Annotated in this window: 99 protein-coding genes and 1 tRNA gene (2 of these 100 cut by a window edge); 68 read left to right on the top strand and 32 right to left on the bottom strand. The window is 42.3% G+C overall.

What is annotated here, in order from left to right; all coding sequences use genetic code 11:
* Both FLL46_RS16230 and pepA read right to left on the bottom strand, forming a co-directional pair.
* On the bottom strand, nucleotides 1-32 hold the start of the coding sequence (locus FLL46_RS16230; protein WP_142932386.1) for a DNA polymerase III subunit chi. 394 nt of this gene lie to the left of the window's left edge; 32 of the gene's 426 nt are visible here — the first part of the coding sequence; it begins with the start codon at nucleotides 30-32; its stop codon lies beyond the left edge, outside the window.
* 141 nt (nucleotides 33-173) lie between these two features.
* Nucleotides 174-1,667 carry a leucyl aminopeptidase gene (pepA, locus tag FLL46_RS16225; RefSeq protein WP_142932385.1) on the bottom strand — a complete coding sequence of 498 codons (1,494 nt, stop codon included), beginning with the start codon at nucleotides 1,665-1,667 and terminating at the stop codon, nucleotides 174-176.
* A 362-nt stretch (nucleotides 1,668-2,029) separates the two neighbouring features.
* Between pepA and lptF the strand changes: the two genes are divergently transcribed.
* The 15 genes from lptF to FLL46_RS16150 all read left to right on the top strand — a co-directional run bounded on the left by lptF (nucleotide 2,030) and on the right by FLL46_RS16150 (nucleotide 17,519).
* The gene (lptF, locus tag FLL46_RS16220; protein ID WP_142932384.1) at nucleotides 2,030-3,202 is read left to right on the top strand and encodes an LPS export ABC transporter permease LptF; all 1,173 of its coding nucleotides are present in this window, start codon (nucleotides 2,030-2,032) and stop codon (nucleotides 3,200-3,202) included.
* Between the two features lie 3 nt (nucleotides 3,203-3,205).
* Entirely contained in the window at nucleotides 3,206-4,273 is a 1,068-nt protein-coding gene (gene lptG, locus FLL46_RS16215; RefSeq protein WP_142932383.1) for an LPS export ABC transporter permease LptG, read from the top strand.
* A gap of 200 nt (nucleotides 4,274-4,473) precedes the next feature.
* Nucleotides 4,474-4,959 carry a hypothetical protein gene (locus FLL46_RS16210; RefSeq protein ID WP_142932382.1) on the top strand — a complete coding sequence of 162 codons (486 nt, stop codon included), beginning with the start codon at nucleotides 4,474-4,476 and terminating at the stop codon, nucleotides 4,957-4,959.
* A 598-nt stretch (nucleotides 4,960-5,557) separates the two neighbouring features.
* Nucleotides 5,558-6,310: an RNA methyltransferase gene (locus tag FLL46_RS16205; RefSeq protein WP_142932381.1), complete on the top strand. Its 753-nt coding sequence runs from the start codon at nucleotides 5,558-5,560 to the stop codon at nucleotides 6,308-6,310.
* Nucleotides 6,311-6,479: 169 nt separating this feature from the next.
* Nucleotides 6,480-7,652, top strand: coding sequence for an IscS subfamily cysteine desulfurase (locus FLL46_RS16200; RefSeq protein WP_142932380.1), 1,173 nt, complete (start codon nucleotides 6,480-6,482; stop codon nucleotides 7,650-7,652).
* 241 nt (nucleotides 7,653-7,893) lie between these two features.
* A complete protein-coding gene (locus tag FLL46_RS16195) occupies nucleotides 7,894-8,601 on the top strand; it encodes a spondin domain-containing protein (RefSeq protein ID WP_142932379.1) in 708 nt (235 codons plus the stop codon).
* A gap of 10 nt (nucleotides 8,602-8,611) precedes the next feature.
* Nucleotides 8,612-9,331: a spondin domain-containing protein gene (locus FLL46_RS16190; protein WP_142932378.1), complete on the top strand. Its 720-nt coding sequence runs from the start codon at nucleotides 8,612-8,614 to the stop codon at nucleotides 9,329-9,331.
* 165 nt (nucleotides 9,332-9,496) lie between these two features.
* Complete coding sequence (locus FLL46_RS16185) at nucleotides 9,497-10,243, top strand: response regulator transcription factor (RefSeq protein WP_210418727.1); 747 nt, start codon at nucleotides 9,497-9,499, stop codon at nucleotides 10,241-10,243.
* 238 nt (nucleotides 10,244-10,481) lie between these two features.
* Nucleotides 10,482-11,954 carry a sensor histidine kinase gene (locus tag FLL46_RS16180; protein WP_142932377.1) on the top strand — a complete coding sequence of 491 codons (1,473 nt, stop codon included), beginning with the start codon at nucleotides 10,482-10,484 and terminating at the stop codon, nucleotides 11,952-11,954.
* A gap of 147 nt (nucleotides 11,955-12,101) precedes the next feature.
* A tRNA-Lys gene (locus FLL46_RS16175) sits at nucleotides 12,102-12,177 on the top strand.
* A gap of 748 nt (nucleotides 12,178-12,925) precedes the next feature.
* Complete coding sequence (locus FLL46_RS16170) at nucleotides 12,926-14,089, top strand: hypothetical protein (RefSeq protein ID WP_142932376.1); 1,164 nt, start codon at nucleotides 12,926-12,928, stop codon at nucleotides 14,087-14,089.
* A 330-nt stretch (nucleotides 14,090-14,419) separates the two neighbouring features.
* A complete protein-coding gene (locus tag FLL46_RS16165) occupies nucleotides 14,420-14,749 on the top strand; it encodes a hypothetical protein (RefSeq protein WP_142932375.1) in 330 nt (109 codons plus the stop codon).
* 169 nt (nucleotides 14,750-14,918) lie between these two features.
* Nucleotides 14,919-15,404 carry a methylated-DNA--[protein]-cysteine S-methyltransferase gene (locus FLL46_RS16160; protein WP_142932374.1) on the top strand — a complete coding sequence of 162 codons (486 nt, stop codon included), beginning with the start codon at nucleotides 14,919-14,921 and terminating at the stop codon, nucleotides 15,402-15,404.
* Between the two features lie 7 nt (nucleotides 15,405-15,411).
* Nucleotides 15,412-16,329, top strand: coding sequence for a site-specific tyrosine recombinase XerD (gene xerD / locus FLL46_RS16155; RefSeq protein WP_246119332.1), 918 nt, complete (start codon nucleotides 15,412-15,414; stop codon nucleotides 16,327-16,329).
* A 281-nt stretch (nucleotides 16,330-16,610) separates the two neighbouring features.
* Nucleotides 16,611-17,519 (top strand): DsbC family protein, encoded by a 909-nt coding sequence (locus FLL46_RS16150; RefSeq protein ID WP_142932373.1) that lies wholly within the window; start codon nucleotides 16,611-16,613, stop codon nucleotides 17,517-17,519.
* A 13-nt stretch (nucleotides 17,520-17,532) separates the two neighbouring features.
* Here FLL46_RS16150 and FLL46_RS16145 read toward each other — a convergent pair whose 3' ends face one another.
* Complete coding sequence (locus FLL46_RS16145; protein WP_142932372.1) at nucleotides 17,533-17,901, bottom strand: Mth938-like domain-containing protein; 369 nt, start codon at nucleotides 17,899-17,901, stop codon at nucleotides 17,533-17,535.
* Between the two features lie 258 nt (nucleotides 17,902-18,159).
* On the opposite strand from FLL46_RS16145, the gene acs reads away from it, so the two are divergent.
* The 3 genes from acs to FLL46_RS16130 are packed head-to-tail and all read left to right on the top strand — an operon-like array spanning nucleotide 18,160 to nucleotide 21,558.
* Entirely contained in the window at nucleotides 18,160-20,106 is a 1,947-nt protein-coding gene (gene acs, locus FLL46_RS16140) for an acetate--CoA ligase (RefSeq protein ID WP_142932371.1), read from the top strand.
* 11 nt (nucleotides 20,107-20,117) lie between these two features.
* Nucleotides 20,118-20,804 carry a response regulator transcription factor gene (locus FLL46_RS16135; protein ID WP_246119331.1) on the top strand — a complete coding sequence of 229 codons (687 nt, stop codon included), beginning with the start codon at nucleotides 20,118-20,120 and terminating at the stop codon, nucleotides 20,802-20,804.
* On the top strand, nucleotides 20,770-21,558 hold the full coding sequence (locus tag FLL46_RS16130; protein ID WP_142932370.1) for a class I SAM-dependent methyltransferase: 789 nt from the start codon (nucleotides 20,770-20,772) through the stop codon (nucleotides 21,556-21,558). The genes FLL46_RS16135 and FLL46_RS16130 overlap by 35 nt, the downstream gene beginning before the upstream one ends.
* 54 nt (nucleotides 21,559-21,612) lie before the next feature.
* Here FLL46_RS16130 and FLL46_RS16125 read toward each other — a convergent pair whose 3' ends face one another.
* A complete protein-coding gene (locus FLL46_RS16125) occupies nucleotides 21,613-21,810 on the bottom strand; it encodes a hypothetical protein (protein ID WP_142932369.1) in 198 nt (65 codons plus the stop codon).
* A 71-nt stretch (nucleotides 21,811-21,881) separates the two neighbouring features.
* On the opposite strand from FLL46_RS16125, the gene FLL46_RS16120 reads away from it, so the two are divergent.
* The 3 genes from FLL46_RS16120 (at nucleotide 21,882) to FLL46_RS16110 (ending at nucleotide 26,005) form a co-directional block, all read left to right on the top strand.
* Nucleotides 21,882-23,135 carry an amidohydrolase family protein gene (locus tag FLL46_RS16120; protein ID WP_142932368.1) on the top strand — a complete coding sequence of 418 codons (1,254 nt, stop codon included), beginning with the start codon at nucleotides 21,882-21,884 and terminating at the stop codon, nucleotides 23,133-23,135.
* A gap of 33 nt (nucleotides 23,136-23,168) precedes the next feature.
* A complete protein-coding gene (locus FLL46_RS16115; protein ID WP_142932367.1) occupies nucleotides 23,169-24,092 on the top strand; it encodes a hypothetical protein in 924 nt (307 codons plus the stop codon).
* A gap of 71 nt (nucleotides 24,093-24,163) precedes the next feature.
* Nucleotides 24,164-26,005, top strand: coding sequence for a DHH family phosphoesterase (locus FLL46_RS16110; protein ID WP_168204196.1), 1,842 nt, complete (start codon nucleotides 24,164-24,166; stop codon nucleotides 26,003-26,005).
* A 164-nt stretch (nucleotides 26,006-26,169) separates the two neighbouring features.
* Here FLL46_RS16110 and yacG read toward each other — a convergent pair whose 3' ends face one another.
* Nucleotides 26,170-26,352: a DNA gyrase inhibitor YacG gene (yacG, locus tag FLL46_RS16105; protein WP_142932365.1), complete on the bottom strand. Its 183-nt coding sequence runs from the start codon at nucleotides 26,350-26,352 to the stop codon at nucleotides 26,170-26,172.
* A 220-nt stretch (nucleotides 26,353-26,572) separates the two neighbouring features.
* Here yacG and FLL46_RS16100 point away from each other — a divergent pair, with 220 nt between their 5' ends.
* Complete coding sequence (locus tag FLL46_RS16100) at nucleotides 26,573-26,851, top strand: peptidylprolyl isomerase (RefSeq protein WP_142932364.1); 279 nt, start codon at nucleotides 26,573-26,575, stop codon at nucleotides 26,849-26,851.
* A 98-nt stretch (nucleotides 26,852-26,949) separates the two neighbouring features.
* Here the strand turns inward: FLL46_RS16100 and FLL46_RS16095 are convergent, their stop codons facing one another.
* The 3 genes from FLL46_RS16095 to FLL46_RS16090 form a co-directional block, all read right to left on the bottom strand.
* The gene (locus FLL46_RS16095) at nucleotides 26,950-28,506 is read right to left on the bottom strand and encodes a phosphoenolpyruvate carboxykinase (RefSeq protein WP_142932363.1); all 1,557 of its coding nucleotides are present in this window, start codon (nucleotides 28,504-28,506) and stop codon (nucleotides 26,950-26,952) included.
* Nucleotides 28,507-28,786: 280 nt separating this feature from the next.
* Nucleotides 28,787-28,951 carry a hypothetical protein gene (locus FLL46_RS27020; RefSeq protein ID WP_168204195.1) on the bottom strand — a complete coding sequence of 55 codons (165 nt, stop codon included), beginning with the start codon at nucleotides 28,949-28,951 and terminating at the stop codon, nucleotides 28,787-28,789.
* Between the two features lie 44 nt (nucleotides 28,952-28,995).
* Nucleotides 28,996-29,967 (bottom strand): polyprenyl synthetase family protein, encoded by a 972-nt coding sequence (locus tag FLL46_RS16090; protein WP_142932362.1) that lies wholly within the window; start codon nucleotides 29,965-29,967, stop codon nucleotides 28,996-28,998.
* A 351-nt stretch (nucleotides 29,968-30,318) separates the two neighbouring features.
* Between FLL46_RS16090 and rplU the strand changes: the two genes are divergently transcribed.
* The 3 genes from rplU (at nucleotide 30,319) to cgtA (ending at nucleotide 32,156) form a co-directional block, all read left to right on the top strand.
* Complete coding sequence (rplU, locus tag FLL46_RS16085) at nucleotides 30,319-30,630, top strand: 50S ribosomal protein L21 (protein WP_142932361.1); 312 nt, start codon at nucleotides 30,319-30,321, stop codon at nucleotides 30,628-30,630.
* Nucleotides 30,631-30,661: 31 nt separating this feature from the next.
* On the top strand, nucleotides 30,662-30,919 hold the full coding sequence (rpmA, locus tag FLL46_RS16080; RefSeq protein ID WP_142932360.1) for a 50S ribosomal protein L27: 258 nt from the start codon (nucleotides 30,662-30,664) through the stop codon (nucleotides 30,917-30,919).
* Nucleotides 30,920-31,061: 142 nt separating this feature from the next.
* On the top strand, nucleotides 31,062-32,156 hold the full coding sequence (gene cgtA / locus FLL46_RS16075; RefSeq protein ID WP_142932359.1) for an Obg family GTPase CgtA: 1,095 nt from the start codon (nucleotides 31,062-31,064) through the stop codon (nucleotides 32,154-32,156).
* 131 nt (nucleotides 32,157-32,287) lie between these two features.
* Here the strand turns inward: cgtA and rpsT are convergent, their stop codons facing one another.
* The 3 genes from rpsT to FLL46_RS16060 form a co-directional block, all read right to left on the bottom strand.
* Nucleotides 32,288-32,551, bottom strand: coding sequence for a 30S ribosomal protein S20 (gene rpsT / locus FLL46_RS16070; RefSeq protein ID WP_142932358.1), 264 nt, complete (start codon nucleotides 32,549-32,551; stop codon nucleotides 32,288-32,290).
* Between the two features lie 248 nt (nucleotides 32,552-32,799).
* Nucleotides 32,800-33,315 (bottom strand): HAD domain-containing protein, encoded by a 516-nt coding sequence (locus FLL46_RS16065; protein WP_142932357.1) that lies wholly within the window; start codon nucleotides 33,313-33,315, stop codon nucleotides 32,800-32,802.
* A 150-nt stretch (nucleotides 33,316-33,465) separates the two neighbouring features.
* Complete coding sequence (locus FLL46_RS16060; protein ID WP_168204194.1) at nucleotides 33,466-33,987, bottom strand: aminoacyl-tRNA deacylase; 522 nt, start codon at nucleotides 33,985-33,987, stop codon at nucleotides 33,466-33,468.
* Between the two features lie 396 nt (nucleotides 33,988-34,383).
* Here FLL46_RS16060 and FLL46_RS16055 point away from each other — a divergent pair, with 396 nt between their 5' ends.
* The 10 genes from FLL46_RS16055 to ccmI all read left to right on the top strand — a co-directional run bounded on the left by FLL46_RS16055 (nucleotide 34,384) and on the right by ccmI (nucleotide 42,521).
* The gene (locus tag FLL46_RS16055; protein ID WP_142932355.1) at nucleotides 34,384-34,938 is read left to right on the top strand and encodes a DJ-1 family glyoxalase III; all 555 of its coding nucleotides are present in this window, start codon (nucleotides 34,384-34,386) and stop codon (nucleotides 34,936-34,938) included.
* A 218-nt stretch (nucleotides 34,939-35,156) separates the two neighbouring features.
* On the top strand, nucleotides 35,157-35,837 hold the full coding sequence (ccmA, locus tag FLL46_RS16050; protein WP_142932354.1) for a cytochrome c biogenesis heme-transporting ATPase CcmA: 681 nt from the start codon (nucleotides 35,157-35,159) through the stop codon (nucleotides 35,835-35,837).
* Nucleotides 35,831-36,490, top strand: coding sequence for a heme exporter protein CcmB (gene ccmB / locus FLL46_RS16045; RefSeq protein WP_210418726.1), 660 nt, complete (start codon nucleotides 35,831-35,833; stop codon nucleotides 36,488-36,490). Before ccmA ends, ccmB begins: the two co-directional genes overlap by 7 nt.
* Nucleotides 36,491-36,521: 31 nt before the next feature.
* Nucleotides 36,522-37,259 carry a heme ABC transporter permease gene (locus tag FLL46_RS16040; protein WP_142932353.1) on the top strand — a complete coding sequence of 246 codons (738 nt, stop codon included), beginning with the start codon at nucleotides 36,522-36,524 and terminating at the stop codon, nucleotides 37,257-37,259.
* Nucleotides 37,256-37,468 carry a heme exporter protein CcmD gene (gene ccmD / locus FLL46_RS16035; RefSeq protein ID WP_142932352.1) on the top strand — a complete coding sequence of 71 codons (213 nt, stop codon included), beginning with the start codon at nucleotides 37,256-37,258 and terminating at the stop codon, nucleotides 37,466-37,468. The genes FLL46_RS16040 and ccmD overlap by 4 nt, the downstream gene beginning before the upstream one ends.
* A gap of 35 nt (nucleotides 37,469-37,503) precedes the next feature.
* The gene (gene ccmE, locus FLL46_RS16030) at nucleotides 37,504-37,956 is read left to right on the top strand and encodes a cytochrome c maturation protein CcmE (RefSeq protein ID WP_142932351.1); all 453 of its coding nucleotides are present in this window, start codon (nucleotides 37,504-37,506) and stop codon (nucleotides 37,954-37,956) included.
* Nucleotides 37,957-38,084: 128 nt separating this feature from the next.
* Entirely contained in the window at nucleotides 38,085-40,079 is a 1,995-nt protein-coding gene (locus FLL46_RS16025) for a heme lyase CcmF/NrfE family subunit (protein ID WP_142932350.1), read from the top strand.
* A complete protein-coding gene (locus tag FLL46_RS16020) occupies nucleotides 40,079-40,642 on the top strand; it encodes a DsbE family thiol:disulfide interchange protein (protein ID WP_142932349.1) in 564 nt (187 codons plus the stop codon). Before FLL46_RS16025 ends, FLL46_RS16020 begins: the two co-directional genes overlap by 1 nt.
* Nucleotides 40,639-41,214: a cytochrome c-type biogenesis protein gene (locus FLL46_RS16015; RefSeq protein ID WP_142932348.1), complete on the top strand. Its 576-nt coding sequence runs from the start codon at nucleotides 40,639-40,641 to the stop codon at nucleotides 41,212-41,214. Before FLL46_RS16020 ends, FLL46_RS16015 begins: the two co-directional genes overlap by 4 nt.
* Nucleotides 41,211-42,521: a c-type cytochrome biogenesis protein CcmI gene (ccmI, locus tag FLL46_RS16010; protein ID WP_142932347.1), complete on the top strand. Its 1,311-nt coding sequence runs from the start codon at nucleotides 41,211-41,213 to the stop codon at nucleotides 42,519-42,521. The genes FLL46_RS16015 and ccmI overlap by 4 nt, the downstream gene beginning before the upstream one ends.
* A gap of 103 nt (nucleotides 42,522-42,624) precedes the next feature.
* Here ccmI and FLL46_RS16005 read toward each other — a convergent pair whose 3' ends face one another.
* Nucleotides 42,625-45,420 carry a TonB-dependent receptor domain-containing protein gene (locus FLL46_RS16005; protein WP_142932346.1) on the bottom strand — a complete coding sequence of 932 codons (2,796 nt, stop codon included), beginning with the start codon at nucleotides 45,418-45,420 and terminating at the stop codon, nucleotides 42,625-42,627.
* A gap of 425 nt (nucleotides 45,421-45,845) precedes the next feature.
* Between FLL46_RS16005 and FLL46_RS16000 the strand changes: the two genes are divergently transcribed.
* The 4 genes from FLL46_RS16000 to FLL46_RS15985 all read left to right on the top strand — a co-directional run bounded on the left by FLL46_RS16000 (nucleotide 45,846) and on the right by FLL46_RS15985 (nucleotide 49,333).
* Nucleotides 45,846-47,099 (top strand): DUF418 domain-containing protein, encoded by a 1,254-nt coding sequence (locus tag FLL46_RS16000; RefSeq protein ID WP_142932345.1) that lies wholly within the window; start codon nucleotides 45,846-45,848, stop codon nucleotides 47,097-47,099.
* A gap of 100 nt (nucleotides 47,100-47,199) precedes the next feature.
* Nucleotides 47,200-48,249: a Kelch repeat-containing protein gene (locus tag FLL46_RS15995; RefSeq protein ID WP_142932344.1), complete on the top strand. Its 1,050-nt coding sequence runs from the start codon at nucleotides 47,200-47,202 to the stop codon at nucleotides 48,247-48,249.
* A gap of 209 nt (nucleotides 48,250-48,458) precedes the next feature.
* Nucleotides 48,459-48,902, top strand: a complete 444-nt coding sequence (locus tag FLL46_RS15990; protein WP_142932343.1) for a hypothetical protein — start codon at nucleotides 48,459-48,461, stop codon at nucleotides 48,900-48,902.
* A 32-nt stretch (nucleotides 48,903-48,934) separates the two neighbouring features.
* Nucleotides 48,935-49,333 carry a VOC family protein gene (locus FLL46_RS15985; RefSeq protein ID WP_142932342.1) on the top strand — a complete coding sequence of 133 codons (399 nt, stop codon included), beginning with the start codon at nucleotides 48,935-48,937 and terminating at the stop codon, nucleotides 49,331-49,333.
* 25 nt (nucleotides 49,334-49,358) lie between these two features.
* Here the strand turns inward: FLL46_RS15985 and FLL46_RS15980 are convergent, their stop codons facing one another.
* The 4 genes from FLL46_RS15980 to FLL46_RS15965 form a co-directional block, all read right to left on the bottom strand.
* On the bottom strand, nucleotides 49,359-50,708 hold the full coding sequence (locus FLL46_RS15980) for a hypothetical protein (protein WP_142932341.1): 1,350 nt from the start codon (nucleotides 50,706-50,708) through the stop codon (nucleotides 49,359-49,361).
* Nucleotides 50,701-53,037 carry a bifunctional diguanylate cyclase/phosphodiesterase gene (locus tag FLL46_RS15975; protein ID WP_142932340.1) on the bottom strand — a complete coding sequence of 779 codons (2,337 nt, stop codon included), beginning with the start codon at nucleotides 53,035-53,037 and terminating at the stop codon, nucleotides 50,701-50,703. The genes FLL46_RS15980 and FLL46_RS15975 overlap by 8 nt, the downstream gene beginning before the upstream one ends.
* A gap of 54 nt (nucleotides 53,038-53,091) precedes the next feature.
* Nucleotides 53,092-53,757, bottom strand: a complete 666-nt coding sequence (locus tag FLL46_RS15970; protein ID WP_142932339.1) for a cupredoxin domain-containing protein — start codon at nucleotides 53,755-53,757, stop codon at nucleotides 53,092-53,094.
* 172 nt (nucleotides 53,758-53,929) lie between these two features.
* Entirely contained in the window at nucleotides 53,930-55,471 is a 1,542-nt protein-coding gene (locus FLL46_RS15965; RefSeq protein ID WP_142932338.1) for a DUF3300 domain-containing protein, read from the bottom strand.
* 290 nt (nucleotides 55,472-55,761) lie between these two features.
* On the opposite strand from FLL46_RS15965, the gene FLL46_RS15960 reads away from it, so the two are divergent.
* A complete protein-coding gene (locus tag FLL46_RS15960) occupies nucleotides 55,762-56,223 on the top strand; it encodes an EVE domain-containing protein (RefSeq protein WP_142932337.1) in 462 nt (153 codons plus the stop codon).
* A gap of 98 nt (nucleotides 56,224-56,321) precedes the next feature.
* On the opposite strand, the gene FLL46_RS15955 is transcribed toward FLL46_RS15960, so the two are convergent.
* Both FLL46_RS15955 and FLL46_RS15950 read right to left on the bottom strand, forming a co-directional pair.
* A complete protein-coding gene (locus tag FLL46_RS15955) occupies nucleotides 56,322-58,604 on the bottom strand; it encodes an EAL domain-containing protein (protein WP_142932336.1) in 2,283 nt (760 codons plus the stop codon).
* Between the two features lie 298 nt (nucleotides 58,605-58,902).
* Complete coding sequence (locus tag FLL46_RS15950; protein WP_142932335.1) at nucleotides 58,903-59,838, bottom strand: LysR substrate-binding domain-containing protein; 936 nt, start codon at nucleotides 59,836-59,838, stop codon at nucleotides 58,903-58,905.
* Nucleotides 59,839-59,970: 132 nt separating this feature from the next.
* Here FLL46_RS15950 and FLL46_RS15945 point away from each other — a divergent pair, with 132 nt between their 5' ends.
* A complete protein-coding gene (locus FLL46_RS15945; protein ID WP_142932334.1) occupies nucleotides 59,971-60,312 on the top strand; it encodes a DUF3718 domain-containing protein in 342 nt (113 codons plus the stop codon).
* A gap of 211 nt (nucleotides 60,313-60,523) precedes the next feature.
* On the top strand, nucleotides 60,524-61,456 hold the full coding sequence (locus tag FLL46_RS15940) for a TIGR01777 family oxidoreductase (RefSeq protein WP_142932333.1): 933 nt from the start codon (nucleotides 60,524-60,526) through the stop codon (nucleotides 61,454-61,456).
* A gap of 64 nt (nucleotides 61,457-61,520) precedes the next feature.
* Here the strand turns inward: FLL46_RS15940 and FLL46_RS15935 are convergent, their stop codons facing one another.
* The 4 genes from FLL46_RS15935 to FLL46_RS15920 form a co-directional block, all read right to left on the bottom strand.
* The gene (locus tag FLL46_RS15935; RefSeq protein WP_142932332.1) at nucleotides 61,521-62,300 is read right to left on the bottom strand and encodes an HvfC/BufC N-terminal domain-containing protein; all 780 of its coding nucleotides are present in this window, start codon (nucleotides 62,298-62,300) and stop codon (nucleotides 61,521-61,523) included.
* Nucleotides 62,288-63,187: an MNIO family bufferin maturase gene (gene bufB, locus FLL46_RS15930; RefSeq protein WP_142932331.1), complete on the bottom strand. Its 900-nt coding sequence runs from the start codon at nucleotides 63,185-63,187 to the stop codon at nucleotides 62,288-62,290. The genes FLL46_RS15935 and bufB overlap by 13 nt, the downstream gene beginning before the upstream one ends.
* Nucleotides 63,188-63,319: 132 nt before the next feature.
* Complete coding sequence (gene bufA2, locus FLL46_RS15925; RefSeq protein WP_142932330.1) at nucleotides 63,320-63,787, bottom strand: BufA2 family periplasmic bufferin-type metallophore; 468 nt, start codon at nucleotides 63,785-63,787, stop codon at nucleotides 63,320-63,322.
* A gap of 604 nt (nucleotides 63,788-64,391) precedes the next feature.
* Nucleotides 64,392-65,279 (bottom strand): bifunctional methionine sulfoxide reductase B/A protein, encoded by an 888-nt coding sequence (locus tag FLL46_RS15920; RefSeq protein ID WP_142932329.1) that lies wholly within the window; start codon nucleotides 65,277-65,279, stop codon nucleotides 64,392-64,394.
* Between the two features lie 327 nt (nucleotides 65,280-65,606).
* Here FLL46_RS15920 and murJ point away from each other — a divergent pair, with 327 nt between their 5' ends.
* The 12 genes from murJ (at nucleotide 65,607) to FLL46_RS15860 (ending at nucleotide 80,414) form a co-directional block, all read left to right on the top strand.
* Nucleotides 65,607-67,148 (top strand): murein biosynthesis integral membrane protein MurJ, encoded by a 1,542-nt coding sequence (murJ, locus tag FLL46_RS15915; protein WP_142932328.1) that lies wholly within the window; start codon nucleotides 65,607-65,609, stop codon nucleotides 67,146-67,148.
* Nucleotides 67,149-67,281: 133 nt separating this feature from the next.
* Nucleotides 67,282-68,229: a bifunctional riboflavin kinase/FAD synthetase gene (gene ribF / locus FLL46_RS15910; RefSeq protein WP_142932327.1), complete on the top strand. Its 948-nt coding sequence runs from the start codon at nucleotides 67,282-67,284 to the stop codon at nucleotides 68,227-68,229.
* A gap of 37 nt (nucleotides 68,230-68,266) precedes the next feature.
* Complete coding sequence (gene ileS, locus FLL46_RS15905; RefSeq protein WP_142932326.1) at nucleotides 68,267-71,137, top strand: isoleucine--tRNA ligase; 2,871 nt, start codon at nucleotides 68,267-68,269, stop codon at nucleotides 71,135-71,137.
* Nucleotides 71,130-71,663: a signal peptidase II gene (gene lspA / locus FLL46_RS15900; RefSeq protein ID WP_142932325.1), complete on the top strand. Its 534-nt coding sequence runs from the start codon at nucleotides 71,130-71,132 to the stop codon at nucleotides 71,661-71,663. The genes ileS and lspA overlap by 8 nt, the downstream gene beginning before the upstream one ends.
* Nucleotides 71,647-72,102 (top strand): FKBP-type peptidyl-prolyl cis-trans isomerase, encoded by a 456-nt coding sequence (gene fkpB, locus FLL46_RS15895; RefSeq protein WP_142932324.1) that lies wholly within the window; start codon nucleotides 71,647-71,649, stop codon nucleotides 72,100-72,102. Before lspA ends, fkpB begins: the two co-directional genes overlap by 17 nt.
* 95 nt (nucleotides 72,103-72,197) lie before the next feature.
* Entirely contained in the window at nucleotides 72,198-73,127 is a 930-nt protein-coding gene (gene ispH / locus FLL46_RS15890) for a 4-hydroxy-3-methylbut-2-enyl diphosphate reductase (RefSeq protein ID WP_142932669.1), read from the top strand.
* Nucleotides 73,128-73,385: 258 nt separating this feature from the next.
* On the top strand, nucleotides 73,386-73,829 hold the full coding sequence (locus FLL46_RS15885; RefSeq protein WP_142932323.1) for a GspH/FimT family pseudopilin: 444 nt from the start codon (nucleotides 73,386-73,388) through the stop codon (nucleotides 73,827-73,829).
* Complete coding sequence (gene pilV / locus FLL46_RS15880) at nucleotides 73,823-74,401, top strand: type IV pilus modification protein PilV (RefSeq protein ID WP_142932322.1); 579 nt, start codon at nucleotides 73,823-73,825, stop codon at nucleotides 74,399-74,401. The genes FLL46_RS15885 and pilV overlap by 7 nt, the downstream gene beginning before the upstream one ends.
* A complete protein-coding gene (locus FLL46_RS15875; RefSeq protein WP_142932321.1) occupies nucleotides 74,398-75,204 on the top strand; it encodes a PilW family protein in 807 nt (268 codons plus the stop codon). Before pilV ends, FLL46_RS15875 begins: the two co-directional genes overlap by 4 nt.
* A gap of 63 nt (nucleotides 75,205-75,267) precedes the next feature.
* A complete protein-coding gene (locus tag FLL46_RS15870; protein ID WP_142932320.1) occupies nucleotides 75,268-75,807 on the top strand; it encodes a pilus assembly PilX family protein in 540 nt (179 codons plus the stop codon).
* Nucleotides 75,808-75,883: 76 nt separating this feature from the next.
* A complete protein-coding gene (locus tag FLL46_RS15865; RefSeq protein ID WP_142932319.1) occupies nucleotides 75,884-79,990 on the top strand; it encodes a PilC/PilY family type IV pilus protein in 4,107 nt (1,368 codons plus the stop codon).
* A gap of 10 nt (nucleotides 79,991-80,000) precedes the next feature.
* On the top strand, nucleotides 80,001-80,414 hold the full coding sequence (locus tag FLL46_RS15860) for a type IV pilin protein (protein ID WP_142932318.1): 414 nt from the start codon (nucleotides 80,001-80,003) through the stop codon (nucleotides 80,412-80,414).
* A 121-nt stretch (nucleotides 80,415-80,535) separates the two neighbouring features.
* On the opposite strand, the gene FLL46_RS15855 is transcribed toward FLL46_RS15860, so the two are convergent.
* Nucleotides 80,536-81,105 (bottom strand): hypothetical protein, encoded by a 570-nt coding sequence (locus tag FLL46_RS15855; RefSeq protein ID WP_142932317.1) that lies wholly within the window; start codon nucleotides 81,103-81,105, stop codon nucleotides 80,536-80,538.
* A gap of 218 nt (nucleotides 81,106-81,323) precedes the next feature.
* Here FLL46_RS15855 and queA point away from each other — a divergent pair, with 218 nt between their 5' ends.
* From queA to FLL46_RS15825, 6 genes are all read left to right on the top strand, one after another.
* Complete coding sequence (queA, locus tag FLL46_RS15850) at nucleotides 81,324-82,433, top strand: tRNA preQ1(34) S-adenosylmethionine ribosyltransferase-isomerase QueA (RefSeq protein WP_142932316.1); 1,110 nt, start codon at nucleotides 81,324-81,326, stop codon at nucleotides 82,431-82,433.
* A gap of 162 nt (nucleotides 82,434-82,595) precedes the next feature.
* Complete coding sequence (tgt, locus tag FLL46_RS15845) at nucleotides 82,596-83,714, top strand: tRNA guanosine(34) transglycosylase Tgt (RefSeq protein ID WP_142932315.1); 1,119 nt, start codon at nucleotides 82,596-82,598, stop codon at nucleotides 83,712-83,714.
* Between the two features lie 109 nt (nucleotides 83,715-83,823).
* A complete protein-coding gene (gene yajC / locus FLL46_RS15840; RefSeq protein ID WP_142932314.1) occupies nucleotides 83,824-84,150 on the top strand; it encodes a preprotein translocase subunit YajC in 327 nt (108 codons plus the stop codon).
* Nucleotides 84,151-84,234: 84 nt separating this feature from the next.
* Nucleotides 84,235-86,124 (top strand): protein translocase subunit SecD, encoded by a 1,890-nt coding sequence (secD, locus tag FLL46_RS15835; RefSeq protein ID WP_342779804.1) that lies wholly within the window; start codon nucleotides 84,235-84,237, stop codon nucleotides 86,122-86,124.
* 15 nt (nucleotides 86,125-86,139) lie between these two features.
* Nucleotides 86,140-87,081, top strand: a complete 942-nt coding sequence (gene secF / locus FLL46_RS15830) for a protein translocase subunit SecF (RefSeq protein WP_142932313.1) — start codon at nucleotides 86,140-86,142, stop codon at nucleotides 87,079-87,081.
* 120 nt (nucleotides 87,082-87,201) lie between these two features.
* The gene (locus tag FLL46_RS15825; protein ID WP_142932312.1) at nucleotides 87,202-89,082 is read left to right on the top strand and encodes a DEAD/DEAH box helicase; all 1,881 of its coding nucleotides are present in this window, start codon (nucleotides 87,202-87,204) and stop codon (nucleotides 89,080-89,082) included.
* 147 nt (nucleotides 89,083-89,229) lie between these two features.
* Here FLL46_RS15825 and FLL46_RS15820 read toward each other — a convergent pair whose 3' ends face one another.
* Entirely contained in the window at nucleotides 89,230-91,317 is a 2,088-nt protein-coding gene (locus FLL46_RS15820; protein ID WP_142932311.1) for a M13 family metallopeptidase, read from the bottom strand.
* Between the two features lie 517 nt (nucleotides 91,318-91,834).
* Here FLL46_RS15820 and FLL46_RS15815 point away from each other — a divergent pair.
* Nucleotides 91,835-92,272 carry a preQ(1) synthase gene (locus tag FLL46_RS15815; RefSeq protein ID WP_142932310.1) on the top strand — a complete coding sequence of 146 codons (438 nt, stop codon included), beginning with the start codon at nucleotides 91,835-91,837 and terminating at the stop codon, nucleotides 92,270-92,272.
* 141 nt (nucleotides 92,273-92,413) lie between these two features.
* Here FLL46_RS15815 and FLL46_RS15810 read toward each other — a convergent pair whose 3' ends face one another.
* From FLL46_RS15810 to FLL46_RS15800, 3 genes are all read right to left on the bottom strand, one after another.
* Nucleotides 92,414-95,242 (bottom strand): TonB-dependent receptor plug domain-containing protein, encoded by a 2,829-nt coding sequence (locus FLL46_RS15810; protein ID WP_142932309.1) that lies wholly within the window; start codon nucleotides 95,240-95,242, stop codon nucleotides 92,414-92,416.
* Nucleotides 95,243-96,257: 1,015 nt separating this feature from the next.
* A complete protein-coding gene (locus tag FLL46_RS15805) occupies nucleotides 96,258-98,045 on the bottom strand; it encodes a DUF885 domain-containing protein (RefSeq protein WP_142932308.1) in 1,788 nt (595 codons plus the stop codon).
* A gap of 244 nt (nucleotides 98,046-98,289) precedes the next feature.
* Nucleotides 98,290-98,760, bottom strand: a complete 471-nt coding sequence (locus tag FLL46_RS15800; RefSeq protein WP_142932307.1) for a Maf family protein — start codon at nucleotides 98,758-98,760, stop codon at nucleotides 98,290-98,292.
* 335 nt (nucleotides 98,761-99,095) lie between these two features.
* Here FLL46_RS15800 and gltB point away from each other — a divergent pair, with 335 nt between their 5' ends.
* The 3 genes from gltB (at nucleotide 99,096) to FLL46_RS15785 (ending at nucleotide 105,935) form a co-directional block, all read left to right on the top strand.
* Nucleotides 99,096-103,544 (top strand): glutamate synthase large subunit, encoded by a 4,449-nt coding sequence (gene gltB, locus FLL46_RS15795; RefSeq protein WP_142932306.1) that lies wholly within the window; start codon nucleotides 99,096-99,098, stop codon nucleotides 103,542-103,544.
* Nucleotides 103,541-104,989, top strand: coding sequence for an FAD-dependent oxidoreductase (locus FLL46_RS15790; RefSeq protein WP_142932305.1), 1,449 nt, complete (start codon nucleotides 103,541-103,543; stop codon nucleotides 104,987-104,989). The genes gltB and FLL46_RS15790 overlap by 4 nt, the downstream gene beginning before the upstream one ends.
* A gap of 193 nt (nucleotides 104,990-105,182) precedes the next feature.
* Nucleotides 105,183-105,935, top strand: coding sequence for a hypothetical protein (locus tag FLL46_RS15785; protein ID WP_142932304.1), 753 nt, complete (start codon nucleotides 105,183-105,185; stop codon nucleotides 105,933-105,935).
* Nucleotides 105,936-106,051: 116 nt separating this feature from the next.
* On the opposite strand, the gene FLL46_RS15780 is transcribed toward FLL46_RS15785, so the two are convergent.
* Both FLL46_RS15780 and FLL46_RS15775 read right to left on the bottom strand, forming a co-directional pair.
* Nucleotides 106,052-106,723, bottom strand: a complete 672-nt coding sequence (locus FLL46_RS15780) for a L,D-transpeptidase family protein (protein WP_210418725.1) — start codon at nucleotides 106,721-106,723, stop codon at nucleotides 106,052-106,054.
* Between the two features lie 49 nt (nucleotides 106,724-106,772).
* Nucleotides 106,773-107,447: a MaoC family dehydratase gene (locus FLL46_RS15775; RefSeq protein ID WP_246119329.1), complete on the bottom strand. Its 675-nt coding sequence runs from the start codon at nucleotides 107,445-107,447 to the stop codon at nucleotides 106,773-106,775.
* 288 nt (nucleotides 107,448-107,735) lie between these two features.
* Here FLL46_RS15775 and FLL46_RS15770 point away from each other — a divergent pair, with 288 nt between their 5' ends.
* The 4 genes from FLL46_RS15770 (at nucleotide 107,736) to FLL46_RS15755 (ending at nucleotide 112,392) form a co-directional block, all read left to right on the top strand.
* A complete protein-coding gene (locus FLL46_RS15770; RefSeq protein WP_142932303.1) occupies nucleotides 107,736-108,428 on the top strand; it encodes a zinc metallopeptidase in 693 nt (230 codons plus the stop codon).
* Between the two features lie 227 nt (nucleotides 108,429-108,655).
* Nucleotides 108,656-111,004, top strand: a complete 2,349-nt coding sequence (locus FLL46_RS15765) for an aminotransferase class V-fold PLP-dependent enzyme (protein ID WP_142932302.1) — start codon at nucleotides 108,656-108,658, stop codon at nucleotides 111,002-111,004.
* A gap of 267 nt (nucleotides 111,005-111,271) precedes the next feature.
* Entirely contained in the window at nucleotides 111,272-111,802 is a 531-nt protein-coding gene (locus FLL46_RS15760) for a hypothetical protein (RefSeq protein ID WP_142932301.1), read from the top strand.
* Nucleotides 111,803-111,864: 62 nt separating this feature from the next.
* Complete coding sequence (locus FLL46_RS15755) at nucleotides 111,865-112,392, top strand: GNAT family N-acetyltransferase (protein ID WP_142932300.1); 528 nt, start codon at nucleotides 111,865-111,867, stop codon at nucleotides 112,390-112,392.
* 69 nt (nucleotides 112,393-112,461) lie between these two features.
* On the opposite strand, the gene FLL46_RS15750 is transcribed toward FLL46_RS15755, so the two are convergent.
* The 3 genes from FLL46_RS15750 to argC form a co-directional block, all read right to left on the bottom strand.
* Nucleotides 112,462-112,812 carry a hypothetical protein gene (locus tag FLL46_RS15750; protein WP_142932299.1) on the bottom strand — a complete coding sequence of 117 codons (351 nt, stop codon included), beginning with the start codon at nucleotides 112,810-112,812 and terminating at the stop codon, nucleotides 112,462-112,464.
* A 581-nt stretch (nucleotides 112,813-113,393) separates the two neighbouring features.
* Entirely contained in the window at nucleotides 113,394-114,698 is a 1,305-nt protein-coding gene (gene argH / locus FLL46_RS15745) for an argininosuccinate lyase (RefSeq protein ID WP_142932298.1), read from the bottom strand.
* 68 nt (nucleotides 114,699-114,766) lie between these two features.
* A protein-coding gene (gene argC / locus FLL46_RS15740; protein WP_142932297.1) for an N-acetyl-gamma-glutamyl-phosphate reductase crosses the window boundary here: on the bottom strand, nucleotides 114,767-115,343 show its 3' portion. Its footprint extends 497 nt past the window's final position; only the last 577 of its 1,074 coding nucleotides appear in the window; its start codon lies off the right edge, out of view — the gene reads right to left on this strand; its stop codon occupies nucleotides 114,767-114,769.

The raw sequence follows: 115,343 nt of genomic DNA, 5'->3' as shown, positions 1-115,343 counted from the left end.
GAATTAACCGAATAAAATTCGACCTGAGTCATGATTCGCCTATATGGTTTTTAACAGAGTCTCGTTATTAATGGATAATCTCGTTCTTAGCAGGATGTTTCGTTTTTAATACAAAGCCTGCCGACAATCGCTTCGATGATATGAGAGTTTCTCATTAAGTACCCATTTTATTGCTAATCTTCACATCGATCCATGATGTATTGGGTTAATAGTGGAACTGGTCGTCCTGTTGCACCTTTAGCTTTGCCGGATTTCCAGGCTGTGCCGGCAATGTCGAGATGCGCCCAATTATATTTTTTGGTATATCTTGCGAGAAAACACCCTGCGGTAATTGTGCCTGCTGCTCGTCCACCCACATTGGCCATGTCCGCAAAATTGCACTCTAATTGTTCCTGATACTCGTCCCACAGCGGTAATCGCCATACGCGATCGCCACAGTGTTCGCCTGCGTTTAACAGGTCGTGAGCTAACGGGTTATGGTTACTCATCAGCCCAGAGGCATGGCTTCCCAGAGCAATAACACATGCGCCGGTTAGTGTTGCTACATCGATAACGACATCGGGATCAAACCTTTCGGCGTAGGTCAGGGTATCGCATAAAACTAAGCGGCCTTCGGCGTCGGTATTCAAAATTTCGATGGTTTGGCCGGAAAGAGAGGTGACAATATCACCAGGTCGATAAGCTTTTCCTCCCGGCATATTTTCTGCTGCCGCAATAAGGACAATAAGATTGACCGGTAAATTAAGTTCAGTTACCGCCACAAAGGTGCCGAACACACCCGCGGCTCCGCCCATATCGTATTTCATTTCATCCATACGCTCGCCGGGCTTGATTGAAATACCGCCACTGTCAAAAGTGATGCCTTTACCAACCAACACAATTGGCTTTTGTTCTGGATCTGCGCCTTTGTAGTTTAATACGATTAATTTGGCGGGTGTATCAGAGCCCTTGGCAACTGCCACAAAAGCGCCCATACCCATATCGTCTAATTCAGCTTCGTCTAATATCTGGCAATCGACCTTATCATTATCTACAGCTAGTATTTTAGCTTGTTCAGCGAGGTAGGTTGGATTGGCCACATTGGGCGGCATGTTACCGAGATCGCGAGCTTTATGAGAGCCTTTGGCAACCGCTAAACCTTCTTCGATTGCTTTTTCACCCACAGTCAGCTCTTTTCTAGTTGTTACGTTAAACGTTAACCTGCGTAAGGGGCGTCTTGCTGAATCTGTCTTGCTTTTGAATTCTTCAAATGTATACAAAGTATCTTGAGCCGCTTCGATGGCTTGTTTGACTTTCCAGCGCGTGTCGCGGCCTTTGACATTTAACTCGCTGAGAAAACACACTGCTTCCATAGAGCCTGTGTCATTTAGGGTGGTAATCGCTTTGGAAATAACTTTGCGATATTGTTTGTCGCCAAAATCTCGCTCTTTACCGCAACCAATTAACAAAACACGGTCGGAGAGGGTATTTGGAACATTATGTAGTAGCAGTATTTGCCCAAGTTTTCCTTCCATATCACCGCGGCGTAGCAGGTTGCTTAGATATCCTTCACTAACACTATCCAGTTGCTCGCCCATCGCTGACAACTTTCGAGATTCAAATACACCAATGACTACGCAAGCACTGCGCTGTTTTTCTGGATTACCGCTTTTTACATTAAATTCCATTAAAATAACCTTGTTTTAAATAGTTTTAATTGCGCTTTTGTTGCTTGTTATTGAGATGTTTGATTTTATTATTATGTTCTTTCAATTGAATTATCTGGGTTTACTCAACAGTTATACTACCTGGTTGGGATGAAAAGGTTATTTGGCTTATTACTTCATAACCTGTTACAAAACCTTCAGATATTGTTGTGTGTTTGTTCGGTAAACTAATCGCTGCTTACCAACGACCGGAGCCTATGTTATATTGTGCGCCAACCGAAAGCTTCCAGACCAGATTCTGCTGGAAAAGCTTATAAAATGGAAGTTTAACTTAATAATAGCTAATAATTAAGTAAAAGTAGCACTTTTCTGAGTAAAGAGTCTTGATCCTCAAGCGATATATTAATCGAGAAATACTGCGCACCAGCGTAGCCATTTTGACCATTTTAATTCTGATTTTTATCAGTTCGCGTTTTATTAAGTATATTCAATTGGCGGTTGATGGAACGATTTCGTCTGGCGCGGTATTTTCCCTGGTCGGTCTTCAGGTTCCGGCTATCACAGGCTTCCTTTTACCTTTGTCGTTTTTTATTGCTGTGCTCATGGTCTTGGGGCGGCTGTATTCTGAAAGCGAAATGGCTGTCATCAAGAGTGTCGGCGTCGGCGATTCGGATTTGGCGAAAAATATACTGCCAGTTGCGATATTTCTGGCGGTTACCGCAAGTATTTTATCCTTCTGGCTAAATCCCTGGGCAAACTACGAAGCCAAAAAGTTGCGGGCCGAAGAGCGAGCAGAAGCCCGGTTTGGCGCGTTTTCTCCTGGTCGGTTTCAGGAAAATAGCGCGAAAAATGGTGTGTTGTTTGTTGAGTCGAAAACCGATGATGGAGAAATTCGCGATCTTTTCGTGGTGTCTGGGATCGGTCCTGAATCTACGCAATTAGAAATAAAGGTGGCTGCCTCAGGAAGGTTGTGGAAAGGGAGCGATATTGAGAATAATCCCGCTGACACCGGCAGCGACGAGTTAGACATTAAGGAAAAAAACTTCATTGTTTTACAAGACGGCGTTAATTATTCGCTCGATCTGCTAAAGAACCGCTGGAGTTTAACGGAATACGAATCCTATTTTATGCAGACTGAGAAAGAAGCGGTCGGTGAAATTGAGCTCCCCACCAAGTCACTTTCAACCATCGAGTTGTTTAAGCTGTCCGGTCCTGATGAGTGGGCAGAAATCCATTGGCGTTTATCGGCGCCGATTTCAATTCTTATTCTTTGTTACATGGCAGTGCCATTGGCGAGAACTCAGCCCCGTAAAGGTAAGTTTTCCCGATTGTTCCCGGCAATCATGGTGTATATGGTTTATGCGTTGTTGTTAATGAATAGTCGAAAATTAATTGAAACCGGCAAAATTCCCGAATTGCTCGGTTTTTGGTGGATTCACGGACTGGCACTATTGTTTACTGTGTGGAGCTTTAGAAATATTCGTCGTAATAAAAAGCACAACAAAAAATCTAACAATAAGGCGAATGAAATGCTTAACAATCAGGGTAAGGAATAGGTCATGTTTAACTTGATTGATCGTTATATCGGCCGCCAGATTATCCTTGCCAGTACGATGATTTTACTGCTTCTGGCGTGCTTGCAAAGTTTATTTAGTTTTATTGATGAGCTTGGTCGCACCGGGCGGGGCAGTTACGAGGTGAGTGATGCCTTGTTGTTTGTTGGGTTAATGTTGCCATCGAGAGTGCTGGAACTTTTCCCTATGAGCGTTTTAATCGGTTCGCTTTTTGGTCTTGGCAATATGGCTGCAAATAGCGAGCTGACTGTTATGCGGGCGGCGGGCGTAACTACCTGGCGGATAGCTGGTGCGGCGGTTAAAGCATCTTTGATCCTGATGGTTTTGGCTATCATTATCGGAGAGTGGGTGTCACCCATATCAACTAAAGCAGCTCAACAACTCAAAACTGCTGCGATCAGTGGTGGAGAATTGAGTTTTTCTAAAACCGGGTTGTGGGCAAGACGGGACAATGAAATTATTCAGATGGGGAATTTATTGAGTGATGGTCAGTTAAAAGACGTGACCATTTACCAGCTTTCAGATAACAACCGTTTAAAGGGAATCGTCAAAGCTGACAGTGCGAAAAAGCAGGGTGAGCATTGGGAGTTGTACCAAATCACCGAACTGAAGTTTTTAGCAGATCAAATTCAAACGCATCAGGAAGAGAAAAGGATTTGGCTAAACCCGCTTCAACACGAGCAGCTGGAGACGCTGACTTTAGAGCCTGATACGCTTAACATCCCGGGTTTACTGCGATACCTCGACTATCTTTCGGAAAATGGTCTCGAAACGAAAACCTATGAGTTGGCATTGTGGCGTAAATTAGTCCAACCTCTGGCAATTTGCGTGATGATGTTCCTGGCGGCGTCATTTGTATTTGGCCCGATGCGAAATGTATCAATGGGGGCGCGGATTGTGTCAGGAGTGATGCTAGGATTCGGTTTTCATATTGCGAACCAATCTTTCGGACCAATTAGTCTGGTGTTTAACTTATGGCCGGCTTTAGGGGCTACTATTCCAGTATTAATGTTTGCGTTACTTGGCTATTGGCTGATGAAGCAAAATAGTTGAGATAGGTTGGTATGCTTCTAATCTCAATTTTTATCACTGAACGTCCTTGATAACGGAATTCAACGGTTGATCGGTAGAGTAGGTGTTCTAGCTGGAAAATCTGCTATACTCGAAAATATTACAATAAAAAACAACACGTTAATCTAAAACAGTAACAATACTAAGGTGTTGAAGTATCATCGGGTACTAACGGAAGAATTATGTTAAAACTAGAAGATTTTTTTGGATTTATGATTGATGATGAGCGCTCTGATATCCAACCGCTATTGGAAACTTTAGGGATTGAGAAAGAAATTGAGTCTACTAAAGTCGTCAAAACCTTGATTAAAAATAACGGTCGTCAGGCTCCGATTATTAATGTGGCAAGAAGACAGCAGGTACTCAAGTATATCCGGCCCTTACTCAACGAAGATATGATTGATTATGAGCCTAACTATTACACTAAAGAAATTAATACTTCCAGCAATCATGATCGACGTTATGGTGCTGAAGATCGCTTGTTAGAGTTTGCCCTGGTGATTGCGTCAACCAAAAGTAAAAAAGTTATGGCGGATGAACCTAAGATTCTTACGGTTAAACAGTTGAGAGAAGCGGCCTTTCTTGAATCTCGATTTGATCGCTGCTGGGAGATTTTGTCTCAGGAAACCCACCACATAGTTTCAGCTTTCCGCAAATCCAAAAAATAACAGTTCGTAGATTAGAACCGTTTTTATCACTGTCAAAATACAATGAAAGATCAACAGACCTTAAATTAAAGGCAAAAAAAACCCGGTCAGATTGGCAGATCAGGCCGGGTATAGGCTCCATGACTGGAGAATCACTAGGGATAAAACTAAAACTGGAAACTTTCATTTCCGTCTCTAAGTACTAAGACGGCAGAATCACGAAAAAGTTTGCAACGAGCTCATAACAATTAGTTCTAAACTCCAATTTGCAAAGAATATCGTTAGGAAAAGTATAGACCATCGAATAATAGAATTATGAAGAGTTGAGGTAGTCCGTTGGGATCCTGCGGTGTCTTGAATTTGGCGGTTCTGGTAATTGAGCGAGAAATAATTAATAAAGAAACAGAATATTGTTGTGTAAATTTAGCACAAAATATTCTATAAAACGTTTTCGTAACGGTTGAATTTTTTTGTTCGAGTGGGTATTTCAAAAAAGTTCCAACAAATAATAACTAACCTCAGGATTGCGGTTGCTATTTTTACTGGGGCTATCGTCATGGGGCATCCACAAGTGATAAAATTGCCGCTTTCGTCAACAGGCAAAAGGTTAATTGCTTAAATGCTAGATAAAATAAACATTGTGTTGTCCAATACGACCCACCCTGGAAATATTGGTGCGGCAGCAAGAGCAATGAAAGTGATGGGACTGTCCAGGTTAACTCTGATCAACCCGTCCCAGTTCCCTAGCGCAGAGGCTAGCCGCAGAGCGTCGAGAGCAACAGATATTCTGGCTGACGCGAAAGTTTGTTCCTCCATTGAAGAAGCGATTACCGATAGCCGTTTGATTGTCGGCACCAGCGCGCGAACGCGCAGTCTTCCCAGTAAATTGGTGACACCGCGACAGCTCGTTGAAAAAATACTTAATCACCGAGACAATGTGCCGGTGGCAATTTTGTTCGGCACTGAAAATTCAGGGTTGACTAACGACGAGTTACATTTGTGCCATTACCATGTTTGTATTCCAACCAATCCCGATTACTCGTCGCTTAATTTGGCGTCTGCTGTGCAGTTAATCGCTTATGAAATGCGACTGGGATTAGCCGATGTAGAAATGCTACCGTCGCAGAACATTGGTGATAATGAAATGATGATTTCCCGTGAACAAATGGTCGGTCTTTTATCCCACTTTGATCAGGTGATGCAACAAACGGGCTATGTCATTCCTGAATATAAAAAGCAACTCGATCAGCGAATGAACCGCCTGCTCAGCAAGGCTGAAGTGACTCAAAGTGAGCTTAATATTTTACGGGGTTTTTTAAGTTCGGTAGGGAAATATTGTGAACGAGTTGCTGCCGGACATAGTAAAGAATAAGTTGTCGTTGAGAGTAAAAATTAAGGTTAATCGAAAGTCGACTAGTTCGACATTTGATACCGTGATTATCAAGTAGCCGTTCACCTGCAGTCGAAGACGCGCTACAATTCAGGTTTAGAAATTGACGGTTGTTTTCTCGTTTTAAAAAGTTCAGGCAAATTATTATTTCATGCGAAAAGTTATCTATTTAGATTATGCGGCAACGACCCCTGTCGATCCCAGGGTTGCTGACAAAATGATGGCATGTCTCACGCCAGATGGTTTTTTTGGTAATCCAGCTTCGCGTTCGCACCGCTATGGCTGGCAGGCAGAGGAACTGGTTGATGTTGCGCGTAATCAGGTGGCTGAACTAATTGGTGCCGATCCAAGGGAGATTATCTGGACATCTGGCGCAACTGAAGCCGACAACCTTGCCATTAAAGGGATTGCGGCGTGGCAGAAAAAGGGTCACATTATTACCAGTGCCATCGAACATAAGGCGGTATTAGATACTTGCGAATATTTGCAAACCCAAGGATTTGAAGTCACCTATTTACCGCCGGATAAAAATGGCGTTATTCAACCTGATGCCGTGGCGGAAGCCATCAGAGAAGACACAATTCTCGTTTCGATTATGCACGTTAACAATGAGCTGGGTACCATTCAGGATATTCAGAGAATTGGTGAAATAGCCCACGCGAAAAATATTCCATTCCATGTTGATGCTGCGCAAAGTGCCGGTAAAATTCCAATTGATTTAACTGAGTTGCCAGTTGATTACATGTCTTTTTGCGCCCATAAAATTTACGGACCTAAAGGCATTGGTGCGCTGTTTGCGCGAAGAAATCAACAACCGCACATTGAGGCGCAAATTCATGGTGGGGGGCACGAAAGAGGTTTAAGGTCTGGTACTTTACCGACCCATCAGATTGCTGGAATGGGCCTTGCTTTTGAATTGGCACGCGAAGAACTTGCAGCTGAAGCAGCAAAAATAAAAAAGCTAAAATTAAAATTTTGGGAAGCGATTGAGCCACTGGGAGATATTGGTATTAATGGCGATATTCAACAAACCGTTGCTGGAATTTTGAATATCCGTTTCGATTACGTTGACAGTGAAACACTGTTAATGGCGTTTAAAGATATTGCAGTATCTTCTGGTTCTGCTTGTACTTCTGCCAGCGTAGAGCCTTCATTTGTACTTAAGGCGTTGGGGTTAAACGATGAACAAGCACATTCCTCATTGCGTTTTTCTTTCGGCCGATTTACTACAGAAGAAGAGATTGAAAAGGCTGCTCAAGTTGTCCGTCATGGTGTTGAGCGTCTTCGCTCTATGTCCCCAGAATGGCTAGAAAAGAAAAGCTAGAAGAAGAAAGACTAGACCAAAAAACCAGGCCAAAAAAACTATACGAAAAAACAGAAATAAACGATCACCTTAATAGAAAATAATAAGATTCGATTGAGGTGATTTTTCTCACAAAACCGGTCTTATTCGAGTTAAAAAACACCCGTTAAATTTAATGTGATAGATTCGTGATATTTTTGTGACGGTATTGGGAATCTTGATTTGTACTCTGTGTTTAGATTTTTTAACAGAGGACAAGTTCATGAAAATACCGAAAATAATTTTGGCAGCCTCTCTGGCTGTCGCTCCTGTTTTAACCAACGCACAGCAACTCGATATTACCATTACTAACCTGACACAAGGGATTTATTTTACGCCTTTCATCGTTGCAGGACATGATGCTAATACGAGAATCTTTCAGGTTGGACAAGCCGCTTCTACCGAATTACAAGCCTTAGCCGAAGGTGGAGACATCAGCGGTGTATCTGCAATGTTAACGGGCGCCGGTGCAGTTGTTTCGGAGAACCCGGCAGGTGGATTATTAGCGCCGGCGGGTAGCACTTCGTTAACCATCGATACTGGAACACAGGAATATTTATCATTAAGTTCTATGCTCTTGCCAACGAACGACGCTTTCGCGGGAATTGACAGTTGGAAGATTCCATCTACGCCCGGTGTTTACTGGATTAATGTGAACGCATACGACGCTGGTACTGAAGCTAACGATGAAATTGTTAACGGCGGCGGCATGCCAGGCGTTCCTGGAATTCCCGCAGCACCAGGAATGGATGCCGGCACTAACGCAACTGGCGTTACCACCACCGAAACAAATCAGACCGTCCACATTCACCGCGGAAACCTTGGCGATGATGATTTAACTGGTGGCAAAAGTGATGTTGATAATCGCGTTCATCGCTGGTTAAACCCGGTAATTAGAGTCAGAGTTGAAGTTCTTGACCAAACGCTCTAGGAGGCAACCAATGACTAAATTGATAATGCGTTGTTTGCTAGTGGCTGCTGTCGGGATTATTTCCGCTTGCTCTAGCGATAACAACAATAACCAAAATACAGGCACTGGTGGGGTTGTGACGCCACCGCCGATTCAGACGAAACTGTTTAATGTTGAATTTACCAATTTAACCAACGCACAACCTTTGTCACCTGTTGCATTGGTTTTACATACTGAAGGGCAATTATGGCAACTTAACCAGGCCTCTTCTGATGCTCTCGAGTTATTGGCTGAAGCAGGCGATAATTCGGCTATACTTGCAGAAGATTTTGTTCAGGATAGTGTTTCTGGCGAAGGTGTAGTGATGCCTGGCGTAACCAGAGCTTTAGCGATTGAAGCGCCGACTTCTGGAGATGCGTACCTGTCGCTGGCGACAATGCTGGTAAATACCAATGACGCTTTTACCGGTTTTACCAGAATGGATGTCAGTAATATGGCAACCAATGAGTCTGTGACATTGTCAATTGCAGCTTATGACTCTGGTACCGAAGCGAATAGTGAAGCGGCGGGAAGTATTCCTGGACCTGCCGATGGTGGAGAAGGCTATAACTCGGTTAGAGACGATGTGGATTTTGTTGCACGTCATCCCGGTGTGGTGACTGCCGATGACGGTTTAACCACCTCGGTGTTAAACGAATCACACCGTTTTGATAACCCGGTAATTAGAGTCACAGTGTTACGAATAAGGTAGGCAGTGTAACAATATCGATACTTGATAATCACCATAAGATAAATGATGTTTTATCAATTGAATTGAGAAACTAAAACCTGGGTCGGAGTTTTCCGGCCTGAGGGCTTTTATAATAACGAAGCTACAAATACCAAACCGCGAATTCGAAACGATTAATGTGAAGCTATGAATTTGAAACAAAGAGTTCTCATTGTTGAAGATGACCCAGATATTGCTGAGTTACTTAAGGTTAACCTGCAAGATATGTCATTGAGCTGCGAAATTTGCACGCGCGGGGATAAAGCCATTCCAATTATATTAGCCAATCAGTTCGCACTCATTATCTTAGACTTAATGTTGCCGGGCATGTCCGGCGTTGAAATTTGTCAGGAGATCCGTAAATCAAAGCCCGAGCAAGCCATTTTAATGTTAACGGCTAAAAGTTCGGAACTCGATCAAATTCTTGGGCTTGAAGTTGGCGCTGACGATTATATGACAAAGCCTTTTAGCATTCCTGCATTGCAAGCCAGAGTTAAGGTCCAACTTAGGCGCTGCCAATTGTATCAAGAGTCGCTAGAGCAAGTGTCACGCCATGCTCAGCCGCAAAAGATAGTCATTGGAGACTTAAGTGTCGATCCTACCGAGCGCAGAGTAAACTTAAGGCATGTTAATATCGACCTGACAGCATTGGAGTTTGATCTACTCAAATTTTTCGCGACACGACCTGAGCAGGTATTTTCGAGAACTCAGCTATTGGACCAGGTATGGGGTTATGATCACGCTGGTTATGAACATACAGTAAACTCCAATATCAATCGACTTAGAAATAAACTTCAGGCGGTTGCTGGCTCTAAACAGATTATTCAAACGGTGTGGGGAGTCGGTTACCGCTTAAGCGCGACCAACTGCACGCTTTCACAAGAAGTCGAATGACAGATAATTAACAGCTTTATTCAATATTAAAAGTTGTTTTCCAGATAAAGAATTTTATTCGAAAGTGTTATCCTATTAAAAATAGTCGGTAAAATTCACACTATGACGATCTATCGAGATAGTTGGTCAATTGATAGTAATGCCCGACGATCAGTGCGATTTTAAATTGTCAATATTTTAAGAAAGCTGAGAATTGTCGATAATAGTAGCAGTAATGAATGATGAGAAGTGAAAGACAATGAAAGTATCTTTATATCAGAAGCTCGCGATTTCCCTGGTACTGGGGTTTGTGTTGATTGCCGGTACTTTTGTTGTGATTATGCAACGGCTAGAAGCGATTTCTCGTGATCAGGCCGAACAAGAATTGCACCAGGAACTGGCGGCTCATCTGGTTCATGATAATCCGTTGCTGGCTAACGGTGAGCATGATCAAAAAGCCTTGGAGAATTTATTTCACTCGATGATGATCCTGGGGCCGAATTTTGAATTCTATGTGCTGGATCTCGATGGAAATATTTTGACCTATTCGGCAAAGCCCGGCGAAGTAATCAGAGACAAAGTTGAACTAGAACCCATTCAGATGTGGTTGGACGGTAGAATGAGTATGCCGGTTTATGCCGCGGATCCTCGAAGCGATCAAGCCAAAATTTTTTCAGCCGCACCCATTGTTAAGGATGGAAAAACACGCGGCTATCTTTACGTCATTGTCGGCGGCCAGATTTACGATAGTATTTTTAGTGGGATAAAAAACAACGAGCAAATTCAGTTGGTCGGGATTATGGCCATTGCTTCGGTGTTATTTTTAATTACCATTATTTTATTTAGTTTCCAGTTTTTTGTCAGCCCATTAAAACGCTTAACTTGCCAGGTTAAGACGCTAAAGTCCGATGGGTTTAATAAAAAAATTACGCCGATTTACAATGAGAACAGCGGGCTAGAAGTTGCTGAATTATCGTCGGCGTTTAATGAACTTATTTCACAGGTTAATAATCAGTTTGAGTTGTTGTCGAAAGTGGATACCGAGAGAAGGGAGCTATTGGCCCACTTGTCCCATGATTTAAGAACGCCGCTTGCTTCATTGCAAGGCTTTCTGGAAACCATCCAGTTAAAGTATCCGAACAGTTCAGAATCTGAAATTCAGTCTTACGTGAAAAGATGTTTAAAAAGCGCTCGCTCATTGAAAGGGTTTGTCGATCAAATATTTGAATTGGCTCACCTGGAATCTGGCCATGTGACTGTTAATTTCGAAACTTTTCCGGTGGCGGATCTTTTGTATGATCTGGTGGATAAATTTTCAATTGCAGCGCAGCAGAAGGGCATAGAACTGGCGGTAGAGTTGGACAGCGAAAATGTGCAGGTTATTACTGATATCGCCAAACTGGAAAGGGTGTTGAGTAACCTGATTGAAAATGCCATCAGGCACACACCAAAAAATGGCCAAATCTACTTGAGTGCCGTGCAGGATAATTCCAGTCAACAGGCGGTCATTGCGGTAAGAGACAACGGTACCGGAATTAAGCAAGATGAACTACCCTATTTATTTGACGCCCGCTATCGCGGAAAACACGCGATTGACGACGGTAGCCGACATATAGGGTTAGGTTTGACCATTACCAAGAAGTTAATCAATATTCTGGGAAGTGAAATTAAGGCAGATAATAATCCCGACGGTGGTGCGAAATTTAAATTTAATTTGCCGCTGCCTGTTTAATGAGCACTAAAAATGAGGTTAAAATTCGCATTTTTGCGAGGGTTTGTCTAAGATTTAGCCTGTTTTGAGAAAAAAATGCATTTTACGAAATTTTCTTAAAAAAATGCTTGTAATTTTTCTGAAAACCCGCATAATGCGCTCCGCATCGGGTCGTTAGCTCAGCCGGTAGAGCAGTTGACTTTTAATCAATTGGTCGGGCGTTCGAATCGCCCACGACCCACCATATATCAAAGCCTCCAGAAATGGGGGCTTTTTTGTTTGTCTAAGAAAATAAATTTGTCTAAAGTTTTTCACTTTCTTTTGCTTTTATAGTTAGCGGCACAATTGTCTTTTCTCGAAACGAATAAACCTGCTCTGGATGCTCTCTGAAGCGATTATCATTTGAAGAATGAGCCAAGTCGTATGACTGGCTATTTGGGTTTGATGAGTCTGTTCACTAAGTCTTACTTCACCATCTTTAATGGAACATGGCATTTTCCCTGCCAAATTGAATAAATCATGATGTATTCTTTTCGGAATATACGTAGCTTTACCTTGCAGGTGTCACCGATGGATGGTTACCTGCTCTCTCTTTGTAGCGGGTCTGGTCAACTGCTTCGACTGAGCCTGGAAACAAGACTGGTATTCGTTACCGCGATGATTTGCCCAGCCTCGCTTCGGCAAAATACCGTGTGTTACAAGTAGATATGAAGAATGCGACTACGAATTAACGATAGTTAAAGCCGGAATAATGGACAATGTCTCACACAAATTTACGTATTTTCCTATCTACCAAGACTGTTCATTTCCTATATTATCTCCTCTGTTCGAATGTATTTTCGGGGGCAGGTAGAGTTGCGGTTCTTTTTTACTCCATTATGTGAAAATTTTATATTGATTAGAGCTGAAGTCTACGATTAGGCTTTCTGCCTGAACGACACATCGAACAAAATAACTAATTAAGATTAAATAAAGTTACTAGGGAAGAATTAATGAAGTACTTATTGTCTATTTTACTACTTTCGGTTTCATCATCATTGTTTGCAGCCGATATTGTAGATGCTTGTATTAATTGCTCGGAAGCAGAAGCAAGACACACCGCGTTGAGAGGTATGGAAGAATTTTACTATTCTTCACCACAGCCAACTAACCCTCGTCGCGGAAAACCGGCCCCCAAAATATTTAAAACACTCCACATTTTTACCAATACCGGGTCAGAGTATGGTTATTCTTATGTCGCTCGTATCGTGAATGGCGGTGCGGTGTTAGTTAAAGCATATGATTCCGCGCCTACTAAGGGAAAAAACATATTCAAAGCAATGCACGAGTATCGTGTTGCGTACCATAAAATGATCGCGGATGCACAGTCGGCGATGGATTATCGATTTATGCAGGCTGTTGGCAAGTCGCACACTAAAATAACGCCTTTGGATGCAATGAAAGGTGACGATGAAGCTGGTGGTTGTTCCGAGAGCGACCCAAACTCTTCTCCATTTGATTATTTTACTGGAAATACGCGATTAGACACTAATGCAGCAATGCGCCTGGAACTTAAAAACTATAGCCCAGATGTTGAAATCAAATTGCAAAGTATAAATCTTTCACTTGGCGGCTCGATTGGTAAAGATGGTGTTTCGGTGAATGGTAGTGTCGGCGGTACTCTGTCAATTCGAGACGGGGCAGGGCACTTACGTCTCAGGTATACAAATAGGGGTCAACTGGTTTTCGATATTAGAAGAAACACAGATAACACTTTTTATCCGACTCTCAATCTGAATGCGAGTACTCTTGGAAATGGCCTTAATCGTAATGATAACCATGATTACGGTCAGGGACCAGGAATGGACCAGTTTGTGAGCCGAGATTCTGGAGGAAACTTTAAGCTTCGAAATGGCTCTTATACATTTGAAAACAACTGTATTGAAAAAGATTGGGAAGAACTAGCTAAGGATTTAGGTTATGAATTGGTTGATCAAACAGGTCTGTCCGGTGGGCCGTTTAGTGCGCATTGTACACCAAACGGTGGGACAACTTCTACTACTTATCGCTGGGATGAGTTTGTTCAAACTTCTCGAATTGTTGGTGATAAAATGATTATTACTGGTAGATGGATTGAGCGTTCTGCGACTGTGTCTAGAGGAAATCCCTGCTCATAGAGCGACTTAGATGTCGTTATCGGCCTCTAATCTTTCTTGATTATTTCAAATTACCAATCGGCTTCAATGTCTTCGGTGAATCAGCAAGCATCGAAAGTCGACATGAAAAAAGCCATCACTAATCAGAAATGGTTTTTTTTTGTTTGTGGGTAACGATGAGTTTGTCTAAGGTGTGTCGCTTGCCAATTACAGGCATTTTATTATTTCTCTTCAAGTTTGCCTTGTTCACATCGAAATAATCAGGAATATCGTGTTGGTAGCCCTATTCTTATCGATTTATAATCGACGACTAATATTCGTATTTCAAAACAATTATTGATGGAACTATTAATGAAAAAATTAATCTACATCTTAATGATGCTTCCCATGACAGCTATCGCAGCTTCAGAACCTTCTCCGATGAGTAAGATTAAAAGGGTAATTACATACGCGGATTATGGTGGTGGTGACGTCCAGGTCGTGTTAGAAACTAATGGAACTACTTGTAAAGATGGTTATTTCTTCAATAAAGCAGACCCAAATTTTGATGGGATGCTTTCGATGTTACTTTCTGCTTATCATGCCAAGACTCGTATAATATTAGACGGGCACACGGATCAGAAGTGGGCTGGCTCCTCAGGTTATTATTGCAAACTTTATAGTATTCGATACGGTTTCTAGTAAAAGTGCTCCGCATAGGGCCGGAGCACCAACGATAAATCTTCTAATTCCAAATTTGACAGTTAAGAGCTGATGGTTTTTTTTCATCTGGCTCTTGAATAATGTCAGTTCTAGTATTCACTAAAAACAACTGGTACGATTATTCGGCCCGTTACTTAGAAACGAATCAATGAACGAATCTCCAGTAATTAATACGCCAGTTGGAAAATTACAGCTTTTTATTGAGTCTGATCGACTGGTTAAAATCCAACTTGATAGCCAGGCAAAACTCTGTCAGCCTCAGACTAAAGCCGGTCGATTAGCTCATTCGCAATTGGATGCTTATTTTCAGTCGGCAAAGAATCAGTTTGACTTGCCTGTTCAAGGTCAGGGCACTGAGTTTCAAAAGCGTGTTTGGGCTGCGTTGAGGAATATTCCCATGGGCGAAGTTAAAACCTACGGAGAACTAGCGGCTCAACTGGACACTAGCGCGAGAGCTGTAGGCAATGCATGCCGCAGAAACCCTATTCCAATTGTTGTGCCTTGCCATCGAATTGTTTCTCAAGCTGGCCTGGGTGGTTTCGCTGGCGAAACTGGTGGACGCCTTACTGCGATTAAGCGTTCTCTCTTAGCTCACGAAGGCATTACAATTAAGCAAAACAAGAATCAGGATTAAACGACGCTTGAGCCAATCTCCGAACGATATTTCTGTACAAGATCAAGAACAAATTGCCTCGTTCGCTGATTCTCTTTGGATGCATGACGGGCTGAGCCAACATACACTGGACAGTTACAGAACTGATCTGACTCTATTTGCCCGGTGGTTAAAAGAACAAAACCTGAATTTGTTGGAAGTTAATGGGGAAGCGCTGCAAGACTATTTTTCCTTTCGTTATGATAAGAAATACTCTTCCCGGTCAACCGCTAGACTACTATCTTGTTTGAGGCGATTTTATGGTTATTTACTTGAACAAAATCTGATGACGACAGATCCCACTGCGAAAATTGCAGCCCCTAAATTAGGCAAACCATTACCTCACACATTATCAGAAAGCGACGTTGAAAAGTTGTTGGCTGCACCGGATCAAGAGGATGAGCTGGGCATTCGAGACTTGGCAATGCTCGAATTAATGTACGCAAGTGGGCTAAGGGTTTCAGAATTAATCAATCTGGAGTTTTCGCAGCTATCGTTAGTTCAGGGCGTTTTGAGAGTTGTTGGTAAAGGCAGCAAGGAAAGACTGGTTCCATTTGGCGAAGCCGCAATGGCCGCGATTGAAAATTACTTAAAGAAATCAAGAAGCCTGTTATTGGGCAGCAAAGTTTGTGACTCACTTTTTCTTTCTAAACGGGGTCAAAAAATGACTCGTCAGACATTCTGGTACAGAATTAAGCATCATGCACAACAGGCCGGTATTACTAAGCATTTATCACCTCATACTCTCAGACACGCTTTTGCGACCCATTTATTAGCTCACGGTGCCGATCTACGAACGCTTCAGCTGTTATTGGGGCATAGCGATTTGTCCACTACGCAAATCTATACCCATATTGCCAAAGAGCGCCTTAAAACTATTCACGGACAACATCACCCTCGCGGTTAAATCTCAGGGATTAATTATCTTAATTTGAGTTATTGTTTTTTCTTTAAAATTAAGGGCTTATCTGGCTATTAAAACCGCTTGTCGTGGCAGTCACAAAATTGCTATAGTGTTTTCCGAAAATTTGCCGATAATAGGGGCGGATAACCGTTTTTTGTGAGGTTAATACGATATAACGGTTAAATATTGCGTTAATCTATCTAACTAAACTTAGCAATGTTAGTGTGGTCATAACTACTAATGGACGGGTCATACGGCCTGTTGTTTTTGCGGAAGAATACTTTATGTCAATTAAACAAAAGCTCACCGTTTCAGGTGTTGTTATATTTTCAGCCTTAATCTTAGGCTATGGTGTTTCGTCAAGAGAAGCGCTGGATACCCAAGTATCACAGGAACCTGGCTCGATTAAGTCAGCGCAAACTGAGAGTCGCCCGGCCTCTTTAACTGCGACACCCACTTCCGCAGATGGCAAAATTTTAGAGGAGATAAAAATCTCCCTCGAAAAGAAATTACCAGGGATTGAAATTATTGCCGTTGAACCAAGCCCGTTAGAAGGATTTTACCAAGCTTTCTATGGCGATGAATTACTTTATGTAACTGCTGACGGAAGATTCCTTTTTACCGGTAATTTGTTAGAGCTGGCCAAAGAGCGTCCCATCAATCATAGTCAAGTTGCGATTATGGCCATGGATAAAAAGAGAGCACCTGCTCGGGCTGAAGCAATCGCTCAGGTTAGTGAATCTGACATGGTTGTGTTCAAGGCTGAAGAAGAAAAGTACGTGGTTACTGTATTCACCGATGTTGATTGTGCTTATTGCCGAAAGCTTCACCGTGAGATTCCACAGTTAAATTCCGGTGGGGTAACCGTCAGATATATGGCCTATCCACGGGCAGGTATTGGCTCTGACGCGTATCGTAAACTTGTATCTGTCTGGTGTGCTGATGATAAAACGGCTGCTATGGATGATGCTAAGTTAAAAAGAAAGTTTGGGCAAAAGTCATGTAAAAACCCGATTGCTGATCAATTTAAAATGACTCGTTCATTAAGCTTATCCGGCACGCCTGCTATTATCTTATCAACTGGAGAAATTGTTGGTGGATATTTGCCGGCAGCGCAGTTAATCAACGTTTTGTCTGAGAAATTAGCCGATTCGCCTGATAGTTCAAAAAATACTGGACAGTCAGGACGTTAAAGCTAGTAAGACCTTAGGGAATCAAAAGCGCGACAACATTACGCCTTTCATAATTTAAAACTTGAAAGGTGTGACACGCTTGTCGCGTCGCCATCACTTCAATTGCAACACCGCGCTTATTCATTTTTTCTATTTCTTTTGCTGGCACTAATTGGTGTTTTTCGCCGCAACCCACTAATAAAATTTCAGTACCGTCAGGTAAAAGAGAGGCGATATCTTCGAAATCAAGGTCAGTAAATGAGTTTGCTTTATCATACTCAGTGACTGAGTTTGTTGTGATAAGAACCGGCTGAGAATAGATATTGCCGGAGATATTAATTTCGCCGGGTTGATAACTCTTGATTGTCGTGGCACTGCCATCAGATTCTTTTTGCAGCAACATAAGCGCTTATCATCTTTATTTCTCAATGTTTTAGATTATATCCTCTGCCAATTTAAAGCGCATCTTAATCTTCCTGACCGGTAATTAACCTTATTCAAACTTCGGGTTAAATATCTCAAGTTAAGGTTAATTATGGCGCCAAAAACCAAACAAAAAATTCTATTAGACTAAAGTCTAACGCAAATAGCGTGGCCAACGGCAACGCTATTTCATAGAATCGATGGAATAACCAAAATTGAATTAACATGGGACCAAACAATGTCACAAACCTATCCTGTCAACGCCGAGTTTAGCGAGAAGGCTTATCTCAATGAATCTCAATATTTTGAAATGTATCAACGCTCAATTAACGATAATGAGGCCTTTTGGGCAGAGCAGGGTAAAAGAGTTGATTGGATTAAACCCTTCACACAAGTAAAGGATGTTTCTTATGCTCGTGACGATCTCCATATTAAATGGTATTACGACGGCACACTCAATGTTGCGGCAAATTGTATCGATCGTCATTTGGCGGACAAGGCTGACCAGACCGCGATTATCTGGGAAGGGGATGATCCATCGATTTCAAAAAACATCACCTACCAAGAACTTTATGATGAAGTTTGCCGCTTTTCCAATGTACTTAAAAAACTAGGCGTTGAAAAAGGTGACAGAGTGACCCTTTATATGCCGATGATCCCTGAAGCCGCTTATGCGATGCTGGCATGCGCGCGCATTGGCGCGGTTCACTCAGTGGTTTTTGGCGGGTTTAGTGCGGATGCGTTGGCGGGGCGGATTACTGATTGTGAAAGTAAATTGGTGATCACTGCTGACTACAGTTTACGTGGTGGCAAGAAAATTCCGTTAAAACAAAATGTCGATGCAGCATCTGAGAAAGAAGGCGTTAAAGACTACCTTGAATCGGTACTTGTGATCCGCAATAGTGGCGACGAAGTTGATTGGAATTCAACTCAGGATTACTGGTATCACGAGTTGGCTAAAGATGTTTCTGCTGACTGCCCGGCAGAAGAAATGAACGCCGAAGATCCCTTATTTATTCTTTACACCTCCGGTTCGACCGGTCAGCCGAAGGGCGTGCTTCATACCAGCGGCGGTTACCTGGTTTATGCTTCCTTAACTCACCAATACGTTTTCGATTACCATCCTGGCGACATTTATTGGTGCACCGCCGATGTCGGCTGGATCACCGGGCATAGTTATATTGTTTATGGACCATTAGCTAATGGTGCCACCACTTTGATGTTTGAAGGTGTTCCTAACTACCCTGATAGTAGCCGCTTTTGGCAGGTTTGTGATAAACACAAAGTGAATACCTGCTACACTGCGCCGACAGCTATCAGAGCGTTAATGCGAGAAGGAAATGAACTGGTTAAGTCGACCTCTCGCCAGTCACTCACATTGCTAGGAAGTGTTGGAGAGCCAATTAACCCGGAAGCCTGGCAATGGTATTATGATGTTGTCGGTGAGCAGCGCTGCCCAATTGTAGATACCTGGTGGCAAACTGAAACTGGCGGAATTCTAATTTCTCCGTTGCCGGGCGCGACGCCACTAAAACCAGGCTCTGCCTCTCGACCACTCTTTGGTATTCAACCAGCGCTGGTTGACGGTGAAGGTAACGAATTAGAAGGCGCTGTGGACGGTAACTTGATTATGAGAGATAGTTGGCCGGGTCAGATGAGAACTGTGTACGGAGATCATCAACGATTTATCGACACCTATTTTAGCACTTTTGAAGGCAGTTATTTTACCGGTGACGGCGCGCGGCGAGACGAGGATAATTATTATTGGATTACTGGCCGGGTTGATGATGTATTGAATATCTCTGGTCATCGAATGGGAACCGCCGAAATTGAAAGTGCATTAGTTGCCCACCACCTGGTCGCGGAGGCGGCTGTTGTTGGATATCCTCATGACATTAAGGGTCAAGGGATTTATACTTTCGTTACTTTGAACGCTGGCGTCGAGAGCTCTGAAGCACTCGAAAAAGAACTTGTACAATGGGTGAGAAAAGAAATAGGCCCAATTGCAACGCCGGATATTATCCAGTTTGCGCCGGGGTTACCGAAAACTCGCTCTGGTAAAATTATGCGACGAATTTTGCGTAAAATTGCCGAAAACGAATTTAGCAATCTGGGCGATATTTCTACATTGGCCGAACCAGCCGTTGTAGATGATTTGATAAACAACCGAAAAAGTCAGGAATAACTATTAGCCAATTGTCTGTTAACAACCGATCAATACAAAAAATTATTATCGCGGACGATCATCCGTTATTTCGTAGCGCTTTGGCACAGGCGCTGAAATCAACGATGCCTGACGCGCAATTTTTTGAAGTGGCGAATGTTGCTGAGCTAGAAATCGTTTTAAACGGTAACGCTGACGCCGATTTGTTGTTAATGGATTTGCACATGCCCGACGCTAACGGCTTTGTCGGGCTTTCTCACGTAGTTAAAAATTATCCCCAGTTACCTGTCGTGATGATTTCTGCCAACGAAGAATTAAATGTTGCTCGGCAGGCTCAGCACTATGGCGCATTGGGTTTTATTCCTAAGTCAGCGTCAATTCCCGAAATGGCGCGCGCGATTGAGTTAGTGCTAGACGGGGAAATTTATTTTCCTGCGAATATCGATACAAGTGAGTTAATTGTTGAACCTGAACAAGAAGAGCTTATTCAAAAAATTGCCGAATTTACTCCGAAACAATTAGAAGTTTTCAATTTACTCGCGGACGGTTTGCTGAATAAACAGATTGCTTATGAACAGAAAGTTACTGAGGCAACGGTGAAAGCCCACGTTACGGCAATTATGCGCAAACTAGGTGTTAATAACCGTACTCAGATTGTGCTAATGGCGAGTAAGGTCAAGGTTGATGAAAACTTTGGAGTGGACAGGCCCGGTGAATGAAAAGGTAACTTTCAAAAACTATTTTTCATCTGACTCTAAAGGTTACAGCGAGTTTAGACCGGGTTATCCCGATGATTTATTCGAATATCTATCGTCTATTTCAAATGAAAGAAATCGTGCCTGGGATTGTGCTACGGGCTCCGGGCAGTCGGCAACAAAGTTGATTGATTATTTTTCTAACGTCTTGGCAACTGACGCGAGCGAAACGCAAATAAACAATGCTGTTATTCGAAAAGGTATTCATTATGAAGTTGCGTTGGCAGAAAACTCTTCCAATGACAATCAGTCAGTTGATTTAATTACTGTTGCTCAGGCACTTCACTGGTTTGATCTTGACGCATTTATCACTGAAGTTGATCGTGTCCTTAAATATGATGGAGTATTAGCGGTTTGGACTTATAATTTATTATCAATTAATCAAGATATCGATGAATTAGTTAACGACTTGTATTCCGATATTCTTGATGAGTTTTGGCCGCCTGAACGAAAAATGGTTGAGTCTGGCTATAAAAATATCACCTTTCCCTTCGAAGAAGTTTCCCCACCGAGTTTTGCAATGCGAGAAAATTGGAATCTTACTCAATTAATCGGTTATTTAAATACCTGGTCTGCGGTCAAGGCCTATGAACGAGAAAAAAAATATAACCCTGTTAATTTGATTGTTAATGAGCTTTGTGAAGTTTGGGGCGCAGCAGAAAGTTCTCGTCAGATTACCTGGCCGTTAAGTGTCAAACTATGGCGTAAAAAAGCTTAGCTGGTGGGAGCTGAGCTAATTAATCAGAATTCGATTAAAGGCTCGATTCCAGGTCTAATATTCCCCTTGATTTTGGTAAGCCACTACTCGATGGCGCAGTACTAGTTTGCTAAGCCAGTAACGCCGAAAACAAAGTTTAACAATGCCTGCGATAAACACTGATTGAGATGAAAGCTGAGGGATTGATAAACTTGGTGACAATTCAGCTAATTTTTGTTTAGTATCTGAGCTGAGTATCCATGTAAAACTCATTTAGCACTTCTTTATAAAAAAGGATAAACATACCCTGAAATCTAAAATCGAAAATAAAAAGGACTCATTGGGTGAAGCGACGTAAATTTATTAAAAACTGTCTATTAACAGGCGGGGCGGTTTCCTTAGGCGGGGCATTAACCTGGCATCATTTTTTTGACGGCCCTGTTTTCAACGCTTGCAAAATTGAAACGCTGCCGGAGAATTTGCAACAACATGAACTCATGGGCCAAGCACTTAAAGGCCTGAATATGGGACAGTTGTGGGACTGTCATTTTCATCTGGTTGGAACCGGTGCAAACCTCGCCGTTGATGGTAAGAAAAGTAATATCTGGTTAAGCCCAAATATGACGAGTTGGAAAACGCCGAAGCAGCGGGTTCAATATGGTTTCTATCTTGATGCCGCTTGCATTGATGACGCTGAGTTGGCTGACCGCCAGTATATCCAAAACGTCGCTAAAGTGATAAAAACGGCACCGGAAGGTGTCAAGTTTATGCTGCTGGCTTTCGATTACTATCACGACGACAAAGGCAACGCCAGAAAAGCCCAATCAACTTTTTATGTGCCCAACGAATACGCCGCAAGAATGGGTTCGTTTAATGATGGATTTGAGTGGATAGGTTCGGTGCATCCGTATCGAGAAGATGCTTTGGAGCAGCTCGAATGGTGCGCGCAACACGGTGCTAAAGCGATTAAATGGTTACCTCCCGCGATGAACATCGATCCGTCGCTATCCCGCTGTGAGCGTTATTATTCTAAGCTCATTGAGTTAGGACTACCTCTGTTAACTCATGCAGGTGAAGAGCAAGCTGTCCATAGTGACGAGTTGCAAAGGTTATCGAACCCGCTATTGTTAAGACGGCCGTTAGAACAAGGCGTTAAAGTCATCGTTGCCCATTGTGCTTCACTAGGGCAGAGCGAAGATATTGAGTCTCAAGGACGTTCGCTAGTATCTAACTTTGATCTTTTTGCTCGTTTGATGGACTATCCGCAATATGAAAATAATTTGTTGGCAGATATTTCGGCAATTAATTTGTTCAATCGAGACGTTAATGAAATCAAGCAACTGATAACCAATCAACATTGGCATGAGAGATTGTTGTACGCATCAGACTATCCACTTCCTGGTGTGATGCCAATTATTTCTGCGACAAATTTAGCATCCCATCAATTGTTAGATGAATCTCAAGTGATGTTTTTAAATCAGGTCAGAGAGCACAATGTGTGGCTATTTGATTTTCTGTTGAAGCGATTGATGCAGGTTGGAGAAAATCGGTTTTTAGATAGTGTATTTAATACCAGGCGACATTTTATTAATGAATAATTTATCTGTAGCGCAAAGCTTTCGGCGATAGTGATGATGACATCCTTGAATTTATTTTTACCTGATTTCGCGACCTATCAAATCGAAGACCTTGGAATAATTGAGGAAGAACAACAGACTATTTCTATGCAGCCGCTTGCTCAGGATTGGCAAGCTTATTTTTGCCAGACAGTTGGGTATCAAAAAAACGATTTACCCTGGACTCAATTATTACTTGCACAATTTAATATTGAACGAGCAGTACAAACGGCTTGTTGCTGTGAACCCGTCATGGTGCAACTTACTCACCGGGGGGCTTATATGATAGGCCAAAGCCAATTGCAACTCAGTGCGAACGATGCCATTCGAATTGTCTCACGAATTAATGAGCAGCTTATGGAGGAGGGGGAAAGGCTCTATCTGGTCGGTAAAAATCACTGGTTATATACCACCGATAGAATGCTGGAACTGATATCTGAGCCAGTTAAAGATTTGATCGGTAAAGATTTGTTTAATTATGCTTATGGCGGCAAAGATGCCCAGTATTGGCAGCGCTTGAATAATGAAATTCAGATGTTGATTAAGCAAATGGTAGATTACAAGGAGCTGCCGGAAGCTTCTCCTGAGACCATGATGAATATTCACTTTCACGACCCGGTTAACCTTGCAGATATGCAGGAAATTCCCTTTATCAACAATAAGGATGTGACAGTTGTCACTGATAATGAGGTGATTGAATCTTTTTGCATGAATACTTTTCTAACTCACAAAACAACCGGGGAATTAGCAGACCTTGCCGCTGAAAATAATGTTATTATTGCGTTTGATAGTGAGCGAGAGAGCTATCCTGCGTTGCTCAAATATTGGCTTGATTCTCTTGCGGTTAAGTCGCTGGAGAGTGCGAGGATTATTTGTCAGGACAGTATTTTCAGCTTTAATAAAAGGAAAAACTGGTTGAGTCGGTTATTGCGGCTATAGCGTTAGTCATGCTAAAAAGAGTGCCTGTTAATCGATTCAAAAGTTAAACTTTCTGAATAATAAATGTGCCAATGATCATTCGAAAAATTCACCGCCGGGAAAAAAATGTTGTGCCGGTTGGTCTTGAAAAGTTTCCTTCAAAAATACAACAAATCTATGCATCACGAGGCGTTAATTCTCTTAGCGATCTGGAATACGGGCTCGGGCAGCTATTACCTCCATCCGGTTTAAAAAATATTCAGTTTGCCACGCAGGAAATTTTTAAAGCGATAGAGCGTCAGGATAAAATATTGATTGTCGGTGATTTCGACGCCGATGGCGCGACCAGTACCGCGATTATGTTGAGAAGTTTGCGCGCAATGGGCGCGAAAAAAGTCGACTTTCTGGTCCCCGACCGGTTTAAGTTTGGCTATGGTTTGTCGGTAAAGCTGGTTGAGTATGCCGCGACATTAGAGCCGGATCTGATAATTACTGTTGATAACGGCATTGCGAATATCGAAGGCGTCGAAAAAGCTAACTTGCTAAATATTCCAGTGATAATTACCGATCACCACTTGGCGGCGGAGAGACTTCCTGAGGCATTGGCCATTGTGAATCCAAATCAACCCGACTGTGAATTTTCAAGTAAGCACCTTGCCGGTGTTGGTGTTGCTTTCTATTTAATGCTGTCGCTAAGAGCGTACATGAGAACTAATGGATGGTTTGCCAAGCAGAATATCGATGAACCGAATTTAGCTGAGTTATTGGATATTGTTGCTTTGGGTACTGTGGCAGATGTCGTTGTGTTGGATAAAAATAATCGCATTTTGGTTGAACAAGGCCTGAAGAGAATTCGCAGTGGTTTAGCATGCCCAGGGATAAAAGCGATTTTAAAAGTCGCTAATCGGGATGAAACAAAATGTCAGGCATCGGATCTTGGGTTTGCCATCGGGCCCAGAATTAACGCCGCGGGCAGATTGGATGATATGAGTGTTGGAATAGATTGTTTGCTTGCTGAGAGTCATGAACAAGCGCTCTCTATTGCCAATCGACTCGATCATTTTAATCGTTCCAGAAAAAATATTGAGCAAGAAATGCTATCTCAGGCGAACCTCGATATTAATGAATTTCTTAAACAAAATATTGTTAAAGATGAAATTGAGAAAAGACCGACGGCAATGTGTCTGTTTGATCCACAATGGCATCAAGGAGTGATTGGTATTTTGGCTTCTCGTGTGAAGGACAAAATCAATCGGCCGGTTATTGTGTTTGCGAAGGACAGTCATTCTGAACTTGATGAATCTGAACTTGATAGTTCTGGGTCTAAAATACTAAAACCTGACATGCCAAAAACGGAAATACCAAAAACGGAAATACCAGAGCAACCAGTTATCAAAGGCTCTGCCAGATCAGTGAAGGGCGTTCATATTCGAGACGTATTGGCATTATTAGATAGCCAACACCCGAGTCTAATCGAGAAATTTGGTGGCCATGCAATGGCCGCGGGATTATCGATTAAAGAAGGCGATTTTCAACAGTTTGCGGCATTATTTCATGACGCCGTCGAACAACACCTTGCGGGCGAGCTAATAAAAGATGAAATTATTACTGACTCTGGGCTAGAGGGTGATGAACTTTGTTTGAGCTTTGCCCGAGAGTTACGCGTTGCAGGCCCTTGGGGACAAGGTTTTCCTGAACCGCTTTTTGATGATGAGTTTGTTGTTGTGAGCAGTCGCATTGTTGGGGAAGATCACTTAAAGCTTGTAGTAGCAAAAGGCAGTGTGGAAGTTGATGGTATTTTTTTCAGATGCCCACAAGAGTATCGAGCACAATCGGGTGACAAAGTACGTTTAGTTTATCGGCTTGATATTAATGAATTTCGAGGTAATCAGACGGTACAACTAATGATTGAACAATTGGAAATAATAAATTAGCACTTTCCAACTAGTGTTGAAGTATTTTAGAGATATTATGGTGTACAAAGTTTTTTTCTTTTTTTAAGTTTGTGTTTTTGTTTTCATGTTCAAGCGATCAGTATTGAAGAATTTGCTCGAAATTCAGATATTACCCAGTTAGAAATATCGCCCGATGGTTGAACTTATTTGTCTTCATCAGGGAACTGCATTACCGGCTCTCCTGCGATCGCATGATTTTCATTTGCCCACTCACCCAAATCGATTAGTTGGCACCGCTTTGAACAGAACGGGCGATAATCAGAGCAATCTTTCCATCTCTGGCTTTTTTTACAGGTTGGGCAGGCGATGATTAAATCTTTTGTCATAATCTTTAGTTCACGGTAGATTGAGAATTTAATCTGAGCTCGATGTGAGGGCTCAAATTAATGTCATTTTATGTTGGTTCAGCGCTATTTGGAGTTGATGTTAATTATCTGATATCAGTGTAGCGATAGCAAAATATTTAGAATTTTTTTCTTCATAAAATCACTATCGCCGTCTATACTTGCTGCCAAATAATTCGATAGTCTTTTACAGGAGCAACCAATGACAACCGCAACTGCACGACATATTTTAGTGTCAAGTGAAGATAAATGTAACGCTTTGAAAGCGCAAATTGCAGAAGGCGCAGATTTTGCTGAATTAGCCAAAGAACATTCAACTTGCCCATCAGGAAAAAGTGGTGGCGATTTAGGTTCTTTTGGACCGGGTATGATGGTGGCCGAGTTTGATCAAGTCTGTTTTAACGAAGCCGTCGGCGAAGTTCATGGACCAGTTAAAACACAGTTCGGATATCATTTAGTTGAAGTGACCAGCCGTAGTTAGGTCATTTAGAACTAATTAAAGTGCAAAAAAGGGAGCTTAGCTCCCTTTTTTAGTCTTTCACTACCAACAAAACTTCGTTGGCAGTTTTAGTCTTTGACTTAAGCTTGTGGTCCTGCTGACTTTATCGCGTCAGATACATCAAACTTTGCAAAGTTTTCCTGGAATAACTTTGCAACAGCCTTAGCTTCTGCGTCATAAGCATCTTTATCAGCCCAAGTTTGTTTTGGCTGAAGTAATTCACTGTCAACACCTTCAACAGCAACCGGCACGTCAAGGTTAAGTTCGTTGAGATGAATTGTCTCAGCGTTAGCTAAAGCGCCTGATTGAATAGCAGAAATGACTGCGCGAGTTGTCGGAATGCTAAAACGTTTGCCGCCGTTTGCGTATGAGCCGCCAGTCCAGCCAGTATTAACCAAATATACTTTTGCATTGTTAGCTTCGATACGCTTCATTAATAATTCTGCGTAAACGCCCGCTGGTCGTGGGAAGAAAGGCGCGCCGAAGCAAGTTGAGAAGGTTGATTCAATGGCTGCAGTTGAGCCAATTTCAGTCGAGCCAACTTTGGCGGTATAACCACTTAAGAAGTGATACGCAGCTGCTTCTTTGGTAAGAATTGAAACGGGTGGTAATACACCGGTTAAGTCGCAAGTTAAGAAAATAACTGCGTTTGGTTCTCCAGCGCGATTTTCATCAACTCTCAGTTCAATGTGCTCTCTAGGATAACCTGCACGCCCATTTTGGCTAAGTGAAACATCGCTGTAATCAGGCGTTCCTTCATTATTTAACACGACATTTTCAATAATGGTTCCACGTTGAATCGCATTCCAGATAACCGGCTCATTTTTTTCTGACAGGTCAATGGTCTTCGCGTAGCAACCGCCTTCAATATTGAATACGGTGCCAACGCCCCAGCCGTGCTCGTCGTCACCAATCAAGTAACGAGAAGGATCGGCAGAAAGAGTCGTTTTCCCAGTTCCAGATAAGCCGAAAAACAAAGCAACATCGCCTTTGCCGTCGGTATTAGCGGCACAGTGCATTGGTAGTACATCTTGTGCCGGCAACAGGAAGTTTTGTACAGAGAACATGGCTTTTTTCATTTCACCAGCGTAACGCATTCCAGCAAGTAGCACTTTTCTTTGATCGAAGTTGATGATAACAACGCCGTCACTGTTGGTTCCGTCTCTCTCTGGGTCGCACTTAAAATTGGCGCAATTGAGGATTTGCCATTCTTCTTTTGAAGCAGGGTTATAGCTTTCCGGACGAACAAAAAGATTTCGTCCAAACAGGTTTTGCCAAGCGGTTTCAGTGCGAACGCTGACAGCCAGGTAGTGCTCTGGATCTGAGCCAACATGAAGTTCAGAGGTGAAGTAGGCATCTTTTTCATTAAGATAGTTTTCAACGCGATCCCAAAGAGCGTTGAATTTGCTTTCGTCGAAAGGACGGTTTACGTTGCCCCAATCAATATCAGCTTCAGTTGAAGCTTCTTTTACGATAAAACGGTCTTTAGGTGAACGTCCTGTTCTAAGCCCAGTTTCAACGCTTAACGCGCCGTTTGATGCAAGAATACCTTCTTTGCGCTCAAGCGCCATATCGATAAGCTGGTCGCTAGTTAAATTTAGGTGTTGTGTCGCCATTTTCTCCACCATAGACTCCATATGGGTTAATACCTTTCTCTAAGGAAAGTTTTTTCTGGGTAAAAAGTGGGCGGCATTTTAGCAAATAAAAAGCACGTAAACTACTTAAATATTGCGTTTTAACGGGACTTTAGCTGGGCCTTAAATAATTCGTAAAAGGCCAGCAAAGCACGCTTTTTTTCAGCAAGGGGTTAACTTTGAAAAGCCTGGATATCTCAAAAATGAGCCGGTTGAGATGACATTATTATTGCTAATCAGGATGTTAGAGCAGAATTTACATAAAACGACAGAATAAAATCGGCTATTTTGATGTCTGATGTCGTTGCTCATTTTGCCCATGACCACGATACTTGCTGAAATGGGCGACTAACCAACCACGAAAACCGCTGGGTTTTAATATTGATTCAGCTTTTGTTAGTGGCGTTAACCACAGCCGTAAACCATGAATGCGACACCATTTGTCCATCAATAGCAAATATTCCGGGTAAAATTCGGGGGACGTTGGAGCGGCTAAGAAGTTCGTTTAACAGCAAGCTCTGCTAGATCATATAAAGCTGTCAGGTATTCGTTTTCCGGCATTTGCTCTAATTGGCTTTTAGCCATTGCAACTTCTTGATGCGCTTTTTCAAGCGTATATTCTATAGCACCTGTCTCTTTGATGAGTTTTTGAATTTCTGTCAGGTGTTCCAGGCCGCCATTTTCAATGCAGCTCTTTATCAGAGTTCGGCTAGCGTTGTCTGGGCAATTGTCTCTGGCGTAAATGAGCGGCAATGTGGGTTTTCCTTCTGCAAGGTCGTCGCCAACATTTTTGCCGAGTTTTTCGCTATCAGCAACATAATCGAGCGCATCGTCCTGAAGCTGAAAAGCAAGCCCAAGGTGCAAGCCAAAACGGTGCATAGCGCCAGCCAGATCTTTCCGATCGCTAATAACAGCGCCCAGCTGACAAGCCGCAGCAAACAAAATAGCGGTTTTATTATTAATCACTTTAAAATAGCTAGCTTCAGTAGCATCAGGGTCATTACAATTCATTAGTTGAAGAACTTCACCTTCAGCAATTTGGTTGGTGGTGTTCGATAAAATTTCCATAACTTGCATATTATCGAGACCTACCATCATCTGAAACGAGCGTGAGTAAAGAAAATCACCGACTAGCACGCTTGCTGCGTTTCCGAATAGGGCATTGGCGGTATCTCTTCCACGGCGACGGTCACTTTCGTCGACAACATCATCGTGTAGCAGTGTTGCTGTGTGAATAAACTCAATGATAGCAGCGCTTATTTGGTGTTGATTGCCCTTGTAACCCAGGCAATTGGCGACCATTAGAACCAATAAAGGGCGCAGTCGTTTGCCACCTGCTGATACAATATAGTGGCCTAGCTGGTTGACCAGAACAACGTCAGATTGCAATTGTTCGAGGATGACCTGATTGGTTGCCTGGAAGTCATCTTTTATAAGCGCTGTAATGGATTTGATATCAGCCATGCGAATTTAGCCGTAAAGTCATCAGATTTCGTTTAATTTTAACAAGATAGCAGGCTAAATAGCCTTACTTTGGATTATAATGTTTAAGGCACGAATGCTATGGCTTGCGCGCGGCAGGGTCAAGAAAAAACTCAGATTGTTTGCCAACTTGTTCAAATGAGGTTAAAAATCGAGAAATTTCTTGTATTTAAGCTTGCGACAAGTAGGGGAATGTCTTAAAATGCGCGCCCTTAATTACAGGAATCCCTGAATCCTTGATTTAGGACTGAAAAGAATTTTAAGTTAAAACTAATTTTACTAGAAACTCAGTATGCTCCTGTAAGCATACTATAGAGACGGAGAGATGTCGCTATGTACGCGGTGATTCAAAGTGGTGGTAAACAACACCGAGTATCAGAAGGCCAGGTAGTTCGCCTTGAGAAAATTGACGCTGAGAAAGGCGCTTCAGTTGATTTCGATAAAATCCTTATGGTTGGCGAAGGTGCAGAATTGGCACTTGGTGCGCCGTATCTCGAAGGTGCTAAGGTCTCTGGTGAAGTTGTTGAGCACGGTCGTGGTAAGAAAATCAAGATCGTTAAGTTTAGACGTCGTAAGCACCATCGTAAGCAGATGGGCCATCGTCAATGGTTTACTGAAGTTAAGATTACTGGCATCAGCAAGTAATTTAAGTTTCATCTAATTCTGGAGAGATAAAATGGCTCATAAGAAAGCTGGTGGTAGTACTCGTAACGGTCGCGATTCCGAGAGTAAACGCTTAGGTGTTAAGCGATTTGGTGGTGAAAATGTTTCAGCTGGTAGCATTATTGTTCGTCAGCGCGGTACTCACTTCCATGCAGGTAGCAACGTCGGTATTGGCCGTGACCATACTTTATTCGCTAAAGCTGATGGCGAAGTTAAGTTTGAAGTAAAAGGTTTACGTAACCGCCGTACGGTAAGCATTATTGCCAACTAATAGCTTCTGCTATTGAGTGTAAGCCTACTGAGGTTTACGGCAAAAATGGGTTACAATAAAAAAGCTCCGCAATGTTCGGGGCTTTTTTTATATTTGTGATAAACAGACTCTAAATTTTTAACGTCGGACGAAAAGGTTCACCATGAAATTTGTTGATGAAGTTACAATTAAGGTAAAAGCCGGTAACGGCGGAAGCGGCCTGTGTAGTTTTCGACGTGAAAAATATATCCCAAAAGGCGGGCCGGACGGTGGTGACGGCGGTGATGGCGGCAGTGTTTATTTAGTTGCGGATAGTGAACTAAATACGCTAGTCGATTATCGTTACGTTCGATTTTATAACGCGGAAAATGGTGCTAAAGGTGGTGCTAAGAACTGTACTGGCGCTAAAGGAGACGACAAAATTCTGCCGGTTCCTGTCGGCACCAGAGTCGTTAATATTGAGACTAATGAGCTGATTGGCGATCTGGATAAAGCGGGTGAAAAGCTGCTGGTGGCAAAGGGAGGCTTCCATGGCCTTGGCAATACTCGCTTCAAAAGCAGTGTCAATCGTACGCCACGGCAAACCAGCCAGGGATCGCCTGGAGATATGCGTGAACTGAGACTTGAGCTCAATGTTCTCGCTGATATTGGATTGCTCGGATTACCGAATGCCGGTAAGTCAACATTTATACGCAGTGTATCTGCCGCTAAACCGAAAGTTGCGGATTATCCTTTTACCACATTAGTACCCAATCTCGGCGTGGTCGCGCCGGAGCCTCACCGAAGTTTTGTTATTGCGGATATTCCCGGGGTTATTGAAGGAGCGGCAGATGGGGCGGGACTCGGAATCCGCTTTCTAAAGCATCTCTCTCGGACACGCTTGTTGTTGCATCTTGTTGATTTAAAACCATTTGATGAATCAGACCCGCTCGAAAATATCAAATCAATTCATCAAGAATTAGTTCGTTATTCTGAAGAATACCGAAGTAATCTTGCTGAAAAGGAAGTTTGGCTGATTTTTAATAAATGTGATTTGTTGGATGAAGAAGAGTTAGAAGCTGCAAAAAATGATATTTTAGCTGAGCTTGACTGGAAAGCGCCTCACTATGTAATTTCCGGGCTTGAAGGACAAGGTACCAAGCAGCTTTGCTTCGATATCTTGGAACATATTGAAAGTCAAAATGGTTTGACAGAAGCTGAGTTAGAGAATGATGTTGAAGCCGATTCGGCTACCGATACGAATGATACAGATGAGTAAGTATAATAAAGTGGTTTAGGTCAGTTTTGGATTCTAGTTTTAGCTGATTTTAGAAAGTATTTAGTTTCAGGCAATAAAAAACCCATCATATAGATGGGTTTTTTATTCGGCATGGTATTAATCTTCTTGGATTAACCCAGTGCTTTAATCTGCGCGTTGAAACGGCTCTTATGACGAGCAGCCTTATTTGCGTGAATCAAGCCTTTACCTGCTGCAACGTCAAGTACAGACACTGCTTTTTGGTAAGCCGCTTGAGCAGCTTCTTTGTCACCAGATGCAATTGCAGCAACAACTTTCTTCATATATGTGCGCATCATCGAACGACGGCTAGCATTATGCTGGCGACGACCTTCAGCCTGACGTGCACGCTTCTTTGCGGATTTAATATTAGCCAAGGCTTTGCTCCTGAAAAATAGGCATAAGATTTAAGGTGCGGCAATATACCTGTTTTTAATGGGGATATCAAGGCAAAATACCAGAAAATCCACCGCTTTGGTATTATTATTCCAGCCCTTGCTAATACTGGGCTGTGACCGGTCTGGTCGATAGATATTCGGATTAATCGATTTATGCGGTTAATTACTATGGCTTCTGATGAGTATTTAACTCACTTTGCCTGAGAATTGGAAGCCAGTTTTGGTATTTACCCGTTTAACAGATCCAATGCCTGTTGATAGTCGATGACACTAAATCCGATACCCGGATTGGTTTCCACCACCTTATGATAAGGTTGGTAGTGAAAGCTGCAATCATCAATACAAATAAACTTTCCGTCAAATGCGTGGGTGGAAATATAGCTATCAATTTCATTTCCTCTTTGATGTAGCAAGGATATGGAATTAATGACCGGTGTTGCGCCGATAATTCTAGCGGGTATTAACCGAGCTCCCCGTAATTGAAACAACTCTATGAGCCAGTCAATGCCGGGGTGAATTTGCCGCCAGCTACTAGAAATGACTATCTGTGCGTTGGTGTCATCAAGTAACTCATCTAATAACGCGATTGGAGTGAGATCAAGCTCTCCTAAAAGGTAAGGGGGAGATTCTTGCAAAGCATCAGGATCGTATCCGGGAATAGAATAATATGAACGGGATATTTTCCATCCCATACTGTTAAGTACACCGTCAATATCAAGAAAGACCAGTCGTTTTTGGGTCATAATTGCTAATGGTTTTATTGCCTGGTTAGCTTTAGTTCGGTTGTTAGCTTTTGCTTTAAAGCTAATTGGTCAAACACAACTGAGCTACAGTAACCAGGTTAGACTCAGGGCCAGCAGAGTCTTAATCCTGATTACAGTATGACAACATGGTTAAGCCCAGTGCCAGTCGTCTTTGCGGCGAGAGATAATAGGTTGTGCTAACCCGGCAACTTTGTATCCGACAGTAATGACACGAGCATTGGTCACTTTGATAAAATCCGTCGTTTCCATTTTGATGAGCACATTGTGAGTACCGCCATTAAAAGTGACGGTATCCCGCTGAACTAGTTCTTTAGCAATAAACACGTCCATTCCATATAAGTTACCAAAAGGCGGCATTGCGCCGATTTCGCATTCAGGAAATCGGTCTCTAAACTGATATTCAGGAACAATATTTAAACCTGGCGAGCGTAGCACTCTGGCCAGAGAGCGTTGTAGTAAAATACAGTTTGCCGGGATAACGACCAGTGCTAATTTATTCTGATCGCCAACGACGACAACTTTGCTCAATGTATTGCCTTTAATATGCGTTTTTTGAGCCGTTTCTTGCGCGGTAAAACTCGTAGCGTGTGGAACTAATTCGTAATTGATTGACTGCGAATCGAGATATTCTGTGGGACTAGGTACATGCATAATGGCCTCCCTGATGTATCGCTGGTTTACTTTAATTAGCATAGCTCAGATCGTCCCTTATGACGCGTGGGCGGCGGGTTAATCGATTGTTGAGAATAACACGGTTTGAACCCTGTATTTTTAATTACCATTCATCATAGTAACAGGATTCATAAATTAACCCGAGTTCGGAAATAAACTACCATTTAAATTAATCTTTAATAGAAAAGTCATCTAAAACTCTGTTGGGTTTGCTGACATGTTCTAGGTTTATTCGTGAAAGATTCCAGCTTCTTGATTCCAGTTTTTTTCAAAATTATTATTCGTAATCGGCCCCTGACGTGAAGCTCTTTTTACAGCATAATAGTGTTATCAACACACCCTGATAATCTGCCGATTAATAAAGAGGACAAAACAATGGCCAAGGTGCTTGTTCCGATTGCTGATGGTAGTGAAGAAATCGAGCTAGTAACAATCGTTGACGTATTACGACGTGCTGAAGTTGAAGTCAGTGTTGCATCGGTAATGCAAACCAGAACGATAACTGCTTCAAGGGGCGTTTGCATCGTGGCTGATTGTGCTATTGAAGATTGTGTTGGGCAAAATTGGGACTTAATTGCTATTCCCGGTGGCATTCCTGGTGCGGAGCATCTTTCTCAATCAGAATGCCTGACGGAAATATTACACGAGCAATTTGAAAAGCAGCGTTGGATTGCGGCGATTTGCGCGGCACCGGCGGTGGTTTTAGGGCGGCAGCAATTAATTCAATCAAAAAACGCAACTTGTCATCCCGCTTTTCAAGAGGAACTTGGCGGCCAAGTTAAGACTGTCAGCAAGCAGCGTGTCATGATAGATGGAAAACTTATTACCAGTCAGGCACCGGGAACGGCAATGGAGTTCGCTTTGACATTGGTCGAGTGCCTTTTCGGAAAATCTAAAAGAGACGAAATTGCGGCCCCAATGGTGACTTAACCACATTTCTCACATAAAAGTTTTTGATTCTGCCCAACTCTGACAGACGTGCGTTGACTCTTATCCGGCCTTTGATTAGGATCTCTGCCGCGAGAGTGTGGTTTTAATAACCACGACTAGCCTATGGGTTGAGAACGAACTGATTTTAATGTTCAGACATCTGACATCCTGTCCCTGAAATTTAATAAAAGTAGTGCTGCTGTTTCACTGAGAATTATATGAAAAATGAAAATGGGGATGAAAACAATAATCAACAAACAGACTCACAGCGGTTTGTGCCGAGAACAATTTTAACTGTTACCAATCTGGGTATCAGACGATCTGAACGCTGGCTGTTTAGAGACTTGAATTTTGAGTTGAAAAGCGGCGAAGTGATACAGGTTGTTGGTGAAAATGGGGCGGGAAAAACCAGCCTGCTTAGGAGCCTTTGCGGCTTATTGCCTTATGCCAGAGGTGAGGCCAAATGGGCCGAGATTGATGAGTCAGAGTGTTTGCCGCTATTTTTAGGGCATCTTCCTGCTGTTAAACCGGAGTTAACGGTTTTTGAAAATCTTAAATTTCATCCGATTGCCGGTGAGTTTGCAACAGAAAGTCAGATCGAAGCGGCGATCGAGGAAGTTCAATTAGGGTTTTATCTGGATACTCAAGCCAGGTATCTGTCAGCCGGGCAGGTTCGGCGGGTCGGACTTGCTAGATTGCTAATTGCGCAGACCCCATGCTGGATTCTCGACGAACCCTTCACATCACTGGATGTCGATGGTTGTCACTGGTTAGAGGGAAAAATTGATGACTTTGCCAAAAATGGCGGGTGTGTCCTGTTAACCAGCCACCAGTCGATTCATTTACCGACACCACCGAAATTACTTGAGTTGAGTAACGCGGAGCAATTTACATGTTGATGCAGCTTCTCAAACGAGAATTACTTAGACATTGGCGGTGCCGGCAAGACTTAATTAACCCTTTGATTTTCTTCGTTATTACTGTTTCATTATTTCCGCTGGCATTAGAACCACAAGGCCAGTTATTAGCACGTATCGGTAATGGTATTATTTGGGTCGCGGCCTTGTTAGCGGCGATGCTCTCCCTTGAAAGCATGTACCGCGACGATTATCTTGATGGCACCTTGGAGTTGCTGCTGCTGCAATCGGGCTCGCCTTATCAAGTGGTTTTTGCCAAAATTATTTCCCACTGGCTGACAAGCGGACTGCCATTGGTATTAATGTCTCCGCTGCTCGCTGTGATGATGCAAATGGAGTCTGAGAGCGCAATTGCGCTAATCTTGACATTGCTCATTGGTACGCCGGTTTTAAGTCTGATAGGATCGGTAGGGATGGGGCTAACGGTGGGGTTACGCCAGGGCGGCGTTTTATTGAGTTTATTAGTATTACCACTTTATATCCCTATATTAATTTTTGGTGCCGGTGCTGTTTCCAGGGCGTCGATGGGAATGGATTATTCAGGACAACTTGCTTTAATGGGCGCGTTTCTTGTCGGTAGTCTTTCTCTTGTTCCCTTTGCATCCGTTGCCGCAATTAAGGTATCAATACGATGATTGACGCCGAATTTTTAACTCGGGAGTGTTTATGACCTGGCAGTGGTTTCACCGTTTATCTTCACCGAAGTGGTTTTATCAAATAAGTGGTCGTTGGCTACCGTGGATAATGGGGATTTCGTTGTTGCTTTTTAGCGCTGGTTTGTACCAGGGATTGTTTAATTCGCCGATTGATTATCAGCAAGGGCACACCGTTAGAATTATGTATCTTCATGTGCCGACGGCATTCGCGTCAATGATGTTTTATGTCATTTTAGCCGTCGCTGCCGCAGTTGGTTATATCTGGCGAATTAAGTTGGCCCATATGGCCGCGGTGAGCGCTGCGCCGGTGGGAGCTGCGATGACATTTCTCGCGCTATCGACAGGGGCGTTATGGGGCAAACCCATCTGGAATACCTGGTGGGTTTGGGACGCCAGATTGACCTCCGAATTAATTTTATTATTTTTGTACTTAGGTTTTATCGCACTTCATCAAGCATTTGAAGACCGTGAGGTTGGCGATAGAGCCGCAGGCGTACTCGCAATGGTGGGAATAGTTAACATACCCATTATTCATTTTTCGGTAGAATGGTGGAATACGCTACATCAGGGGGCGACTATTTCCAAATTTGAAAAACCTTCAATGGATCCCGCAATGTTAGTCGCTTTGTTACTGATGATATTCGCGGTCTTGTTGTTTTGCACAGCGATAATGATGTATCGAATGCGAAATGAAGTACTCAGCCGCGAACATAACAAGAGTTGGGTAAAAGAGGTTGTTGGCCAATGACAATGCAAGAGTTTTTCCATATGGGCGGTCATGGGTTTTATATCTGGACCAGTTATGCCGTTGGTACCGTTGTTTTTATTGGCTTATTTTTAATGGTGAAGTTTCAACGGGATAAAATCATCAAACAACTGCGACGTCGCTACCGACAACAAAAATCGGTTAACGAACAAAATAGTAAAACCACAGCCAGTTCGAATAAAGCTGGTTGAAGACATCTAACCAAAAGAGGGTTTAAAGTAGAGCAATGAAACCGCTTAGAAAACGACGATTAACTTTTGTTATATCCATTGTTGTTGGTTTGGGGGTAGCTGTCGGGCTTACCCTGTATGCATTGAATCAAAATGTGAATTTGTTTTATTCACCACTAGAGATTGTTTCTGGTGAAGCACCAAAAGGTCCATTAATCAGGCTTGGGGGTTTAGTTGTAACCGGAAGTATTCAGCGAAATCCTGATAATCTAAAAGTTAAATTTCAACTCACTGACAATGCAGAAAATGTCTGGGTTAGTTACGAAGGGATTTTGCCTGATCTGTTTCGTGAAGGGCAGGGTATTGTCACCATGGGCGTGTTGCAACAAGACGGCACTTTTGTTGCTAGTGAAGTGCTAGCAAAGCATGATGAAAACTACATGTCGCCAGAAGTTGCCGAGGCAATAAAGAAAGCCGAAGCAGAAGCAAAGGCACGCGTCAAAAAATAATTCAGTCAGGTAACAAGACTTGGTTTAAGTGCAGGTCTTGTTTAAGTTTTTGTGGGCAAGGAAGAGTGGTTTAACAGAAAACAGGTTTAGTAAAGCCGAATCAAAATGAACGGTGTTTAAGAAACAATATGATCCCAGAAATTGGTAATTTAGCGCTCGCATTTGGACTGGCTCTGGCTTTGGTTCAATTTGTTATGCCTTTAGTCGGCATTGCGACAAATCGATGGCGTATGGTGCTGGTTGCAAAACCTGCGGCGATAGGTCAGTTTATTTTCGTTGCACTTTCTTTTGCGTGTTTAGCCTGGTCTTTTTATATCAATGACTTTTCAGTTGCTTATGTCGCCAGTCATTCTAATAGTTCGCTGCCGGTGGCTTATCGAATTGGGGCCACCTGGGGGGGGCATGAAGGTTCGTTACTCTTGTGGGCTTTTATTCTAAGCAGCTGGACATTTGCTGTGGCGATGTTGAGTAAAGCGCTACCGGCGCTAACCAGGGCGCGTGTTCTTGCCGTTCTTGGTTTTGTCTCGATTGGTTTTATCTGTTTCATTTTATTTACTTCTAATCCGTTTGATCGACTCATTCCTATTTATCCAATCGACGGCAGCGATCTGAACCCATTGTTGCAAGACCCCGGAATGGTTTTTCATCCCCCATTGTTATACATGGGATATGTCGGATTTTCCGTCGCGTTTGCATTCGCGTTGGCTGCATTATTAGAAGGTCGCATCGATACGCTTTGGGCAAGATGGGTTAGACCCTGGACTCAAGCTGCCTGGATGTTTTTAACTTTAGGAATTGCTGCTGGAAGTTGGTGGGCTTATTACGAGCTAGGCTGGGGAGGATGGTGGTTTTGGGACCCAGTTGAAAATGCCTCTTTTATGCCTTGGTTAATTGGCACAGCTTTATTGCACTCGTTAGCTGCGACCGAAAAGCGCGGCGTTTTTAAAGCCTGGACAACATTACTCGCCATTGCCGCATTTAGCTTTAGTTTGCTGGGTACATTCCTGGTGCGTTCAGGTGTTCTCACTTCGGTTCATGCGTTTGCGAATGATCCGGTCAGAGGAACCTACATTTTAATTTTTCTTGGCGTGGTGGTTGGGGCCTCGTTATTTTTATTTGCTGCCAGAGCGTCAAAAGTATCGGTAACCAGTTGGTACAATCTATTATCGCGAGAGTTACTTTTCTTGGTGAATAACTTAATTCTTGTGGTAGCGACAGTGATGATACTCATTGGAACATTGCAGCCCATTATTTCTGAAATGTTAAATCTTGGGAAGATCTCTGTTGGCCCACCTTATTTTAATCTTGTGTTTACCATATTGATGACGCCGTTAATTTTCCTGGTTGGTTTGGGGCCAATAGTCAACTGGCGTCAACACAGTTTTCAGGATCTTGTTGCGAGAACTCGATATGCTGCCATTGCATCTTTGGCCGCAGGACTTGTTTTTGTGATATCTGAATTTGAGCGACAGGCCACCGATCTGGTACAGATATTTGTCGGCGTTTTTCTTATTGCCTGGGTGATTATTCTTAACCTTGGTGATTGGTGGAAACGAGCCAGCAAAAAACGCTCTTCAACTTTAATGAATTTACATAAAATTTCGCCAAGCTTCATCGCGATGTACACAGCACATATTGGAATGGTTATAGTTGTGATTGGTGTTGTTATCTCATCGCATTTTTCGGTCGAAAAAAATATTCGATTGGGGATTGGACAAAATGAAGTGGTCGAAGGATACCAATTTACATTTGAGAAACTAACTGATGTCGTTGGTCCGAATTACGACGCATTACGCGGACATTTTACCGTGACCAAAAATGATGAAGTCGTGGCGCGATTAGAGCCCGAAAAAAGGCGTTATCATGCTTCCGGTCAATGGATGACTGAAGCGGGAATTGATGCAAGTTTAATGCGCGATCTTTATGTGGCGTTAGGTGAAAGACTGCCTGACAGTAATGATTGGGCTGTTCGAATTTATGTGAAACCTTATGTAAGTTGTCTATGGCTCGGCGGAATATTGATGGGCTTAGGTGGCTTAATTGCAATGACTGATAAACGCTATCGTGCCAGAGCAAAACAAACCAGCAAAAGCTCAGACTCTATTGCATTGGAGGCCGTCTGATGTTGGAATCCAATAAAAAGCTGATATACATTTTGCCTTTTGTTTTGTTCATTGCAATGACGGTGCTTCTTTATACCGGATTGGGAAAGGATCCGACAAAACTCGATTCTCAATTGATAGGGCAGCCTATTCCTGCATTTGAAAAAACACTTCTGTTGTCGCCGGATAAAACGATATCTGAAAAGGATGTTCAAGGTCCGGCGTTAGTGAATGTGTTTGCAAGCTGGTGCCCGGCTTGCTATCACGAGCACCCTTACTTGATGCAACTGACCCAGTCGAAAACGGTGAAAATTTACGGGCTGAATTACAAGGACAAAAGAGAGGCAGGTCTGAAATTTATCAATGATCTTGGCAACCCCTATGATTTAATTTTATTCGATGACAACGGTCGCTTAGGCGTTGATCTGGGGGTTTATGGCGCGCCGGAAACTTTCGTTATCAATAGCGATAATAAAATTGTTTATCGGCATGTCGGTATCGTTAATCTCGATGTTTGGCAAACCATTCTAAAACCAAAGATGTTTCCTGAAGCCAATGAACAACAGGAGCAAGGTGCAAAGTGAGCATACTTAATCGTTTTTTAGTTGTAGTCACCTTATTTCTCGCCAGTACTTTTGTCGCTGCCAGTATCCAGGTTTATCATTTTGAAGACCCTGAGAAAGAAAAACGATTTGCCCATTTAACGCAAGAGTTGCGTTGCCCAAAGTGTCAGAATAATAATCTGGCAGACTCAGATGCGTTAATGGCGGAAGCGATCAAAGATATCATATATGAAAAACTTAAAGCTGGCGAAAGTGATGAGGAAATTGTCAATTATTTAAAAGCGCGCTATGGTGATTTTATTACTTACCGGCCGCCAGTAAAGCCTTCGACCTGGATAATCTGGTTCGGTCCTTTTGTTTTTCTGGTAATCGGCGGCTTTGCAATTTTCAGATTTGTCGCTTCTCGCCAAACTAAAGATTCGCCGATTCAAACCATTGAAGTTCCAGAAGACAATAAAGCAATGTTGGAACAGTGGCGCAATGAAGTCGATGCGAGTGAAGTTGAGAATAATGAAACAGAAAGCAATAAAATAGACGTTGCTGATCAAGATAATGTTGATAACGATATTAGCGCCCGGAGTAATGCGAAATGATATTGTTTGCCATTTTATTTGCTGTAGTGGCCGCGCTGATTCTTTTACCCAGTCAACTATCAGCACAAAAAAAATCATTAAGCCAGGTTGAGGACTCGCTCGATATTCGTCTCCAGCAACTCAAGCACGAGTTTCAGTTTAGAACACGGGAATTGGCAAGACGTCTCAAAAGCGGTGATTTGGCGCAAGAAGAGTGGCAACAATTAACCGAAGAGCTTCAACTGGATACCACTAATTCTATCGAGTCAACCCAGCTGGCGAGTGCTTCAAAAAAATCGTCTAAATCAGTATTTGTTGGGGTGGTGATGTTGGCAATTGTTGTCGCCATTTCAGTTGCCAGTTATTATTTTTCCGGCACTTATGAGCGGGCGAAAAAACAACTTGAATTGATTTCGCAACTTGAAAATGATCCACAAACTATTGCGAACCTGACCAAGGTTATTGAAACTGAAAATAATCGCGAGAATCTGGAAAAATTATATCTGGCATTAAGAACTAAAGTTGACTTATCGCCTCAAGATATCAAAGCATGGCGAGCGCTCGCCATGTTTAACTCTCGTGTCGGTCGAACTGAAGAAGCTCACCAGGCCATTAAAAAAGCACTTGCAATTGACCCTGATAATATCGATGTTCAACTAGAGCTGGCGCAACTGTATTCTAGTACTGATAAGAATGAAGATCTCAATAAAGCCAATCAATTATTAAAGGTTATCGTGAGAAACAACCCACAACATGAAGGGGCTAAGTTATTACTTGGATTCAATTCATTCGCGCTGGGTTATTATCAAGCGGCCATCAATTCATGGCAGGCGATACTTGAGCGCCGAGATCCCGAATCTTCTTCCGCCAAAATGCTAAAGAAAAGTATTGATGCAGCTAAACAAAGATTGTTGTCATCTAATGTTGCTTCTGAAGCAAATGAGAAAGTAGCAAAAGATAATAATGAGTCGGAGTTAGCTGAAAATTTTCAGTTAAAAGTCAAAGTCATTGTACCTGATTCTATTCGACAAACTCTGGAGGGGAACGAGTCACTCTTTGTCTTTGCGAAAGCCGTTAACGGACCGCAATTTCCTCTCGCCGTTGTAAAAACTAATTTGCGTGATCTACCCGAACTAGTGACACTTTCCGATGCCAATGCGATGCGTCCTGAGTTTAAGTTGTCGAACTTTTCGCAAGTTCGAATTACTGCCAGAATTTCCAAAAGTGGCAATGCGATTGCCCAACCCGGCGACATCGAAGGGCAAAGTGATATTCTCAGGGCACCGTTCCCGAGCACGAGTATTGCGGTTGAGTTGGGCAAAAACTAAGAAGGTAGAATAGACTACATTGGGACAGTTTTGTCAGGGACAGGTGAGTACCGGATTGTACTCACCTCTCTAGCCTTCTAGTTATTATCTTTTCTTTCGTTGTTTAGTAAGAATATTTAAGCCCGACATAGAAAACTCGCCCTGCGGTTTTATAAGTTCTCGGATCCGTGTTCAGATTAAAGCCGCTCGCAACAAAAGGTGGATCTTCGTCGGTGACATTATCGATACCGAACGTCGCCTCCAGCGAGTCAAACAGATAGCTGAATCTTAGGTCGTGAACTAAATTTGAATCAACCTTACGATGGCCAACGGTTTGAGAAAACCAGACCGTCCAATTTTCCTCAACGGAGGAAATATAGCGAGCGGTGTAATTCAACTGCCAATTTTCTTTTGCGAAATTAACATCCACATTTGAACGAATCTCAGCGAAGTTGCCGTCGCCGTTTTCCCGGTGCCAGCCGGCGTGTTGTTGCACGGTGCCGTCGGCTAGCGTTTTATCATAGGTATCGTAAAAAGTTGTATCCCAGTTTAATCGCATCTTGGCAAAACCAACATCGGTTGTGTAACGTAAATTGAGATCAGTCCCGGAGGATTCCACGCTACCCACATTGGTTGTGCGGTCGTTGATACTACTGATTGTTCCATCTGCTCGTCTCGCGATAGCCGAGCATGCCTGGTTGCCTGACGCGCCGTTAGCACATTGGTTGAGAATTGTTTGTGCACCGACACTCGAAATTGCGTCCTGAACATCGATATTCCAATAGTCAACGGTCATTGAAAGACCGTCTAGAAAATCCGGTTCCCAAACCATTCCAAGGGTAAATATTTCGGCTTCTTCCGGAAGTACATCCGGTGATCCCCCGGTTAGCGTTGTTAACTGAGAGCCGGTTGCTTCATAGCCACTACTGGGTACACCATCAGCAATGCATGCTGCAGTCGGATTTGTCGTGCAAGGATCGGTGACTTCCGGGTAAGTCAAAGTCGTTCCCTGAAAGAGATTAGCGATTGAAGGCGCTCGAAAAGCTGTGGAAACCGTGCCGCGAATTAACAGTGATTCAACAGGATTCCATTTTAAACCTAATTTAAAGTTGGTTGTATCGCCGAAGGTACTGTAGTCTGAATATCGTGTGGCCAGGTCAACTTCAAATGAATCTGTTATCGGGAGCAGGACCTCGGCAAAAAGCTCATCAATTTCGTAACCACCTTCTGTCGTTTGTCGGGTGCTGCCGGTGGTAGCACCAAGCGCTACCAATGCATCTGGATAGTCTGCACCTGATTCCTCACGGTGTTCGAGGCCAAAAGAAGCACCGACGATTCCACCGGGTAACTCGAACAAATCGCCAAACATACTCGCGGAGATTATGGTCTGTTTATTGTTGCCGAGTTCTTGGGCGTTGAAGGTGACAAAGTCCAGCATTTCCCGGGTTACGCCGGAGTCAGAAAAGGGCGTACCGAATATATTGAGTGAAACACAATCTGTAATCGGATTATCTGGTGTGCCGCAGACAATATTACCATTGCCATCTTGAAATGAAGGGCCGACAGCAAGAGCAACTTTGTCTAGATTGAAGTAACCTTCACGGCGGGTGACTGCTTCATTAATTCCATGACTAAAAGAGACTTCGTAGCCCCATTCATTGTCAAATTCGCCATTGAGGCCGGCAAGAAATCGAGTGGTGTTGAGCGTAAAACTTGATAGACGACCACCAGTTTCGCTCATGCGTCGCCGCCAATCCCTGATTTCAAATGGGTTTCCATTCGCGTCTTGCGGACCGAATTGTTGGTTGTACCAATTATTTTGAGAATAGGTTGCACCGTCGTAGTTGAAGAAGATTAGTGGTGCGAGCGGGTCAGGGGCAAGGAGTACATCTGATTTTCTGTGCGAAAAACTGAACTCGGTAAATAGGTTTAACTTATCACTAAATTCATAGTTACCAGCCAAGAACATACCATAACGCTGATTTGGCGTTTGCGCATAGTTTTGCGGTGCGTAGTTGAAAGTGTCCCTGCTCCAGTCCCAGCAAACGTAGCCGACCTCATCAATAAATTGAGTAGGATCGCTTTGCCCTGGTCCATTCGCGGCACCATGCGTGAATGAGCCACATCCACCTGGATTATCCACATTTAAACGCAACCATGGGGGAGCAGACGAGCCTCCGCGCTGGATATCTGTGTGCTCGTCGGGATTCATATCCAGGTCGTATTGCGAGTATTCTCGATCACCTTCCCATATGGTTCCCTGATGTGAAAAGAATGCGTTGGCGACAATATTACCTTTTTCACCTGAGTGGCCGAAGGTAAAATCATAATCACGGGTTTCTCCGTCGCTTTCGCTGGTAATACCTGCTTTTACGTTGGCTTCGAAACCATCGAAGTCAGTTCGTGTGATTATGTTGACTACGCCGGCAATAGCATCAGATCCGTAGACTGCTGAGGCACCATCTTTGAGAACTTCAACGCGTTTTACAATTGCCACGGGAATGGTACTCAGATCGACGGAAGCATTCACACCCAGACCAGAGGCGACGATTCTGCGTCCATTGAGCAGCACTAGCGTCCGTGCGCTGCTTAAGCCTCGCAACGACATACGCACTGCTCCGTCACCGCCGTTATTAACTCGGGTGTTGGTTCCTGCGCCTGCGGCAGACGGGATTTCTTGAATAATGTCACCGATGTTTGCAATGCCTGAAAGCTTCAGATCTTCTTGCGAAATAACCTGGACAGGATTGGCTCCTTCAACATCCGCTCGTTTAATCCGTGATCCTGTCACAACAATATGCCGGTTTTCTTCATCGTCGGTTTCCATGCCATAAACTGGGCTCCCTGTCCCGACTAAGATACTGCCTAGTAAAGCCAGTTTAACCGCTCTGACGCTTCTTTTTTTTAGTTTTAAGTTCAAAACTTTAGTCCCCTTAGTATTTTTGTTAGTGAGTTTTGGATATCAACAGTTCTAGGTTTCTTGTTATCTCTTTGTTTATTAAGAGAAAAACTAGTTCTGCTGGAGTTGTTTCTAATTATCTATATTCTGAGTAGAGCTGTATTCTCAGTGTATTCTCAGATATAGGTGGGTAGTAATTTATCTCAAAAACATAAGAGGTGGCAATATCGTTTTGGAATTAGTCAACGGGTATTTGAGGGATTGTTATTCAGATTATGAGCAGGGTGATTAGCGCGTTCTAACGCTATGGAAAGGCAGGACATGCGATTATAACTCGGTAGGAAACCCAAGTTTTTCCTAAGACATATGAGTGGATATCAAGGTCGTTGCCGTATGATGGTGGATAACGTATCCTCGAAATAATTCTACAAAAAGAAAAAACATTTATGAGCAGTGAACAGCAAGGAAACGATGTGATTGATGGCTATGTCAGTTCTCCGACAATCACACCTGTCACCGAAGAAGAGCGATTCTTATCATTAGATTTTATCCGTGGAATTGCTGTATTTGGAATTTTACTGATGAATGTTCAGGTTTTCGGAAATGTTTTTGCGTCTTACGTTAATCCAACTGTTAATGATGATTTTTCCGGAATTAATCAGGTTGCCTGGTTTTTTACCCATATCTTTATTGAACAAAAGTTTTACACCATATTTTCGATGCTGTTTGGGGCTGGTATTGTGCTGATGGCTGAGAGAGCGACTTTGAGAGGTGTTTCCGCTGGCGCTTATCATTACCGCCGTAGCATTTTGCTTTTAATTTTTGGTTTATGCCATGGTTTTTTTATCTGGTATGGAGACATTCTGACAATCTACGGTTTTTTTGCATTGTTGGTGTTTGGCGGGTGGCAAAGTTCGCCAAGAAGATTAATCGTTGTGGGTATTGTATTGACCTTAATGGTGTCTTTGATGATGTTAGCTGGAAGCTCTGAAATCGATGAAGACTCAGTCAGAGAAATCGAACGAAATTTTTTTCCTTCATTAGAAATGATTGAAAAGGAAGTCGCCGCGTATCGTGGTAGTTGGATCGACAATCAAGTTGAGCGTGTTGAAGGTATGATAACAATGCTTTCATTCTTGGTGTTTGTGGGGATTAGAATTGCTGGTTGTATGCTGATAGGAATGGCTTTGTATAAACTTGGCATTATTAATGGAAAGCGCAGTACAGGCTTCTATCGGCGGCTTAGCGCTATTTGTCTGGTTCCTGGATTGATTGCTATCGCATATGGTGCCAATTTGATTTATCAGAACGAGTTTAAAGATGCGGTAAAAATTCAGATGCTTTATGGACAAATCAATTTTCTTGTTAGCCTTCCTGTTGCCCTGGGTTATATTGGATTATTCCATTTGTTTCATCGTTCAGACTGTTGCGCAATTCTGAAAAAGAAATTTGAAGCCGTTGGTCAAATGGCATTTACTAACTATATTTTACAGTCGGTGGTGTGTACGAGTATTTTTTACGGATTTGGTTTTGGATTGTTTTCAAGCCTTGAGCGGTTTGAAATGCTTGTGGTTGCGGTCGGTGTATTTCTGTTACAGCTATTCTGGTCTGACTGGTGGTTATCGAGATTTCGTTTTGGACCTATTGAGTGGCTTTGGCGTAGTCTGGTCTATTTTAAACTTCAAAGGCTCAGAGTTTGAATGGGAGTTAAACGAGAAAAAATTGTTGTTTATTCCTGACTGAATTGAAAGCAAACAATTGATCAAATAATTAATTTTAAATTTACATAAAAGAGTAAAAATGAAAAACACTTATCGTTTTTTAATGATGATTTTTATTAGCTCCCTTTGTGCTCAAGTGCAATCAAAAGAAGTTGGAGAACTTCCTTTTGCTATTTCTAACAATGCTGTATCGGCAGCTAAAGTAAAAGGGAATTGGCAATTGTTCTCGTTTAATGGATTGAGGCAGCAAAAAAATTGGCAAGCGGTTTCCAATGTCGGAATGGGATTTGAACTGTCATCAAAACAAAACTTTAAAATAGAGCCTATACCGTTTAAGCAAGGGCGGCTTGCGAGTATTGCTGTTACTGTTAAAAATAAAATTTATTTGTTTGGTGGTTATACCGTTGCCGAAAACCATGAAGAAAAGTCAATGTCAGATGTTTATCAATTTGACCCAAAGACGCAACAGTTTTCACTGCTGACGCACATGCCGATTCCGGTTGATGATACTGTTGCCCTGGTTTATCAAGATCGATATATTTACCTGGTTTCCGGTTGGCACGACGTCGGAAATATTGCAGATGTCCAAATTCTGGACACCAATACGAAAAAATGGTTTTTTGGTACGCCGTTTCCTGGTAATCCTGTGTTTGGGCATGCAGCAGGGATCATTGGAAACCAAATGATCGTCGCCGATGGCGTTAAAGTGGATGCAATTGTCGATGGCAGACGTCAGTATAAAATGTCACCGCAATCCTATTCAGGAACAATCGCTCCTGAAAACTTTACTAAAATTCATTGGCGTAAACTTCCGGCGCACCCTGGTAAAGCCAAGTATCGCATGGCTGCGAGCGGGTATCCCCAAAAAGAATTAATACTATTCACTGCTGGTAGTGATAATCCCTATAACTACAATGGAATTGGTTATAATGGAATTCCCAGCCAGCCAAGTCACGATGTATTTGCCTGGAGCGTCAAAAACAATCGATGGCAAACTTTACCACCGCTCAGCACTGCGACTATGGATCATCGCGGTCTGCTGGCTGTCGATGACAAGTTATTTATTGTTGGAGGAATGTTAGAGAATCAAAAAGTATCAAACAAAATTATCCAGTATGAAATTGACTGATATTTTTATCTCAATTTGAAATTGTTTTTGATGATCGATTAAGGCTAGATAAGGTTAAGCAATATATTTTATGTAGTATTTTTTGATTTGGATAAAAAAGTTGTTAAACTAATTATGGTGACACCCGAACTTTTAATAGGGTGTTGTTTTTGAATGAATAGTTTAGGAACTTAGACTCGCCAATTGATTATCAAGGAGGGAATCTCACGATGCCGGAACAAGCCGACTCTACAGGTGCATTGCTTAAGAGAATTAACGATAAGCGTTCTGAAATAGAGCAATACCTTTCACGAACCAGACCAAGAAATCGACGCCTGGTCAATACCGCCATTATCTGCAGTGCAGTTGCCGCAGCTTTAACTGCCGGCCCAGCCTTTGGTGGTAAAACTTTTACTGCATGGTTAACAGGAACATTAGGTTTAACTTCTCCTGTCTGGCAATTAATGTGTATTGGCGCTGCTGTGTGCTCTTTGGGCGCAACGATTACCACCAATATGTCAAAGTCAGATGAAACTGCGTCAAAAATTCTTCGTGCCCAAACCTGTGATGCGAAACTGGAAGGACTTGAAACTTTGATAGAAATGGAGCAAATTGATGCAGCTAAGGCGTCTTCGCTTTATACACAATACTTACCGGAAGTTTCATTTATCTAAAACGAAAAAAACAAAATCTTGGGAGGAATGCGATGTCTGACTCTGGTAATGAAGATCTGAATACTTTACATAACCGGTTGGTGTGGTTTGATTTAGGTGTTAAAGATTTGCAACGAGCTGCGGAATTTTATCGAGCGGTTCTTGCGAAAAATATCACGATCGAGCAGTTTGATAATTTTGAATTTGGAGTTTTTGAACACGATAAGGGAATTGGCGGATGCCTTGTCCCGACGCAAGAGAGCCCTTCAACTGGCAACTTGCTGATTTATTTTAATGTGGACGGACGAATTCAAGCTGCGATCAGTGAAGTGACCAATCATGGTGGAGAAGTCGTAGAAAACATTCACGCAATAGGTCCACATGGTTTCCGCGCGATTATTATCGACAGTGAAGGCAATAAAATCGCGCTCCACTCGAATAGTAATGAGTAGTTGGCCGGCTATTTAATAGGGGGAGTTAGAAATAATAACGGACGCCAACCTGCCATTGCCGCTCAATGAGTTCAACTGGGAGGTGGTGATAATGTCTGGCATATCTGTGGCTTTGTATCCAGTTATTTTCCAGATGTAGCACCCACTCTCGTTGTATGCGATAGGCGTAACTGAAGGTGGCGGCTTTTCCATATTCTTGATTGTTATCGCCGATAATATTATCGTTATCGGTAATTGAAAATTCTTCTAATCTTGTTGTGAATCTATGTGGCGCCATATTATAACTGAGCATCACAAACCCACTTTGATAATCGTTTTTTACCAAGTCCTGTCCTGCAGGTGATTGCATGAGTGTGTGTCCTTTCAGGAATTGGCCGATAAATTGAAGACGTTTGCTAATTTTCATTTTGATACCAATATGGTCGAAAGCTGTGCGCCAGCCCCATTGGCCATTTTTAACGACTTTGGGATCGGCCTGGTTATCGTATTTACCCAAGAACAAGTTTCCTTTGCCAGTCTTTTTGACTTCGCCGGTAACGTGATAACCAATTCTGTCATCTAACTCTAAAAAAGGTTCTGACTCGGCCGCTTGATTCCTGAGTAATGTATTTTCTCGCGCCGGAAAGTCGGGAATAATCAGTGACTCATTCCACAGCGATTGTCGACTTGTCATGACCCAGCCGTGCCAGGCTAACATGGCGCCTGCGGGATCGTTGTGGGTCATTAAGGCGATACCTAACTCAAAGTCATAGGCACTTTGATTGAGCTTACCCAGGCGAACCAGGCGATTTTCAAACCCCAGATACCTGAACTCTTCGCCAATCCAGCCGTTAAGTGTTGAGTAGCTTAAGCTATATGGTGATGACCAGGCTCTGCCAATATTTTCCATTGAAACTCGTGGATACAACATACCAACTCGATATTGATATCGAAGGCCGCTGCCGAAGGGGAGTCCTTTGTATTGCAAATAGGCTTCACTGATACCTATACCGTCGTTGGTTCGATCGGAATAACCATTAGCAACAGCGTGAAAAGAGTAGTTGTTTTCCCAATCGATTTTAAAATCGACACCTAGATGAGAGAGGGACAGTTGGTCGGTTTCATTAAAACGATATTTCCCGTGGCCGCCCTCCAGGTAGGAGTTAATTCCATCGTTAGACACCGCACGAAGATCTAGTATTCCATTTATTTTGTATTCCGTGGCATGGGAAAAACCATGAAATAATAGATAAGGTAAAATTGCGCTCGTTAATAATTTTATTAAAATCGTTTTTATCACTCTACACTTATGAATGATTGGCTGATCAGATTTCGTTTTTTTGTCGTCTGTTAATTTTGAAACGACTTTTAGAAAAACTGATTTCTTATCAATCATGACATTTTTCCTTAATTTTGAGTCCTTCAAAACTTGGTAACCAGCTTGTCAGCTTTTCAGCTGGTAGAGGTCGGCTGACATAGTAGCCTTGAGCATATTGACAATGGCGAGCTTGAAGCCAGGCGAGAGTTTCGAGGTCTTCCACGCCTTCGGCAACCACAGATAAATTCATGTTGTGGGCTAAACTAATCGTTGAGTCAACGATCGTCTGATCATCTTTATCCATCATTAAATTTTGCACGAACGATTTATCGATTTTAAGTTCATCAACAGGAAGTATTTTTAGTTGTTCTAGTGAAGAATAACCTGTGCCGTAATCGTCGATTGAAATTCTAAATCCGGATTTTTGAAGTCGCGCCAGCAACTTGATAGCTAATTTAGGATCAGATAAAACTGCATTTTCTGTAACTTCCAAAGCGATTGCCTCATCCGGTAGTTTTTTCGCGTTCTTTAATGCTAGTAAGAAGGTGATAAGTTCGTCGTTGCGCAAATCTTCGGCCGAAATATTAATAGCAATGGAAAGATTAATGTCGTCTTTTTGCCATTTGGTATATTGATTAGCTGCTTCTTCAATAACCCACTTGGTCAATGCATTCATTTGACCGGTTTGTTCTGCAATAGGAATAAATGTATCTGGTGGAATGAGTCCATTGACCGGGTGCAGCCACCTCACTAATGCTTCAACTGATGTGATTTTCGATGCTCTGAGGTCAAGTTTGGGCTGGTAATAGAGTACTAGCTGATTTTCGGTAAAGGCTGACTTGAGGCTGTTAACCAGGTGTAATCTCTCAATGGTATAAAAATCGAGTAGGCGATCATAAATTTGGTAGTGGTGATTAGATTTGCGCGCATTGTGCAACGCTGTATCAGTTTTCTGTAATAAGTTAATGGCAGTTTCATTGTCCGGGTTATTAAATGCCACGCCAATTTGGACTTGTAAGTGTAGTGCGATATCGTGATAAGTAAATGGCTTATCTAACACACCGAATATTCTTTTTATCTGGTCCTGTATGAAATCATCATTGTTATCCAGCCATACCAGCGCAAACTCATCACTGCCCAGGTGAAAAACATTTTCGTTGTTTAGTTTAGTTAAACGTCTCGAAACTTCTTTGATAACCTGGTCACCAACATTATGTCCTAGTGTGTCATTGACATCCCGTATTCTGCGAACATTCAATAACGCCAGAGCTAGTCTGGGTTCTTTTTCTTGTAACTGTATTTCGAGAAAATACATTAGACGGTTGCGGTTGGGTAAATCCGTTAAAGGATCATGAAAAACTCGATGAGAAATATCTTTTTCCCGAGCCAAAACCGCTTGTTGCATCATCTTAAATTCAGAAGCTAATTGAGCCAACTCTTTTATGTCGTCGATTTCCACAGACTGATCATAATTTCCCTTGGAGATAACTCGAGTTTGTTCAATGAGTTTGTTAACCGGCCTGGTTATCGTTTTAGCGATAAAGAAGGCACCGAGCATTGAAGCCAATATGCTAATGCTGGCGAACAGCATTAAGTTCATCGATTGGTTTTTAACCGTGCCGAGTATATCAGAACGAAAGTCATACATGACCGCGATGACTTGGTAACCATTGTCTTCAATGGTGTGTTTTGTAATAACCATTTCTTCATTGTTACTGTTGGATAGTAACGAGTTTATCAGGCTCTCAGTTTCAGTTTGCTGTTCCGAAGAGGCTACAAGATGCCAGTTGGCAGAGGTATTCTTCTTGGACACTATGGCTGCGTGTAAACCCGTTTGCATTGAGATTTCTTCAACCAGGGATTTATCAATCGCATACCCAAAACCAACCCAACCAACAATCACTTCTCCGCTCTTTAGAGGCGAAAAACTAATCTGATAAAGTGCTTCGTTAAGATGGTAAATGTAGGATTGTCCAGGGAGCTCAAGCCATTCAGGATGGCGAAATTCTTTTCCCTGATCCTCTCCGACAGAAGTTTTCTTTTTACCGTTTCTTTCTATGCTAAGCAACTGGCCGACCACTTGATATTGTTTGGAAACGGCGATAGCGATATCGGCGTCAATACGTTTTTTATGGTTATTAAGCGCGACCAGAAAACTTCGAGTATCTTCATTAAAGACTTGTTTCAAACCGTAGTCTTTGGCTGCTGTTTCAGAGAATGCTTCTAAATAGTAATTGCGACTTTCAAAAAGGTTTTTAAAAACTGTGTCGGCAGTAGTGATTTGGTTAGTTAACTTTAAAACTTCGACTCTTTTATTAGCCTGATAAGCGAATCCAAATGAAACGATCTGAACCAAAAGTAGAACGGTGACAAAGGTAGTAAAAATTTTATTAACTAAAGTTTTCACTGAGAGATCCTTGTTATTTTCAATCGATTAAGATTAAGGGCTGTTGAACAGGCCCTAGTAACCGTCAAGAAAGTCAAAGTCGTCAATTTGTTCCTGATCAGGAATTTCCAGCATTGGTTTATCAAGTTTAATCTTTTTCCTCTGGTTGAGTGGAAAAACTGCCCTGGCGCGCTGCAGATGATTGTCACTATTAAGCTGCGGGTGCCAGATGTTAATCCAGTATTCATTCGATTTCTCAATATTAAATTGCGCTATTCCGGTTGAATTAGTAAAAGTGTAGTAGGGTGTGTCAACGATCAAAAGGTGGCCGCTCATCCAGTCGTGAATGTTACATCCCATAGAAACCGCACCAGTTTTGTCGAATTTAACCAGTTCCGGCATTTGTTCAGCTTTGAGTTTGAACGCAAACTTTTTGCTATTGGAAAGTGAATAAATGTGGTGAGAGATATCATCTTTATTAATGAACTTAACGGTTTGGCCTTTTCTTATCACTTTAATGTATGGCTTAAACTTTTTATTGAGCTGAGCTATCTCAATAATAGATTTTTGAGCTGGGGAAATTTTAGAGTCGGAGCCTGCAGAGGTGATCGGTGTTAAAAAGATGACTAGTCCTTCAATTGGAGAGTCATTTCCGTCGACTATCTGGATCTCACTGGCGGAGATCGCAGTGCTAATTAGATAAAATGATAGGAAAAATACGATTAAATGACTCAGTTTCACCAATTTTAGTTTTTTATTAGAGAATAGTTATCACCAAGTATAGCTCTGATAAGTGAAAATGGTAGTTGCTAATTCGATTATCCTGTCGCCGAATTCAAACTAATTCCACGACAGGATAATCTAAAGATTGTTCACACATGGCGTTTTTATCCAGGCCGTTTATGCGCTCCGGTTAACGGCCTTGACGATTTGATGAACGATGTGAATTTGAGCGACGGGACGATTCTGATCGTCGAGGTTGCGCCGATGAACGGTTGTTAGAGGCTCGATAGTTAGACTTTGAAGCCGATTGAGAACGTGCCTGTGATTGACGTGCAACCGGTTGACTCCGATAAACATTGCGGCTTGGCTGTGAATGTTTAATTGCAGGTTGAGGTGAGCGCTGGGAACTCACCCTGTTCGCTCTTTTATCTCGGTTTGAATTTGAACGATTACTTCTTTGTACATTGCTGCGCTGGCTGTTACTTCTCTGAACGTTGCTCCTTTGCACATTGCTGCGCTGGCTGTTACTTCTCTGAACGTTGCTCCTTTGCACATTGCTGCGCTGTGAATGAGCTCTCTGCCGGTTATTGGAAAGTGTCTCGCGATTAGTGCGGTTCGCTCTGCTATCACTATTTCTTCTGTTAACTGTATCGTTTCGAGACGATTGAACTTGTCGGGTGCGGTTAGTATTAAGTTGTCGTCTGAGCTGTTCTTGTCGTGTCACTCTTGGGCGCGATGAGTTTGTCGCAGTTAGCCTATCACCACGGGATGTGCTCACTGAAGATTGGCGGTTCCTGGTGCCATTATTTCGGGTTGATACAATCGTTTGTTCGTTTCGACGAATGGCCCGGGTTTGGCTGACGCTTGGTCGGTTGCTGTGGTAGCGTTGTCGAACGTGCTCGGTTCGATAGGCAACACCGCGGCGATGGCTCGGATTATGAACCCAGCGTCTCGCGTTGTTGTGACGAATAATATGCCTTCTATGATAGTAACGACGCGAATGATAATGGTGATGATCTAGAACCACCACGTGGTGATTGTGCCAATGGAATGCGCTAAAAAAATAATTGAATGAGATGTGTACTCGTGGATGCCAACGGTATAAACCATGATGCGCATAATGATGATGGTTGTGCCAATGCCAATTCCAGTAGACTGGTGGGTAACGGTGCCAATACCATGAACCATACACAACCCTGGTATCGTAATAAGGAACGTAGACAACCTCTTTTTCGACCGGCTGGATGATAATTTTGTCATCTTCTCTGCTAATTTCCATTTTCTCCATTTTATCGAGATTACCAGCTTCATCTGCTTTCCATCTTAGTGCTTGTATTGCTTCCAGAACTTGTTTTTCATCTTGCAGAAAAGCGTCTCCGAGTTTTTGGGTCCATTCCAGATCGTCACTTAATTTTTCGAGAATTCTAGGGAAGGGAATAAGTGCCTTAACACTAGGATCCCAGTCTTTATTTTCAACTTTTTTGAGCGCATCTCCGGGGTCCATTCCTTTGTTTTTATTGGCCCAGCGATTAGCTTGAATGATTTCCAGAGGATAGGTCGACGCAATTAAAATATGCGTGAGTACGCTATCAGGATAGAGTGCTATTGGTGCTAGCATTTGTGCGAGCTCGCCTTCTTGAAACTCTATTTGCTGCGTATTTTCTTCGGCAAAAATGTGAGTTGAAGAAAAGCTAATTAACAGGCTAATAAAGAAAATAGTCAGTTTTTTCATAGATGCACCATGCGCTCACAGAAAGATTTGTTAGTCATAGTCCCTATTTAGCCTGATGTAAACTGAATTGAGTATGAACAACCACGATATTCCTGTTGTTTTAGCAGTTTTTTACCTAAATCCATGAAATTACCTTAAAATGTTTTTGACGTGTTAGCAGAGATTGCTGAGCGGAGAAGTCTCACTTGTTAATATCTGCTGATGCCCAGTTTAGAAACGACTTTGTCAACTGCTCTTTTGTTTTGTCGATACTTTGACTGAACAGGGGAAACAACAGAAAAGGAAAGTGTATGAACTATTGGCTATTTAAAACCGAACCGGGTGAATTTAGCATTGATGACTTGAGGGATGTTACAAAGCCTGAGCCTTGGGATGGTATTCGCAACTACCAGGCACGCAATATTTTGAGAGATCAGGTTAAGCTTGATGATCAAGTACTAATTTACCACAGTAGTTGCAAGAACATTGGGGTTGCAGGGACTGCAAAAGTTGTCAAAGAAGCTTATCCTGATCCCGCTCAATTTGATCCGGAAAATCACTATTTCGATCCGAAATCAGACCCTGATAATCCTCGCTGGGTTTGCGTCGATGTTGTTTTTGAAAGTAAGTTTGGGAACATTGTACCGCTTAAAGTGATTAAAGATACGCCGAAACTAGCGGACATGACTCTAGTTAAACGAGGTAGGTTGTCGGTTCAGCCCGTGACCAAAAGTGAGTTTCAACTAATTAAAAAAATGTCGAAAGCGGTTTAGATATCAGCTTCTTTTAAACGATTCCTGTTTTTAATTTGCCTCAGGCAGAATTGTAATTTTGGCAGAAGGGTTTTAACCGATAATTTGAGCGACTTTAATCAGGCGCTATGTTCACTCGCAACATTATATTTTGCCTGCGCTTGAGCCTGTTTTTCGAGTAATAATTCAAATTCATCGGCAGGAATTGGCTTGGCAAAGTGATAGCCTTGGCCATAGTCGCAATTAGCGTGTGCCAAAAGGCGTTGCTGTACGTTATTTTCTACGCCTTCAGCAATCACTTTTAGTCCGAGCTTGTGCGCCATAACGATAATAGCTTCACACAAAACCATATCATCTGATCCATCTGAAAGGTTTTTGACGAAAGACTTATCAATTTTAAGGTAGTCAATATCGAATTTCCTTAAATAAGATAGCGAGGAATAGCCTGTGCCAAAATCATCCAGAGAAACTTGAAAGCCATTGTCTCGCAGTTTAAGTAGGTGACTTGATATATCGTCATGGCCTTCCATCAACATACTTTCAGTAATTTCGATGCCTATCGCTTGTGCTGCCAGCCCCATATTTTTGGTAAGCAAATGCCAATCGATGGTGCTGTTACTCTGAAATTGTAGCGGTGAAGTATTGACGCTAACTTGAAAGTTTGGATGGTATCTTTTTCGCCAGATCTTGGCTTGTTTCACCGATTCGATAAACACCCACTTCCCAACTTTAATAATCATTCTGGTTTCTTCGAGAATGGGAATAAACTCGATTGGGGAAACATATCCTTTAGTGGGATGTTTCCATCTTATCAATGCTTCGGCTTTATCAATTGCACCTGATGTCAGGTCTACTATTGGCTGAAAAAAAAGTTCAAATTGCTGTTCTTCAATCGCAATTCTAAGTTCTTTTATTAACAACATTCTCACCATTGCTTCTTGCTGCATGCTAGGGGTAAAGTAATGAAAATTGTTGCGCCCGTTTGCCTTAGCCGCGTACATTGCCTGATCTGCATTCTTAAGAATTTCGACCATATCTTTTGAGTCTTTGGGACATAGCGTAATGCCGACACTCGCTGAAATAAATGCGTTTTCCTTAAGTCTAAACGGGGCCTTTAAACTATTAAGAATCTTTTGCGCAACCGTTTCAACACCGCCGTCTCGATTGATGTCATTCAAGATTACAACAAACTCATCGCCGCCTAGTCGCGCCAATGTATCTGACTGTCGTAAGCAACTTTTTATTCTTTCCGATGCTTCAATTAATAGTTGATCACCTTGATCGTGCCCAAGTGTGTCATTAACTTCCTTAAACTCGTCAAGATCGATTAACACCAGAGCGAATGGTTCTCCTTTCCGAGAAATGCGTGATATTTTTTGTGCCAATCGATCCTGGAATAATCTTCGATTTGGCAACCCGGTGAGGAAGTCAAAATTTGCCTGATTCCATATTTCTTTTTCTCTTTCTGCTAGCTGCACGTTATGTTTGCGCAAATGGAATTGTCTGTAAGCAAGAAAAATAAGAATGATGGACGCGGCAATAGCGAGTTGAATGATACGCTGGTAGTCTTCAACAATTTCGTAGCGTACGGTCAGCCAGGAACTATCGATGCGTTTTTTGTCTTCAGGATCAATTGCCGCGATTGCTTTGTTAAAAATATCTCGCAGTGGAGCCATTTCTTTTCTGACGCCAATGCCTAGTTGAATTGTCGATAGTTCGTCGAATTGACCATTGATTTTCAGATTAGTATATCCGCCGGTTTGTATTGCATAGCCGACAATATGTAACCCGCTTAAGTAACCAAATATCTTGCCTCGGTTTACCATATCGAGGCCGTCGTGTAGTGTTTCAAACTCTACTAACTTGATTTTTGGAAATCGATTTTTTAGCAGGTCAACGTACGCATAGCCTCGACGGACGCCGAGTTCTTGATCAACCAGATCAGACATTTTTGAAACGAAAAATTTTTCCTGAGTTGTGACCACTACAAAAGGAATATTGACGTAGGTTTCTGTAAAGGTCAGGTATGATTCTCTCTGCGGTGTTTTGGAAGCTAGCGAGATGATGTCGCATTTGCCTTGTTTTACAAAATCAAGCGACTCATTCCAGTTATTGGTGATGACCAGGCGAATCGGCGTATCAAGTATATTCTCGAAAATCTTCATATATTCTGCGTTAATGCCAGTATGACTACCTCGCACGATATCGTCGAGTGGCATTGAGTCTGGGCCGACACAGAGGTTGATTTCCTTGATTGAAGAGAGAAAGGCGCGTTCTTGTTCGGAAAAAGATACTGGCGAAGCTGCGTAAGTGCTAGTCAAAATATTGACGGCAATAAGAAAAATTGTCGTTATCAGGTTACGCATCAATCTGAACAAGGTTCGAATAGCTTCATCGTACATTAGGGTTATTTAATTTAGTGTAGTCTATGTTTAACCGATAGTCTTTGGCATTTCCGTAGAAGGAATAAATCATCTTAAACTTGGCTGCCTTTAGTGGCAAATTACTAGTTTTAAAGCATTTTTTGGTTTTATTTTTTAGCTTTTCCATTGATTCATAGCGTCGAGTTTAATGTTTTCGATAAGTGCTTTTTATCTCAAAATAAGATTCTTTTATTTGCGTTTATCAACATATGAGATTTAATAGTGGTGATTTAATCCCGAGCGAAGATAATTTTGGCTAAGCTACGTCTGCAGTTAGTCATTGTAAATTGTCAATTTTCGCGAGGTGAGGTGCAATTTGTTTTGCGGTGACACGCATTTCTTTTTTCAGCCAGGTTAGAAAAGATTTCACTTTTTTTAGCTTAAAATGATTTTCTGGCGCAACCGCGTAAAAGCTGTAGTCTTTAAATGCATAATCTTTGGCGTAAACCAGTTCTCCAGATTTAACCAATTCGACCACCAGGCTCATTCGTTGAAATGAAATTCCCTGACCGCTTCGTGCGGCTTCCATACCCAGACTACCGTCTTTGAATAACAGGGTTTTACTCAGTTGTTCATCTTTAAAGTCAAAAAACTTCATAAAGCTGAAGAGGGCGCTTTCTACACCTTCAAATGTCCCCCTAATCACAGGCAAACGCATAATATCTTCACGTGTAATATCAGGGCCATTAAGCAATTTTGGATGGCAAATCATTACAACGGGGTCATGCATCAAAAGTTCGCTTTTTAGTCCCGGGTAATGCCCCTGTCCAAAACGGATGGCTATGTCATAGTGACTATTTTCGAAGTTGTGTTGTTCAACCGAAGTATCCATATTAATAGAAAGTTCTGGGTGACGTTGATTGAAGCTGGAGAGGTGGCTTATTAACCAATGCGAAGCGAACGATGGCATTGTGGTTAACGTCAACCTGTTTGGATCAGGATCATCGAGGACCAGGTTGAGTCCTTGGTGAATGTTTGAAAACGCTGTTTGAATATAAGGAAAAAACAAATGCCCTTTGTCGGTGAGCTCAATTCGCTGATGCTTTCTTCTGAAGAGTTGAATTCCTAGTAATGACTCGAGGTTTCTTATCTGTTGGCTAACGGCTGCTTCACTCACATTGAGTTTTTCTGCGGCCAGCTTAAAACTTTCAAGCTTAGCTGCCCAAAAAAAATAGCGAAGCCCGTTTAGCGGAACTGGATATGTCTCATTCATACTTAAGCTTAAGAAAAACTTAAGTGTAAGTCAAATTTTATCGTTTGTCAGTTCTCGGGGCTAGGCATATATTAATGGCATGTCAGTCAATTTTGTTGACAAAATAGTTATCAGCCTAAAGAGGGAATAGCCATGAAGAATCAATTTAAAGTATTCAGTTTTGTCCTGTTATTATCGGCTCTTGCTGCGTTTTCTGGTAGTGCACGCACGGCAGAGTCAAACAATTATCGTTTCAACAAGTTAACCCAATCGTTATGTGATAGTGTTAAAAACGATCAATTGGCAAAATTTCGTTCGGAGTTGCTCACTGCAAGAGTTCACATAAGAAATATTTACTCGCAAGTTCAGTGTGATGGTTCTCCGTTGCTAGACATCGCGATGATTAACCAATCGAAAAAAATGGTATCGTATCTTAAAAATAAAGTGCTTCATATCGATGTAAGCAATCTGCAACAAGAGAAAGTTGCAGGTTAAGCTTCTAGCTGAATCAATATCAGAATGTTGTTAGTCAATTTGGCGGGAACTCCCGCCTTTTTTATTTTTAACAATGATGGTCGCTATTTCTCTCAAGCAATGTTATTACCTGCGCTTTTTTGTGTTATGTTATTTAATGAAATATGACGCTTTACCGCATTAAATTACTATCTCTATCGATGTAAGTTGGACACATTCAGGAAAGTGAGCAATGAGAAATTATCTCGTTACCGGTGGAACTGGACTTATCGGACAAGCGCTAATTAAACAGCTATTGGAAAGTCATAATCAGGTTTGGGTTTTAACTCGAAATCAAAACAAAGCCAAAAGTATTTGGAAAAATACCCGTTTTGAAGATCGACTGACCGCAATTACACATTACGATGAGGTCGCTGATGAGGTTGCAATTGATTATGTTATCAACCTGGCCGGCGAGCCTATCGCTGATAAACGCTGGTCGAACAGACAGAAACAAAAAATATGGCAGAGTAGGATAATACTGACCGAGAAACTTGTTGATTGGCTTACTCATCGTGAGCTGCGACCCAAAGGGCTAATTAGCGGGTCAGCTGTTGGCTGGTATGGTGATGGCGCTGACAAAATACTCACCGAACAAAGTGAAGCTAACGATGAATATACTCATCAATTATGTCAAGCCTGGGAACAGGCGGCTTTAAAAGCGACAGAGTCTGGTGTTCGGGTTTGTGTAATTCGAACCGGGCTAGTGGTGTCGGCCCAGGGAGGGTTTTTAAGCAAATTGAAATTGCCCTTTCAATTTGGGCTTGGTGCAAAAATTGGCAATGGTAAGCAGTACATGCCGTGGGTTCATATTGATGACATGGTCAAAGCAATATTGTTTTTACTTGCGGCCGATAAGGTCGAACAGCCAGAATTGAGCGGCGCTTTTAACTTAACCGCACCCAACCCGGTGACTAACGCAGAGTTTACTCAAACCCTGGCTGCTGAGTTAAATCGCCCCAACTTTTTAGTGGCGCCGGCCTTCTTGTTAAAACTAATTTTAGGGGAGATGTCTCGGCTTTTGTTGACTGGACAAAGGGCCGTTCCGCAAAGATTAACCAATGCAGGTTTTGAGTTTCGTTTTAAGACGTTGCAAGAAGCGTTGAGTGATGTTTTAAGCGAATAACTTAGCTTTGTGAAATTTAATCGGTAGCTTGGCGCAACTATATTCAACCGCAATTTTGTGGCACTTAAGCTTCTATTTTGGTGATTAATTTATCGTTAAACCACTGCCTTAAGTAGTCAACAACCTGGTAGGGGGCACGCTGTTCGTTGTACCACTCTAACAAAGGTTCACAAACCTCGCTAAAACAGCTACCACGTAAAAAGTTTTGCAATGTGCTCCATTCAGGAAATGAAAGCGAACGATACTCTGTCAGGTTTTCCTGGTTTCGCCATATTACCCAGTAACGTTCTCCCTGCTGAGTTGCAGGTTCTGGAGAACGCTCTGACTTGATGGCCTGCCAACTTTCAACAGAGTTCCATTCTGCATTTAATAATTGCATACTGGGATGAAAGCGAAGTTTAATAGCGGGCCAATGTTCGGGCGTGATTATTTGTAAACTCTCAATGGTCAAGCGCTCGCTTTTTGATGCATCAAAAGCAAACATCAACAGGCGTTCAAACAAGGCAATTTCTGCAAGAATAGGGTGTTCGGAAAATGGTGCCTGTTTTGATAAAAATTGCGGCAGGTCGTCACAATAATGCCTTAGTGAAACATGTCTGGATGGGTGTAGAACAATATACTTTTCTACCAACAGGTCGAAAAGTTCGTCGCCGAGATATTGACCGAGTACTGGGTGATCATTATCGATGACATCTCTTAACCGTTTTTTAAATGCAAAGCGATAAATGTTAAGTCGATCATTTTTATTAGCGCCGTTTTTATCGCAAATAAAATCGCTAATGTCAGATTCTTTATCAAATAAATAATCAATAAAGCTATGGTGAAGTTTTTTTAGCTCTGACATGAACTTGCTCTAGAAACTTTGTTAGAGCAACTCGATTGGAACTGCGCATTAGTTTGAGGTAAGAACTCGCTAGCAATACCGCGAGCATAATTTAATTCTGCTTCCAACTCTTCAAAAGGTGGGATTTGGTCATCTCTTTCAATCATTGTGCTAACAGCGCCGAGATGTTCGATTGCATAGCGATATAATGACCATACAGATTCAACAACGGGATGATCGTGAGTGTCGATGACATAGTCACCATAATCACTATGCCCCGCTAAATGAAATTGAAAAACTTTTTCTTTATCGACTGAATCAATATAGCGCAGAGGATCAAAGTTATGGTTGCGTGAACTAACATAAATATTGTTAATGTCGAGCAACATCAAACAGCCCGATCGAGCGACTATTTCATTAAAAAATTCCCATTCAGAAATAACAGAATGTTTGTAGGTCACGTAACTTGAAACATTTTCAAGAAGTATTGGCCTCCCTAAAAATTCTTGTGCCTGCTGAACTCTTTCAACTACATGATTAATTGCTTCTTCGGTATAAGGCAAGGGCATTAAATCGTGAGTGTTAATTCCGTGGGCAGAGGTCCAGCAAAGATGATCTGAAACCCATTCGGGTTGTACTTCCGCAATTAGGCTACGTAAAGATTTTAAATAGTTGATATCGAGTGGATCGCTACTACCGATGGATAACGAAACACCGTGCATTACCATTGGGTAATGTTCTCGAATCGCGTGCAAAAAGTACTTAGGCTTACCGCCTGCGACCATATAATTTTCGGAGATGATTTCAAACCAGTCTATATCAGGTTTTTGTTCTAATACATGATGGTAATGCTCGGTGCGTAAACCTAGCCCAAATCCTAAATAGGGTCTCCCGTTATTTATATCCATCCTATCACACTTACGTCGCCTGAAAATTAATAAAACTACTAGTAATAAAATACTAAAGAAATCGTAATTTATTATTTAAAAAGATAAAAACAAAAGGCGCGATTGCGCCTTCATATCTTAACGTTTTCGATACTATGCGCCTTCTTTTCCGCCAACATCACCACAAGATTTTGCAGGCATTGCAACGAATCCATGACCTTTACATTCTGCGTGTCCCGCACAAGCATTTTCAGCTGTTTTACAATCATTGTGACCTTTGCATTGATTAACGCCGTAGCAATGTACTAATTCGCTTTCAGCTATAGTGCCGCGATAACTATCTTTGATTTTTCCGCCAATATCGTCGCAGGCTTTACTAGGCATAGCGACAAAACCGTGGCCCTTACACTCGGCATGCCCGGCACATGCGTTTTCGGCTGTCTTACAATCATTATGGCCCTTACATTGGTTAACTGAATAACAATGTACGAGGTCGGTTGTACCTCCCTGAGCTGTGGCTGTTGAAGCGCTGTTGCCAGAATGAGTTGTTGTACATCCCATTAAAGTTGCTGCGGCAACTGCAATGGCCGCTCCAGTAATTTTTTGACTTACTTTTTTCATAACTATCTCCCGATAGAGTTTTTTCCAATATTCAGGCAATCATTTTATTTGCCCAGCTCTATTACACTTCTGAAGACACGTTTGCAGTTTTGTTTGTTACAAATAAATATTTAAGTCGCTGTAAAAAATTACTCGGCCATAGTCTTAAAATAGCCTAATAACTCAGGTTTAGCCATTTGTTGAGCAAGTCAATATCAACAATAAATCAATAATTAATCAGCAAGTATTCAATAAATAATCATCATTGTGCAATATATAAAATTCACCATTATGAGTCGGTTGATTTGTTTAACGTGTTTGTTTTATGGGGCTTTGCGAGCAGAGGGCATGTTGACAACGACAAAGTCAACTGGTGGCACACCTTTTGTTTTTCTCTTTTTATCTGATTTTTGTGTCAATTAACGACAATTAGACGATTATATGGACGTATTTTCAATTTTTGCGGAGGCTATTTCATCGTTAAATAGTGTTTGATTAAGTAAAAATGAACCCGTAAAAGCATTCTCAGCCACGGGTTACATTTTATCGATTGTTAATTCACCGAATTGCTAGATTATTGCTGAGCAGATAAAAACTACCCTTGATTTTAACTGCTCATTAAGGATTAAAATTTCGCTTCGTAGCGATGGCAATAAGGGGAGTGCCCATTTTTTTGATAATAGTCCTGATGATAATCTTCAGCTTTCCAGAAGGTATCGACGGGTAGCAATTGAGTGGCGACGTCGTAACCTTTTGTACGAAGAATATCGATTAATTTTTCGGAAATTTGTTTTTCATCATTATTGTTGTAAAAAATTGCGGACAGGTATTGTGAACCTTTATCAGGTCCCTGGCCGTCTGTTTGGGTTGGATCATGAATTTCGAAAAATAACTTGGCTAAGGTTTCAAAATCGACTTCATCCGAGTGATAGTTGATTTCAACAACTTCGAGGTGACCGGTAGTTTTACTGCAAACCTGTTCGTATGTTGGGTTGTCCGTTTGCCCTCCCATATATCCAGATACTGCGCTTACAACGCCTGCTTGTTGCTGCATTAAATGCTCGACTCCCCAAAAGCAGCCGCCGGCAAAATATGCAGAGTTCGTTGGTTTATCATTATTGGAATTTTTATTGTTGGCGTCTATTTCATCAGAGCTGACAAAGTTCATCGAAATTGAATTAACGCAATGCCTGATATTTTTCTCGGTTAAACCTTCACCACTAAACACATGCCCGAGGTGTCCGCCGCAATTGGCACAAAGAATTTCGGTACGGCGGCCATCTGCGTCAACTTCTCGCCTGATTGCGCCGCTGATTTCATCGTCGAAGCTTGGCCAGCCACAATGGGAAATAAATTTATCCTCAGACCGATAGAGTGGTGCATCGCACTGTTTACAGGTGTATATGCCACCTTCGGAAAACTCGTTATATTTCCCGGTAAATGGGCGTTCTGTACCTTTATCAATGATAACGCGTTTTTCTTCTGGCGATAGTGGGTTGAGTTTTTGGGTCATCACTAATTCCTCTCTAGTTGCCGAGTTGTCATATGGCTACCACATTCCGGGCCAGGTTTTATTTCTGCTTGCCGAACTTTGTGGTTGTTCATTTTGTCCTATAGAGTCACATAGAACAAGAGTGTTACTAGATATCTTCACATTGTTGATATGAGTAGCACAGAATACCGACGTAAAGAATTTAAACTAACCAAAAGAACTGAACTATCATTTGACTGGACTAATGCATCTCGTTAACCTATGCGCGCTTCAGTTCTAGTGTTTCAAATGAGTTTTTTCTTCGGGACTTTCTGAGTTCGGTTGCTTATCAATAAAAATGAGGATTCAATGACAAAGCAACTATTAAAATCAGGCATTATTGTCAGTTCTATGACTTTCTTATCTCGAATTTTGGGATTAGTGAGAGATATTGTCATGGCTAATCTTTTGGGGGCTACCTGGGTCACTGATGTTTTTCTGGTTGCACAGAAAATCCCTAATTTTTTACGTCGATTGTTTGCGGAAGGCGCTTTCTCACAAGCATTTGTTCCTGTTTTATCAGAATATCAAACGAATCGAGAACTTCAGGAAGTCAAAAAACTCATTGCGGAAACTGCTGGCACACTCGGTTTGGTATTGTCGGCCGTTGCGTTTATCGGCGTGATTGGTTCGCCGTTATTAGTGTCGTTGTTTGGGCCTGGGTTTGTTGGCAAGCCAGACGAATTTGCCTTGGCATCACTGTTATTAAAAATTACTTTTCCCTATATTTTGTTTATTTCGTTGACGGCGTTTTGCGGGTCAATTTTAAATAGTGTCGGCCGATTCGCGATTCCCGCCTTCACTCCGGTGCTGTTAAATATTTCGATGATTTCTGCGGCTATTATTGTTTCTCCTGCGTTACCCGATGCCACTGCCATGGCTTTGGCCTGGGGAATTTTCGCTGCAGGTGTTGCCCAGCTTTTGTTTCAATTGCCGTTTTTGTGGCGCGAAGGATTGTTGGTCAAACCTAAATGGGGCTGGCGATCGGATGGCGTTCAAAAGATTCTGACATTGATGGGACCTGCGCTTTTTGGCGTTTCCGTCGCTCAAATTAATCTATTGTTAGATACCGTTATCGCTTCGTTCCTTGAAAAGGAGGGGAGTATTACCTGGCTTTATTATTCTGATCGAATGCTGGAATTTCCGCTCGGTATTTTTGCTATAGCCATTTCAACGGTGATTTTGCCGTCGCTATCTCGACAACACGTTAGCAATAACGCCGAAGATTTTAATCAAACCATGAACTGGGGACTAAGACTGGTTTTCCTGATTGGTATTCCGGCGACAATCGGCTTATTTATGATGTCTGAACCCATTATTTTGTCGGTGTTTCAACACGGTGAATTTTCGCTGCAGTCGGCTCATAGCACTTCATTAAGCTTGAAAGCATATATTATCGGGTTACTTGGATTTATGTTGGTCAAGGTTTTAGCAACCGGCTTTTTTTCGCGGCAGGATACAAAGACTCCGGTGAAAACCGGCATTATCGCCATGGTGACGAACATGGTATTTAACTTGATCCTGTTTTATCCGTTAGAACATGTTGGGTTAGCACTAGCGACGGCGATTTCCGGGTTGGTTAATTCATCTTTACTATTTATTAATTTGAGACGTGCTGGAGTTTTTAAATCTGACGGCCGCTGGAAAGTATGGTTTATCAAACTCGCTTGCGCTAACCTGGTTTTAATCGGTTTTATTACTGCTTTTATGGGGGATATTGAATTGTGGCAGGGCTGGACGATGTTTGAGCGAGGATGGCATATGGCGGTGCTGGTTATCGGCGCTGTTGGTGTTTATGCGTTGTCACTTATTATCTTTGGCGTAAGAATGAAAGATCTTCGTCACGCATAAATTTTCCGGTGCACCAGGCAGGTGTCCGGGCTGCTCTGATAAACTGTATTTTAATTCTCGAATAGCCTCTATCAGCCATGGACTGTCTGGTATATAATCCAGCCCTTTTGCAGCACCAATATTTAGCACTCACATGAAATTAATCCGAGGGTTAATTAACCTTCAAAGTCAACCTTCTGCTTGCGTTGCCACCATTGGTAACTTCGATGGCGTCCACCTTGGACACCGGGCGATAGTTGAACGATTGATTAAAAAGGCGAAGCAACTCGGCTTGCCGTCATGTGTTTTAGTGTTTGAGCCTCACCCCAAAGAGTTTTTTATGGGCGATCAATGCCCGCCGAGGCTATCCTGTTTCAGGGAAAAGTATCAGCAGCTGAGTCAATTAGGGATAGATAAGCTGGTGGTTCTACAGTTTAACCAGGCGTTACGAGAAATGGATGCGGCAGATTTCGTCAACGACATATTAATCGAAAAGTTAAAAATTAAACATTTGGTTGTCGGTGATGACTTTCGCTTTGGACACCGGCGGCAAGGTAACTTTCAGTTATTGGAGCGAATGGCTTCGGGTCAATATACTCTTGAGCCAACTCACAGCATCCTGGTTGATGGAGAGCGAGTGAGCAGCACGTTAATCCGCCAAAAGCTCGCGAGCGGTGAATTGGAATTTGCAGAAAAAATGCTTGGTCGCCGTTATTCGATGAGCGGGAAGGTGGGTTATGGCCAGCAATTAGGCCGCACGCTTAATTTTCCGACTGCCAATGTCGCTATTAAGCGCCGTAGAATTCCATTAAGCGGGGTGTTTCTGGTAAAGTGCCGTTGGCTGCAAGAGGGGGTTGAACAGCAAGCCTGGGGAGCTGCTAATTGTGGTTCAAGACCTACAGTTGATGGCAATAATTACCGCTTGGAAGTCCATCTTTTGGGTGTCAGCCCAACGCTTTATGGGATAGAATTGTCGGTCGATTTTTTGGCTTCGATCCGAGCGGAACAAAAATTTGCTGGCATTGATGAATTAAAAGCGCAGATAGCGAAGGATATTAGTCAGGCAAAAGCGCTAATTCAGAAGGTCGATATCAGTCGCTAAATTAGTAATTAGAATTAACTTATTGGATTAAAATAGTATGACAGACTACAAACCAACTTTAAATTTGCCGGATACCGATTTTCCGATGCGCGGCAACCTGGCTCAAAAGGAGCCAAAGTTATTAGCCAAGTGGACTAAAGATGGTTTGTATCAAGCGATTAGAAAGGCCTGTGATGGCCGTCCGAAATTCACACTACATGATGGCCCTCCATACGCCAACGGTGACATCCACATTGGCCACGCGGTTAACAAAATACTCAAAGACTTTGTTATCAAAAGTAAGACGCTGAGTGGATTTGATGCGCCTTATATCCCCGGTTGGGATTGCCATGGGTTACCCATTGAACATCGAGTAGAGAAAAAAATAGGCAAGGCCGGTGTTAAAGTGCCTTTCGCTGAATTTCGCCAAAAATGCCGCGATTATGCCGCGAAACAAGTCGAAGGTCAGAAAAAAGACTTTATTCGATTAGGTGTTCTGGGCGATTGGGATAATCCTTATCGCACCATGAATTTTGACTTTGAAGCCGATATTATCCGCTCGTTAGCAAAAATTGTTAATAATGGCCATTTGCATAAAGGCTTCAAACCGGTTTACTGGAGTGTGGTTGGTGGTTCTGCATTAGCGGAAGCTGAAGTTGAATATCAGGACAAAGTATCATTTTCCATTGATGTGCGCTATTCGCCAATCGATGAAGCCGAATTTTTAAATCAGTTCACAGCGGTCGAGTCGGATAAAGGCGAAGGACCTGTTTCAGCTGTTATCTGGACAACAACCCCATGGACCTTACCGGCCAGTCAGGCAGTTTCCGCACATGCTGAGCTTGAGTATGCTTTAGTTGAATTCGATGCTACCAGTGAAACTGATCCTCGTCTGGGAGTCGGTAAAGAGCGCGTTGTGCTGGCGGCTACAATGGTTGACGATATTATGCAACGCTGGGGAATTGAAGATTTTCGAATTGTGGCCACTGCCACTGGCAAGCAGCTGGAAAACCAGAAGCTGCGTCACCCATTTGCAGATCGAGAAGTACCATTAATTTTAGGTGAACATGTGACTACCGAAGCGGGTACCGGTTTGGTTCACACTGCCCCTGATCACGGTGTTGAAGATTTTGTGGTAGGAAAAGAATATGGCATCGGTACTTTAAATCTGGTTGGTCCAAATGGTGTTTATTCAGAACAAACACCAAGTTTCGCTGGCGAGCATGTCTATAAGGTTGATGAGCCTGTTTGTGAGTTACTCGCAGATAAAGGGCGTTTAATTCGAAAAGACAAACTCAAGCACAGCTATCCCCATTGCTGGCGAACTAAAACTCCACTTATCTTTCGAGCGACGCCGCAATGGTTTATCTCTATGGAGAAAAATGGTCTGCGTGGTTTGGCAATGAATGCGATTAATGAGGTCAATTGGGTGCCGGATTGGGGACAGGCGCGAATCGAAGGAATGGTTGATGGTAGACCTGACTGGTGTATCTCGCGCCAAAGAACCTGGGGTGTTCCTTTGTGTTTGGTTGTTCACAAAGAAACAGAAGAATTGCACCCAAGAGCAACAGAACTGATGGAAGATGTCGCTAAACGCGTTGAGAAAGAAGGCATGCAAGCCTGGTTTGACTTGCCGCTTGAGGAACTGATCGGTGACGAAGCATCTCAATACCACAAAATAGAGGACACACTCGATGTGTGGTTTGATTCTGGCGTGACTCATGCTTGCGTTATGGGAAGACGCGATGAGCTAGAAGAGCCCGCGGATCTTTATCTTGAAGGGTCAGATCAACATCGAGGCTGGTTTCAGTCTTCGTTGCTGACAGGCTTAGCGATGAATGGTCATGCGCCCTACAAAACTGTACTAACTCATGGTTTTACCGTGGATGCGAAAGGCGTGAAAATGTCCAAGTCTTTGGGTAACGTAGTTGCACCAATGGACGTCATCAATAAATTGGGAGCCGATATATTGAGGTTGTGGGTTTCGTCAACTGATTATCGCTCTGAAATTACGGTGTCAGATGAGATCCTGAAACGAACGGCTGATAAATACCGTAGAATGCGTAACACAGCGCGTTTTTTCCTGGCTAATTTGAAAGGATTTAACCCTGAAACTGATATGGTTGAAGCGGAAGAAATGTTGCCGCTTGATCGTTGGGCGGTTGCACGAGCATTGCAGGTTCAAAATGAAATCAAAGATGCATTTGATGATTATAATTTTCTGATGGCAACAAATGCGATGCATCATTTCTGCTCGTTCGACATGGGAAGTTTTTACCTCGATATCATTAAAGATCGCCAATACACCGCTAAGAGTGGTTCCCTGGCACATAAATCTTGTCAAACGGCGCTTTATCATATCGTGCAAGCTGTTTGCCGATGGTTTATGCCGGTGCTTTCATTTACCGCACACGAAATCTGGCAACAAATCCCAGGAGTTAAAGAAGATTCTATTTTCTGGGAAACCTGGTACGAAGGTTTGTTCGAAAACGCAGAGGATGCAGCGATAACAGAAGACGACTGGAAGTTAATTGACCAGGTAAAAACAGAATGTAATAAAGCTATTGAGAGTATGCGTAAAACTAACGATATTGGTTCTTCGCTAGAAGCTGAAGTAACGCTTTACGTTTCAGATGAAATTGGCGCTGTCTTGAAAAAACTTGAGGATGAATTACGTTTTGTATTAATTACTTCTCAGGCCAAGGTTGTCAGTGAGAAAGATAGTTCTGCTAAAAATGAATTTCAAAGTCAAGGTATCGAAACAGAAATGGCTGGTTTGAGGCTAGAGATTATTGCTTCTGAACACACCAAATGTGTCCGTTGTTGGCACCGCAGAGAAGATGTCGGGCAGAATGAAGAGCACCCTGAGCTTTGCGGTCGTTGCGTAGTCAATGTTGATGGTGAAGGAGAGCAGAGATTTTATGCCTAACGCCGATTTAGTTAGTACTGAGAAGTTAAAGCCGCTGCAAACTGGGCTACAGTGGCTGTGGCTAACCATATTGTTTTTTATTGTTGATCAGGTCACTAAACACCTCGCGGTCGCTTATATCGAGCCTTATGAAACCATTGAAGTTATGCCGTTTTTTAACCTGGTTATTCGTTATAACCCGGGCGCTGCGTTTTCTTTTTTAGCAGATGCAGGTGGTTGGCAAGTGTTTTTCTTTAGTGCGGTTTCCATCCTCGTTAGTCTTGGGATTCTGTACTGGATGTACACCATACCTGCAGCCCAAAAATGGCTTTCTTGTGCACTGGCGTTAATTCTAGCTGGTGCGCTGGGTAATTTGTACGATAGGCTCACACTGGGGGAAGTGGTTGATTTTATTGATTGGTACTATCAGGATTATCACTGGCCGGCATTTAATATTGCAGATAGTGTTATTTTGCTAGGTGCTGCGATGATGTTGATAGATAGTTTTATCAATCCAGAAGAGAAGCAAGATGTTAGAAAGAAGTGAATTATGTGAGCAGGTAACTTCTGGTTGTCGTGTGTTGGCTGATGTGACAATTAAACTCAAAGACGGTAGCGTTGCTGACAGTACCAAGGTTCATGGTAAGCCGAGCTGGCTGATTTTGGGTGATGGGAGCTTTAGTGAGGCTTTTGAATCAAACCTGATCGGCGCTAAAATAGATGACAAATTAACTTTCGAACTAGGCCCGGCAGATGCATTTGGCGAGTCGGTTCCAGATAATATTCACTTCATGGATATTTCCCAATTCCCGCAAGATGTTAAACTGGAGAAAGGCGCAATTGTTTCCTTTGAGCAACCTAATGGCAATCAGCTCCCCGGTATTATTCGAGAAATTCTTGGAACATCGGTGAAAGTTGATTTCAATCATCCATTAGCGGGTGAAACGGTTATTTTTGAATTAGAAATCAAACAGATTGCGGCGTAGTTGGTCTTAATTGACATCAATTGCTTTACAATGCGTATGTTGGTTTAAATGTTTGTTTTTAATAAAAAATAAACTAGTTAGTTACGGAAAAAATGATGAAAATACTTCTTGCTAATCCCCGAGGTTTTTGTGCCGGGGTTGATCGAGCGATAGAAATTGTTAATCGTGCCCTGGACCTTTTCGGTGCACCTATTTATGTGAAACATGAAGTGGTTCATAACAAATTTGTCGTCGATGACCTTAAGGAAAAAGGTGCTATTTTCATCGAAGATCTGAGCGACGTGCCGCCAGAGAGTACCTTGATATATAGTGCGCATGGGGTTTCACAAGCGGTGAAAGACGAAGCAAAGCAAAGAGGTTTTCGGGTTTTCGACGCAACTTGTCCTTTAGTCACCAAAGTTCATATGGAAGTAGTGAGAAAGAGTAAAAACGGTGAAGATGGCGTGTTAATCGGGCATAAAGGACATCCTGAGGTTGAAGGCACTATGGGGCAATATGCTAACTCCTCAGGCGGAATGTACCTGGTTGAGGACTCTGCGGATATTGAGTCACTTGATGTATCAAACCCAGATAAGCTTTTTTACGTATCACAAACAACATTGTCAGTTGATGAAACTAAAGGTCTGATAGCGCAACTAAAACAGAAGTTTCCTGAAATTAAAGGACCTAAAAAAGACGACATTTGCTACGCAACTCAAAATCGACAAGATGCTGTGAAACAACTAGCGGAAGAAGCGGAGTTGATCTTAGTTGTTGGCAGCCAAAACAGTTCAAATTCTAATCGATTAAAAGAACTTGCCGAACATCAGGGAAGTAAGGCTTATCTCATTGATAATGCAGCGGAAATTCAAGATGAGTGGCTGTCCGGTATTCAATGTGTTGGTGTGACGGCTGGTGCATCTGCCCCCGAAATTCTCGTCGAAGAAGTCATTGAAAAACTTAAACAACAGGGCGGAAAAATGGCTGAGTTTGTCTCTGAAAACCCTGAAAATATGTATTTTCCTGTGCCGATAGAGTTGCGCTAGACCCTATTCTGTGAATTTTGGCTTTTGGTTAACTTAATGGCGTTATTTTTATCAATAGCTAGTGTTACAAAAGCAGTTTTTATTACATTTAAGAATGAATGTGACGTCCGTCACACATGTCCTTGAATTCTCTCCACTTATCCCTTAAAGACATACAACTATCGGAGTTAGGTTGATATATTAGCTGTTTGGAATAATAGTTTATCCAGACGATATCTTTTTTGATCTGTCTGTCTCTATTTTAAGTGAAACGAGCACATGAAAAACACATTGGGTTTTACCTTACTGGAATTGATTGTCACCATTGCGATTGTTGGAATCTTGACTACGATTGCGATTCCTGCGTTTAACACAACGATCAAAAACTCAAGGCTAACCTCAAATACTAACCTTTTAATCGGTGCGCTTAATACTGCACGTTCTGAGGCTGTTAAGTTGGGAGCAACGGTGCGAGTCGAAGATAATGGCAGCGGTGGCTGGCAGGTGTTCGATGTGACCAATAACGCCGTACTGAATACTTTTAACCCACCAGGGGATGGGATTAGTTTAACGTTGAGAACTGTTACTTATCAGGCGAACGGTTATCGTTCGTTTCCATCGACTGTTGAAACAATGCAAATATGCGATGATAGAGGAATTGGCCGTGATATTACAGTGTCAACAGGTGGCAGTGTGTCTGTAGTGGAGAACCCCTCATGTTAGTGAACAACCAGCTATCTGCAAAAAAGCAGTCGGGTATTTCATTAATTGAAATTCTTGTAACGACTTTAATTCTTGGTATCGGTCTACTTGGGGTTGCGGCGCTTCAGGTTTCAAGTGTATCAAGTAACCAAGAAGGCTATTTCGCGTCCCAGGCGACTTCAATTGCAGAAGATTATGCCTCTCGTATCCGAGCTTCGAAAACAGCTGTAATGATGGCCAACCCAAACATTACCTATGCGAATTTTTTGGCACTTTATCACAACGGCAATAACGCAGCGCTAGCGTGTGATGCCGATCCGGAAACAATGTGTCGTGGTGCCAATGATTGCACTCCGGCTCAACTTGCAATATTTGATATGTGGGAAGTTTGCTCTGCTGCCGCTGAAGACAGTGTATTACCCGATGGTCAAGTTCGAGTTATCAACAACGGGATTCGCTTAACAATTGTCGTTGATTGGGATTCCGCGGAAGGTAGGCAAGATACGGGCAATGTAACTGTGGTCAATGCCAACTGTCAGGCACTTACCGGGTCAGATGACCGCAACTGTATGATTATGGAGTTAGTACCGTGAATCATTTTCGAATTGCTCACAAAAGTAGCGCATTTCATAAAAAGCAGGGCGGTTTTTCAATCGTTGAATTATTAATTGCGGGTGTTTTGGGTTTGTTGTTATTGGGAGGCGTACTGCAATTATTTCTTGGTTCTAATCAAAACTACACCATGCAAGATGAGTTAGCCACTATTCAGGAAGATGGACGATTTGCACTGATGTTTCTTGGTGATCAAATAGAAATGGCTGGTTGGAGTGACCCTACTGCTAATGAAGTCAGGCCTGCGATTGATTTCTTAAATTCTGCTGATGGTGCAAATAATGACACTATCGCTTTGACTTACGTGAGAGCGAATGACGGCGTCAATAATATTGATTGCAACGGCAATGTCGTGTTGGGCGGAATTGTGACCAACCAATTCTCCGTGAACAACAACAATGAGCTGGTTTGTCGTGGTATGGGCGTTGGTGGAACAGCACAGCCCTTAGTGGCGGATGTGGAAAGTTTTCAAGTTTTATATGGTGTTGAAACTGAGCGTGTGTGTCCAGATGGATTGGTTGATCGATATATGACAAGACAGGAAGTTAATAATGCTGGTTTAGTTAATAATGTACTAGCTGTGAGAATTGCGTTGTTACTTCGAAGTGATAATGAAATATTGCCAGAAAACAAAGCAGAACAATTCCAGGTTTTGGATCAAGCGTTTAATTTCAACGATAGATCTATGCGGCGTTTGTTTCAGAAAACCATTCCAATGCCGAATTCAGCGTTCAATATACTGACTAATTCGGACGAAACGATCAAATGTATGTCTGGCTTTTAGAATTCAGGTTCTTAGGTAAAGCCATTTATCTGTGTTGGAATAAATAGATTGAGAAAAGTAACTATGAAACAAGGTTTTTATCAAAAACAATCAGGAGTCGCGTTATTTGTGGCTCTGATAATGTTGTTAGTGCTAACGGTCATTGGTTTGTCGGCTTCTCAGCGAAGTGGTTTGCAGGAGCGGATGGCTGCCAATATGCATTTAGACAATATGACATTTAGTACCGCTGAAAGTGCCGTTGGTGCGTTTGTCGCCGAGGCCAACACGGGAACTAGTATAGATCCAAATCATGTTTTATTTGAGTTGAGAACTACTGGAGCAATTGTTAACAGAAAGTATGACAAAGATGGTGTACGTGTTGCGAATGCTTTTATCGATGGTGATTTTGGAAGTGGAAGTTTAGTCGCGACGATTACACCAACGATTTTAGATGATTGTGATAAATCATGTGGTGGTTTTAGTTTAGGGATTTCTTCGAGTGGTGCAAGTATCGGTTGCCGCAACTATTTGCTTCAAGGCGATGGACAACTACTGAAAGGTGGGGAAGTTGTTAAATCTGAGACGACCAGAATGTGGGCGAGAGAAATCACGGCCTGTAATTAATTATTGTGATGTTTGATTAAAAATCTGTGTGACTTTTAATGAAAAATTCTTATTTGTTTTGCCGGAGGTTAAGGCAATGAAAAAATTCAGTTGTTTATTGCGAAATATTACATTTGGTTTGGTGTACAGCTTTTGTTGTTTTCAAGCTGCTGCCGATGATACCGAAGTCTTTTTCGCGCCTTCGTCTTCCACCAAGGACATTAAACCTAACGTTATGTTTATCGTGGATACCTCCGGTAGTATGCAATGGGATATTCAAGGTAACTCGAATGCCGCGGTTGAAGATAGACGAATAACGATTGTTAAAGCGGTAATGGATGATTTGTTGACAGACTTGACTAATGTTAACGCTGGTTTGATGCGTTTTACTCGCGGAAATAGCTCTGATAGTCGAGCGCGTGGTGGTCCCGTTTTATTTCCGGTTTCAGATATTGACTTACCGGCAACACCAATCGTTGAGCAGGAAATTACAATTGGTGCCAATGATGGATATGAAGATTCCACATCGGTCGTTTTTCTTAATAGCAACCAACTAGTTTTTGATGGTGCTTCGTCAAAATATACTGCGGTTCGATTCACCGATTTAAATATACCTCAAGGGGCCAGTATTAGAAGGGCGTCTGTTTCTTTCACTGCTAGCGGCGATTCAGCCGGGGCAGCACAAATTAAAGTTGTGGCACAAAAAACAACCTCTGCTCCCATACTCACCAGTGCTTCTACCAATATTTCAAGCCGAATGACAGGAGTAACCGCTGAGTCTGTTACCTGGACTCCAGGTGATTGGACTAATGGAAATTCTTATACAACAGATGACTTAGCAAAAGTTGTTCAAGAGGTTACTGATCAACCTGCATGGTGTGGTGGTAATGATTTGGTGCTGTTGTTTGAAGGAAGCGGAAACGCAGCAAGAGTTGCTTATAGTGCTGAAGGTGAAGCGGCATCTGGTGGTGCTGACGAAAATAGTGATACGGTAACGGCTGCGCGAATACGTATTGAATATAATACCACATTACCATCAGGTGCGTCTGGTTGTTATGTTGGCCAAGCTTCGTCACAAGTAAGCGACGGTGCTCATGATACTGAAGAGCTATACGGCGATGGATATGGATATGTTGATATTACTTCTGGAAATCGAGTGGCGTTTGGATTTACCGGAATTAATGTCCCTCGTAATGCGGTAATTACTGACGCCTATATTGAATTGACTGCGGGTCAAAATGACACGAGCTCCGCGAGTATGGTCATTAAAGCAATTGATGATGGCACTCCAGCATTAAATACCAGTATGACCAGCGCTGCAATCGGATTAACTTCCGCTTCCGCAACATGGTCTGGTTTGCCTAGCTGGAGTCAATATGGAGTTCACCAAACACCGCAACTTAAAGATATTGTTCAGGAGGTAGTCAACCGCTCGGATTGGAACTCATCTGGGGATATGGCATTTGTAATGGACGGGACTACAGGTTTAAGAAGGCCATATACTTATGATGGTAGTCCGGAGCGTGCGGCAAAATTATTTATTTCTTATGAATCGCAATATACACCGGGCACGGTGACTTTAAGAGAAGACCTTAAAAGAGCTGTGCAGGATTTACCCGCAACCGGTAATACGCCGATAGCTGCAACCATTGCGGAAGCTGGGCTGTATTTTAAAGGTGAGCCAGTGGTATTTGGTAAAACCAGAAATGACCATAAAAGCAACCGAGTGAGCCATAACTTATCCTATGAAAATGGTACCCTGATAACTCCGGCGGGCTGTACTGCTGACAATCCAAATGCAAGCGATTGTGCGGATGAAGAGATTATTGGTAACGCGAAGTACATATCGCCAATTAGAGAATCTTGCCAAACGAATCATATTGTTTATTTGACTGACGGTGCGCCGACGAGCCATCACACAGAAACTGAAACGATATTTAGTGCCTGGACTGGCGGCTCATCTTGTGACCGAGGTGACCCTAAAGCGAACTGTGCCGTTGATATTGCTGGATATTTGCACAATAACGACTTGTCGAGTCTTCCTGGTAAACAAAGTATTAATACTCATATGATAGGTTTTGGTGCCGGCGCAGATCCCGAGTTAATGCGGTTAATGGCCGACGCAGGTGGTGGTGGACACTACTCAGCACAATCGAAAGATCAATTGGTTGGCGTACTAAAAACGATAGTCGATTCGATAGCCTCGGTGAGTACGACTTTCGTAACCACGGGTGTAACCGTGAACCAATACAATCGATTGACTCACAGCGACCAGTTGTATTTTTCATTGTTCAGCCCGAATTCGAAAAGCGTCTGGCCAGGTAATGTTAAGCGATATCGGTTATCCAACGGCGAAATTGTGGATGCTAATAGTAACAATGCAATCGACAGCCTGACTTCAGAGTTTTCTAAAACTTCAAAAAGTTACTGGTCTGATGTAGTTGACGGAAATAATGTTGAACAAGGTGGTGTTGCAGAACAGCTGACCAATTCACGAGTAATATACTCCAACTTAATTTCGACAGACTTAACGTCTAGCGGTAATCGATTTAATACAACTAACATCACCACTGCCATGTTAGGTGCTATCGATGAAAATGATCGAAAGAAAATAATCCACTGGTCATTGGGTTATGACGTTGATCATGCCAGTTACGATGTGGATGACCCAAGCAATACGCCTGCGCATAAGAATTTGGGTGAGCCGCTTCACTCCCAGCCTGTTATTGTGAGTTATAAAGGCGCTGGCGATAAAAGTATGATTTATGTCGGAACGAACGATGGTTTCCTACATGCTTTTGATTCTGATGTGAATCAAGGGACTGAAAGCTGGGCATTTATTCCTAAAGAATTACTCGGTAAGCTTTCTGCGATTCAAAAGGGAATTGGGAGCGATCATAATTACGGAATGGATGGTGCGATTAGTATCTATATTGATGACGCCAATAATAACGGTTTTGTCGATGTAGGCACTGAAAAAGCTTATCTTTATGTTGGAATGAGAAGAGGTGGACGTAGCTATTATGCGCTTGACATTTCCGATCCATCGGCGCCGGAATTGAAGTTTATTATCTCTGGTGAGTCAAGTGTGGGTCCTGGGCAGACGGCTTCAAGTTACGCACGTCTAGCGCAAACTTGGTCAAAACCAGCTATAGGAAAAATGGATCTGACAGGCGTGAATTCTGACAAGTTAGTGATGATTTTTGGTGGTGGTTACGATACTCGTCAAGACCTTGCGGGTACGGCCTCTGCAACCGATACAACAGGAAATATTGTTTATATCGCTGATGCGCTTGATGGAAGATTATTATGGTCATCAGACAGTGCTGTTGACCCGGGTGAAAGTGAAGGGCCGCTATCGATGAACGCCGTTCCTTCAGATATCACTGCCTTTGATCTGGATGGTGATGATCTGATTGACCATATGTACGCATCAGATACTAAAGCACAGGTTTTCCGTTTTGACGTGGATAAAGAGTCGAAAACGATAAAGGGTGGCCGGATAGCCTCTCTTCAAACTGCAGCTGATGTCGCGAATAATCGAAGATTTTATTATCCTGTTGACGCTGCGCTAATCAAGCTAATTGATAACAGCTTTATTTCTGTGTCTTTAGGCTCTGGATATCGAGCACATCCATTGGACGAAAATATTACTGATCATTTTTATATGATTAGAGACGAAGGCGTTCTTAAAGGAACCTTTGATATGGATGTAACGATGAGTGATCTCGTTGACGTTACTAATTTGATTGGCGACTCTAACTCCGATGGTGAGTCTGACGCTGCGGAAGTGATTAACGATGAAAATAATCCTAAAAATGGGTGGTATATTGGTTTCTCTGGCTCTGGTGAGAAGGTGATAGAAAGATCTATTACTTTCAATAATGCGGTTGTGTTTACTACTTATCTACCCCCAGGTAGCGCAAGCTCAACCTGTCAGGCTGCAGCGGGTGGAAGTCGAATATATGGTCTAAGAATTGTTGATGGGAACCCTTATGTGGATACTAACTTCGATGGTAACCTAACCGAGTCAGACAGGTATCAGGATTTGGTGTCCGTTGGTATTGCACCGCCGCCACAGGTACTTCTTGAAGGTACAAGTGATGGCGTAAAACCTAGACTTTGTGTTGGTACTCAGTGTAATCTTGATCCTTTCCTACCCCCTACTAATCAGGGTATTCAAGGATATCGCTGGAGTAACTAGAGGCTAATTTATGAAAAATAATTCAGGGTTTACACTTGTAGAAGTAATTATTGTGGTAGCTATAGTTGCTGTGTTGGCGAGCATCGCATACCCGTCTTATGAGCAACACATTATTAAGTCTAAGCGTTCGGAAGCAATGGCGGCGTTGATAAACGCTGCACAAGCGATGGAACGATTTAGAGTTTCTAATTATAGTTATGACTTGCCTAATGGCCTGAGTGATGTCTTTGCCATACAGGTTCCTGTTGACGGCGGAGCAAAATACTATGATTTGACTGTCGTGGATACTGCAAGCACTTATACATTGACGGCGACACCTGTTGGTTCTATGGCTGGCAAAGATAGCGCTTTAACGCTAACCAATACCGGACTAAGAACCTGGAATGGGAAAAATTGCTGGCCGGAAGGTTCCAACGACTGCTGAAACATATGAGCAGGTAAAGGCTAGTTGATACTTTTAGGTTCTGCGCTAGCTTACAAGCTTAAGTGAGATACCTGCCTTATGGCAGGTATTTTTTTATCGATTTCAAAAATAACACTAATGGTTAAAAATTAGGAACGAATTTAAATTCGGCCAATTTTTCTAAAGTTTTGCCATTCCAGATATAAGCAACTGAGTTTTCATTTCCAAGTTTGTTTTCTACAACGGCATATTTAACGCCCGCCGCAAAGCCAATAACTCCGGTCGATTCACGTAGTTTTTTTTCAGTGTAAGCTTCTAGGTATTGATTATTAGGCAAGGTTTTGTATTGTTTAATTTGTACTAGCCGGTATTGATTTTTTCCCGACAGGTAAGCTGATAAATGGAATTGGCCATTTTGCTTAATGATACCGACCCAATCGATTTGATTATCGCCGTTGAAATCTCGTTCAACTTGCATTGGACATAAAATTTCATATTCAGAAATTAAGAAGTTCAATGATTTGCTAGGCTTTAGTGCGGGGCGCTCAATCCCGCTTTTTTCGGCATTAACGAGTTGTTTAAATAATCTGGTATCACAAATATCATTATTGTTTGCTTTTAGCTGATGGGTTGTTGTTGCGACAGCTAGAGTTAAGAACCATTGAAGTGTTTTCATATGATTTGTTGTATTGGTCAGTGATAGTGTCATCATACACTAATCTGTAAGACCATAAAATATGCGATTCTTTCCCTAAATTAGTAATACTCAGTGCCAATTTTCTGCTAAAATCCATCGCCGCTCATTTGTAGTGTTATATATTTGGCTTCCAACTTCCAAACATGGTTTTTCAAGTTCAGGTATTCATGATTTGAGTATGAAGGTCAAAATTTTTCACTGGCACTTATTACACTCTGCAATTCAAACTCGATATGCGTAAACAAGATTTCCAATTTCAGCTTCCAGACTCATTGATCGCGAACCAGCCGAGCGAAAATCGCACCGATAGCCGACTGATGGTCATTGATCCAAAGACCCAGACAGTTGGCGACCACCACTTTTTTAATTTAGTTGATTTTTTACAACCCAACGACTGTCTGATATTTAACAATACTAAGGTGATTCCAGCGCGCCTCCAGGGGAGCAGAGAAACCGGTGGTAAAGTAGAAGTGCTGATTGAACGAATTATTCCGCGCCGGTATGAAAGTGTTAAAAAAGATGCTCATATTCCAGGACAAGATGATTTATCGAATAAAGATGTTTGCATTGCGCAATTAAGAGCAAGTAATGCGCCTAAACCAGGCGCGGAGATAATCTTGGCTGATGATTTCCGGTTAGTGGTCGTGGGCCGTGAAGGTGCTTTTTTCAAACTGGAAAGTCAAACCGATGAACCATTGTTAGAGCTGGTCGAACGCTACGGGAGCACGCCGCTACCGCCTTATATTCGCCGCGAAACAGAAGCACTGGACAAGCAGCGGTACCAGACTGTTTACGCTGAGAAACAGGGCGCGGTAGCTGCACCAACGGCAGGACTGCACTTTGATGAAGCTTTACTCAAGAAAATTAATGATAAAGGTGTTGAGACTGACTTCGTGACATTACATGTGGGCGCCGGCACTTTCTCACCGATAAGAGTTGATAATATTCTCGAACATCAAATGCATTCAGAGTGGTTTGAAGTGCCAGAATCTGTGGTTGAGTTGGTTTCACGCACTCGCCGTAACGGAGGGCGCGTTATTGCCGTAGGAACAACTTCAGTGCGTTGCCTGGAGTCCGCATCGCAAAAAGGTCAATTGGAATCCTGTTGTGGTGAAACTGATATTTTCATTTATCCGGGTTATCAATTCAAATCGGTGGACGCCCTGGTAACCAATTTCCATTTGTCTGAATCAACCTTATTAATGTTGGTGAGCGCCTTTGCTGGGCGAGAATTTATTTTGGACGCATATAATAAAGCAGTTGAAAGAGCTTACCGCTTTTTTAGTTATGGCGATGCCATGTTTATTCAAAATACAGAAGATTCAGAAAAAGAAACAAAGTAAAGGCATGAAATAAGAGATATTCGGAGTAGTACTCGACCAAAACTTTGGTTAAAAGTGACAGTTAAAAAGTGGTCGTTAGCAATTAGCGCCAGACAACGCCCAAAACATACTAAGTCACGAGTATATAGAATAGAGCTAGTAAAAGATAAAGTGAGAGGTTTAATGAAATTTACCCTACAAGCAACCGATGGTCAGGCTAGAAGAGGTCAGCTGTCATTCGAGCGTGGCACTATTAATACGCCTGCATTTATGCCGGTTGGAACTTATGGTTCAGTTAAAGGGATGTCGCCAGAGAGAGTTGTTGAAACCGGTGCTGAGATAATATTAGGGAATACTTTCCACTTAATGCTTCGACCCGGCACTGAAATCATTCAGATGCATGGTGATTTACACGATTTTATGAATTGGCAGGGACCAATATTGACGGACTCTGGTGGTTTTCAGGTTTTTAGCCTGGGAGAGTTACGAAAGATTAGTGAAAAAGGCGTGACTTTCCGCTCACCAGTAAATGGAGATAAAGTTTTTCTAGGCCCTGAAGAGTCAATGCAGGTCCAAAAAGCGCTGGGGTCAGATATTGTGATGATTTTTGATGAGTGCACGCCATACCCAGCAACTGAAAAGCAAGCTAAGGAGTCGATGGAGCTTAGTTTGCGCTGGGCAGAGCGTTCTAAGATTGCTCATGGAGATAATAAGTCAGCGCTATTCGGAATTGTTCAGGGGGGAATGTACCCTGAGCTGCGAGAAGTTTCGCTGCAAGGGCTCACTAAGATAGGCTTTGACGGTTACGCTATCGGCGGACTGTCAGTAGGGGAATCAAAGGAAGAAATGCGCCTGGTACTTAATAATCTGACGCCGAAAATGCCTACCGACAAGCCCAGGTACTTAATGGGAGTTGGTAAGCCTGAAGATATCGTTGAGGCTGTCAGGCGTGGGGTCGATATGTTTGATTGCGTTATGCCGACCAGAAATGCTCGAAATGGTCACCTTTTTACCTCAACTGGAGTTGTAAGATTGCGAAACAGTCCCAATAAAAGAGACACTGGACCAATTGACGATAATTGCAGCTGTTACACTTGTGCCAATTACAGTCGAGCATATTTACATCATCTAGATAAATGTGGTGAGATGTTTGGCGCTGAATTGGCGACCATCCATAACCTTCATTATTACCAGCATTTAATGAAAGGTTTGCGTGAGGCTATAGAAACAGGTACATTGTGCGACTTTGTCGAAAATTTTTACGCCGCGCGCGGCTTACCTGTACCGCCGCTCGAAAATTGAGCGCCATTGATGCTATATGTTGTTAGTGGGTTCAATGGGCTAGCAGTTGATTCAACAGCAATTGACTATTGCAGATTTTGATTTTAATAGAGAATAGTAGGGGAACGAAATGTTTATAAGTAATGCGATGGCAGCACCAGCGTCGGGTGGTGCAAGCGGATATAGTTCACTAATCATGATGGTTTTGTTTGCGGTCGTGTTTTATTTCTTGCTGATTCGCCCACAGAGTAAGCGCCAGAAAGAGCATAAAAATATGCTTGAAGCCATTCAGAAAGGCGATGAAGTGGTAACCAGCGGAGGTATACTCGGCAAAGTGACCAAAATTACCGATAGCTTTATTGTTCTTAATGTCGATAAAGGCGTCGAAATGAAGTTTCAAAAGCACTCAATCACTGCCAGTTTGCCAAAGGGAACGATAAAAGCAGTTAATGAATAATGATCAAAGCTCGCATTATTGCGGGCTTTTTCTATAAGAACAGGCTGTATTTTAACAAGCAGTATTTAAAACAAGAGCTTTCACATGATGTTTTCAAACCAAACTCACATGAGACCAATTAACACCTATCCAAAGTGGGTGTACGGGTTATTGGTTGTCCTATTATCTTTAATGATTCTGTATGCGCTACCGAATATTTATGGTGAAGATTTCGCTGTTCAGGTGACTGGCGAAAAAGGCGTAGCCGTAACCGATGACCTTTTTAAGGAAATGCAGCAGGAGCTAGCAGATAAAGGTATCACTATTAAAGCATCGTCTAATGAAGAAGGAAAAGTCCTGGTTCGTTTGAACAGTTCTGAAGACCAGTTGAGCGCTAGAGATATCATCAAGGAGTTTGTGAAAGATAAAGGAAGGTTTGTGGTAGCGCCAAACTTTGCGCCGGCGACACCAGAATGGTTAAAAGGATTGGGTGGAGCTCCGTTAAAGCTAGGTCTTGATTTGCGTGGCGGTATTCACTTCTTGATGGAAGTAGATATGGAGTCAGCACTGAAAACGAGAGAAGAACAGTATATCAGTGATATCAAGACAAGACTGCGAGAAGATAAAGTGCGATACGCATCTGTCACCCGGGCAAAAGATTTAGGTTTGATTGCTAAGTTCAGAAGCGAAGAATTAAGAGATAAGGCGGAATCTGTATTTCGTCAGAATTTCGCGGAATTGACTACCCGAACTCGCGAAGTAGGAAATCTATTTGAAATTGTTGCCGCGTTAACGCCAACCAAAATCAAAGAAATTAAAGACTATGCAATCAAGCAAAATATCGCCACTTTACGTAACAGAATTAATGAGTTAGGTGTGGCCGAGCCGCTTATTCAGCAACAAGGTAGCGACCGAATACTCATTCAATTGCCTGGTTTGCAAGATTCTACCAGAGCTAAAGAGATCATTGGTAAAACAGCAACTTTGCAATTCAGATTAGTTAATGAGTCTGCGGGCTATAACCCAAAGCGAGCGCCGGCGGGTTCTGAAATTATCATGGAAAGAGGTAAGCAAAATATTGCGGTTCGCAAATCTGTAATCGTTGACGGGACGCATTTAACCGACGCAACGGTTGGATTTGACGAGCGTGGTTTACCTCAAATTAATGTCAAACTCGATAGCGAAGGCGGCAGTAAAATGCTGGCGACCACGTCTAAAAATGTTGGTAAGCCGATGGCCATCGTTATGATTGAAACCAAAGGGGTTTACGAAGAAGTCGATGGCGAACAAAAATTAGTTTCGACTTATGAAGAAAAAGAGGTGGCGAGTGCCCCAAATATCCAGAGCGCTTTAGGTAGCAGCTTTAGAATTACCGGCCAGTTTACACCGACCGAAGCTCATGATTTAGCGTTAGTTCTTCGCTCCGGTTCTTTAATTGCGCCAATTTATATTGTAGAAGAAAGGACTATCGGTCCAAGTCTTGGTCAACAAAATATTGAATTAGGTAAAACTTCGATTTTAGTCGGGTTTGTTGCAGTCCTTATTTTTATGTTGATTTATTACCGCGCGTTCGGAATCGTTGCCAACATTGCACTTGTGAGTAACATGGTATTCATTATTGCAATAATGTCGCTTGTTCCTGGGGCAGTGCTGACGTTACCAGGTATTGCCGGTATCGTTTTAACCGTTGGTATGGCTGTTGACGCAAATGTGCTGATATTTGAACGTATCCGTGAAGAATTAAAAGAGGGAACCAACCCTGCACAGGCAATTTATAATGGATACGACAAAGCATTTTCAACCATCGCTGATGCGAACGTGACAACATTAATTGCGGCGCTGGTACTTTTCGGAATTGGCACGGGTCCTGTTGCAGGTTTCGCGGTTACTTTGTTCATCGGTATTTTAACGTCTATGTTTACCGCTATTGTCGGTAGTCGAGCAATCGTTAATTTAATGTACGGTGGCAAAGCTTTAAATAAGATTTCTATATAGGGCGCGGGCAAGATTATGAAAATACTTAAATCAAATCTGAACATTGACTTTATTAAATTTAAAAAAATAGCAGCAGTATTTTCGGTGTTGTTGATGATTGCCTCTATTGTGACTGTTTCAACCAAAGGCTTAAATTTTGGTTTGGACTTTACTGGTGGAACTTTGATAGAGGTTGGTTATCAGTCAGATGCTGATATTAACAAGATAAAATCGGATCTTAATGCTGCTGGATTTAGCAAAATAATGGTGCAAAATTTTGGTACCGCTCGCGACGTTATTATTCGTCTTGCACCGGTCGAAGGAAAAGATTCCAGCAAAATTGGTAATGAAGTTCACGCAGTGTTAAAGAAAGGCTCAGCAGACGTCGAGATGCATCGAATCGAGTTTGTTGGTGCTAGCGTCGGTGAGGAGTTAACTGAGCAAGGTGGCCTTGCCATTATCGTAGCGCTCATCGGTATTTTAATTTACGTTTCATTGCGATTTGAGTGGAAATTTGCGTTAGGCTCGGTGGCGGCACTTGCCCATGACGTGTTGATAACTGTTGGACTGTTTTCTCTTATTCAAATGGAATTCGATCTAACAGTATTAGCAGCAGTTTTGGCGGTTATTGGTTACTCCCTTAATGATACGATTGTTGTATTTGACCGTATTCGTGAGAATTTCTTAAAACTCAGAAAGCAAGATTCTTCAAAGGTTGTTAACATTTCGTTAAACCAGACGCTCTCACGTACAATTATGACCTCGATTACAACGATGCTAGTACTCCTTGCGTTATTTTTCCTTGGGGGGGCCACCATACACGGTTTCGCAACTGCGTTAATAATGGGGGTATTAGTGGGAACCTACTCTTCTATTTATGTTGCTAGTAATGTTGCTCTTGCCCTCGGCATATGTAAAGAAGATCTGATGCCGCCAGAAGTTGAAAAAGAAGGCGCCGATCAAGAAGCTTTAATGTAATTTATCTTTCTTCTCTTATCTTTTGAAAGCTCCCGCAAATATTGCGGGAGCTTTTTGTTTATAACAGTTTACAAATTGTTTGACTATAATTAGTCATCGACCTAATCTCAGGAAGTCTTCATGTCTCAATCCGATACCACGTCTCAGTCTGACGCCGCGCCTAAGCCAGAAAAAAATACAGCAGCAGATGGCATTACATTTAGTGAGTTATCATTACCGGAAAAAATCTTAAAAGTGTTAACCGAAATTGGTTATGAAAGGCCATCGCCAATTCAATCAGCCAGTATTCCAGTGCTTCAAAGCGGAGTTGATCTTATTGGTCAGGCACAAACAGGAACTGGTAAAACAGCTGCGTTTGCTTTGCCGTTGTTAGCTAAAATCGACTTGAGTAATTCTAAACCACAGGCATTAGTTCTTGCTCCGACGCGTGAACTAGCAATTCAAGTAGCCGAAGCCTTTAAAACCTATTCGAGGTACTTACCTGGGTTTCAGGTACTTCCTGTATATGGCGGCCAATCCATGTCGCAGCAGCTGAGACAATTAAAACGTGGTGCTCAAGTCATTGTCGGTACTCCTGGTCGCATTATGGACCATATGCGCCGCGGTAAATTAGTCTGGGATGCGATGCATACGCTGGTGTTAGATGAAGCAGATGAAATGTTGCGTATGGGCTTTTTGGAAGACGTTGAGTGGATCTTGGAACAAACGCCTGAAAATCGGCAAATCGCATTGTTTTCTGCCACTATGCCTAAAGAAATTAGACGAGTTGCCGATCGTTTTTTGACTCAGCCAAAAGAAATAAAAATTAAAACAAAAACGACGACAGCAGTTACCATCAAGCAGCAATACCTGTCAGTTTCCAATAATCATAAATTAGATGCACTAACACGAATATTAGAAGTTGAAGAAACCGACGCAGTGATTATTTTTGCAAGAACCAAAACTGCGACCGTTGAACTTGCGGATAAACTCAATGCACGTGGATATGCCAGCGCTGCGATTAATGGTGATATGCAGCAATCAGCTCGTGAGCAAACCATTGAACACTTGAAAAGAGGGAAGCTGGATATATTAATTGCCACTGATGTCGCTGCGCGCGGCCTGGATGTACAGCGAATTTCTCATGTAATTAATTATGATATTACACAAGATGTAGAGTCTTATGTGCATCGAATTGGCCGCACTGGAAGAGCAGGGAGAGAAGGCACTGCAATTTTATTTGTGACACCGCGCGAAAGACGAATGCTCTCTTTGATTGAACGAGTGACTGGCACAAAAGTTCAGCGCATCGGGCTTCCATCTACCGATACCATTAATGATCAACGGGTAGAAAAATTTAAGTTAAAAATTACGGAAAAAATTGAGTCTGGCGAACTGCAGCCTTATCTTGAAATTCTAGAAGCCTATCAATATGAAACCAATCAAACCGGATTACATGTCGCTGCAGCTCTGGCAAGTTTAGCGCACGATAAGACGCCATTGTTGTTGGAAGATTTACCTTCACCGAGAGAGGATAGAAGGTCGAGAGATAACGCCGATAATTACGGAAGAGAAAGAAAAAATAAAAGAAAAGGAAAAGAACAATTTAGTCGCTCCGGTAAAGATTTTTCGAAAAAGGCTGAGCGTCTGGAAAACTTTCCCGATATCGACATGGAACGCTTTGTGCTGATGGTTGGCTTTCAGAATGGTATTAAACCTGCCAACGTCGTTGGAGCAATTGCTAACGAAGTCAATGTTGAAAGCAAATATATTGGCCATATTAAGATTTACGATGAATTTACCACGGTTGATCTCCCGGAAGGAATGCCGAAGGAAAGCTTGGCCCATTTAAAGAAAGTTCGTGTTTGCGGTATTGCAATGAATCTAACTCGAGCAAAAGAGTTTTCTCTGGATAAATTATCAGGTAAAAATAAAAGCAAAGAAGCGAAGGACAGTCATAAAAGAGGTGATCGAAAAGACCGTAAAAAAGGCGAGCGAAAATCTCGTAAGCGCGACAAATGATAAAGAGAAATGAAGAGTAGTGAAAACTGCTTATCCCGAGCTGGGGTTACTTATTCTACAAATTATCAGTAATCTTATTTGGGTTTAAAAAAAGGAAGCTACGCTTCCTTTTTTTGTGTCGAGAAATCTCGGTTGAATAGAATCTGATTACCAGATTTTGACTCTATCTTCAGGCTTGCGATACATTCCGTCGGTTGCTTTAACATCGTAAGCTTTAACAAACTCAGGCATATTCATCAAAGGACCGTTTCCTCTAAAATTAGCAGGAGAGTGGGGGCCTGTTTTGATTTGATTGCTCATCGCTTCATCACGATATTTGTACGCCCAAACTTGCGCCCAACCCATAAAAAATCGCTGCTCGCCGCTAAAGCCGTCAATTTCTGGTGCTGCTTTATCTTTCAACGCAAGCTTATATGCTCTGTGTGCGATAGTTAGCCCACCGAGATCACCGATATTTTCGCCTAAAGTTAATTCACCATTTATATGTTCACCTGGTAGCGGTTCAAATGCACTATATTGAGCGGCTAACTTGCCGGTGCGCAGTTTAAATTCTTCCAGATCTTTATCTGTCCACCAATTTCTTAGGACGCCGTCACCATCTGATTTTGATCCTTGGTCATCAAAACCATGTCCCATTTCATGACCAATCACACCGCCAATCCCGCCGTAATTAACAGCATCATCTGCTGCCATATTGAAAAATGGTGGTTGAAGAATGGCTGCTGGGAATACGATTTCATTCATCACTGGATTGTAATAAGCGTTAACCGTTTGGGGAGACATAAACCATTCTGTTTTATCGATTGGCTTACCAAGTTTATTGATTTGGCGATGATAACCGAAAAGCGCAGCACGCTTGTAATTTCCAACCAGATCATCAGCGCTAATTTCTAACGCAGAATAATCGCGCCATTTGTCAGGATAGCCAATTTTCGGGGTAAATTTGGCTAGCTTATCCAATGCTTGCTTTTTAGTCTCCTCACCCATCCAATCGAGATCGATAATGGCCGTTCGGTAAGCTTCTCTCAAGTTTTCGACTAACTGAACCATGCGTGCTTTTGCTTCTGGTTTAAAATGCTTTTCAACATAAATTTTACCAACAACTTCACCGAGTAATTGATTAACCGAAGTTACGGCTCTTTTCCAACGGACTTCCTGCTCTGGCGTACCATTTAATGTCGTTCCATAAAATGCAAAATTAGCTTGGTCAAACTCGCTGCTTAAAATGCCTGATGCAGCGTTAATGAGTGTCCATTTTAAGTAGCGTTTCCAGTCGTCGACTGAAGTCGCCTTAAACAATTTGGAAAAGTTTTCGATGTAACTGGGTTGCCTGACAATAATTTCTTTTTCAGCGTTTATACCGGCATGAGTCAGGTAAGCTTGCCAGTTAAACTCGCCTGAAAGCTCGGAAAGTTTTGCTGTTTCAACTTTGTTGTAGGTCTTGTCTCTATTGCGACTGTCAACACGGTTCCAGTGTAACTTAGCTATTTCAGTTTCAAGTGCCATCACGGCTTTTGCGTCTTGCTCGGCGGTTTTAGAGCCTGCTAATTGGAACATTTTTTCAATGTGTTTAAGGTAAGCATCGCGCAACGAAACCGATTTTTCGTCAGTCTTGAGGTAATATTCTCTGTCAGGTAATCCCAATCCTGATTGAGTCAGATAGACGATATAGCTAGTCGGGTTTTTCGAGTCGTTGTTGACGAAAAAGCCAAACGGTGCGTCGCTGTTTAACATTTGTGTTTCTGCAAAATAGGCGGAAATGTCATCATGGTTTTGCAGTCCGCCGATTTTTTCAAGTTCAGGAAGAATAGGGCTGACACCGAGCTCGTCTAATTTCTTAACATCCATGTAGCTACGATACAGATCACCAACTTTCTGTGCGTCCGATCCTTTTTCAACATTTTCGAGTTTTGCTGTTTCTTCAATGATTGCTTTCACATCTTTACGTGACTTGTCTCGCAGCACAGTAAACGAGCCATATCGAGATTTATCGCTGGGGATCTCTGTATTCGTTAACCAAGAACCATTAACATACCGGTAGAAATCATCCTGTGGACGGACTGATTTATCCAAATTAGCGAGTTCTATGCCTGACTTTAAGGTTGTCTTAGTAGCAACTTTTTTTTCGGCAGCAGGTTTCTTCACTTCTGTTTGCGCCGCCTTATCCGAGTCTTGTTGACTACAAGCTGTCACTAGCGCAAGACAGACAGCACTGGCAAGTAATTTTTTATTCATAGGATTTTCCCGTCTGGTTATTGTAGTAATATTTATTTGATGTAAAGTAATAATTATTTGGTGTAATAATGATGATTGGCTAAAGCGCAAAAGCCTTTAGCCTATTATTTTACTTTCAGGTCGTGCTTATTTCAGAGCTACCGGATACACGCACTTAATTTATGATCCTGATTATGACCCGCAGTTTATGGCCCAGAATGACCATTCAAGCCCATGAGGGCCGATTAGCCGATTATAAAAGCATAATTTGGGCTGATATGGCAAGGGAATAAATGGCTGAATTCGTTACTGAATATTAACCGTTTTGCTATTTTGAATTGTATATCGGACTTTTTGGTAATAACAGCACGAGACAATGAAAACCCCTACTACCGGGGTTTGTGACCAATTACGTATTAATCAAACCTTCTTGTAGACAAACTTTTTTATAGACATGTTCTTTTATAGACAGACTATATTATTTGATAGAAAACCGTTTAAATACCAAGCTTTTTGAATTCGTTGAGGAAAAATTACAATGTCAAGTAAACTGAAGACTTACCAGGAAATTCATAAAGATATGCTGGTCGCTCTGCCTAATCCTTCTAGTCAGGCCTATGAAATCAATATTAAAATTCCTGAGTTTACATTTTTAGGTGTTCAGGAGCAGCCCGATTTTGCGACAATTTTCTTAACCATGTACCCAGGTCCTAAAATTATCGAGTTAAAAGCGCTCAAGCTCTATGTGTATCAGCTCAGAGATATTGTGGTTTCTTATGAGCGCCTGATTAATATTTTTTATGACCATTTGATAGAAGTGTATCAACCTGAAAGGTTGCGAATGGTGATGAACTGTAACCCGCGAGGCGGAATCAGTTCTCGTTTAACGATTGATTCTGACTGGAAGAGTCGCGGCGGAAATGAAAAATACAAAGACTGGATGCCCGATGTTGATGAATGGCAGAGACTGGACTGAGTTCGATAAAAGGTGAGTGTTCTGGCAAGATCATTCCCTATAAATTGGCTTTAATTAACCTTAGGTTAGTTAAAGCTGGAACGGGAAAAGTATGGATAAAAAAGGCCTCTAATGAAAGAGGCCAAGACGAGGATTAATAGGCTAAAACTCGTAGTTCAGGGAAATAAAGTATTCTGTACCTATACCACCATTGGTGTAAGCGTAATCGTTATAGAAAGGCCACGATTCCCACTTCGCTTCTTCTGGTGGTCGGCTATCAGTCAGATTCACAATGGTGAATGAGCCGCTGAGATGTTTGTCATAACGGTAATTCACGTGCAAATTAGCTGTGGTGTAAGCTGGTGTACGGTCGTCTCCGGCCCAGTTACGCGTACTACCAACTCGGTTGAAGTAAAGCGTTGTAGTTAAATCGTTGTAACTCCAGGACGTTGAGATAGTCGCTCTGTGACGATATGGATTGTTGTAATAACTAGTGTCACGAACGTCTTCATCGACTTCATCGGTTCTTAGCACCTGGGTTTTGATTTCATCAACATAGCTATACTTCACGCCAAAGTTGAATTCACCAATGTCCTGAGTTTCCAATTTGTAGTTGATGTTAACGTCAGCACCTGTCTGTTCTTGTAAACCCATATTAATTGAACTTAAAAACACTTCATTAATCGGGTCTACCTCAGAAGCGACGGGCCCAGCTTGTCGCTGGATTCTGGTATAGAGCTCCTGACAGTAAGCTGAGTTTCCGTCAACGGCATCGCCATTAGCATCGAAACCTAGTCGACACTCTGCTTCAAGTTGAGAATAGGTTGAAGCACTCAGCGTTGTGACCATATCTTCAATTCGGATCCGATAAATGTCCAAACTCAGGTCGAGCTCTTCAATGGGGGACCAAACTACGCCGAAGTTCGCTGAAAATCCGGTCTCTTCCTCAAGGCTTAGATCACCTTGTGTATTTTGACGGGTATTAACCGAGTCGCCGTTTTGCGCACACTCTTTAAATAGCTCGTTTGCAGTTTCCGGTGTGGCATTGTTCTCGAGCATACAGGCATAATAGTCAATCGTGTTATTAAAGAACTGATTATTGTCTGCAAATAAGCGGTGTAAATCAGGCGCACGGAAGGTTGTCCCGTAAGCTGCACGGACTAAGAAATCGTCGCTTGGTCTCCAGGAAAGGCCTAGCTGGTAAGTCGGTGAGCCACCAACCTCAGAATCGTCCTGGTAATCATCGTAGCGAGCCGCGACTGTTGCCTCAAGTTCGTCTGTCAACGGGATCAGGAATTCTGCGCCAACCGCGAAATGATCTCTATCACCACGGCCGCCAACACCCGACCAGCCAACGTATTCGCCATTGTCAGTTGTTGGGTCGATATCAAGGTTGTAGCCTTGTTCGTTCCACTCAACGACAGCCGCGAAAGATATCATGCCGGCATCAAGTTCAGTTACATCACCAGAAACCTCAAAAGAAACACTTCGGGCATAACTTCCGCCATCAGCGGTTGATAAGCCATACATGCCATCAAGTTCGCCGTTGTTGAAGTAGTTGTACATATTGAGGCCATTCAAAGAGGTGTAACCGTCAGCGGCGAGATCTGATGGTTGGAGCAGGTAGGTACCCCAAGAGTCGAGTAATCGGTTGCGATTTGGATCGTTGCCGTCTACACCAAAGAATGCCATCAGGCCGCCATTCTGGCTAAATCGAGCAATAGCCTCTTTGTAGTCATAATCAGTCAGAGACAGGGCGAGTTTATAGTCAAGTTCGTCAGTTAGAGAGCCTTCGAAACCGAAGTTCACGACATAAGCTGATTCGTCGAAAGACTGCTCGTTGGGGACTTCTTCTGGCGCAAATGTACGTTGATAATAAAGATCATAAAGCCAGGTTGGGTTCGCCGCTGTAATATCTTGTACCACAGAAACTTGCTGCCACCAGCCGGTATAGTAAAGCTCAGCATCCGCATCGCTTTTCCAGGCCAGGGCGTTTACAAAAAATTCATGGTCTGTATTCAGTTGATAGGTATAGTTGGCGAAAGCGTTAAATCTGTCTCTGGGCGCTCTTAGCGCTCTGTCGCCAGTGCTATCATGACCACAAAAATTACCCCGACCGGGTCGATTTGAATAGTCAAAATTAGGGTTTGTGTCACAAGCCGCCGCGCCCGGATCTTGATAACTCCAGTTAGGTAAGCCATTTCTGCCAAATGGATAGGCAATTAGAATATCTCGGTCATTAACTAACCAGGGATCTTCTGCCGGGCTATCGGTCACCTCATCCAGCCAGTCGCGATCTCTACCGAACAGGCCGGTACGCTTATCGACTTCAAAGCCGTAGTTAAAGGAATATTTGTCGCCGGCAAATCCACCCATCAGATTGAGTCGATAAGTTTCGCCGCCGCCGTCTTTGGTATCTGTGTATCGAGCAGAAATTTGAGTGCCTTCGTAGTCATCTCTCAGTACCACGTTGATTACACCGGCGATTGCATCGGAGCCATAAATTGCCGCACCACCACTTGATAAGTATTCGACACGGTCGACCGCTGTCGTCGGTATAAGTGCGAGATTAACGAAATTGTCTTCACCACCATATGGTTTTGGATTGGTTGGTAAACGATTGCCGTTCAGGAGTACCAGCGTGCGTCCGGGACCAAATCCTCGGAGGTTAACTGCTTGTGCAGCGGCAGTGAAACTATTAGTTTGTTGTTCGTCGAGTACACCGCCTGTGTTCGCAGTCAGGTTACGAATAGCCTCATAGACATTCGCGTGTCCCTGACGTTCGATTTCTTCTGCGGTAATAATGGTGACAGGTGTAACACCTTCAACATCGGTTCTTTTGATCCTAGAACCAGTAATAACGACTTTATTTTCGTCTTCTTCCTGAGCAGAGTCTTCAATTTCTTCTGCGGCAATCAAGGGGGTTGAGTTAAGCAATGCTGAGCCGGTTAAAGCAATTCCCATGAGTTTTACTAGTGATTTAAGCTCCATAAAAGTACCTCTTTTTGATAAAGCTGCGGATCGCAAATCGAAAAAATTCACCACGATCGCGTTATTTTTTTGTCAGTTAACTTTTATAAGTTAATTTTTATGGTCCAGATTTGTTCGTGTTTTTTGTTATCAATAATCGCGATGTTTGCTTGAATTAAACCTGGCTTCGTCGCTGATAAATAACGTCAAATTGGGTTTTCACGGCGCGTCAGGTAAAAACTAAAACCGAAACGGGGAATTCCGATTTAACCTGCCGAACCACTTGTTAAAGCAAACTATCGCGATAAGAGAACCTTACCTTAAAAAAATATTGTGTGCAATATAAAATATATTGAATCCAATAAAATGTATGGTGGAGGTATTTTTTCGGCGCTGATTTTTGCCAATAAGCGATTGGGTTAGCAGGGGATGATTAGAAGAAATCATGCCATTGAACTTTAATTTGGTTTGGCGTTTTTAGCGGTTGTTTTTGGCGAAGGAGAAAAGGGAAGGGCTATCGCTACCATATTTCAGAAGTTGCTGATATTGTCTTCTTACGAGTTCAATATCACTTAGTAGGGTATTGAACGAAATATTTAACTCTTTGATTTTAATGCTAAATTTATGCAAAGAATGCATTGAAGAAATAAAGTTTATTTACTGGTTCGTCTAATCTAGAGACCCGCAACTTTCGGAAATTTGTGATTTTTGATGTCTTTGCTGTTCGCTCATGAAACCTGTTTCTTTTAGAGACTATTGGTTGTAATTAGTCGAATTCGAGCTGGAATTTGAAATGAAATACGGAGAGGGATAATCGATATTTGTTATTAGATATTTGTTATTAAAAGCTGCCTGCTAAGTGACATTTAATCTTTAGATAACCTGAATTCGAATGTGCAAAAATCAAAAGCGGTTTATCTGGATTCCCCACGACAAGTAAAAGTGTGGGGAATAGCGAGTTTGAAATAGCGCTGGTATATGCCACCAGCTAAGTAAACAGAGTGGCCGGGAATTACTTAGCCAGGGCTTATTTATCTCAACCCTGTGTTGCCAGCCACAACTTAATCTTTTCTTCCAGGATTGGCATTGGCAAACTACCGTCAATTAATACTTGAGTATGAAATTTCTTAACGTCAAATTTATCTCCTAGCGTTTTCTCTCCGTACTCTCGCAATTCTCTGATTTTTCGCTGACCTATCTTATAGGCTAGCGCTTGTCCGGGGATAACGATATAGCGTTCTACTTCAGCTTCAACATCAGAGCGAGCCATTGAAGAATTGGCCAGCATGTATTCAATCGCTTGTTCTCGAGTCCAACCTTTCGAATGAAGTCCCGTATCAACCACTAATCGCATTGCTCTTAGTTGTTCATCTACTAATCGTCCGTACCACATGTAGGGATCAGTGAACAGCCCCAACTCCTTACCCAGGCTTTCCGCATAAAGCGCCCAGCCTTCGGCGAAAACGGTGTAACCACCAAACTTTCTGTAGTTTGGCAAATCTTTGACTTCTTGTTGAATGGCTATTTGAAAGTGATGGCCAGGAGCTGCTTCGTGGATGGAAAGGGTTTCCATTAAAAATTTAGGTTGTGATTTCAAATTGTGAGTATTGATAAAGAAAATTCCGGGGCGAGAACCGTCAGGGGCCGGCCCTTCATAGGAAGCGCCTGCCGCGGATGCAGCGCGGTATTTCGGAACTGGCCGAACTTCATAATCTGCTTTTGGAAATACTTCAAATAGCATTGGAAGTTTTGCATCAATTTTATGTTTTACATTGGTGTAGGCATCAACCAAATCCTGTTCATTGTCGTAGTAAAATTGATCGTCAGTTCGTAAGAATTCGAAAAACTCGCTGAGTGAACCATCAAACTTTACCGTTTGTTTTACCTTTTTCATTTCGGCCAGAATTCTCGCCACTTCCTGTTTACCATAGTCGTGAATTTCATCTGAAGTCAGCGGTAAGGTTGTATGAGTTTTTATCATGAATTGATACCAACTTTCGCCGCCGGGTAATTCTGATAAGCCGACTGTTTCACGTGCGGCTGGTAAATATTCGCTTTGCATAAAATCATACATGCGCTGATAAGCGGGGATGATGACTTGACGAATATTATCTTCATAGTCTTTTATCAATTGTGAACGACTACTTTCATCGATTGTGTCAGGTAACTTTTTTAACGGTCCATAAAACAAACTTTCACTCACGTCACTGATCAGATGTGTTTTTAGCTGTGGAATAACTTTCGCTACAATAGGTCGTGGTTGAACTATGTTTTGCTGAATCCCTCTTCGCATGGCTTCAATCGCGCTATCCATCCATTTGGCAAACCCTACAGAACGCTTAATAAAGTCGCGATAATCTTGTTCATTTTTAAACGGTTGCGCACTTTGCCCTGAGCCGAGTTGAGCAAAGAAGTTATGAAAACCATACATTTGATTGATGGGAACCAAATGGCTGGGGATAGAATTACCCTCAATGGCCATTTGACGATCCCTGAGAAAAACTTTGTAAGTTAACAGGTCTTGACCCTGGAGATTATCAGCGTTTACGGTGAGTGCTTTTTGCAGATATTTTTTTTCAAACGCTAAATATTTCGCGCGATTTTCATCACTTATTATCGGAGAAAATTTATCGTTGTAACCGGGAATACCAATGAAAGTCGCTCTGATCGGATTAAATTGTAAATTATCCTTGGTATACTCATTGACCAGCTTCATTACCGGGCTGGTTTGCTTCGCCAGAGAAGGTTCTGTGGTCTTTTTTGATTGGCATGCGACCAACAAAACGCTTGCGGTCAGCGCGATGCCCAAAGATTTTAAATTCATAGTCGTCTCGTTGTCTTATTAGGTAATTGTCTTTATGAGTAACAATCTTAAAAGTGATTGTCTTATAGTTATTTATTCAAACGTGATTATATTTTCAAATTCGTTTATTTGAACTCTTTCTTATCCTTCTAGCCACTCTGTTTTAAACTGCATCCAAAGGAATATTCCTGAGCATTATTACAAAAGCATACTGATATTAGTAACGATAAGTTGTTACCAAAGTTTATTCTCTGTTTGAGCGTTTTCAATGTTTAGTGATATCGTAAGTTTCAGCTACTGAGTGTTCGCGTTTAAATACGGTTCGAACCGATGGTGTTGCGGTAATATCAATTTCAATACCATGAAAGTACATATCTGCGTTTTCCAACAGACTTTTCATACGACTCGATTTAAACAAAGAAATCAGAATAAATTTAATTAACCTGCGATCATTTAACTGGTTGAGTAGTTGGTCTTCTTCTTGTTTGGAAATTTCTTTAAGCTGACGAAAGTGGGGGGTCAATTTTGGAATTAGACCGATTTCTATATCGAGTTGTTCCATGATAAACCCGGCTTCCGTAAATATCGGTTGGGCATTGTTCAAATCTGCAATAAGCGCTTTTATTTTCTCTGTGGTGAGTTGAGTAAGTGAGGAAGTATCTGATGCTGGCGATTCAGGTTGGTCGGAGTCATGCTCAAATCTTCGCTTAATATGCTCGAAAATCTCCTTAATCATCGCTTTGGCCTTATGAATTAAAAGTTATTTAAGTGGATTTGGAGGATCAGTGTAACAGCCTGATATATAAGCGCAACTTAATCTATTTAAGTTGCTAACCAGGTCAATTGAGATACTTATAACGACAAAATATAAACGGGCGTTTGAAAAAAAATATGGTCTTAGTAATATTAGAAGAATAGAATACGTGACACCGGTGTCAGTATTTGCCTGTAAAAACAACAATAATCACAACAAAAACAATAACAAAAGCACCAAATCTTAACGACACACTTATCTAGCACACTTATTTAGATTGTCACACACGGTTAAAACAACAGCAGAAAGGGGAGTATATGACTTTATACAAGGCGTCCCAAGCCAAAGACAACTGCGGGTTTGGGCTTATTGCCCAACTTGATGGTCTCCAAAGTCACCAATTAATTGATACGGCAATAACAGCATTAACAAGAATGACCCATCGCGGAGCGGTACATGCCGACGGAAAAACCGGTGATGGATGTGGTTTATCAATTCAGTTAGGAGAGAAGTTTTTTCGAAAAGTCGGAGAATCTCTCGGTTTTACATTGGGTGAAAGATTTGCCGTTGGCCAGGTATTCCTGAATAAAGATCAAAATAAAGCGAAAATTAGCCGGCGAATTCTTGAGGAAGAGCTGGCGAAAGAAACATTGACTGTTTGTGGTTGGCGTAAAGTGCCGATCGATACTTCGGTGTGTGGCGAAAATGCCTTGAATACATTGCCTGAAATTGAGCAAGTCTTTATTTCGGCACCACCTGGCTGGGGCGCATACGATCTTGAGCGGCGGCTGTTTATGGCTCGTCGCAGAGCGGCAGACCGAATCGATGACGAAGAATACTATGTGGTGTCGTTATCTAACTTGATGATTGTCTACAAAGGACTGGTTATTCCAAAATATCTTGGTCAGTTTTTCCCTGATTTAGCTGATCCAGATATGAAAAGTGCAATATGTTTATTCCACCAGCGCTTTTCAACCAACACTGCGCCACTGTGGAAGTACGCTCAACCTTTCCGCTATCTTGCGCATAATGGTGAAATTAATACGATTTCCGCCAATAGACGTTGGGCGGTCGCCAGACAGAAAAAACTTTATACGCCTTTACTTCCAGATTTGGGGAACTTAAAACAGCTGGTTAATCAAACCGGATCTGATTCCTCGTCTTTAGATAATATGCTGGAAATATTGCTCGCCGGCGGCATGGATATTTTTCGCGCGTTAAGATTGCTCGTGCCGCCTGCCTGGGCTAATCGAAGCAATATGGACCCCGATCTAAAAGCTTTTTATGAATTTAACTCGATGCATACCGAGCCATGGGATGGGCCTGCCGGAATCGTCATGTCTAACGGGGTGCAAATCGCCTGTACACTAGATAGAAATGGATTACGCCCAGCGCGTTATGTGATTACCAAAGACCGTGTTTTAACTGTCGCTTCGGAAGTTGGCGTGTGGGATTACAATGAAGAAGATGTGATCGAAAAAGACCGTGTTGGTCCAGGTGAAATGCTTGCGGCAGATATTTCGACCGGGCAGATTTGGCGAACCAATAAAATTGATGACATGTTGAAAACGCGCCACCCTTATTTGGAGTGGTTGCGTGAAAACACTATCAGACTGCGTAGCAATCCCTGGTTAGAAAAGCAGGGAGCACAAAAGTATATCGATAAAAATTTGCAAAACTTACCGCGTTTTGAAAAGTTTTTTAATGTTTCAGTTGAAGAAAAAGAACAAATTATTCAAGTCATGGCCAATCAAAGCCAGGAAGCCAGTGGCTCAATGGGCGATGACACGCCAATTGCCGTTTTGTCGCAAAAGTCACGTAGTTTATTTGATTATTTCCGGCAACAGTTTGCCCAGGTGACAAACCCACCGATTGATCCTTTAAGAGAAAAATCAGTGATGTCACTCGAAACCTGTTTTGGACGAGAACATAACGTGTTTCAGGAGACCAATGGGCTGGCTTCACGAGCAATTATTAGTAAGCCGATTTTAAATTATGCCAAGTTAGAACAACTTAAAGATCTTGATCAAAATTATTATCAACATCAATTGTTGTCTCTGAATTATGATGAAACTGAGAGTCTGGAAAATGCCATTCAATCTCTGTGTGATAAAGCTGTTGAATTGGTTAAGCAGGGTTGCGTAATCTTAAGATTAAGCGATCGGGATATCGCGCCAGGAAAGCTGGTTATTCATGCTGCCTTGGCTACCGGTGCTGTTCACAGCCGATTAATTGTTGAAGGGTTGCGGTGCGATACCAATATCATTGTTGAAACAGCAACCACTCGGGACCCTCACCACTTCGCCGTTTTACTCGGCGTCGGTGCCACAGCAATTTACCCCTATCTGGCGTTGCAAATTATTAATAATTTACATACCGAGTCGCGCCTGGATTTCGATCTGATTTCAGCCCGAAGAAACTATTTTAAAGGCATTAATAAGGGCCTGTTAAAAATTATGTCAAAGATGGGGATATCGACTATCGCCAGCTATCGTGGGGCACAACTTTTTGAAGCCGTTGGTCTTGATCAAAAAGTGATTGATCTATGCTTTCCATCGATGTACTCACGAATTGATGGAGCGACTTTTGAAGATATTCAAAGAGACTCATTACTGACTGCACGTAGAGCCTGGCAGAATAGTAAAAAGACAAAATTAAGCGGTCAGTTAAAATATGTTCATGGCGGGGAATATCATTGTTACAACCCGGATGTCGTACAAAAACTGCAGCAGGCGGTCAATTCTGGAAAATATTCAGAGTATCAAGAGTACGCCAATCAAGTGAACAATCGTCCGGTAGCGGCGTTGCGAGACTTGATGAAATTAAAGGTTTCACAAAATCCACTTGCAGAGCAAAAGGTCGAAAGTAAGCAAAACATCATGCGTCGTTTTGATTCTGCTGGTATGTCTGTCGGGGCGTTAAGTCCTGAGGCACATGAAGCTTTAGCAATGGCCATGAATCGAATTGGCGGGCGCTCAAATAGTGGAGAAGGCGGGGAAGATCCGGTTCGTTATCAATCAGATAAAAACTCGAAGATAAAACAGATTGCTTCTGGACGATTTGGCGTAACGGCCCGTTATCTGGCAAACGCTGAAGTGCTGCAAATTAAGATTGCTCAGGGTGCAAAACCTGGCGAGGGCGGACAACTTCCCGGCTCCAAGGTGACCATGGAAATTGCCCGGTTACGAAACTCAACCCCAGGCGTGACTTTAATTTCTCCACCACCGCATCACGATATTTACTCGATTGAAGATATCGCGCAATTAATTTTTGACTTAAAGCAAGTTAATCCAAAAGCGTTGATATCGGTGAAATTGGTTTCGGGTCCTGGCGTTGGAACTATCGCTGCAGGTGTCGCTAAAGCTTATGCCGATATGATTACGATTGCGGGCCATGACGGCGGCACCGGCGCTAGTCCGTTAACATCGGTCAAGTATGCAGGAACGCCTTGGGAATTAGGTTTAAGTGAGGCGCATCAGGCGTTAGTTGAAAATGGGCTACGAGATCGCATTTGTTTACAAGTTGATGGTGGCTTAAAAACGGGATTGGATGTGATCAAAGGCGCTATTCTCGGTGCTGATAGTTTCGGTTTTGGTACTGGTCCAATGGTTGCTTTGGGATGTAAATTTTTACGAATTTGTCATCTAAATAATTGTGCGACCGGTGTTGCGACACAAAACAAAACTTTAAGAAGTGAACATTTCACCGGCTTGCCTGAAAGAGTGATCAACTATTTTGAATTTATTGCGCAGGAAACTCGCGAGTGGTTGGCAAAACTTGGTGTCTCTTCATTAGATGAACTAATCGGGCGAACCGACTTACTTGAAATTGCAGAAGGTAGAACGACCAAACAAAATCACCTTAATTTACAAGTTATTCTAGATTCTGCGAAGCGTCCTGAGAATGGCGCTGCTCACTATCAACGCATTCGAAATGTACCTTTTGATAAAGGCGAACTTAATCAGAAAATTATAAATGATTTTAATGAGCAGATTAATTTGCCATTCGATCAGTTACAGGATGTGAACTTAACCTACCCGATTAAAAATTATGATCGTTCTGTCGGCGCTGCGTTAGCAGGACAACTTGCCCTGGAACAAAATCGTTATAAACGAATTAATTTAAACTTTAAAGGTATCGCAGGACAAAGTTTCGGCGTTTGGAATTCTACCGGAATGCATTTGAGACTGACTGGAGACGCCAATGATTATGTAGGTAAAGGAATGTCCGGCGGTTCGATTAGTATTTTTCCGCAGGAGAATATTCAATACGTAGCATCACGTGGAGCCATCATTGGAAACACCTGCCTATATGGTGCAAGCGGTGGTTCTTTATTTGCAGCAGGACAAGCCGGTGAGCGCTTTGCAGTGAGAAACTCTGGTGCTGACGCTGTGGTTGAAGGTTTAGGAGATCACGGGTGTGAATATATGACCGGAGGTACAGTTGTTGTATTGGGGCCTGTTGGTGAAAACTTTGCCGCCGGAATGACTGGTGGGCTTGCGTTAGTTCTTGACTTGCGTGAAACACTTTCCAAAAGAACCAACTTTGAGCATGTTGAATTGATGCCACTGGTAGAGCCGGAGTGCGAAAGCTATCAAACTCAGCTGATTGAATTAATCGACAACCATATCGAAAATACCGGGAGTCCCTGGGCGAAAAAAATACGTCAAAACTTACCACATTATCTTCACTATTTTATGGTCGTAGTGCCTAAAACAACAGGGCATATTGCTGTAGAAGTTGCACCTTTGAGGATTGTCCAATGAGTGAGCAAAACGTAAAACCGAGTCAACGGGATCCTTTAGAGTTTTTAAATCGCGCGAGAAGTGTGAACAAAAAGAGAACCATCAACGAAAGACGCGCAGATTTCGATGAAATTTATGTTGAGAAGCCGAGTGATGAATTATCAGAGCAAGCTTCAAGGTGTCTGGATTGTGGTAATCCTTATTGTGAATGGAAATGTCCATTACATAATTATATTCCCAACTGGTTAGAATTAGTTCGCAAAGAGCAATTCGATCAAGCCGCCAAACTGATGCATGAAACGAATCCCTTACCGGAAATATGCGGCAGAGTATGCCCACAAGATCGCTTGTGTGAAAAAGCGTGTACCCTGAATACAGGTTTCGGTGCTGTCACTATCGGCGCAATTGAAAAAAATATTTCCGATCGAGCGTTAGCGAAAAAATGGCGACCGGATCTATCTAATTTGGAAATGTCTGATAAAAAAGTCGCTATTGTCGGTGCTGGACCAGCGGGGTTGGGATGCGCTGAATTATTAGCGCGAAATGGTGTCAAGCCAGTTGTGTTTGATAAATATCCAGAAATCGGTGGACTATTAACTTTTGGAATACCGGGCTTTAAACTTGAAAAAGAAGTGGTCAGAAAAAGACGAGAATTTCTAGAAGATATTGGGGTTGAGTTTCGCCTTAATACCGAGGTTGGTAAGCAGGTTAGCGTTCAGTCATTAAAAGATGATTATGACTCTTTATTTCTCGCTATGGGGTGTTATAAAAGTGTCACCGGCAACTTACCCGGCGGCGAAACAGAAGGCGTTATCAAGGCTTTAGATTTCTTGGTCGCTAACGTCAATCTCCAACAAAATTACCAGATGACTGGTTATCCATTTCAAAGTATGCAAGGAAAGAAAGTCGTTGTTCTTGGTGGCGGAGACACGGCGATGGATTGTGTTCGTTCTGCAATTCGGCAAGATGCCGAATCTGTGACTTGTGTTTATCGAAGGGACAAAAAATCAATGCCCGGTTCACCTCAGGAGGTGAAAAACGCAACAGAAGAAGGCGTTCAGTTTTTATACAATCGACAGCCATTATCCATTGAGGAGAAAAATGGTCAGGTTTGTGGTGTTAAACTGGCTGAGACAGAATTGCAACGGGATTTTTCCAATGACAGAAGCAATTTTGTTGTTAATCAGGATAAAACTAGTTTGTTGGAGGCAGATGTTGTTATTTTGGCATTTGGTTTTCAGGCGAGCCCAGCGAGTTGGTTTGATGACATTGGCGTCACGCAAAAGTCGAACGGATTGGTCATTACTCAATCAACCAACGATCCCGATTTACCTTATTTACAGCATACCGAGTCCGAAGGTATTTTCGCCGGCGGAGATATGGTTAGAGGTGCCGATCTGGTAGTGACTGCGATTGCCGAAGGGCGTCAGGCGGCGAGAGAAATTCTCGACTATCTCAATGTTTAAGGAGGACGATTATCGATAAAATCGATATTGGTTGTGAGAAACAAAAACCACGTCTTCAAGGCGTGGTTTTTTTCGTTTTGCCGTTAACTGACTTTAAGAAAATAGGCAACTTTTGGCCTTAGAGAAAAACCTGCTAGCCAAAAAAAGCGTATGTTGGTAAATTAAGCTTATTACCATTTTGACTTTTTTAATAATGACTCACTCTATTACTCACCACCGAGATATCCGCCAATCTAAACTTTGGTTAACCGAGAGTATTAGCGAGCAAATTAAATCAATTGTCAGCACATGTTTTACCGGTATTTGTGCCGACGATTATTTAGCGAAATATTTTTTTGATGAAAACTGTTTCGAAAGAAAGCTGCGCCTTTTTTACGATGGAAAAAAACTGGTTGGATATTGTTTGTTAACCTTTTCTGATGTAACAACAGCGCATCGAAAAATTGTTTGTATCGGCGCTTCCGCGGCTTTTTTTCGCGAATACCGCAATGGCAATCAAACAGTCAGTTTTTCAATCATTGAATCAATAAAGTACTGGCTTTTACATCCCTGGAAAAAGATTTATTACGCCGACACTATGCTGAGCCCGGCGATGTATAGAGTCGTAGCGAAAAGCGTTAATGTGATTTATCCGAACAGTGAAACAGAAAGTGGTGATCGCCAAACACCTGAAGATATTTCAACTTTGGTTAAATTGTTAAAACGAAAAATGGATAAAGACAGCTCGGGAGAAAGTTCGGGAGAAAGTTCGAATCAGCACCCTAACGTGGTTTACGTTGGTCGAAAAAGTAATTACTCGGATGATGACATCCATAATTTTTTTACCAGCCCAAAAGAAGAAATACGCTGTTACTGTAAAATTAATCCACAGTTTAATGAAGGCTACGCCCTGATCGCGGTAATACCCATGTGCTTTAAGCAGTTAACGAGCTTAAAACTTAGTTAACCCCAACTCGGGATAAGAAAAGCCAGAAAAACTTTCAATTTAAAGTGCTTCGAAATTCCAAAAGCTCGAAACTTAAAAATTATTCAAAAGTTCAAATCGTAAATGTTAATCTCTGGTTAATTGCTAAAAGTATAGCGTTTGTTTTCAACATTCACGTCAGGCGGCCGTTTGTTCTTTTCAAACCATTGATAACCTTGCTGCAAATTTTTCCAAAAATCATACCAGGGATTGTTTTTATATTGAACGAGGGTATTTTCATCCAAGGGAAATGGAAATGCATGAACTCTAAAAAAAGGCGAACCCTTTTTGAAAGCTGCGTCAGCGATGGTATAAATTTCTTCAATGTACTTATCTGTCATCGCATAGCAACCGATAGAAACACAATCTCCGTGAACCATCAAAAAACTACCGGTGCGATTATGGGCGCGATCGTATTGGTTAGGGTAGCCGAGGTTAAATGATAGGTGAAATCGGCTACTTGGGTTCATTCTTTGAGGCGTTACATAATAAAATCCTTCGGGACTTTGACGATCGCCTTCTTGTAGTTTAGGGCCTAGTTCGCCTGAAAAAGTGCAAATTGGATATTGTCGAAATAACTTAAAACGACCATCGTCTCCCTGCACCCAAAGTTCAAGCGTACCGGGCTTTTTAAACACGCGAATAAAAATGGGATTACCTAGTGTGAGCCCCATTGCTTCCATTTTCACTGATAGTATCGGCGCGTGCTTTTGAATGGCAAGTTTAGAACGAGCGCTGGTTGGAATTTTCTGAATGGCGAATAACTCCAAAGGAAGTATTAAACAACAAAATATCAGGAAAGATCTGATCAAGAGAAGCCTAGAAATAAAGCCTCAATACGGTTTCCGCGACGCAAGCTAGTCGTTTACTATTTTCTACTTCAATACTCACTTCGTTGACTAACTCAATGCTTTTTCTCATTGGCGTCAGTCCCACTAGCTTGCTTCTTGCTCTAACCCGTGACCCCGCCTTGACCGGGTATGGAAAGCGGACTTGATTAAGTCCATAGTTAACAGACATTTTCGCTTCAGGGTAAGGGTTGTTGGTATCGTCAACGGCATCAGTTAATTTTGGAAGTAATGCCAAAGTAAGGAAACCATGGGCAATCGTTGTTTTAAAAGGAGACTCTTTAGCGGCCCTTTCTGGGTCGGTGTGTATCCATTGCCTATCGCCGGTAACTTCGGCGAACTGGTTGATACACTCCTGATCGACGCTAAACCACTCGCCAACGAAAGTTTCCTCTCCCAGTCGCTGTTCTAATTTACGATACATTTCTGCAGCTGCAGGAACCAGCACCAGCGGAGTAGGCTCATTTCTCTCTTCGTCGTCAGATGGTTTAAACCGCGAAATCCAGGGATTATTCAGGGTATTGGCAATTGTTTTGCTTAATAGCTCAGACAGGTTTTTAAACTGAGGTTCAATTTTAGCGCGAAATTCAGCGTTGTTTTGCTGAAAGCGCTGTTTTTTTTCTCTGATGAACTCAACAACATTCACTAAAATGGCTCCCGATTACTGTTCCGTGTGCGGTAGGCAAGAGTCGTTAACGATTATGCGAATCGAATTGCCGTCTGCGACCGATGAAAAAATTCGAATGAGTGACAGACACGCGCATAATTTAACCACTCGCATCAAAGACCTACGACTATCTGCTGCAGACTGACTCGCCTTTATATCAGACACTGGTTTTTGTTACAGACTAGTATTATACAATGGACTTTTTAGCATGCACCATTTTATTGTTAATATATGGCAAATCGGTGACAGATTATGAGAGCTTAATCAATGTTATTTGCAGTTGTAGCAATTTTGCTGTTGGCACTTATATTGGGCCCAAACTGGTGGGTTCGCCACGTGTTATCAAAACACAGCGAACAACTGGATGGAATGCCTGGCAGCGGCGGAGAGCTAGCCAGACACCTGTTGGATCGCTTTGAGTTGCAGCAAGTTAAGCTAGAAACCGCTGAAGAAGGTGGTGATCATTATGATCCGCAAGCTAACGTGGTGAGGTTGAGCCCCAGCTATTTAAACGGCAAGTCATTAACCGCCGTTGCGGTGGCAGCCCACGAAGTTGGCCATGCGATCCAGTTTAACCGAAATGAGCCCGTCAGCTTTTTACGTAAACGCTACCTGGGCACCGCTCAAAAAGTTCAAAAGCTCGGCATATCACTGCTCATGGCGCTCCCGATGGTCGGCGTATTAGTGCGTATTCCCCATCTTGTGGGATTAACGGCACTGATTGGTTTAGCGACTTTACTGTCTTCGGTGTTCATTTACGCGGCGATTCTGCCGGAAGAGTGGGATGCCAGTTTTAACAAGGCGCTTCCCATCTTGAAGAAAGGGAACTATGTTCCTGATCATTATATGCCTGCAATTCAGCAGATACTTAAAGCGTGTGCGTTGACTTATGTTGCCGCGGCCCTGGCCGACATATTGAGATTATGGCGCTGGTTGGCACTATTGAGAATGTTTCGTTAGAGCACCAATAGCGGAAATAGGTTAATTTACTATCGCTTTTTTCAAAGTGTTCTATGAAAAACGGTTATGTGCTAAAGATTGAGTTTGAATAGACCATACATTAGAATTGTCGAATATAATAAATGTTGGATTGAGCAAAATCTGGTTCAGCGAATTTGTGAAAACTGACAAAAAATAGTAAAGGCCTATCTTTAAATGGCCGACGATAAAACGACCAGGAGAATTGAATGCATCACGATCGCTTAAACGAGATCTATCTAGATAACAATGCGACGACACCAGTGCTGGAAGATGCGGTGAAAGCGGCGCAAGATGCAATGCAAACCGTGTACGGCAACCCGAGCAGCACCCACGTTACAGGGCTAAGAGCCAGGTATATTCTAGATTCAACGCGGGACCTTGCCAAAGAGGTTGTTGGCGCAGGTCGCGGTAATATTATTTTTCTGAGCGGTGCAACAGAGGGAATTCAAACGGCAATTTTTTCTGCGTTGATTGAAATCAAACGAAAAATCAGTCAGCAGGGTAACGAAAATTATCGATACTTGCTTTATGGGGCAACTGAACATAAAGCCGTTCCCAATTCCCTTAAACACTGGAATGATATCCTGGAAATTGGCGCCGAACTGGTTTCAATTCCAGTGGATAATGACGGTAAGCTCGATTATGACTTTATCGAGAAGCATTTGAGTAAAACTGCGATGATTTGCACCATGGCGGTTAACAATGAAACTGGCGTGGCGCAAGACTTAGGTGCACTAGAAACGCTTATTCGAACCCATAATGCTAGCGTTCCCTGGATGGTAGATTGTGTACAGGCGCTAGGAAAGTTTGAGTTGGAATTGGCGAAAACGACTATCGATTATGCGCCCTTTAGCGGACATAAAATTTATGCGCCAAAGGGAATCGGCATGTTATACACCCGAGAGGGAGCCCCGCTCACGCCTTTTATTGCCGGTGGTGGCCAAGAGAGCGGGTTACGTTCAGGTACTGAAAACTTGCCCGGTGTTGCAGCCTTCGGCGCAATTTTAAAGCATATTAACGAAACTGAGTGTCAGTTGTTTAAATCCCACGAGGTTCTGGCTGGGTTTAGAAATAAAATTGTCGAGACACTTAAGCTGGCATTTCCCGGTATCGTATTTAATATGCCGTTTGAGACCTCGGTTCCTACCACAATTAATTTTTCTGTCAAAGATTTTCCGAGTAAGGAGATTCTTGACTTATTTGATGCGGCACAAATTCGCGTAAGTTCAGGATCAGCCTGTAGTTCAGGAGTGACTCGAAGCTATGTGCTCGATGAAATGGGGTTGCCGGCATGGCAATCTGAATCAGCCATTAGAATGTCATTTGGACCCGCTGTGACTGAACAAGAAATCGACGATGCCTGTGAGAGAATCTTACTTGCTTCGCAAGCGTTGACCCAGTCTTGTTTGATGCTGAATAACTTAGGAGTTGATATTGATAGCCCGCGTCAGGAAGGCCTCATTCAGTTAAAAAGTGGGTCTGCATGTACCTGGATTTATGCTGATTCACAATCGGAATCGATGGTTGTGATTGATCCGGTAGAAGAACTGGGCGAGAGAATCGAAAAATTTGTTCACTGCCAAGGATACCGAGTGAAAGCGATAGTGGACACCCACTCTCACGCCGATCATGAATCTTGCCGGCCGATGTTACAGAAGTTACTCCAATCTCAGTTAAGTTATGACTTAAAAGACTATGATGAATTGGGATGGCCAATGGTATCGACACAAAATGTGACTTTGTCGGATGGTCAGTCAGTTTCCGCAATTCAACTCAGCAACAATTTGGTTTTAGCGAAGCTAGAAACGCCTGGACACACGAGCGATAGCCAAAGTTTATTGTTAGGCCAATCAGTTGACTCACAGTTAAAAGCAGAAGATGTTAGATTTGCTTTTGTCGGCGACACGATTTTAATTGGCGGATTAGGGCGAACCAATTTTGTCTCCAGCTCAACCAGTAAAATGTATGACAGTTTACAAACTTTGTGTAGTGTTATTGGACAAAGCACATTGATGTGCCCATCGCATGATTATAATAATGAGTTTGCAACAACGGTGTATGCTGAAGAAGCGGGCAATGCGTTGTTACATGAAGTTAAAAGTCATTTAGTAGAGAAGTCCCATTTCGTCAAACAAAAGGAATCACTCGATAAGCGATTAAACGATCAGGTTGGACATGAAATATTATGTGGTGTCGTTGGAAAACAGTGTGATAGTGAGGGGATACATGTGATGCCTGAGGAGCTGCAACACTTTCTGAAATCTCACCCTCAGATTCGGGTTCTGGATGTGAGAGAGGCCCACGAGTTTCATCTATTTAATGATTGGGATAGTTTAAACCTGGAACGCGCGCCGGAAAATGTTCCTTTGTCACGGCTTGCGAATTTCATCGGCAATAACATCTGCTCAGGGGACTCGGAAAAACAGGAGTTGCTTTTTGTTTGCCGAAGCGGTTCCAGAAGCGCCAAAGTTGCAGAAACTTTCCGTCGGCTGGGCTTTGAAAATGCTCGCCATATTTCAGGTGGCGTTGCTTTGAATTGTGTCGCTTGCGATTAGTTCACGAGTCCTAGTTTTTCAATCTTGATCGCGCCAGAGTTCGGCGCGATCCCTTCATATCATCTCTCACTGGTTTCACTAGCACAACCGATGGCTAGTCAATACGAACTTCACTGCCATATAAGTGTCTTACCAAAAGCTCTTTACTAAAAGCCGTGTTGCGCATCAATTTGTTGAATTGATTGATACTGATGGCATATGATGGTTTTTTTTCAGTTTTAATCAGCGAACTTCGACCTGTCTATCGAAAAACAAGGATCTATTATCTTGAAACTACTTCAATTGTTGTTCTTTTCCGTCATGTTATCTTCCTGTAGTTCTGTGCCGATAAGTTCCATGGTAAAGCTGGCGAGTTTTGATGAAAAAGATTTAGTCAATATTAACCCTAACCAGGTGAGAACTCGAATTACCATTAATGAACCTGCGGAATTACAGACTCGTGATGTAAAATTAGCTTTAAGGTTTGGTTATGATGGTGAAGAGGAAACAGAGTATCAATTTATACTCGATTTACTTAACAATAAAACCTTAAAGGAAAGTAAAGGTTTCTTTTCGAATAGCCCCAAACGGCACCAGTACGAGTTCAAAATTGCGGTTGCTTCAATTGCAGAATTTAAAAAGTATCAACGTGAATTTTTAAAGTATGGTAAACCAGAAAAGTACCATTGGACTGTTTATTACTATTTGAAAAAACGACCTGAAGAAGGTGAGCCGATTAACTTAGACCTGGAACTTAAGCTGGCCGAAGCCGATGATTATTTTTACCTGTTAAAATCGGCGGAAATGGATGTTGAATAGTCATGGTTTTATCGACTGTTTTTCTCGTGAAAAAATGGCAGAATTGAATAGACTCAAGATCAATGAACTATAGAAACGCTAACTATAACGATATCGATGCAATCGCTGAGCTACATGCAGAAAGCTGGCGAGAAATCTATCGAGGAATATTGTCAGATTCGTTTTTAAATAAAGAAGTACTCAGCGAAAGAAGGCAAGCCTGGGAGGAAATCTTAGGCAAGCCGCTTGATAATCAATTGGTATTTTTAGTCGAGTCAAAAAGTTCGCTTTGCGGCTTCATTTGCGCGTCTGGCGCTAAGCATCCACAATTGGGAACACTGATTGATAACCTTCACATTAACCGAAATTACAAAGGGCAGGGGCTTGGTACAAGGCTACTTTCTACTGTTGCGCAATGGTCGTTAAAAAATTTCCCTAAAGCTGGATTATATCTCGAAGTTTTGGAGGAAAATCATCTCGCAAGAAGTTTTTACGAATCACTTGGCGCAACGAACGTTTCTGAAAACTACTGGCACTCTCCGTGTAACACCAAGGTTAAGGAGTTTTTATATGCATGGAAAAGCCCTGCACAACTAACAGGTAATCAATAGTTACGTTCTTGTTAAATAGTTGAGGCGCAACTGAAGCGAAAAACTTCGGTTGCGCTGTGCTGAAAGTTACTATGACCAGTCAATTTCCGTCATTTCTGATGATTGAGACCAGCTGAGTTTAAATTTCCCTTTTTGTTTTTTAGATTGTTGGAGAACAACGCCGCACTCATTTTCGATTTTTGCCCGACCTCGTTGAATTATTTTGTGGAGGTCAATTACATCACCTTCGCGATGGTGGTCAGTTGCACCGCGCATTGAACGCTCGTTACCAATTTGCCACTTGATTTTCTTTTTACAGTCGTCGTCCAATGAGTTAAAAATTTCTTTGCTGGTCCAACCGCCATTAGCGTATGCATTGACACTGAATCCAGAGAGGAGTGTACCGATAACGATCGCTGAAATAGGGGTTAATTTTCTCATGATATTTCTCCTTACCAATATGAATTGTGAACTTTCCACAGGGAAAGCATGCTTGAGTCGCCAGTTTCATTAATTGGAGAGAGTTTGCGGAATTGGAGTGAACAATTCAGCTTTTCGCTTGTTAATTCAAATAGAGTCATAGACGCTACGAAAGCAGAAATTGCTTTTGATAATAGGTATTGCGGAATTTGAGAGAAATTGGTCAAAAACAATAAAAGGATAGAGTTTTTCTTCCATTTTCTATTTTGGAAAATAACTGAGAGAGTATTAATCGTGTGCATTCTTTCATCCATGAAATAGGCTGATAGCATTCTACCGCTTCTATCATTGCATACACACGGCTGAACGATGAAAGTTGTATGAGATATCGACTTTTTTCGTTGTAAGAAAATGGCTATAAGGGGACTTTTTTCGTCAAGTACCGGAGCAAATAACGCTGGTTAAAAGGGACTTTTAGTCTCAGTTCGCTCAACTCGAGGAGTAACCTGCAAACGGAGACTGAAGTTCATGTGACTATATGCTGTTTTTAGTCACATGAATTTTCTGATTTTATCTCTAACGGGATATTCAATAATTCAGAATTATAATAATAAGCATAACCTTTCAAAACGTTCTTTTAGCAGGTCTAATTTTAAATCAGCGCACGCACCTGGAGAGGTTCTCTGTTGAATGCTCTGTTCTGGCGAACGATCATCTAACTCCGCGTAACGCTCAACAACTTGTTGGTAAGCGGTTCGAAAGGACATGCCTTGACTACTGAGCTCAACTGCGAAATCGGTGGCGTACATGGGGGTATCAATTGCGTCTTTTAAGCGATCGGTTTTAAAACGGGTTGCTTCTATCACTTGAGGAAAAAGTTGCAGCGTTTGTAAGCTTTTAGTGACCGCTCGAATGAGAGGTCCCTTAGTGAGTTGCAGATCTCTTTGATAGCCAGACGGGAGTGACAAAATCGATTGCAATTCAATTGTAGCGGATTGAACCACAGCGTAGCTGGCTCTCATCAATTCAATCAGGTCTGGATTTCTTTTATTCGGCATTATCGAACTTCCTGTCGTCATTTCCTCCGGTAGTTCGACAAAATCAAATTCCTGGGTAGTAAAAAGCGATAGATCCCAACAGAACCTTCTAATATCGAGTAAGCATTGAGACAGTGCTGAGAGAGCTGCCAGTTCAAATTTACCACGACTATTTTGCACGTATATCGGGTTGAGCTGAATTCTGGCGAATTCCAGTTCTTTAGTCGTTAACTCCCGGTTAAGCGGTAAATTTACGCCGTAACCAGCAGCTGTGCCCAGCGGGTTGGCATCGATCAGATTAATAGCGGCATCGAGACTCATCAAATTATCGATCATCGCCTCGGCGAAGCTCGCAAACCACATGCCGCAAGTGGAGGGGACCGCTCGCTGCATATGGGTATAGCCTGGCATTGCTACTGATCGTGTCGCTTCTGCCTGATTAATACACGCGTTAATGGCATTTTCAACCAAGCCGCGCGCTTCCATCAACGATTGTTTTAGATAGAGTCTGGATGCGACTAATACTTGATCATTTCGCGAGCGGCCCGTGTGAATTTTTTTGCCCAGTTCTCCAAGTTGTTCCACCAGGTAACACTCTATCGCCGAATGGCAATCCTCGAAAGCTTCTGATAATTGAAAATTTCCACTGTGAATTTCAGCGGACAGCTGATCGAGTTTAGCAAGTAACTGCTCGCATTCTTGTTGATCAAGAACGTCGATTGACTCAAGGCCGCGAACGTGGGCTTTGCTCGCTTGAATGTCATAAAGGATCAATTTTTTATCGAGTTGAATATCTTCTCCGGCCATGTAATCCATAATGACCTGATCGATGTTCGCTTGAGCATTTTTTTGCCAAATTGGGGCTGCCATGAAATTGTATTCCTCTGTGTCGCTATTATTAAAGTGGTTCTGAAAATTCATTCATTTAAGTTCAGGTCTTATTGAGTGAGTTGATTTGCTGACAATTGTTCAATCGAAGATTTAGAAATTAATCGTTCGTTAGCTGCAATCAACGGGTTCAATTCGTTATTTTCGATCAAACCTAAAGTCGAATTTTCGCCGAGTGCCAGGTTGATATTTTGTAGTGCTTGACTGGCTGCACCTTTTAACAAATTATCCAGACAACTAATAATAGTGCCTCGCATGCCATCTTTACTGACACTAAAACCTCCGATAACACTCAATGGACTGTTGATAGATTCTTTTAAAGTGGGTATTTCCTCTTTACACACAACCAGCGGGTGCATCGCATAGAAGTCGTTAAATCGATTAAATAATTCTCTGGCTGTTATCCTCTTTTCAAACTCGACCTGAATAGTCATGTTAATACCACGGAAAAACTCGGCGACATGGGGGGAAAATGAAACCGGCTTATCTAGTTTGATACTGACTTCTTTTTCGTGCAGATGCTCGATGAGGGCATAGCCGCAGATATTTTTTGATAATCTTTCTACATCATTGTTGGGCGACGCTTTGGTACCGGCACCACTGTAGCCCGATATGCCGAAACAGTTT

The sequence above is a fragment of the Aliikangiella coralliicola genome (assembly GCF_007004725.1).
Taxonomy (GTDB): domain Bacteria; phylum Pseudomonadota; class Gammaproteobacteria; order Enterobacterales; family Kangiellaceae; genus Aliikangiella; species Aliikangiella coralliicola.
Note: the sequence above shows the minus strand (reverse complement) of the source record. Positions and strands in the feature narration are given on the sequence as shown.

What these genes read in the sequence shown, in the direction of transcription:
- secD (WP_342779804.1), top strand. Translation starts at nt 84,235, where the DNA reads ATGATGTTTTCAAACCAAACTCACATGAGACCAATTAACACCTATCCA.
- FLL46_RS16090 (WP_142932362.1), bottom strand. Translation starts at nt 29,967, where the DNA reads ATGGCTGATATCAAATCCATTACAGCGCTTATAAAAGATGACTTCCAG.
- FLL46_RS15870 (WP_142932320.1), top strand. Translation starts at nt 75,268, where the DNA reads ATGAAACAAGGTTTTTATCAAAAACAATCAGGAGTCGCGTTATTTGTG.
- FLL46_RS15985 (WP_142932342.1), top strand. Translation starts at nt 48,935, where the DNA reads ATGTCTGACTCTGGTAATGAAGATCTGAATACTTTACATAACCGGTTG.
- tgt (WP_142932315.1), top strand. Translation starts at nt 82,596, where the DNA reads ATGAAATTTACCCTACAAGCAACCGATGGTCAGGCTAGAAGAGGTCAG.
- FLL46_RS16165 (WP_142932375.1), top strand. Translation starts at nt 14,420, where the DNA reads ATGAAAAAATTAATCTACATCTTAATGATGCTTCCCATGACAGCTATC.
- FLL46_RS16185 (WP_210418727.1), top strand. Translation starts at nt 9,497, where the DNA reads ATGAATTTGAAACAAAGAGTTCTCATTGTTGAAGATGACCCAGATATT.
- FLL46_RS16195 (WP_142932379.1), top strand. Translation starts at nt 7,894, where the DNA reads ATGAAAATACCGAAAATAATTTTGGCAGCCTCTCTGGCTGTCGCTCCT.
- ccmD (WP_142932352.1), top strand. Translation starts at nt 37,256, where the DNA reads ATGACAATGCAAGAGTTTTTCCATATGGGCGGTCATGGGTTTTATATC.
- FLL46_RS15955 (WP_142932336.1), bottom strand. Translation starts at nt 58,604, where the DNA reads ATGTACGATGAAGCTATTCGAACCTTGTTCAGATTGATGCGTAACCTG.
- ribF (WP_142932327.1), top strand. Translation starts at nt 67,282, where the DNA reads ATGAAATTAATCCGAGGGTTAATTAACCTTCAAAGTCAACCTTCTGCT.
- pepA (WP_142932385.1), bottom strand. Translation starts at nt 1,667, where the DNA reads ATGGAATTTAATGTAAAAAGCGGTAATCCAGAAAAACAGCGCAGTGCT.
- rplU (WP_142932361.1), top strand. Translation starts at nt 30,319, where the DNA reads ATGTACGCGGTGATTCAAAGTGGTGGTAAACAACACCGAGTATCAGAA.
- FLL46_RS15950 (WP_142932335.1), bottom strand. Translation starts at nt 59,838, where the DNA reads ATGAATGAGACATATCCAGTTCCGCTAAACGGGCTTCGCTATTTTTTT.
- yacG (WP_142932365.1), bottom strand. Translation starts at nt 26,352, where the DNA reads ATGACAAAAGATTTAATCATCGCCTGCCCAACCTGTAAAAAAAGCCAG.
- queA (WP_142932316.1), top strand. Translation starts at nt 81,324, where the DNA reads ATGCGTAAACAAGATTTCCAATTTCAGCTTCCAGACTCATTGATCGCG.
- bufA2 (WP_142932330.1), bottom strand. Translation starts at nt 63,787, where the DNA reads ATGAAAAAAGTAAGTCAAAAAATTACTGGAGCGGCCATTGCAGTTGCC.
- FLL46_RS16205 (WP_142932381.1), top strand. Translation starts at nt 5,558, where the DNA reads ATGCTAGATAAAATAAACATTGTGTTGTCCAATACGACCCACCCTGGA.
- FLL46_RS16125 (WP_142932369.1), bottom strand. Translation starts at nt 21,810, where the DNA reads ATGAGTTTTACATGGATACTCAGCTCAGATACTAAACAAAAATTAGCT.
- FLL46_RS15960 (WP_142932337.1), top strand. Translation starts at nt 55,762, where the DNA reads ATGAACTATTGGCTATTTAAAACCGAACCGGGTGAATTTAGCATTGAT.
- FLL46_RS15800 (WP_142932307.1), bottom strand. Translation starts at nt 98,760, where the DNA reads ATGATTAAGGAGATTTTCGAGCATATTAAGCGAAGATTTGAGCATGAC.
- acs (WP_142932371.1), top strand. Translation starts at nt 18,160, where the DNA reads ATGTCACAAACCTATCCTGTCAACGCCGAGTTTAGCGAGAAGGCTTAT.
- FLL46_RS15920 (WP_142932329.1), bottom strand. Translation starts at nt 65,279, where the DNA reads ATGACCCAAAAACTCAACCCACTATCGCCAGAAGAAAAACGCGTTATC.
- FLL46_RS15770 (WP_142932303.1), top strand. Translation starts at nt 107,736, where the DNA reads ATGTTATTTGCAGTTGTAGCAATTTTGCTGTTGGCACTTATATTGGGC.
- FLL46_RS15805 (WP_142932308.1), bottom strand. Translation starts at nt 98,045, where the DNA reads ATGAATTTAAAATCTTTGGGCATCGCGCTGACCGCAAGCGTTTTGTTG.
- FLL46_RS15935 (WP_142932332.1), bottom strand. Translation starts at nt 62,300, where the DNA reads ATGTCAGAGCTAAAAAAACTTCACCATAGCTTTATTGATTATTTATTT.
- argH (WP_142932298.1), bottom strand. Translation starts at nt 114,698, where the DNA reads ATGGCAGCCCCAATTTGGCAAAAAAATGCTCAAGCGAACATCGATCAG.
- FLL46_RS15860 (WP_142932318.1), top strand. Translation starts at nt 80,001, where the DNA reads ATGAAAAATAATTCAGGGTTTACACTTGTAGAAGTAATTATTGTGGTA.
- rpmA (WP_142932360.1), top strand. Translation starts at nt 30,662, where the DNA reads ATGGCTCATAAGAAAGCTGGTGGTAGTACTCGTAACGGTCGCGATTCC.
- FLL46_RS16160 (WP_142932374.1), top strand. Translation starts at nt 14,919, where the DNA reads ATGAACGAATCTCCAGTAATTAATACGCCAGTTGGAAAATTACAGCTT.
- ccmB (WP_210418726.1), top strand. Translation starts at nt 35,831, where the DNA reads ATGTTGATGCAGCTTCTCAAACGAGAATTACTTAGACATTGGCGGTGC.
- FLL46_RS15790 (WP_142932305.1), top strand. Translation starts at nt 103,541, where the DNA reads ATGAGTGAGCAAAACGTAAAACCGAGTCAACGGGATCCTTTAGAGTTT.
- FLL46_RS15820 (WP_142932311.1), bottom strand. Translation starts at nt 91,317, where the DNA reads ATGAATAAAAAATTACTTGCCAGTGCTGTCTGTCTTGCGCTAGTGACA.
- ccmA (WP_142932354.1), top strand. Translation starts at nt 35,157, where the DNA reads ATGAAAAATGAAAATGGGGATGAAAACAATAATCAACAAACAGACTCA.
- FLL46_RS16020 (WP_142932349.1), top strand. Translation starts at nt 40,079, where the DNA reads ATGTTGGAATCCAATAAAAAGCTGATATACATTTTGCCTTTTGTTTTG.
- FLL46_RS16000 (WP_142932345.1), top strand. Translation starts at nt 45,846, where the DNA reads ATGAGCAGTGAACAGCAAGGAAACGATGTGATTGATGGCTATGTCAGT.
- FLL46_RS15815 (WP_142932310.1), top strand. Translation starts at nt 91,835, where the DNA reads ATGTCAAGTAAACTGAAGACTTACCAGGAAATTCATAAAGATATGCTG.
- secF (WP_142932313.1), top strand. Translation starts at nt 86,140, where the DNA reads ATGAAAATACTTAAATCAAATCTGAACATTGACTTTATTAAATTTAAA.
- FLL46_RS15810 (WP_142932309.1), bottom strand. Translation starts at nt 95,242, where the DNA reads ATGGAGCTTAAATCACTAGTAAAACTCATGGGAATTGCTTTAACCGGC.
- ccmI (WP_142932347.1), top strand. Translation starts at nt 41,211, where the DNA reads ATGATATTGTTTGCCATTTTATTTGCTGTAGTGGCCGCGCTGATTCTT.
- bufB (WP_142932331.1), bottom strand. Translation starts at nt 63,187, where the DNA reads ATGGATATAAATAACGGGAGACCCTATTTAGGATTTGGGCTAGGTTTA.
- ccmE (WP_142932351.1), top strand. Translation starts at nt 37,504, where the DNA reads ATGAAACCGCTTAGAAAACGACGATTAACTTTTGTTATATCCATTGTT.
- FLL46_RS27020 (WP_168204195.1), bottom strand. Translation starts at nt 28,951, where the DNA reads ATGGACAAATGGTGTCGCATTCATGGTTTACGGCTGTGGTTAACGCCA.
- lspA (WP_142932325.1), top strand. Translation starts at nt 71,130, where the DNA reads ATGCCTAACGCCGATTTAGTTAGTACTGAGAAGTTAAAGCCGCTGCAA.
- murJ (WP_142932328.1), top strand. Translation starts at nt 65,607, where the DNA reads ATGACAAAGCAACTATTAAAATCAGGCATTATTGTCAGTTCTATGACT.
- FLL46_RS16055 (WP_142932355.1), top strand. Translation starts at nt 34,384, where the DNA reads ATGGCCAAGGTGCTTGTTCCGATTGCTGATGGTAGTGAAGAAATCGAG.
- FLL46_RS15755 (WP_142932300.1), top strand. Translation starts at nt 111,865, where the DNA reads ATGAACTATAGAAACGCTAACTATAACGATATCGATGCAATCGCTGAG.
- FLL46_RS16170 (WP_142932376.1), top strand. Translation starts at nt 12,926, where the DNA reads ATGAAGTACTTATTGTCTATTTTACTACTTTCGGTTTCATCATCATTG.
- FLL46_RS16200 (WP_142932380.1), top strand. Translation starts at nt 6,480, where the DNA reads ATGCGAAAAGTTATCTATTTAGATTATGCGGCAACGACCCCTGTCGAT.
- FLL46_RS15750 (WP_142932299.1), bottom strand. Translation starts at nt 112,812, where the DNA reads ATGAGAAAATTAACCCCTATTTCAGCGATCGTTATCGGTACACTCCTC.
- fkpB (WP_142932324.1), top strand. Translation starts at nt 71,647, where the DNA reads ATGTTAGAAAGAAGTGAATTATGTGAGCAGGTAACTTCTGGTTGTCGT.
- ispH (WP_142932669.1), top strand. Translation starts at nt 72,198, where the DNA reads ATGAAAATACTTCTTGCTAATCCCCGAGGTTTTTGTGCCGGGGTTGAT.
- FLL46_RS16130 (WP_142932370.1), top strand. Translation starts at nt 20,770, where the DNA reads ATGAAAACTTTGGAGTGGACAGGCCCGGTGAATGAAAAGGTAACTTTC.
- FLL46_RS15980 (WP_142932341.1), bottom strand. Translation starts at nt 50,708, where the DNA reads ATGATTGATAAGAAATCAGTTTTTCTAAAAGTCGTTTCAAAATTAACA.
- FLL46_RS16150 (WP_142932373.1), top strand. Translation starts at nt 16,611, where the DNA reads ATGTCAATTAAACAAAAGCTCACCGTTTCAGGTGTTGTTATATTTTCA.
- FLL46_RS16100 (WP_142932364.1), top strand. Translation starts at nt 26,573, where the DNA reads ATGACAACCGCAACTGCACGACATATTTTAGTGTCAAGTGAAGATAAA.
- FLL46_RS15995 (WP_142932344.1), top strand. Translation starts at nt 47,200, where the DNA reads ATGAAAAACACTTATCGTTTTTTAATGATGATTTTTATTAGCTCCCTT.
- FLL46_RS16115 (WP_142932367.1), top strand. Translation starts at nt 23,169, where the DNA reads ATGATGACATCCTTGAATTTATTTTTACCTGATTTCGCGACCTATCAA.
- FLL46_RS16110 (WP_168204196.1), top strand. Translation starts at nt 24,164, where the DNA reads ATGATCATTCGAAAAATTCACCGCCGGGAAAAAAATGTTGTGCCGGTT.
- FLL46_RS15885 (WP_142932323.1), top strand. Translation starts at nt 73,386, where the DNA reads ATGAAAAACACATTGGGTTTTACCTTACTGGAATTGATTGTCACCATT.
- FLL46_RS16190 (WP_142932378.1), top strand. Translation starts at nt 8,612, where the DNA reads ATGACTAAATTGATAATGCGTTGTTTGCTAGTGGCTGCTGTCGGGATT.
- FLL46_RS15940 (WP_142932333.1), top strand. Translation starts at nt 60,524, where the DNA reads ATGAGAAATTATCTCGTTACCGGTGGAACTGGACTTATCGGACAAGCG.
- ileS (WP_142932326.1), top strand. Translation starts at nt 68,267, where the DNA reads ATGACAGACTACAAACCAACTTTAAATTTGCCGGATACCGATTTTCCG.
- FLL46_RS15765 (WP_142932302.1), top strand. Translation starts at nt 108,656, where the DNA reads ATGCATCACGATCGCTTAAACGAGATCTATCTAGATAACAATGCGACG.
- gltB (WP_142932306.1), top strand. Translation starts at nt 99,096, where the DNA reads ATGACTTTATACAAGGCGTCCCAAGCCAAAGACAACTGCGGGTTTGGG.
- FLL46_RS15945 (WP_142932334.1), top strand. Translation starts at nt 59,971, where the DNA reads ATGAAGAATCAATTTAAAGTATTCAGTTTTGTCCTGTTATTATCGGCT.
- FLL46_RS16040 (WP_142932353.1), top strand. Translation starts at nt 36,522, where the DNA reads ATGACCTGGCAGTGGTTTCACCGTTTATCTTCACCGAAGTGGTTTTAT.
- FLL46_RS16065 (WP_142932357.1), bottom strand. Translation starts at nt 33,315, where the DNA reads ATGACCCAAAAACGACTGGTCTTTCTTGATATTGACGGTGTACTTAAC.
- FLL46_RS15785 (WP_142932304.1), top strand. Translation starts at nt 105,183, where the DNA reads ATGACTCACTCTATTACTCACCACCGAGATATCCGCCAATCTAAACTT.
- pilV (WP_142932322.1), top strand. Translation starts at nt 73,823, where the DNA reads ATGTTAGTGAACAACCAGCTATCTGCAAAAAAGCAGTCGGGTATTTCA.
- cgtA (WP_142932359.1), top strand. Translation starts at nt 31,062, where the DNA reads ATGAAATTTGTTGATGAAGTTACAATTAAGGTAAAAGCCGGTAACGGC.
- FLL46_RS16095 (WP_142932363.1), bottom strand. Translation starts at nt 28,506, where the DNA reads ATGGAGTCTATGGTGGAGAAAATGGCGACACAACACCTAAATTTAACT.
- FLL46_RS15965 (WP_142932338.1), bottom strand. Translation starts at nt 55,471, where the DNA reads ATGAAAAAACTGACTATTTTCTTTATTAGCCTGTTAATTAGCTTTTCT.
- FLL46_RS15825 (WP_142932312.1), top strand. Translation starts at nt 87,202, where the DNA reads ATGTCTCAATCCGATACCACGTCTCAGTCTGACGCCGCGCCTAAGCCA.
- FLL46_RS16060 (WP_168204194.1), bottom strand. Translation starts at nt 33,987, where the DNA reads ATGCATGTACCTAGTCCCACAGAATATCTCGATTCGCAGTCAATCAAT.
- FLL46_RS16180 (WP_142932377.1), top strand. Translation starts at nt 10,482, where the DNA reads ATGAAAGTATCTTTATATCAGAAGCTCGCGATTTCCCTGGTACTGGGG.
- FLL46_RS15855 (WP_142932317.1), bottom strand. Translation starts at nt 81,105, where the DNA reads ATGATGACACTATCACTGACCAATACAACAAATCATATGAAAACACTT.
- FLL46_RS16210 (WP_142932382.1), top strand. Translation starts at nt 4,474, where the DNA reads ATGTTAAAACTAGAAGATTTTTTTGGATTTATGATTGATGATGAGCGC.
- lptG (WP_142932383.1), top strand. Translation starts at nt 3,206, where the DNA reads ATGTTTAACTTGATTGATCGTTATATCGGCCGCCAGATTATCCTTGCC.
- FLL46_RS16025 (WP_142932350.1), top strand. Translation starts at nt 38,085, where the DNA reads ATGATCCCAGAAATTGGTAATTTAGCGCTCGCATTTGGACTGGCTCTG.
- FLL46_RS16145 (WP_142932372.1), bottom strand. Translation starts at nt 17,901, where the DNA reads ATGTTGCTGCAAAAAGAATCTGATGGCAGTGCCACGACAATCAAGAGT.
- FLL46_RS15990 (WP_142932343.1), top strand. Translation starts at nt 48,459, where the DNA reads ATGCCGGAACAAGCCGACTCTACAGGTGCATTGCTTAAGAGAATTAAC.
- yajC (WP_142932314.1), top strand. Translation starts at nt 83,824, where the DNA reads ATGTTTATAAGTAATGCGATGGCAGCACCAGCGTCGGGTGGTGCAAGC.
- FLL46_RS15865 (WP_142932319.1), top strand. Translation starts at nt 75,884, where the DNA reads ATGAAAAAATTCAGTTGTTTATTGCGAAATATTACATTTGGTTTGGTG.